Here is a 113,381-nt window from a genome sequence, read left to right on the forward strand (position 1 = left end):
CGCCTCCGCATCCCGCATGGTCTGCTCGGCCGACGCAACCTCGCTCCGCGCGTTTTCGAGCCGCGTCGCGAGATCCTGGCGCCGCTCCAGATCCCCGCGCGCCTGCTGGAGCCGGGAGAGAAGAATGCCGGCAAGGTCGATGGCGTCGCCGCCGGCCTCCAGACCGAGCGCCGTGGCGAGCCGGACGGCTTCGGCCTCGAACCGGCCGACATTTTCGCCGATCCGCTCGACGCGGTGGGTCAGTTCCTTGATCGCGTCGAGGCGGCGGCCAAGCTCCCCCAGGGCGCCCAGGGTCTCCTCGATGCCGGCGGGGGTGGCGCTGGGATCCCGTCCGAGCCGTTCGACCAGCTTTCCCCAACTCCCTTGCCACGTGCCGAGAGCCTGGGCGCAGGCGTCGGCCTGGCGTTCTGCCTCCACGACCTTGACCCGCTGCTCGACCAGACGGTCCAGGCAGCCCTGGCGCTGGAGCGCCGCTTCGGTCAGGCGTTGGGCCAGTCCATCGGCCTGCCGCAGCAGGATGCCCAATGCGGTCTGCGATGACGCGAGCGAACCGTGGGCGGACAGCGCGGCCACCAGCTGGGCATGGGCGCCGGCAAGGTCCTGCTCCATGCGCCGGGTGCTCGTCTCCAGGTCGCGGGCCGAGTCGGCGTCGCGGACCAGGGCGGCGACGCGGGCGAGCCAGGCCGACATCTCCCGCGGCGACACCGGGATCAGCCCCGCCGGGCGCCACGCCGCCGCCCAGGCCGCCTCCAGCTCGCCACGGGCCCTGTCGCAGGCCGAGACCTCGTGGGCGGCGGAGGTAAGGCGCCGGATGGTATCCTGGTGGCGCGAGGTGAACTGGACATAGTTGGCGACCCGATGGGCCTCCGCCTCCTTGCGGTCGACCAGATCGTCGGCGGCACGGATGGTCTGCTCGAACAGCCCCGGCAGGTCGTGGGTCGAATCGAACAGCTCGGCCTCGTCGGTGGACAAGGGCGGCGGGTCACGGTCGATGAAGGTCCGGCGAACGACGCGCCAGCCGGTATCGCGACGGCGGCGGGCTTCCGCGATGGCCTCCGCCGTCGGGATCTCGCTGGTTCCCTTGAGTGCCGCCAGTTCCGCATCGAGCTGGCTGAGCTGCGTCCGCAACTCCTCGGCCTTCTCCCGCGCCCGCGTCGAGCGCGCTTCGAGGTCGGCGAATTCCTTCTCGAACCGGGTGACGGTGCTGTCGTCCGGCACCTTGGCCTGGAGCAGGCCGTCGAGCGAGCCCTGCCACAGGGGCAGGCTCGCGACCTGGGCGGCGATCCGCTCCTTGAGGCGGCCAAGCCGGGCCTGTCCCTCGGCGAGGGTCTGTTCCAGGGTTCCGCGCGCCTTCACCTCGGCGATGGCGGCATTCAGGACGGCGGCGTCGGCGGGCGTGCCGATGGCTTCCAGCTGGGCCTCCAGCCGGGCCGCCTCGACCCTGCTTTTGGCGAGCTGGTCGGCAGCCGCGTCGGACCGGGCGCGCAGCCTGCCCTCCTCCGCGATGAGGGCGCGGACATCGGCAAGGACGGACTTGGGAGGGATCGCTTCCGCCGCCCGTTCGACCGGCAGGGACGAGCCGAGCCGCCTCAGCAGGTCGGCCGCCTGGTCGCGCAGCTGGCGCAACTCGCTCTCGCGCTTGGGCAGGTCGGCGCGCTGGTCGCGGATCGCTCCCCGCTGCTCGTGCAGGGCCTCGATCCCGGGACCGCTCGCCAGGACGGCCTCTGGGACGGTGAGGCCGTCCAGCTCCTCTGCCAGCTTGGCGGCGACGGCGCCGCAGCGTTCCACGTCGCGGGACGCCTCGTCGCGCTGCCGCAACGCGGCCTGCCGCCGATCGGCCGCGTCCTCCGCCAGCACAAGGGCGTCGGCCAGGGCGCCGAGGCAGTCCTCCAGCTCCGCGATCTGGCTGACCAGATGGCGGGTGCGGCGGATGCGCTCCGCCTTGGCGCGGGCGGACTCCAAATGGTTGAGGCGTTCCCGGCAGTCGCGGATCCTGGCCTCGGCGGCCTCGGCATCGGCCTGGACCTGGCGCCACTCGTCGCCGCTGACAGCGGCCTCGCGCAGCCGCTTGCGCGCGTCAGCGTGGCGGTCCAGCGCCTGGTAGAACGGCTTCGACGCGACGCGGCGGGAGGAGAACAGGGCGTTCGCCTCGGCATCAAGCTCGGCAAGCACCTGGGAGATGCCCATCACGCCGGCGCCCGCCCCGAACAGGCTCTGCCCGACATCGCCGCGGGCGGCCAGGATATCCTCGCCGCCCCGGCGCAGCCGGTTATGGTCGAGCCCGAACATGCCCTCGAAGAAGTCGCGATCGATCGGCCCCAGGAACGCGGCCAGGGCGGTATCGGGAAGGCTGCCCGACCCGTCCGCGTCGAGCAGGGTGTTCTGCCGGCCCTTGCGCCGCTGGAAGGCCAGCCGCCGGCCGTCCGCCGCCTCGATCTCCGCGGTCAGGCGCAGGTCGGCGTAGTCATGCTTGAAGTTGTAGGGCGAGCGCGTCTCGATCCCGAAGAACAAGTCGCTCAGCGCCCGGAGCGTGGTGGTCTTTCCCGCCTCGTTGTTGCCGCAGACGATATGGAAGTCCGGCCGCGCGCCGAGATCGATCCCGCCGTCCGTGAAATGACCGAAGCGGTCGAGGCCCAGGCGGATCAGTCTCATCGGTCGAGCTCCCGGTCGAGCAGGCGTGACAATACGATGGCCCTGGCGTCCGCGATCAGGGCGGCGGGGTCCCTCAAGGCGGCAAGCTCTTCGCCCTGGTCGTGCTGGCGGTCCAGTTCGCGCGGCATCTTGCCCATCAGCTCGTCCAGCTCGGACCGGACGGTCGCCTGAAGCTCCGGATCGGCGGCGAGGCCGTCCAGGGAGCGCAACAGGCTGCCGACCGCGTCCTGGCGCAGGCTGAGGGTGACGAGGTCGCGCATCGGCCGGGTGGCGCCGATGATCTTCTCGATCCAGACCGCGTCGGCCCCCAGGTCGAGCGCCACGGCCCGCACTTCCGCCATGAAGGAATCCTGCCGGGACAGCAGCCCGCCATGGAGGGGGGTCGCACCGGTCAGCCGCAGACGGGCGGCCAGCGGCCGGCCCTCGCACCCGTCGGCTGCCGCTTCGAGCGCCCCTCGGACCCGGGCCAGCGCGTCGCCGGGCGATTCGCAGCCGGTCAGGTCCGCCTCGACCACACCCCAGCGGAGCACGTCGACCGGGCGGTGGTCGAGCCGGGTCACATGGCCGTCCTCGACCGTGACCATCATGCAGCCCTTGGCGCCGGTCTCCCGGATATTGCGTCCCTGGAGGTTGCCGGGGAAGACGATGTACGGGTGCTCGTTCAGCACCTCGCGGGTATGGACGTGGCCCAATGCCCAGTAGTCGTAGCCGTGGCGGGCGAGGTCGGTGGGATCGCACGGCGCGTAGCCGGCATGGCCTTCGCGCCCGTCCGCCGAGGTGTGCAGCAGGCCGATGTTGAAGTGCCCCGGCACCGGCGGCTTGTACCCAGCGGCCAGGTTGTCGACCACTTCCCGCTGCTTGAAGCTCTGGCCGTGCAGGGCGACCTTCAGGCCGGGAAGCAGGTGCGTTTCCGGCTTGCGGGAGGAGAAGACCGTGACGTTCTCCGGCAGCGGCAGCTTGCGGGTGATCTGGCTTTCGGCGTCGTGGTTGCCGTGGATCAGGAAGACGGGGATGCCGGCCTGGCGCAGGCGCGCCATCTGCTGGACGAAGAACAGGCCGGTGTTGAAGTCGCGCCAGTCGCCGTCATACAGGTCGCCGGCGATCACCACGAAATCGACCGCCTCCTCCTGCGCCAGATCGACCAGCGCCTGGAAGGCGCGGCGGGTGGCGCCCCGCAGCAGATCGACCGGCGCGCCGTCGTAGGCGGCCAGCCCGACCAGCGGGCTGTCGAGATGGATATCGGCGGCGTGGATGAATTTCATGGCTGCCTCGGACCCTGCTCAATACGACAGGTAGTATCCCGAACAGCCGAAAGACGCAAGAGGTTGGGGTTCTTTGGCCGCAGATGGACGGCGATGGAATCAGATATCGTTGCCCATCGCCGTCCATCTGCGGCCAGACCTTGACTTACGCCGCCTGTTCCCCGCGTTCGTCCACCAGACTGACGATGTCGTCCATGATGGCGGTCAGGTCGTAGTCCTTGGGGGTGTAGACGCGGGCCACGCCGGCGGCCTTCAGGGTCCGCTCGTCCTCCGGCGGAATGATGCCGCCGACGACGACGGGGATCTCGCCCAGGCCCAGGCGGCGCATGCGGTCGAGGACGTCGGTCACCAGCGCCACGTGGCTGCCGGACAGGATCGACAGGCCGACGACATGGACGCCCTCCTCCAGGGCGGCGTTGACGATCTGCGCGGGGGTCAGGCGGATGCCCTCGTACACCACTTCCATGCCGGCATCGCGGGCGCGCACCGCGATCTGCTCCGCCCCGTTGGAATGGCCGTCCAGCCCCGGCTTGCCGACCAGCATCTTGATCCGACGGCCGAGCCGCTCCGAGACCTCGGTCACGCGCTCGCGCACGGTAGCCAAGCTGTCGGCGCCGCCGGTGCTGGCGGCCTTGCCGACGCCGGTCGGGGCGCGGTACTCGCCGAACACGCCGCGCAGGACGGCGGACCATTCGCCGGTGGTGACACCGGCATGGGCGCAGCGGATGCTGGGCTCCATGATGTTGCGCCCGTCGCGGGCAGCTTCGCCCAGGTCGGCCAGGGCCGCTTCGACGTCGGCCGGGTTGCGGGCGGCGCGCCAAGCTTCGAGTCGAGCGAGCTGGTCCGCCTCCGCCTGGGGATCGACGGCCAAGAAGCCGCCGTCGTCACCCGCGGTCAGCGGCGACGGCGCCGACTCGGTGAACTTGTTGACGCCGACCACGATCTGCTCGCCGGCCTCGATCGCCGCGAGGCGCCGGGTGTTCGACTCGACCAGCCGCTGCTTCATGTAGGACGACTCGACGGCGGCGATGGCGCCGCCCATGGCGTCGATCCGGGCCAGCTCGTCCAGCGCCTCGGCCATCAGCTCCTCGACCTTGGAGTCGATGACGTGGCTGCCGTTGAACAGGTCGCCGTATTCCAGCAGGTCGGTCTCGAACGCGACGATCTGCTGGAGGCGCAGGCTCCACTGCTGGTCCCACGGGCGCGGCAGGCCCAGCGCCTCGTTCCAGGCGGGAAGCTGGACCGCGCGGGCGCGGGCGTCCTTGGACAGGACGACGGCCAGCATCTCGATCAGGATGCGGTAGACATTGTTTTCCGGCTGCGGTTCGGTCAGGCCCAGGCTGTTGACCTGGACGCCATAGCGGAACCGGCGGAACTGCTGGTCCTCGATGCCGTAGCGATCGCGGGTGATCTGGTCCCACAGATAGGTGAACGCCCGCATCTTGCACAGCTCGGTGACGAACCGGATGCCGGCGTTGACGAAGAAGCTGATCCGCCCGACCACCTGGGGGAAATCCTCGGCCGGGACCTGCCCCGACGCCTTCACGGCGTCGAGCACCGCGCAGGCGGTCGCCAGCGCGAAGGCCAGCTCCTGCACCGGAGTCGCCCCCGCCTCCTGCAGGTGGTAGGAGCAGACGTTCATGGGGTTCCACTTCGGCACTTCACGGTAGGTGAAGGCGATCATGTCCGTGGTCAGCCGCATCGACGGCTCAGGCGGGAAGATGTAGGTGCCGCGGCTGAGATATTCCTTGATGATGTCGTTCTGGGTCGTCCCGGCGAGCTGCGCCCGGTCGGCGCCCTGCTGCTCCGCGGCGGCGATGTAGAGCGCCAGCAGCCACGGCGCCGTCGCGTTGATCGTCATGGAGGTGTTCATCTCGCCCAGCGGGATGCCGTCGAACAGCGTCTTCATGTCGCCGAGATGGCAGACCGGAACGCCGACCTTGCCGACCTCACCCCTGGCCAGCGGATGGTCGCTGTCGTAGCCGGTCTGGGTCGGCAGGTCGAAGGCTACGGAAAGGCCGGTCTGTCCCCGCTTCAGGTTCGTCCGGTACAGCGCATTCGAGGCGGCTGCGGTCGAATGGCCGGAATAAGTCCGGATCAGCCAGGGCTTGTCGCGATGTCCACTCATTACGGCGCTTTCCCCTTCGCACGTTTTCCAAGAACCCGGTCACCTGCCGTCCGGCCGACCGCCGCCGGCACACCATGCCACGAGAGCGTCTTATGCTGCGACAGCGAACGCATTTGCTTCAACTGGCATTTTTCTCATCCGATAGTGCTTTCGACTGATTGTTTCAGTGACCGGGTGACCGGTGAAACAATTTACCGTATTGTGCGTTGCATCGGAAGGATCATCCTGTTTAGACTGCGGAAACTCTACGATCCATAGGGTTTTAAGCTTCAGGGCGTCTCGACATCGACGCATATGCAGCGAAGTTCGATACGGCCGTATCGGGGTATCCTGCGGCAGAAAAAGGTTTTGAGGAACAAGGCATGACCGAGGCAGCGAACGTCATCACCCGCCCGGCCGGTCCGGCGGTCAAGGACCTCTACGACGTGGGCGAGATCCCGCCGCTGGGCCATGTGCCGGCGAAGATGCACGCCTGGGCGATCCGGAGGGAGCGTCACGGCGAGCCCGAGAAGGCCATGCAGCTCGAAGTCGTCGCGACTCCGGAGATCGGACAGGACGAGGTCCTGGTCATGGTCATGGCGGCCGGCGTCAACTACAACGGTATCTGGGCCGGCCTGGGCAAGCCGATCTCGCCGTTCGACGTGCACAAGGCCGAGTACCACATCGCCGGCTCCGACGCGTCGGGGATCGTCTGGGCCGTCGGCAGCAAGGTCAAACGGTTCAAGGTCGGCGACGAGGTCGTGGTCCACTGCAACCAGGACGACGGCGACGACGAGGAGTGCAACGGCGGCGACCCGATGTTCTCGACCTCCCAGCGGATCTGGGGCTACGAGACGCCGGACGGCTCCTTCGCCCAGTTCTGCCGCGTGCAGGCCCGCCAGTTGATGGCCCGGCCGAAGCACCTGACCTGGGAAGAGAGCGCCTGCTACACCCTGACGCTGGCGACCGCTTACCGCATGCTGTTCGGCCACCGCCCGCACATTCTCCGGCCGGGTCACAACGTGCTGGTCTGGGGCGCCTCGGGCGGCCTGGGCTCCATGGCGATCCAGCTGATCGCGACGGCCGGCGCCAACGCGATCGGCGTGATCTCGGACGAGACCAAGCGGGACTTCGTGCTGTCGCTCGGCGCCAAGGGCGTGCTGAACCGCAAGGACTTTGACTGCTGGGGCCAGCTGCCGGACGTGGACGACAGCGCCGCCTATGCCGAGTACATGAAGCGGGTCCGCCCCTTCGGCAAGGCGATCTGGGACATCACCGGCAAGGGCAACGACGTCGACTTCGTGTTCGAGCATCCGGGCGAGCAGACCTTCCCGGTCTCCTGCTTCGTGGTCAAGCGCGGCGGCATGGTGGTGTTCTGCGCCGGCACGTCGGGCTTCAACCTGACCTTCGACGCGCGCTTCGTGTGGATGCGCCAGAAGCGCATCCAGGGCAGCCACTTCGCCAACCTGCTCCAGGCGAGCCAGGCCAACCAGCTGGTGATCGAGCGGCGCCTGGACCCCTGCATGTCGGAGGTCTTCTCGTGGGAGGACATCCCGCGCGCCCACACCAAGATGCTCCGCAACGAGCACAAGCCGGGCAACATGGCCGTGCTGGTGAACGCGCGGACGCCCGGCCTGCGGACGCTGGAAGACGTGGCGGAGGCGTAAGGCTCCGCCGGCCGATTCCGATGCCGCCGCGGATCATCTCCGCGGCGGCATGGTTTCAGAGAGGCACCGCGTTCGCCTTCGCCACGTCGCCGTACCAGTAGTAGCTGGCCTTCGGGCGGCGCTGCATCGTCTCCCGGTCGACCTGCACCAGGCCGAAATGCTGGGTGTAGCCGTAGCCCCATTCGAAGTTGTCGAGCAGGGTCCAGACGAAATAGCCCCGCAGGTCGGCGCCGTCCCGGATCGCGCGGTGGCAGGCCAGCAGGTGGTCGCGGATGAAGAAGATCCGCGCGCCGTCCTCGGCCTTGCCGCTGGGACCTACCCAGTCGCCATAGGACGCGCCGTTCTCCGTCACATAGACCGGCGGGTTGCCGTAGCGGTCGCGGAAGTCGATGAGTTGTTCATACAGCCCGTCCGGCTCGATCGGCCAGCCCATGTCGGTGTGCTTCGTCCCATCCGGCGACGGGCCGAAATTGGTGCCGAACAGGCCGCCGGGATCGACCACCTGATGCATGCGGCTGTAATAGTTGAGTCCGAGGAAATCGATCGGCTGGCGGATCGTCTCCATATCGCCCGGCTTGACCAGCGGCTTGAAGTCGGCGATCAGGCTGTCGGGATACTCGCCCTTGAACAGCGGGTCCAGGCAGGCGCGGTTCCAGACCGCGTCCCATTGCGCCGCCGCGTGACGGTTGGAGTCGGGTCCGGGGGCCGGCTTGACCGGCTGGACGCTGAGCACGGTGCCGAGCTGCCAGTCCTTGCCGCCAGCGGCGCGCAATGCCGCGAGCGCCCTGCCCTGCGCCAGATTCTGGTGGTGGATCGCGGCGCAATAGTTGTCCCGCCCGCGCAGATCTGGAGCGTGGCCTCCGAGGCCGTGGCCGAAGATCGCGACGACCGAGGGCTCGTTCAGCATGACCCAGTGTTTGGCCCGGTCGCCGATCCGGCCGGCGACGATCAAGGCATAGTCGGCGAACCAGGACGCGATGTCGCGGTTGCCCCAGCCGCCCCGGTCCTGGAGCGCCTGGGGGAGATCCCAATGATAGAGGCACGGCCAGGGCTCGATCCCGCGCCGGAGCAGCGCGTCGGTGAGGCGGTCGTAGAAGACCAGGCCCTTGGCGTTCGCCGGGCCGGTGCCGGTCGGCTGAACGCGCGGCCAGGCGACGGAGAAGCGGTAGGCTTTGAGCCCCGCGTCGGCCATCAGTGCTACGTCCTCCAGGTACCGGTTGTAATGGTCGGCCGCGACGTCGCCGGTGTCGCCGTTCAGCACCTTGCCCGGCGTGCGGCTGAAGGTGTCCCAGACGCTGAGGCCACGGCCGTCGGCGTCGGCGGCCCCCTCGATCTGGTAGGAAGAGGTCGAGGTTCCCCAGACGAAGCCGTCGGGGAATCTTACGAATTGCTGAGCCATGGCCGACCTCGTGAGGGGGGCCAGCGCGGCCCCCGCCGCAACCCCCAGGAACTCCCGGCGACCAAGAGTTACACCCGCACCCTCTTTCGCGAACATTGCTTGGCAGCCTCTCGGATCGTTCCATTGTTTCATTGACGCAGTGCACACCATCCCGCATTTTGCAGGATAACACGCAGCCCGGCCTGCATTTAGTACACGGAGCCCATTATGACCAGCGTCGCCGTCAAGCTCGATCCCGCCTCGTCCGCCGCCTTGCTGCTCGACGATCTGCTGCCGCTTTGCGCCGAGGCCCTGCCCGCCGCGGAACGGCTGGTGGAGAGTGCGCGGGCGTCGGTGCTGGGGATCGTGACCAGCCCCGGCGGCAAGATCGACGCCGACCTGCTGGAGGCGAACCAGACCGCGGCGCACGGCTATGCCTGGATGGCAACCTATGTCGAGGGCCTGCGCCAGATGCTCGGCTGGGCGACCCGCCTGGACGCCGCCGGCGAGCTGGGAGAACTGGAGGCACTGATGCTCCAGGCGGCCTTCGGCGAGTATCTGGCGCAGCTGGTCGGCGGCGTGCCGCTGAGCCAGGTGGAGATCGTCCGCCCCGGCGACCTGGGCGTGCCCGCCGGAGCGCTCGCCGAGTACCGGACCGACGCCGTCGCGACCCTGATCGACCACGGCGCCGCGGCGCCGGTGCGGCTGCGAATCGCGGAGCTGGTCGCCGACCACCATACCTTCGGCAAGCTGGCGCTGGAGGACGAGACGCTGGACATGGTGCGCGACCAGTTCAGCCGATTCGCGGCCGACATGGTCGTGCCCCACGCCCACGGCTGGCACGAGCGCGACGAGCTGATCCCGCTGGAAGTGGTCGAGCAGATGGCCGAGCTGGGCGTGTTCGGCCTGACCGTGCCGGAGGAGTTCGGCGGCCTGGGCATGGGCAAGACCGCCATGTGCGTGGTGTCCGAAGTGCTGAGCCAGGCCTATATCGGCGTCGGCTCGCTGGGCACCCGGTCGGAGATCGCGGCCGAGCTGATCCGCCTGGGCGGCACCCAGGAGCAGAAAGAGAAATGGCTGCCCAAGCTGGCGAGCGGCGAGATCCTGCCGACCGCCGTCTTCACGGAGCCGAACACCGGGTCGGACCTGGGATCGCTCCGCACCCGCGCGGTGCGCGAGGGCGACACCTATAAGGTGATGGGCAACAAGACCTGGATCACCCACGCCGCCCGCAGCGACCTTATGACGCTGCTGGTCCGCACCGACCCCAACACCACCGACTACCGCGGCCTGTCGATGCTGCTGGCGGAGAAGCCGCGCGGCACCGTCGAGGATCCGTTCCCAGCCGAGGGCATGACCGGCGGCGAGATCGAGGTGCTGGGCTACCGCGGCATGAAGGAGTACGAGATCGGCTTCGACGGCTTCGAGGTCCCGGCCGAGAACCTGCTGGGCGGCGTCGAGGGCCAGGGCTTCAAGCAGCTGATGGAAACCTTCGAGAGCGCCCGCATCCAGACCGCAGCGCGCGCCACCGGCGTCGCGCAGAACGCCATGGAGCTGGGGCTCCAGTACGCCACCGACCGGGTGCAGTTCGGCAAGCCGCTGATCAAGTTCCCCCGGGTCGCCGCCAAGATCGGCTGGATGGCGGTCGAGACCATGCTGGTCCGGCAGCTGACATACTTCGCCGCGCGCGAGAAGGACCAGGACCGCCGCTGCGACATCGAGGCCGGCATGGCGAAGCTGCTGGCCGCCCGCGTCGCCTGGTCCAACGCCGACAACGCCCTGCAGATCCACGGCGGCAACGGCTATGCGACCGAATACCAGATCAGCCGCGTGCTGTGCGACGCCCGCATCCTGAACATTTTCGAGGGTGCCGCGGAGATCCAGGCGCAGGTGATCGCGCGCGGCCTGCTCGGCCGGCGGAACTGACGGACGGAACGGCGGCACGGCCGAAACGGGGCTGTGCGGCGGGACGGCGGCACACTATATCCAGGGGATGAGCGGAATTCTGACATTTCTCCTGGTCGTGGCGATGCTCGCCGTCCTTGGCGCGCTGTTCGTCGGTCTGTTCGCCATGGTCCGTGGCGGCGAGTTCAACGACAAGTACGGCAACCGCATGATGCGGCTGCGCGTGATCCTCCAGGGGGTCGCCCTGGTGCTTTTCGTCCTCGCCGTCATTGCTTCCTCGGCCTGAGCCCGCGCGAAGCAAGACAAGAACAACCGATACCAGGAGGGCACCCCGCATGGTGCAGCTGACGCGGATCTATACCCGGGGCGGCGACAAGGGAGAAACCTCGCTCGGCGACGGCAAGCGCGTCGCCAAGCACGACCTGCGCGTCGCGTCCTACGGCACGGTCGATGAAGTGAACAGCGTGATCGGCCTGGCACGCCTGTCCACCGCGGCCGATCCCGGGATCGACGCCATGCTGTCGCGGATCCAGAACGACCTGTTCGACCTGGGCGCCGACCTGTGCACGCCCGAGCAGGACAACCCGCCCTACCCGCCGCTCCGCATCGCCGATGCGCAGGTGGAGCGCCTGGAGCGCGAAATCGACGCCATGAACGCGGAGCTCAGCCCGCTCAAGAGTTTCGTCCTGCCCGGCGGAACCCCCGCCGCGGCCCACCTGCATCTCGCCCGCACCGTGGCGCGGCGGGCCGAGCGGCTGATGACGGAACTGGCCGGGCACGAGCCCGTGGGCGGGCCGGCGCTGAGATTCATCAACCGGCTGTCGGATCATCTGTTCGTCCTCAGCCGTTATGTGAACGACAAAGGCGCGCTCGACGTGCTGTGGGTGCCCGGCGCCAACCGCTGATAGGCCCTGGAGGCCGGCGCCGCCGTGTCATGCTTCGGCCATGCCTTCAGATTGACACGGTTGATGCCAAATCCTATGGTTCGCCACCGCTCGCGGTGTATTTTGTGCACTGCGGTCATGCCGTCGCGCGGGCATGAGCCACTGTCGTGTACCGATAACTAAGGATTTGAAATGAAAGTCCTCGTCCCGGTTAAGCGGGTGGTCGACTACAACGTGAAGATCCGCGTCAAAGCGGACGGCTCGGGAGTCGAGACTGCCAACGTTAAGATGTCGATGAACCCGTTTGATGAAATCGCGGTTGAAGAAGCGGTTCGTCTCAAGGAATCGAAGGCGGCGACCGAAGTGATCGCCGTCAGCCTGGGTGTCCAAGCCTGCCAGGAAACCCTGCGCACCGCGCTCGCGATGGGGGCCGACCGGGCCGTCCATGTGCTGACCGATGCCGACCTGCAGCCGCTGGCCGTCGCCAAGGCGCTCAAGGCCGTGGTCGAGAAGGAACAGCCGCAGCTCGTCATCATGGGCAAGCAGGCGATCGACGACGACGCCAACCAGACCGGCCAGATGCTGGCCGCCCTGCTCGGCTGGGCCCAGGGGACCTTCGCGTCCAAGGTGGTGCCCGGCGGCGAGACCGTGACCGTGACCCGCGAAGTGGACGGCGGCCTGGAGACGGTCGAGCTGAAGCTGCCGGCCGTGGTGACGACCGACCTGCGCCTCAACGAGCCGCGCTACGCGTCGCTGCCGAACATCATGAAGGCGAAGAAGAAGCCGATCGAGACGGTTTCGCCGGCCGATCTCGGCGTCGATCCCGCACCCCGCCTGAAGACCCTGAAGGTCGTCGAGCCGCCCAAGCGCTCCGCCGGCATCAAGGTCAAGACGGTGCAGGAACTGGTCGACAAGCTGAAGAACGAAGCCAAGGTGATCTGATATGAGCGTCCTCGTCATCGCGGAAAACGCCGAAGGCGCGATCAAGCCCGCCACCCTGAACACCGTCACCGCCGCCGCCAAGCTGGGCGGCGACGTCCATGTCCTGGTCGCAGGCGCCAACGCCAAGGGCGCCGCCGAAGCGGCGGCCCGGATCGCGGGCGTGTCGAAGGTGCTGGTCGCCGACGCCGAGCCCTACGCCCACGGGCTGGCCGAGAACGTCGCCCCGCTGATCGTCGATCTGGCCAAGGGTTACAGCCACGTGCTGGCCCCGGCGACCAGCTTCGGCAAGAACGTCATGCCGCGGGTCGCAGCCCTGCTCGACGTGGCCCAGATCTCGGAGATCGTGGGCGTCCACGACGCCGACACGTTCGACCGGCCGATCTATGCCGGCAATGCCATCGCCACCGTCCAGTCGTCCGACCCGATCAAGATCATCACCGTGCGCGGCACGGCCTTCGACGCGGCGGCCGCCGAGGGCGGCAGCGCCACGGTCGAGGATGCGGCGACCGGTGCGGATGCCGGCCTGTCCAAGTTCGTCGGACAGGAGCTGTCCAAGTCGGAGCGGCCGGAGCTGACCAGCGCCAAGGCCATCGTGTCGGGCGGCCGGGGCATGCAGTCCGGCGAGAACTTCCATATGCTGGAGACACTGGCCGACAAGCTGGGCGCCGCGGTCGGCGCGAGCCGTGCGGCGGTGGACGCCGGCTATGTCCCCAACGACTACCAGGTCGGTCAGACCGGCAAGATCGTGGCACCCGAGCTCTACATTGCGGTCGGCATTTCCGGTGCGATCCAGCACCTGGCCGGGATGAAGGACTCCAAGGTCATCGTGGCCATAAATAAAGATGAGGAAGCGCCGATTTTCCAGGTCGCCGATTACGGCCTCGTGGGGGACCTGTTCAAGGTCGTTCCCGAGCTGACGGAGGAACTGGACAAGGTGCGATAACCCCTTCCTCCAACGTCGCCGCAAGGAACATAAATGATTCAGAAGATCGGTGTCATCGGGGCCGGGCAGATGGGTGCGGGTATCGCCCATGTCTGCGCAGTGTCAGGCTTCGACGTCAAGCTGTCCGATATCAGTGCCGATGCGCTGAACAAGGCGGTGAAAAATATCGACAGGAACCTGGAACGTCAGGTCGCCAAGGGCAAGGTGAGCGAGGCCGACCGGCACACGGCCATCGAGCGCATCACCACCGGCACCGATCTGGCGATGTTCGGGGACTGCGACCTCGTCATCGAGGCGGCGACGGAAGCCGAGGAAGTCAAACGGGAAATCTTCAAGCGTCTGGTCCCCAACCTGAAGGCCGACGCGCTGATCGCGAGCAACACATCGTCGATCTCGATCACGCGGCTGGCCGCGGTGACCGACCGGCCGGCCAAGTTCATGGGCATGCATTTCATGAACCCGGTGCCGGTGATGCAGCTCGTGGAGCTGATCCGCGGCATCGCGACCGACGAGGAGACGTTCCAGGCGGTCAGGGACCTGACGCTGAAGCTGGGCAAGAAGGCCGCCGTGGCGGAAGACTTCCCGGCCTTCATCGTCAACCGCATCCTGCTGCCGATGATCAACGAGGCCGTCTACACCCTCTACGAGGGCGTCGGCTCGGTCGAGGCGATCGACACCGCGCTGAAGCTGGGCGCCAACCACCCGATGGGTCCGCTGGAGCTGGCGGACTTCATCGGCCTGGATACCTGCCTGGCGATCATGCACGTGCTCTATGACGGCCTCGCCGACAGCAAGTACCGGCCCTGCCCGCTGCTGGTGAAGTATGTCGAGGCCGGCTGGGTCGGGCGCAAGGCTGGCCGCGGCTTCTACGACTACAGCAAGGAAGTGCCGGTTCCGACGCGCTGAGCGCCGATCTCTATTCACGGCAGACCGACAAGGGACCCGCTGACCGGCGGGTCCCTTGATTTTTGTCAGAGGTCGCCGGTCAGGATATCGATAGCGGTCCTGACGGCGAGCCTGTGATCGGCGAGGCTTGCCACGACAGGCCCGATTTCCGCGGTCGAGATGCCGGCGATCTACGGCGTCATCATGACGACCGGTTCATCCAGGATCTCGAACACGGGCATCAGACGGGCTATCACCGTCCCGACAGCGCCGACCCGGACCAGAGGCACGACGACCCCGGACCGTTGAACCTGGACGAAGTCGCTTTGACCGACCAACACGTCAGAAAAGCCGCCTTCCGGCGTTGAAATTTCCGTGCGCTTCGACGAACCTGTCATAGTCCCCGAAGGCTTGGCGGTTCTCCGCGATCCAGCATTTCCGTCGGGCCGCCGCGACCGCGTTCTCCAGCGCCTCTTCGAAGACTTCGGACAGGTCGATGCCGAGTGACTTGGCTTCCGCGACCAACTCGGCCCGAGCCGAGACATTGGTTGTCTTCCGCAATGCCGTTCCCCGCGCCATGTTCAACCTTACCAAGGTACTGCGCACAGATCATGCGCATGAAGCGCGTTCTGTCAAAGCACCTGCCTTTCCTTCCGGAAGCATGCCGCCATGTTCCTGTGACGGAAAGGCTTTCCATTCAGGGACCATCCCGTAACGGCGAGGGAGCATGAATGTCGTTCAGCGATGAAGAGAAGGCGAAGATCCGCACCGAGTACCGCGACGCCGTCAATATGACGCAGAAAGAACTGGAGCGCTGGCTGGAAACGGAGGAAAGCAAGGGTGTCGGCTTTACCCGCGACGGCGAGGACGAATCGGTCGGCCACCACTCCGGCCGCCGCATCGTGGAGATCGCCGGCACGAAGCAGGGCGACCTGACGGACGACGATCATGCCCACATGAGAAAGGTCGTGGCCTATGTCCATCGGCACTGCGCGCAGGGTCCGTCCCATGACGTGGAGACGTCCCGCTGGCGCTACAGCCTGATGAACTGGGGCCACGACCCCCTCAGGAAGAGCGGCTGAGAACCTTTAGGAATGCGCGGCCACACCGGGAGCCGCCTGGACGGCGACCCGGTTGCCGCGTGCCGTCTGCTCGATCGCGTCGGCGACCTCGTCGGGTACCGCATAGTGGACCATGTGGCCGGCCCCTGGAACAAGGTGGAGGTCGCTGCCGGGGATAGTCTCGTGCAGCCAGACCGCGTGGGTCTCGTGGTCGACCACCAGGTCCTCGGTACCGGCGAAGATCGTCACCGGAATGCGCAGGTCGCGGACGCGCTCCTCCATCCCGTACACGGCCGGCACCATGGTCACCGCATCCTGCGATTCGGCCCGGATCTGCCCCGGACGGACGGGAAAGACTCGGGGGAATTCGCGGTTGAAAAGCTCGGGCACCGGCAGCGGGGCGAACATTCCCTTCAAGGTCGGCGTCATCAGCGCCGATCCCACGAGAGGCGACAGGGTATAGCGCAGCACGTCGCCGAAAACGGGCACGGCGGGTGCGGCGACCAGCGGCACGTCGGCCCGGACGGTCGGCTGGTAGTAGCCCGCCAGCAGGACAAGACCGCTCACCATGTCCGGGTGGCTCAGCGCGAGTTCCAGGGCGACGAGCGTGCCCCAGGAATGGCCGACCACGACGGCATGGTCGATGCCGAGTTGGGCGAGGGCATCGCGCAGCAGGTCCGCCTGCTCCCGCGCCGTCCACATCGACCCGTGCGGCCGGTCGCTGTAGCCGAAGCCCGGACGGTCGATGGCGATGACCCGGTGACGCGCTGCCAATCGGTGGAACACGCCGCTCCAGACATAGTCCTCGGCGGTGACGACGTTGCCGTGGAGCAGGACGACCGGCGTGCCCTCGCCCCGCTCGATATAGTGGAGGCGCACACCGTCGACGTTCACGAAATGTCCGGAAGGGGGATGCTCGCGCTCCGCCTTGCGCGTCCGCCATGTGTTGTAGAGCGCCGCGGCGGCCAGGGCCGCCGCCGACGCGGCGAGGATCGTTCCGGTTCGCGAAGCCCGGGGTGGTCGATAGCCGTACACTGAATCCTCCGGAATGGTCCGTGGCCGCGGGGCATCGCATGCACCGCGGCATTCATGATTCAGGGAACCGGGTGGCCTGGGGAATGTTCCGGGGTCACCCGCCGGTCTTCATCATCCTGGGCGGCCGCACGCCCTCGTCGATGTAGTGACGGAGCAGCCCGACGGCCTCCTCGCTGTCCCACTCCGCATCGCCTTCAAGACGGCCGAGCTCGAAACCGTCCCGATCGATCACAAGGGTGGTCGGCAGGCCGCGGGGTTTCAGCGTGCCCATGGCGGCGCTCTGGGGGTCCAGGTACATGGACAGGTTCCGGATGCCGACGCGGTCGAAGAACGGCTGGACCATGTTCCTGCCGCCCCGGTCGAGGGACAGGGCCACCACCTCGAAATCCTCCCCGCCCAGCTTGCCTTGCAGGGCGTCCAGGGACGGCATCTCCCGCACGCAGGGGGCGCACCATGTCGCCCAGAGGTTCAGCAGGACGACCTTGCCCTTGAAGTCGGACAGATCGCCGCGGGCGCCGTCCGCAGTGATGAAGCTCAGCTCCGGCACCGGCCGGGGCTGGTCCGCCGGCTTGAACTTTTTCATGGTGCCTTCGAGCGGCGGACGGGCCGCGTTCGCCTGCCCCGCGTCGCTCGCGACCCACCATCCGGCGGCGCAGACGATGCCGAGCATTGCGGCGGCGATTAAATTACGCATACTGACCACCTTTTTCATATCCCGTCCCGTAGCTTCCCTGGCCCCGAACAAACCGCATCCCATGACCGACCAAGCAACACCCAAAAACGCCGGCAGCGCCGCCAACCAGCTTTGGGGCGGACGCTTCGCAAGCGGACCGTCCTCGATCATGGAACGCATCAACGTGTCGATCGGATTCGATCAGCGTCTGGCGGTCCAGGACATCGCGGGCTCCAAGGCCCATGCCGCCATGCTGGCCCGGCAGGGCATCATCGGCAAGGACGATGCGTCCAGGATCATCGAAGGCCTGGACCGCATCGCCAATGAGATTGCCGACGGCGGCTTCACGTTCAAGACCGAACTGGAAGACATCCACATGAACGTGGAGGCGCGGCTCGCCGAACTGATCGGCGAGCCGGCCGGCCGGCTGCACACCGCGCGGTCCCGCAACGACCAGGTGGCGACAGACTTCCGCCTGTGGGTGCGCGACGCGCTGGACCGGCTCGACGCCGGGCTGAAGGACCTGCAGTCGGCCATGATCGACCTTGCGGAACGGCACACCGACACGGTGATGCCAGGGTTCACCCACCTGCAGACGGCCCAGCCGGTGACCTTCGGGCACCATCTGCTGGCCTATGTGGAGATGCTGGGCCGCGACCGGGGCCGCATGCGCGATGCCCGCGCGCGGCTGAACGAGTGCCCGCTGGGATCGGCGGCGCTGGCCGGCACGTCCTTCCCGATCGACCGCCACGGCGTGGCGGAGGCGCTGGGCTTCGACCGGCCCACGGCCAATTCGCTGGACGCCGTGTCCGACCGGGATTTCGCGCTGGAATATCTCGGCGCCGCGGCGATCTGCGCGGTCCACCTCTCGCGCCTCGCGGAGGAGATCGTGGTCTGGTGCAGCGACGCCTTCCGCTTCGTCCGGCTGACCGACGCCTTCACCACCGGCAGCTCGATCATGCCGCAGAAGAAGAACCCGGACGCGGCGGAACTGGTCCGCGCCAAGTCGGGCCGCGTTATCGGCGCGCTGGGCGGGCTGCTGATCGTCATGAAGGGTCTGCCCCTGGCCTATTCCAAGGACATGCAGGAAGACAAGGAACCGGTGTTCGAGACCGACGACACGCTCGGGCTGTGCGTCGCCGCGATGGCCGGCATGGTCCGCGACATGACTCCGGACGCCGGCCGGATGCGGGCGGCGACCGAGGCCGGCTTCATCACCGCGACCGACCTCGCGGACTGGCTGGTGCGGGTGCTGGGGCTGCCGTTCCGCCAAGCCCACCACGTGACCGGACGGATCGTCAAGCTGGCGGAGGACAGGAATGCCAAGCTGGCCGATCTCAGCCTCGCCGACCTGCAATCGGTCGAGCCGCGCATCACCCAGGCCGTCTTCGACGTGCTGACCGTGGACGCCTCGGTCGCCAGCCGGACCAGCTTCGGCGGCACCGCGCCGGAGACCGTGCGCAAGGCGGTGACCGCGGCCCGGGAGCGCTTCCTGTGAGCCGGCCCGCGTTGCTCCGCCTGGCGGCGGCCGGCCTCGCCGTCCTGGCATTGGCCGGCTGCGGCAAGAAGCCCGGCTATGTCGAGCCGCCCCAGGGCCGCGCCGCCGACCGGTTTCCCGGCACCTATCCCAATCCCGCCCTCGATCCGCAGCCGCTGCCGCAGCCCCAGCGGCAGGCCCCGGCCCCGACGCCCACCCAGCCGACCACGCCATGAACCCTTATTTCACCTATCGCGACGGCGTGCTGCATGCCGAGGACGTGGCGCTGCCCGCCCTCGCGGCGGAAGTCGGCACGCCTTTCTACTGCTATTCCTCGGCGGCGCTCGAAGCGAACTACCGCGCCTTCGCCACGGCCTTCGAAGGCACCGACACCGGCATCTGCTACGCCCTGAAGGCGAACTCCAACCTCGCCGTGATCCGCACACTGGCCAGGATGGGCGCCGGCGCCGATGTGGTATCGGAAGGCGAGATGCGCAGGGCGCTGGCCGGCGGCGTGCCGGCGGACCGGATCGTCTTCTCCGGCGTCGGCAAGACGCGCGGCGAGATGCGGGCCGCCCTCGAGGCCGGCATCTTCCAGCTCAACGTCGAGTCCATTCCCGAGCTGGAGGCCCTGAGCGAGGTCGCGGCCTCGATGGGCCGGACCGCCTCGATCGCGATCCGGGTCAACCCAGACGTGGACGCCCGGACCCATGCCAAGATCGCGACAGGCAAGAAGGAGAACAAGTTCGGCATCGACATCGACCATGCGCGCGAGATCTATGCCCGCGCCGCCGCGCTGCCGGGAATTGCCCCCGTCGCCGTCGCGGTGCATATCGGGTCGCAGCTGACCAGCCTGGAGCCCTTCCGCGCCGCCTTCGAGCGGGTCGTGGAGCTGGTCCATGCGCTGCGCGCCGACGGGCACGACATCAAGCGCCTGGACCTTGGCGGAGGCTTGGGCATCCTGTACCGGGACGAGGAGGTTCCGGCCGTCGGCGCCTATGCCGGGATGGTCCGGAGCATCACCGGCAACCTGGGCTGCCACGTGACGCTGGAGCCCGGACGGGCGCTGGTCGGCAACGCCGGCATCCTGGTGACCCGGGTGATCTTCCGGAAGACCGGGCTGCACCGCGAGTTCCTGATCGTCGACGCGGCGATGAACGACCTGATCCGCCCCTCGCTTTACGATGCCTGGCACACCATCCTTCCTGTGGTCGAACCGTCATCCGACGCGCCGCGATCGCCGATCGACGTGGTCGGGCCGGTCTGCGAGTCGGGGGATACTTTCGCGGTGCAGCGGGTCCTGCCACATTTGGACCAAGAAGATCTGGTGGCATTCCTGTCGGCGGGAGCCTACGGCGCGGTGATGTCGTCGAGCTACAACACCCGCCCGCTGATCCCCGAGGTGCTGGTTTCGGGGGGCGACCAAGCGGTGGTCCGCCGGCGGCCGACCATCGATGAGATGCTGGCGGCGGAACAGGTGCCGGCTTGGCTTGATCCCTGACGGGACACCGGCAGGCAGCGCACTATTGGGGGGAAGCGGTATGAACGGGACCGACGATCGCACGCAGAGCCCCACCCGGCGCAAAAGCGCCGCGGGCGAACCGACGTTCCGGCTCGGACTGGCGCGGGGCGCCCTGGCCTGGGAGCAGCTTTGGCCGGCCCTTTGGCCGGCGGCGGGTGTCGCCGGGCTGTTCATCGCCGTCGCCCTTTTCAACGTGCTGCCCGCGCTGGGCGGCTGGCTGCACGCGCTGGTGCTCCTGCTGTTCGCCGCGGCCTTCGCCGCCGCCCTGTTCGTCGGCGCGAGACGGATCAGGCTGCCCGACGACTCCGCCGCGCTGCGCCGGCTGGAGCGGGACAGCGGCCTGACCCACCGGCCGCTGGCCGCCGTCCGCGACAACCTCGCCAGCGGCTCCGACCCGGCGAGCGTCGAACTGTGGCGGCTCTACCAGGAACGCGCCCGGCAGCGCATGAAGTCGCTGCGGGTCAGGCTGCCCCACCCCAACCTTGCGGCCCGCGACCCCTGGGCCCTGCGGGCGGCCGTCGGCCTGATCCTGTTCGTCGCGGCGTTCGGAACCTGGGGCGACTGGCGGCCGCGCCTCGCCGCCGCGCTGACCCCCCATCTGGACGGATCGGCCGGAACCGCGCAGGCCATGCTGGACGTCTGGGTGACCCCGCCGGACTATACCGGCCTGCCGCCGATCTTCCTGCGGCCCGCCCCGCCCGCACCGGCGGCGCAGCAGGCTTCGGGAAACGCCGGGGAACCCGCCCCGCAGGCCGGGCCGGTCCAGGTACCGACCGGCAGCGTAGTCCTGGCCCGGGTGACCGGCGGCACCGGCGTCCCGGCGCTCAACGCCAACGGGACCAGTTCGGCATTCGAGCAGATCGACCAGTCCAGCTATCAGGCCAGCCAGCCTGTCACCACCGGCGGCACGATCGAGGTCCAGCAGGACGGCAGGTCGTTGGGGTCATGGCCGATCGCCGTCATTCCCGACACCGCCCCGATCGTGGCGCTGCCCGCGCCGCCGGCCGCGGGCGAGCGCGGCGCGATGCGTCTGGAATACGAGGCGCGCGACGATTACGGCATCGCCGCCGTCCAGGGCACCGTCCGGCTGAACGGCGACGGCGCCGAGCCGGGACTGGACCGGACGCCCATCGAGCTTCAGCTTCCACTGCCCGGCGTGCGGCCCAAGGTGGCCCGCAGCACCAGCTTCCACGACCTGACGCCCCATCCCTGGGCCGGCCTGCCGGTCACCCTGCGCGTCTCCGCGACCGACGGGGCGGGACAGACCGGCACGACCGAGGACGTGGCCCTGGTACTGCCTGAGCGGGAGTTCCTCAACCCGGTCGCCCGGGCGATCATCGAGGAGCGCAAGAAGCTGACCCTGCGGCCCGAATCCAGCCGCGAGGAAGTGGCGCGCGGCCTCGGCATCATCTCGGCCCGGCCTTTCCAGTTCCGCGACGACGTCGTCGTGTTCCTGTCGCTCCGCTCGGCCGTGGCCCGCCTGTACCTGGACGAGACCCCTGACGCCGTTCCAGCCATCCAGAAGCTGCTGTGGGACACCGCGTTGCGGGTCGAGGACGGCATGCTGTCGATCGCCGAGCGCAACCTGCGCGATGCAGAGCAGCGGCTGATGGACGCCCTGGACAGGGAAGCTCCCGACGAGGAGCTTCAGCGCCTGATGGACGAGTTGCAGCAGGCGATGAACGAATTCCTGGATGCCATGGAGGAGCAGATGCGTCAGGCGATGGAACGGGGCGAACAGCCGCCCCAGATCCCGCCGGAGATGCAGGCCCAGACCATGGACCGCCAGGATCTCCAGCAGATGCTGGACCAGATGCGCCAGATGGCCGAGACCGGCTCCCGCGAGGCCGCGCGCGAGATGCTCTCCCAGCTCCAGCAGATGCTGGAGAACCTGCGCAACGGCACCATGGCCCAGATGCAGCAGAACCAGCAGAACCAGGCCGGGCAGATGATGCAGCAGCTTCAGGACCTCGCCCAGCGCCAGCGGGAGCTGCTCGACCAGAGCTTCCGCGAATCCCAGCAGGGGCAGGAAGGACAGGAAGGACAGGAGGGCCAACAGGGTCAGCAGGGACAACAAGGGCAGCAGGGCCAGATGCCCAGCCGGCAGCAGCGCCCCGGCCAGCGCGGCCAGCAGGGGCAGCAGGGACAACAGGGTCAGCAGGGCCAGGGCTCGGCCAGCGCCGCCCAGCAGGAGGCGTTGCGGCGCGAACTGGGCGAGCTGATGCGCCAGCTGGGCGAGATGGGCGGGGAGATCCCGCGGCCCCTCGGCCGGGCCGAGCGCGCCATGCGGGAAGCCGGACAGGCGCTTGAGCAGGGCATGCCCGGCGCCGCCGTCCCGCCGCAGACCCAGGCGCTGGACGAGCTTCAGCAGGGGCTGCAGTCCATGGCGGAGCAGATGGCCCAGCAGATGATGATGGGCCAGCAGCCGGGCCAGATGCCCGGCCAGCAGCAGATGCAGCAGTCGAACCGCGGCCGCGACCCGCTCGGTCGTCCCCTGCCCGGCTTCGGCCGCGCGGACACCAACGACGTGCGGATCCCCGAGCAGTCCGACCTGCAGCGCGCCCGGGAGATCCTGGACGAACTCCGCCGCCGCGCCGGCGAGTTCAACCGCCCGCAGCTGGAGCTTGACTATATCGACCGCCTGCTTCGGCGTTTCTAAAGTGGTGCCCGGTCAGGTTAATCCGGCCGGGACAGCCCAACGCATCGCGGCACGTTGAACGGCCGGCTCAGCCCCTGCCGCCGAGCCCAAGCGCGGCGCGGGCGGCGGCGCAGATCTCCTGAAGGCTGAAGGGCTTGGGAAGCACCGCGTGTATCAGGGCTTCCAGGTTGCGGGCGCGGGTGTGCTCCGCCGGATAGCCCGTGATCAGGAGGATCCTTATCCCCGGCCGGCGCTTCGCGGCGCTGAGCGCCAGCGAGATGCCGTCCACGACCGGCATGACGATGTCGGCGACCAGCAGGTCGTAAGGCTCGGTGTTCAGCGCCTGGAGGGCTTGCTGGCCGTCCTCCACATCCGTCACGGCGAAGCCCGCATGGCGGAGCGCGCGGGTGACGAAGGCGCGCACGGCGGGATCGTCCTCGGCGACAATGACCCGGTAGGCTGGGTTTCCCGGAACTTCACTCATCGACTGCTGAACCCGCCGCTGCCCTGAACGATTCAGCCTCCAGTTAGCCACGGGGACAGGTGCCGGTCCACGACGCCGGCGAAGGACAGGGTTCCGCGCCCGGAGTAGTTCAGCCGCCGGCGCCCTGTTGGAAGGTGATGGCGATTTCGGCGATCACGCCGGGCGGCTCGCGCATCTCGCTCTGGAAGGTCGCGATTTCGCCGGGAAGCAGCGTCTCGTGCGAGGCGGTGAAGCTCCAGTCGCCGACCGGCGTCTTGTCCGGCCCCAGCGTCACCGCGCGGAGCGGCGGCACCGGTCGCTCCCGGTCGGAAATGTTGGCGATCTGCCCTTCGATCACGAGGATCGTAATGCCGTCCTCGACCCGCTTCTCCGACCGGACGTTCTGGAGCTGGAGGCCGGCACCCAGCGCCTCGACCGGCAGGCCGATGGTCTCGAACAGCAGCGCGGAGGGAGGCCAGACCTCCGCGATCTCCTGCCGCATGAACAATCCGCCGGCCAGCAGCAACACGACCGCCGCCGCAGCGGAGACGATCAGCGGGGTTTTCGACCTGGGTTTCTGCGGCACGGGCTTGCGGATCGCCGGCAGGTTGGACCCGGCCGGGATCGGCTTGACCTCGATCTCCTCCGGCGGGGGCGCCAGATCGACGGGCTTGGGCATGTCCACCGGCGGACGCTGCATCCAGCTGTGGCCGCACTTGGCGCAACGCACCATGCGCCCATCCCTGCCCAGGGTGGCGGGATCGACCAGGTAACGGGTAGAACAGGCCGGGCAGGTGAGAATCATAAAAGCTATGAAGAAATCGTGGAATCGCAGGATGTCTTATAGAAACTAAGGAGGTATTAAGCAAGTCGGGGGCTTGCTTCATATGCCGAAGCGCCGCTGGTATAGACGCCTCCGGGCGCGCCGTGCGATGCTGCCCGCCGTCCAGGGTTGCGAAGGTGAGAGGATTTGATTCGTTTTGAGAATGTCGGCATGCGCTACGGCAATGGGCCGGAAGTGCTGCGGGACGTCAGCTTCACGTTGGAACCCGGGACGTTCCATTTCCTGACCGGCGCCAGCGGCGCCGGCAAGTCCTCGCTGCTGCGCCTGATGTATCTGGCGCACCGGCCTTCGCGCGGGCTGATCACCATGTTCGGCCACGATATCGCGTCGCTGAAGCGGGGAGAGCTGCCGCCGCTGCGCCGCCGCATCGGCGTGGTCTTCCAGAATTTCCGGCTGCTCGACCACCTCTCGGCGCTCGACAACGTGGCATTGCCACTGCGGGTCGCCGGGGCGCGCGAGTCCCAGGTGCGGGAGCATGTGGCGGAGCTTCTGAGCTGGGTCGGCCTGGGCGACCACCTGAACGACAAGCCGGCCACCCTGTCGGGCGGCCAGCAGCAACGGGTCGCCATCGCGCGGGCGGTCATCACGCGGCCCAGCCTGTTGCTCGCCGACGAGCCGACCGGCAACGTCGACGACAGGATCGGCATGCGCCTGCTCCATCTGTTCGAGGAACTGAACAAGCTCGGCACGACCATCGTGATCGCCACGCATAACGAGATGATGATAGAACGGTTCGGCTACGCCCGCATGGTGCTCGACAAGGGCATGCTCCAGCATCTGCCGCGGGGCGGCGGCGCAACCCGGATCGCCTGATGTTCCGCACCCACTACGATCTGCCGCTTCAACGCGACGTGACGGGAAGATTCCTGCCCTGGATCATCGCCCTGATGGTCTATCTGGCGATCCTGGCCATGGCGGGGTCCATGGTGCTGTCCGACATGGCGCAACGCTGGGACCGCGGCCTCGCCGGAACCCTGACCGTCCAGGTCCCGCCGCTGCCCGAGGGAACGCCGACCCTGGATGAACGCGTCCAATCCGCGTTGGGAGTGCTTCGCGCCACCCCGGGGATCGCGAGGGCCGAGGCCCTGCCCCGCCAGGACCTCCAGGGCCTGCTGGAGCCGTGGCTGGGCACCGGCGCGCTGAACGCCGACCTGCCGGTACCCGCCATGATCGACGTGGCCCTGGCCGGCGGCAGGATCGACATGAACGGCCTCGCCCAGCGGCTCCGCGCGGCGGTACCCGGATCCCAGCTGGACGACCATGCGGCATGGCTCAAGGACCTGCTGGCGATCGCCCGGGCGGTCGAGGCGTTGGCCCTGGGTATCCTGGCGCTGGTCGGCGGCGCCGCGGTCGCGACGGTGATCTTCGTCTCCCGCGCGGGGCTCGCGATCCATGGGCAGGTGGTCGAGCTGCTGCATGTCATGGGAGCGCCGGACCGCTATGTCGCCCGGCAGTTCCAGAGCCACGTGCTGGGGCTCGCGATACGCGGCGGCGTCATCGGGACGGTGCTGGCGGCGGCGACCCTGATCGCCCTGAAGCGCGCCGGAGGGGAGTATGCGGCCGGCCTGATGCCCGACATGGCGCTGGACCAGCTTCAGCTGGCGTCGCTGGCCGCCGTCCCGGCGATCGCGGCCGTCCTGGCGGCGGTGACGGCCCGCATCACCGTCATGCGCGCCCTGGCGCGAATGCCGTGATCCTGGCGCAGCGCGTCGCGCGCGTGCTGCTGCCGCCGGCCGCGTTGCTGGGTCTGGCCCTGGCCTGCTGGTTCGGCGGGCTTGTCTGGTTCGCCCAGACCATCCCGAGGGAAGACGGCTGGGCCGACCGGGCGACCGACGCCATCGTCGTGCTGACCGGCGGCAGCGAGCGGATCAGCACGGGGGTCCAGCTCCTGTCACGCGGCCTGGGGCGGACCCTGTTCGTGTCCGGGGTTCACCAGGGCGTCGACCTGAGGGAGATGCTGCGGGCAGCCAAGGTGGAGCCGAGCACCCTGGAATGCTGCATCGTGCTGGGGTACGAGGCCGGGGATACGGTCGGCAACGCGGCTGAGACGGCGGCCTGGATGCAGAGCCGGCATTACGACTCACTGCGCTTGGTGACCTCGAACTACCATATGCGGCGCAGCCTCCTGGAGTTCGGCATAGCGATGCCGCAGGTCGATGTGGTACCGCACCCCGTCGCCCCCGATGCGGTCAAGCTGGCCGATTGGTGGCGCTGGCCGGGAACGCTGGCGCTGATCGTCAACGAATACAACAAATACCTTTACGCCCTGGCGCGCTACTCGCTGCTGGCCTGACGCCGCGCCCTGGGCAGGAAATGATCGGATCCATGCCAAAACCACCCCGCCCCCATCCCCGGCCCGGCAAGCCCGCGGGCGCTCCCCGGTTCAAACCGGCGGGCCGCCGTGCTCCCGGCAGGCCCGCTCCCGAGCTGACCGACCGGCCCGAGCGGCCCGAGGCGCCCCAGGAGAAGCTGCTCCGGATCACCGGACTGCCGGCGGTCTCCGCGCTTTTCCAGCGCAACGGCCGGCTGGTCGAGCGCCTGTTCTTCGACGAGCGGAACGCCGCAGCCGTCGCCGGCTTCTGCCGGGACCTGGCGAAGGCGCGCAAGCCCTACCGTCAGGTCGATGCCGACGAGCTGGCGCGGGTCGCGGGAACCGTCCTGCACGGCGGGGTCGTGGCGGTGACCCGACCCCGTCCCCTCCCCGCGTTCGATCCGGCCGAAGCCTCCCGTTGGGCCGCGGAGGGCAAGCCGCTGCTGATCCTGGACGGCATCGGCAATCCGCACAACCTGGGTGCCATCGTGCGGACGGCGGCGTTCTTCGGGCTGGAGCGGATCGTCATATCCGACCATCCGGCGCAGGCCGGTCCGTCGGAAGCGAGCTACCGGGTCGCCGAGGGCGGCATGGAGCATGTTCGGCTCTACCGCGCGACCGGATTCGCGCGGGTGCTGAAGCAGCTGGCGTCGAGCTACCGGGTGCTGGGAACCGCGCTGGGGCGCGGCGAATCGCTGGATCAGCCCGCCGACCGCCGGCCCACCGCCATCGTGCTCGGCAACGAGGAGGACGGCCTGGGGCGCGAAACCCTGGATGCCTGCGAGGGAGTCGTGACCCTGTCGGGGTCCGGCCGCGTCCAGTCGCTCAACGTCGCCGCCACCGCGGCCATCCTGATCCACGATCTGACGAGGGCGCGACCCTCCGGCCGCCAAGCCGGACTGGCGTCCGGAGCCCGGGCGCGCTAGAAGAGACGCCGCGCCGGATCGCCGGCGCTTTCGACCGCGCCCGATTTCTCCATTCAGCAGGCCCCTTCCAAAACGCCCATGACCGTCGCCCGTTCGCTCCTGTTCAATATCGCGTTCTTCACCTGGACGACGGTGTGCTGCTTCGGCCTGCTGTGGATGCTGCTGCTTCCGCGCCGGCAGATGGTGCATGTGGTGGAGTGGTACCTGCGAACCGTCCATTTCCTGGAACGCTCGATCCTGGGGCTCGACTACGAGGTGCGCGGGCTGGAGAACGTCCCTCGGCACGGTTCGTATATCCTGGCGGCCAAGCATCAGTCGGCCTGGGAGACCATGAAGCTCCACCTGCTGATCGACGACCCGGCGATCATCCTGAAGCGCGAGCTTCTGTTCCTGCCGATCTGGGGCTGGTACGCCGCCAAGGCCCGGATGATCGCGGTGGACCGGAGTGCCCGCGGCCGGGCCATCGCATCGATGGTCGAGGGTGCCGCCCGGATTAAGTCCGAAGGACGGCCGATCGTGATCTTTCCCCAGGGAACCAGGACGGCGGTGGGACGTTACCTGCCCTACCGGATCGGCGTGGCCGTGCTCTACAAGGACCTGGAACTGCCGATCGTGCCGATGGCGCTGAATTCCGGCGTCTATTGGGGCAGGCGCAGTTTCCGGAAGCACAGCGGCCGGGTGGTGGTCGAGTTCCTGCCGCCGATCGAGCCGGGGCTTAGCCGCGAGGCGGCGCTGGCGGAACTGGAAAGCCGGCTCGAGGCGGCGACCGACCGGTTGGTGATGGAGGCGGGCGGCCCTCCTACGGAGAAGCCGGCCAAGCAGGTGCCCCAAGGAGCGCCGGCCCCTGCCCCTTGAACATTTTCGGCCTGTGGAAAACTCTGTGGATGTGCGCGTTGGCGTTGCACCGCGAAGGGCCTCGCGTGCAAGACGGGACGACCTGTCCAAAGCCTAGGCCACAAAACGAACAAAACATGAACGCGCTAGACTTGACCAGAGGGCGCGAAGGCACCAATTTTCGGGACAAGTTCTGATAGATCCGCGAAAATCCTTGTTGACCAAGGAGTTTGGCGCTTTGATCGCGGCCAGGATCCATGGCGGACGGAGATCGGGATGACTTCGGTGGCAGCCATATCCCAGCAGATCTGGGATATGAAATACCGACTGAAAATGCTTGACGGGCAGCCTGTGGACAAAACGGTCAGCGACACTTGGACTCGCGTGGCCAAAGCCCTGGCCGAGCCCGAAAAAGACCCCGCCGCCTGGGTCTCCCGATTCGCCGAAGCGCTCGCCGATTTCCAGTCCCTGCCCGCGGGCCGCATCCTCGCGGGCGCGGGCACCGGACGCAACGTGACGCTGTTCAACTGCTTCGTCATGGGCCAAATCCCCGACGACATGGGCGGTATCTTCGCCCACCTGCGCGAGGCCGCCCTGACCATGCAGCAGGGCGGCGGCATCGGATATGACTTTTCCACCCTGCGCCCCAAGGGCGCCGCGGTGCTGGGCGTGGGAGCCGACGCCTCCGGTCCGTTGTCCTTCATGGACGTCTGGGACGCCATGTGCCGCACCATCATGAGCGCCGGCCACCGCCGAGGCGCCATGATGGCGACGCTGCGCTGCGACCATCCCGACATCGAAGCCTTCATCGAGGCGAAGCGCGAATCGGGACGGCTCAGGATGTTCAACCTGTCGGTGCTGGTGACCGACTCCTTCATGACCGCCGTCCGCCAGGACGACGCTTGGCCGCTGACCTTCAATGGCACCGTGTTCAAGACCGTGCAGGCCCGCGACCTGTGGGACCGCATCATGCGGGCGACCTACGCCTATGCCGAGCCGGGCGTCATCTTCATCGACCGGATCAATCAGTTCAACAATCTATGGTATGTTGAGGATATTTCCGCAACCAACCCCTGCGGGGAGCAGCCGCTGCCTCCTTATGGCGCCTGCCTGCTCGGATCGATAAACCTCGCGGCGCTGGTGCGGCAGCCGTTCACCGAACAGGCGCACCTGGACATGGACCGGTTGGCGGAACTGGTGCCGCTGGCGGTACGCATGATGGACAACGTGGTCGATGCCTCCCGCTTCCCGCTGCCCGAGCAACTGGCGGAGGCGAAGGCGAAGCGGCGGATCGGGCTGGGCGTCACGGGGCTGGCCGACGCCCTGATCCTGTGCCGGGCGCGCTACGGCAGCGAGCAGGCGGTCGCCCTGACGGAGGAATGGCTGGCGGCCCTGCGACGGCACGCCTATCTGGCATCGACCCGGCTTGCCGCCGAGAAGGGCAGCTTCCCGCTGTTCCACGCGGAGAAGTTCCTGGCTGGCGCCAATGCGCTGACGCTCGACGCGGACATACGCGATGCCATCGCGGCCCATGGCCTGCGGAACGCGCTGCTGACCTCGATCGCGCCGACCGGCACGATCTCGGTGTTCGCCGACAACATCTCCTCCGGGATCGAGCCGGTGTTCGCCTACAGCTACGACCGGAACGTGCTGATGCCCGACGGGTCGCGCCGGCAGGAGGAGGTCTCGGACCATGCCTACCGGCTGTTCCGCCAGACTTTCGGGGATCAGGCTCCCCTGCCCGACTACTTCGTCGACGTGCAGTCGCTCAGCCCGGCAGACCATGTGGTGATGCAGGCGGTCGCCCAGAAATATATCGACAGCAGCATCTCCAAGACGATCAACTGCCCCGAGGACCTGTCGTTCGAGGCGTTCAAGGATGTCTATGTCCACGCCTTCGAACTCGGCTGCAAGGGATGCACGACCTACCGCCCGAACGAGGTGACCGGGTCGGTGCTGTCGGTGAAGAAGGCGGAGGTGAAACCGGAGGAGAAAGCCAAGGCTCCGCCGCCTCCCGCCACTCCGCCGATGCAGGACGCGGGCGCGGTGGTCTACATGACCCAGCCGCTCGACCGCCCGGACGTGCTTCCCGGCCAGACATACAAGGTCCGCTGGCCGGAGAGCGACCACGCCCTCTACATCACCCTGAACGACATCATCCAGGACGGCCGGCGGCGGCCGTTCGAGGTGTTCATAAACTCCAAGAACATGGAGCATTACGCCTGGACCGTGGCGCTGACCCGCATGATCAGCGCGGTGTTCCGGCGCGGCGGCGACATCGCCTTCGTGGTTGAGGAGTTGAAGGCGGTGTTCGACCCGCGCGGCGGCCAGTGGATGAACGGCCGCTACGTCCCCTCCCTCCTGGCCGCCATCGGCGAGGTGATCGAGCGGCACATGATCGGGATCGGCTTCCTGCCCGAACATGGCGACGGCGAGGTGCCGGAACCGGCGCGCCGGGCGGTCGGGGCTCCGGGGGTGCGTCTTCGCCAGTGTCCGCAATGCGGGCAGCCCGGGCTGGTCCGCCAGGAAGGCTGCGACCAGTGCCCCAACTGCGGCTATTCGAAATGCTCCTGACGGAGGCTGGTTCCGGCCGGAGCACTAGTTTCCCGTCGCGACGCCCCGCGTCTCGACGAAGGACTGCATCGCGCGGATCAGATGGTCGCCGTAGCGGATCGGTTCGGAATGAGGTGAATTTCCCTCCGCTGTAATCGGATGCATCACCGCATCGACCGCGGGTTCGAAGAAGAACGGCGCGGAAAAGCGCTCACGGCCGTCGCCCAGCACGCGATGGGCGGTCGCGACGAACCGCTGGTCCGTCCAATGCTGGAGCGCCCCTCCCAGGTTCACCACGAACGAGTTCGGCAGCGGCGGAACGTCGATCCACCGGCCCTGGCCGTTGCGGACCTGGAGTCCGCCGGTATCGTCCTGGTAAAGCAGCGTCAGCAGGCCGGAATCCACATGGTTCTCGGCCATCACCGGCCGCAGTACGCCGCCGTGGAGGACATACCCGTCGGCCACGCCCACCAGCGACGCTTCGGTCCGCGGCGGATAGTGCAGCAACCTCAGCGTCGAGTTGGTCGCCTCGAAGTACGGATCGAACCAGTTCTCCTCCAGGCCCAGGTAGCGGGCCATCGAGCGCATGATGATGATGCCAAGATCCGTCATCGCCGCGTAGTGGGCGGCGATCTCGGCCCGCCAGCCCGGCAGGTCGGCCTCGGCGGGCCAGACGTTGCGTTCGATCAGCGGGTGATCCAGGGGGTAGCGCGGGTCGTCGGCGGCGAAGTCCGGCCCGATGTCGATCCCCTCCTTGAACGACAGGTCGCCGTCCACAGTCGGGAAGTAGCCCCGGTAGCTGTTGTCGTTGGTCGGAACGAAACGCCGACGCGCCAGCGGCCGCCTCCTCTCCTCCGGCAGGTCGAAGAACCGGAACAGGCGGGCGAGCCGGTCCTTCGACGCGAAATCCCCAAGCGCCGCGCCCGATATCACGAGAAAGCCGATCTCCTCGCAGGCCTTGCCGATCGCCTCGTCCACGCCGGCGCGGTCGACCTTTCCCGCTCCTTCCCCGCCGCCGAGAAGGGGCGAGGCGTCGATCACCGGGATTTCGTGGAATGTATGCCGCATCTCCGCCTCCCTGGAACGATGGATCATTTCTGCGCCGACGCCTGCGACTCCAGCCAGCCGTCCACCAGCGGCCGGTTGGCGGCGATCCAGGTCCTGGCGCCTTCCTCCGGGGAGCTGGCTTCGTTAACCTCGGCCATCAAGGAACCCAGGCTGTCGTCGCCCATGTCCCAGGCGTTCAACCAGTCGAGGACTTCCGGGTACTCCTCGCCGAAACCCTTGCGCGACATGAAATGGATGTCGTCGGCCGCGCCATATGCGTTCCTGGGATCCTCCAGGTATTTCAGGTCATACTTGGCGAAGACCCAATGGGGGCTCCACAGCGTCACGACCACCGGCTTCTCCTGTCGGTACGCCCGGTCGAGGGCGCTGATCATCGCCACTTCCGACGAGATCATGAGGTTGTAGTCAAGCCCGTAGGCCTTGATCGCCTGCTCGGTCATCTCCATCAGGGAGGAGCCGGCCTCGATGCCGACGATCCCGTCGGAGGAGCGGCCGTCGCCGAAGGTCGCCGCCTTGTCCTTGAGATCCTCGATGCTGCCGATGCCCATATAGGCCGGCACGACGAGGCCGAGGCGCGCCCCGTGGTACCAGGACTCGTGAAGATCGATATCTTCCTTGAACCGGTCGTAGTAGGCGGCATCGGTGGTCGGCATCCAGATTTCCAGCGCCAGGTCGATGGCATCGGTGGAAAGCCCGGTATAGAGGATCGCCTTCTCGACCGTCTTCAACTCGACCTCGTAGCCCTTCTCCTCAAGCACCTGCTGCCACATGTGACTGACGGCGATCGCCTCCGCCCAGTTGTTCAGGCCGATCCGGATCGGGTCCTTCGCGAATGCGCTCGGCGCCCCCAAAGACGTGATGAGAAAGGCTCCCAGGATCGGGAAAAGATTGAGGCGCCTCATGATGCTGTTCTCCTCGCGTGATGGCTTCCGTGGTCCCGCTTAGGTATTTCGGAACTCCTCTCCTTGTTCCCGTATCTTTTCCCCGAGGTGAGCTTTTCCTTGAGCTTCCCGCAACCGGTCAGCCGAATGCCATCTATCGGAAATGTCTGTGGAACGGACTTCCCGGATCAGCGTCCGATGGATCCGAAGGCCTGTTCGGCGATGATGCCGGCGACCCTGGCCTGATCGTCGAACAGCGGGAGTTCCCCCGGCGCGCTGTCGAAGCCGTCGGCCCAGACATAGCGCGCCGTCCGGGTCTCCATCATGCGGGCGTTGACTCGGACCCGCCCGTCCACGACGCGCACGCTGCCCTCCAGGATGAAGTCGGGGGGCGGCGCGTCGGGGGCGTGCCGGCTGTCCACGACCAGAAGGTGCGGATTTCCCATCAAGGCGCGCTTCAACTCGTCCTGGAGCCCCGACGCCATACCGGTTCCGAGATCGTCGAGCGGAACGAAGGCATCGACTTGGACTGTCGGCACCGGACTGCCCATGCCCCCGGTGTCTCCGGCAAGCGTGACCAGCAAGGTCATGGCCACGACGGCCCCGCCGAGCGCCACCCAGGGCCTCCGGTCGGCCGACCATCGCTTCCGGTCGGGCGCAGTCTCCGCAGCGTCCGCCTCGGACGACGGCACGCGGGTGAAGACCGGGACGTAGGAGCCCTTCGGCAGCTCGATCCGGAGGGTGCTGGCGCTGCCGTCGGTCAGGTAATAGCGTTCCAGACGCCGGCGCAATTGCCCGGCCTCGATGCGGACGACGGGATCGGCCTGGGGGTCGAAACTCTCGTCCCGCCCCAGGACGGACACCGCGATCGCATAGGCCTTGATGCGGTCGGTCCGTCCGGCCAGCGTCTCCTCCACCACGTAGCGCAGGAAGTTCCTGCACCGGGTCGCCCGCCGGAACTCCTCCGTGGCGCAGATGGCGTCGAGATGATCGAGGATTTCCTTGTCGGTGGGTTCCCCTCCCGGCGCCATGGCAGCCACGCTACGTGACCCGCCGGAACAGATCCGGGTATTCGGTGACGAGGCCGTCGCAGTCCACCTCGACGTCGCGCACGAAGTCGCCATCCACCGACTCGTACCGGTAGCGCCGGCCGGGCTCCAGGCAGGTATAGCGCTGGCGGTTGGGCGTCACGGTCAGGTCGGGAGGCGACACATAGGCGGCCAGTATCTCGGCGCTCTCGCCGGCGCGCAGCCCGAGCCGCCGGATCGGCAACGTGTTGGTGAACGGCGTGACGGCGAGATCGACGTCGATCGCCCCCTGGAGCGCCCCGAGCGGCGTCCCGGTGCCGGTGGTCCAGGACCCGGCCCCGTCGCCCGCCACGTGCAGCGACCGGGCGGAGCCGACCAGCCTCACCTCCAGGGTCCTGACCCGCCAGGCCGGATCGCAGGAGATGCGGTAGGTCAGCGCCAGAGGGTCTCCGCCGTCCGGCGTCGCGATGACGGTCGCCTCCGCAACGATGCCCCGGGGCGCCTCCTGGAGCACGAGATGCTCCAGCCCCGTCCCCGCCCAGTCGCGCCAGCGCGCGACGAGGGTTCGCCCGTCGCTCATGCCTGCTCCTTCGTTTGCTTTCCGCCGTCGAACGGGTCCCGGATCGCCTCGACCGCGGCGAACCCGACCGCGCGGCTTGCGGCGTTCGGATCGTCGACCCGGACGACCACGCCCCGGCCGACAAGGTCGATGCCGTTCTCGTTGAACGCCTTGATGATCCGCTGATAGGCCTCGCGCCGGATGGTGAACTGCTCTCCGGGCTTGGCGATGTACTTTACCCCGATGATCACGGCATCGTCCTCCACCCGGCGCACCCCCTGGGACTTCAGCGGCTCGATGAAGCTGGGTCCCATCTCCGGGTCGTCGGACAGTTCGGCGCTGATACGCTTCACCAGCTTCTTGACGAGGTTCAGGTCGGTTTCCGGCGGCACGCGGAACTCCAGCCGCATCAGCGCCCAGTCGCGGGTGTAGTTGGTCAGGGCCTTGATCTGGCCGAAGGGAAGCGTGTGGACCGCGCCGCGGTGGTGGCGCAGCTTGAGCGAGCGGAGCGAGATGTTCTCCACGGTGCCCCGGAGCTGGCCGACCTCGACATAGTCCCCGATATGGAAGGCGTCCTCCAGCAGGAAGAAGATGCCGGACAGGATGTCGGCGATGGTCGACTGGGCACCCAGCCCGATCGCGATGCCGACCACGCCGGCGCCCGCCAGCAGCGGCCCGATGGCTATTCCCAGGGAGGACAGCACGATCATCACGACGACGGCCACCAATGCCACCTGGAGAAACTTGCGGAGCAGCGGCAGCAGGGTCGCCATCCGCTGGGCGGTCCGGCGGTCACGGTCGTTCTGGGACGCGATCAGGCGGTCGAAGCTCCGGATCAGCAGCGCCCAGCCGACATAGCCGAGCAGCAGGATCACGCCGGCGTCGAACAGCAGCCGCAGCGCGATGCCGAACGGGCCCGGCTGCCGCGCGGCGTCGAATCCCCAGAGGAAGGCCGTGGCGACTACCGCCAGAACCAGCAGCGAGACCCAGACTGCCCGCATCAGCCGCACGGTGGTGGCGGACGCCTCGCCGTCGACGGCACCCGCCGATTCGTGGAATCGGGCGACCGGACGGTGCAGCAGCAGGGCGGTCACCGGAACCGCGGCCGCCAGGACGAAGCTGGCCAGCAGGCGGAGGCCCGTGCCCGGCTCCAGCCGCAGCGCCGCGGCGGCGAGCGTCAGCCAAAGGCCGGCGAGGTAGATCGTCGCCAGCACCAGGCCGGTGCCGATCCCGTGGCTGGCGGAAAGGTCGAGATTGAGATACCCGCCGATCAGCGCGGCGATGTCCCGGCGCCGGCTCCAAAGCTGGACCGCCAGGTACAGGAAAGGCAGCGTGCTGATCGGCAGGATCAGGGCGATAAGCGGATCGTATGCCATGCCCAGCGCGTTCAGCAGGTCGAACAGGCCGAGCAGCGCCGCGCTGAGGACGGCGACCCATATGCCGGAGCGGTGGATCGCCGCCGCCGCCTGGTCGCCCACCGGCAGAAGCCTCAGGTCCGGCCGCCCGGGCGCGCACAGGACCCTGAAGATCAGATCGGCGATCAGTACCGTCAGGGCCGCCTGGAGCGCCGCGACGAAGATCGCGGGTGCCGCGGGATGGGTCGGGCGCAGGATCGCATAGGCCAGCAGCAGGCCCGCGACGAACCCGCCGATCCGCAGCAGGTCACGTGCGGCACTCCGCAGCACGCTGCCCGGTGCCGCGGGCGGCAGCCGTGTCAGGGCCACCCAGACCAGGACGCCGGCCGCGAACAGGAACAGGAGCGATACCGCCAGCCGCCATGGCCGGATGGCGGCATCCCGCCCGTTCGGCCGTTCGAACGCATCGGCCAGCGCCGCCGGAATCCGGGGATAGGCCTTGACCACGGCATCCAGGCGCCCGGCGTAGAACGCGAGGGGATTGGATTGCCGGGGAGCCGCGGCCCGGGTCCGCGCCTCCGTCAGCATCCTGTCCCGCAAGGCGGCGCGGACCTGCTCGCCGTCCATGACCGACAACAGGGCGTCCGTCTGCTCGGGCGTCAGCCCTCCGGGAAACGCCTGGATGACCGCATCGACGCCGGCGCCGGACGCCTGGACGGCCGGCTGGGCGGACGCGAGACCGGGGCAGAACCAGGCAGCCAGGAAGAGCGCCAGGAGGATCAGTCTGACGACCACCATCATGACCTTACTGCGGGGCGAACTTCCATGTCCCGTCCGCGATGCGGCAGACCGGCAATATGTAGACCACGTTGCGCCGGCCCACCTCGCTGCTCATCCGGGCATCACGGCAGGGCATCCCGTTACGCTCGTAGCTCCTGACCATGGTGATGGTCCCGCCGTGTCCCGTCTGGGGGTTGGACCAGGGCCTGGACTCACCGTCCGGCGCATTGCGGAGCATGTCCGCTCCGACCTGCATGATGATCTTGGTATCGTCTCCCGAATAATGGGCTTCGCCCAGGCGGCTGCCGAACAGCAACTGCGCTTCCACCGCATCCAAGGGAAGAAGCATCGCCGCGGCCAGCATCAGCAAACCCGATCTTCTCAAAGCCAACCCTCCCTGAAATGCTGTATTCGCCAAAGACGGAAAGCGATGCGCTGCACTGCCGTGAGAGATCAGGTCCATATTCGGCGCTGATCTATAAGGATCCACATGGGAAGGTTATTTCAAGCTCAAGTTAATGGCCAAAGGTATTATAACCATCGGCGATAGAGAGCCGGGATGAATGAAAGTTTATCGTGCGACGGATCGCGGCAAGCTGTCCCGTAGACGGGGGACGATCATGGGAACCGGCCAGAACAAATGCCTTCCGGAAACGGGGGAGTTGTCCGCCTTCTCCGATCCCGTGCCCCCGTCCCAGGTCCGCGAGCAGTTGGACCGCATCTGCGCTTCCGAGGAGTTCCGACGCTGCCACCGGAGCCGGCGTTTCCTCGGCTACATCGTCGAGGAGACGCTGGAAGGCCGAGAGGCCCGCATCAAGGCCTATTGCGTGGCGATATCGGTTCTGGACCGGGACGAGACGTTCGATCCCCAATCCGATCCGCTGGTCCGCATCGAGGCCGCCCAACTCCGCCGCCGGCTGGAGCGATATTATCTCACCCGGGGGTCCGGGGACCCGGTGCTGATCGACCTGCCGAAGGGTGGCTATATCCCGGTCTTCAGCCGGAGGACGCCGGTCGTCCCGGAGGGCGTCACGATGCCGAAGCGCCCTCCGGGCGGACTTGCGGGAGCGTCCATGCTGGCGGCGCTATCGGTCGCCGGCGTCCTGGGCGTGGCATACGCGATCCATGACCCGGATATGGTCGCAGCAGCCCTCGGCGGCCCTATGATCCCTGCGGTCCGGGTCCTGCCCTTCTCACCCGCCGAGGATTCCCGAAGCGCCGAGATGGCTTCCGGAATCGCCGACGAGATCACGCAGGAACTGACGCGCCGCAGGGTGCTCGCCGTGCTTGGAGCCGAGGGTTCCTCGGTCGGGACTTCGCACCGCGCGGACGCGATCCTGACCGGTACGGTACGTACCGGATCAGGCATGGTGCGCGTGACCGCCAGCCTGGTGAGCGCCAGGAACGGGACATACATCTGGACGAAGGCGTACGACAGGCCGGTGGAGGAGCCGGCGCTCGAAGCTCAGGCCCGGGTCGCCGCGGAAATCGGTGCCGACCTGGAGTTGCCGATGAACGGCCAACAAGATCGAGCGCCCGCCCAAACCGTCAATCCCGTCAAGCACATGAACTGGTAAACTACGGTAAACTACGTTCCAGCGGCGCCCACCCTCCGTAGTGTCGCGCGACAAAAACAAGCGCTGGTCAGCCGCGCTCCAAGGTCAGCCCAATCGACGACCCGCTGGACGACCAGCCCGCTCCGATCGTGTTCAGGAGAGTTTCAATGTCGCAGTTTCGGCGCACTTCCGCAGAGTTCCTCGGCACATTCTGGCTGGTCTTCGGTGGGTGCGGAAGCGCCGTGCTGGCCGCCGCGTTCCCGGAGGTCGGAATCGGGCTGGTCGGCGTATCGCTGGCCTTCGGCCTGACGGTGCTGACCATGGCCTACTCGATCGGCCATATCAGCGGCTGCCACCTCAACCCGGCCGTGACCATCGGCCTGTGGGCGGCCAAGCGCTTCCCTACGAAGGATATCCTGCCCTACATCGTCGCGCAGATCGCCGGCGCGATCGTGGCGGCCATCGCCCTGTACGTGGTCGCCAGCGGCAAGGCCGACTACAGCCTCGCGGTCAACGGACTGGCCGCGAATGGCTTCGGCGCGGCTTCGCCCGGCGGCTATACCATGGCGTCGGGAATGCTGATCGAGATCATCCTGACGTTCGGCTTCCTGATCGTGATCCTCGGTTCGACCGACACCAGGGCTCCGGCCGGCTTCGCCCCTCTCGCGATCGGACTGGCGCTTACCCTGATCCACCTGATCAGCATCCCGGTCACCAACACCAGCGTCAATCCGGCACGCAGCACCGGCCCGGCGCTGATCATGGGCGGCGTGGCGCTGCAACAGCTTTGGTTCTTCTGGGTGGCGCCGTTGATCGGCGGCGTGCTTGGCGGCATCGCCTACCGCATGCTGTCGGCTGAGGAGACGGTCGTGAAGCCCGCGATCACGGGCGAGCCGGCACGCTGAGGCGATGGATCAGGAGGGGGCGGCGAGCCGCCTCCTCCGGCCAGGGCGCTCAAGGGGTTGAAACCAGTTTCAATCCGACGATGCCGGTGACGATCAGGGCGACGCAGCCCAGCCGCAGGGCGCCCGCAGGTTCGCCGTGGATCGCGATACCGGCGATGACGGTTCCCACGGTGCCGATGCCGGTCCAGATCGCATAGGCCGTCCCGAGGGGAAGGGTGCGCAGCGCAAGGCCGAGCAGGCCGAGGCTGATCACCATGCTGCCAGCAGTCAGCAGCGACGGGACGAGGCGCGTGAAACCGGCCGTCTGCTTCAGGCCGAGGGCCCAACCGATTTCGAAGATGCCGGCGAGGAACAACAGAACCCAAGCCATCACAGACCTCCCGAGTCCGTGGCTGGGTCGTCCCGGCCTTTAAGAATGGAAAACGCGGGGTCGTCCCCGCGTAGAAGTTATTTATACTGTCCAGGCAGGAAGTCAAGCTTAAGTGAAGTAGACGTGATCGATGAATGTAGGTCGGGTAGAGCGAAGCGGCACCCGACAAAAGCCGGAGTGTTGATGTCGGGTGCCGCTTCGCTCTACCCGACCTACATTCTTTGGCAGTGCATCAATCCCTACACATCAATCCCTGCACATCGGTCAGGAGCCTTTCCAGCCCCCGGTCCGCCATGCCCAGTTCGCGCAGGTGGCCCACGGTGTTCGCCAGATAGTCCAGGTTCGGGCCGCGCTCGCCGACTCCCTGCCGGATATGCCGGACCACGTCGGAGACGCACATATCGCCGCAATATTGCCGGTGGTTCCGATCGGCGACGAAGGTGCAGGCGCTGACGTTGCCGCCCTTGGTCCGGACCCGGAGCAGCTTCGGGTGATAGACGCCGCTGACCATCTCCCGGTCCCACAGGTAATCGAGCGTCCTGTCCACCTGGGCCGCCTCGACCCTGAAGACCATGCCGCGGCAGGACCCGCCGCGATCAAGTCCCAGCACGAGGCCGGGCCGGTCGGGCGTACCGCGGTAGCGGTGGGAATAGACGCAGAACCTGCGGTGATAACCCCGCAGCAGCGCCATACGGCGCTCCGCGAATGGAAATTCCGGGTTCCACATCAGCGAGCCGTAGCCGAACACCCACAGGTCCGTATCGGGCGGAACCATGATCTTGGGAAACGACCGCGCCGCCGGGGAAGCGAAGACCATGAGCGGTTCGCCGGTACAGGCGGCGGGCTCCGGCAAGGAGGGGACGTGGGTCTCGGAGGCGTCCTCCGCGACCGTATCGCGGAATGAATCTTCGGCAGACATGGTCGTCAGATAGTGTCTCCTCGGCGTCGATGCCACGATATCACACATCAAGGCGCCCCTCGACCTTCAACGGCACAACCGGCTATAAGTCAGCCGCCCAACCGTTCAAGGCTTTCCCCATGCGCGCCAAGCCGCTCATCTTCTCGGTCATCCTGCTTGGCCTCGTAGCCGCGGGCTACACGGCGTGGTGGTTCTACCTCGCCGGGCGGGTTCGCGACGGCATCGCCGACTGGGTCGCGCAGCAGCGCGCCGAAGCGGCGCTGATCGAATATCGCGACCTGGAAATCTCCGGGTTTCCCCTGTCCCTGACGGCGAGCGCCGCCGACGTGTCGATCCGCCGGGCGGACGGGCTTCAATGGCGGGGGCCGGCGGTGATCGCCCGCGCGCGCCCCTGGTACCCGCTCGCCATCGGCGTCGAGTTGCCGGGCAGCCATCAGGCCGGATTGGTCCAGGAGGGCAGCGAGCCGGCACTCGCCATCGACGCTCCCGCCGGGGCGAAGGGGACCGTGGACCTGGAGCTTTCCGGGGCCGTGCGCCGGATGACGGTCGATCTCGGCCGGTCGACGGTGACGCTGCCCGACGGGCAGCAGGCGAGCCTGGGCCGGGCGGAACTGGCCGCGGCGTTCCCGGAAACGCCGCCCGCCGACCATGCCGCGACGGCGCTGTCGATCGACGCCCGACTGACAGGCGTCCGGCCGCCGCCGTCGGTCAAGACCCCGCTGGAGGGAGACATCGAGACGGCGGCCGTCAGCGCCCGCATCAAGGGCGCTCTTCCCGATCGCCTCGGCCGGCCGGCCATCGCCGCCTGGAGCGAGAGCGGCGGCACGATCGACGTGGATTCGCTGACGCTGGACTGGGGCCCGCTCCGCATCGCCGGCCAGGGAACGCTGGCGTTCGACGGCGACCTCCAGCCGATCGGGGCGATCAGCGCGACGGTGGAGGGCGTCAACCCGACCATGGACAGCCTCGCCACGGCCGGCATGGTGCGGCCCGGCGACGCCGCCATGGCGAAGATGGCGCTGACCCTGCTCTCCCGCCGGTCGACGCCCGACAACCAGCCGATCGTCGAGGCGTCGCTGACGGCGCAGGACGGCTGGCTCTATTTTGGCCCGATCCGCCTGCTGAGGATTCCCCGGGTCGCGTGGGAGTGAGACTCAGGCCTGCTTGGCGTCGATAACGCCGCGGCGGATCGCCCGGGTGCGGGTGAACAACTCTTCCAGCTTGTCGCCCTCGCCCCAGCGGATCGCGCGCTGGAGCGCCGTCAGATCCTCGTTGAAGCGCTGGATGATCTCCAGCACGGCTTCGCGGTTGTTGAGGAACACGTCCCGCCACATCACCGGATCGCTGGCGGCGATTCGGGTGAAGTCGCGGAAGCCGCCGGCCGAGAACTTGATCACCTCGGACTTGGTGTCCTCCTCCAGGTCGGTCGCGGTGCCGACGATGGTATAGGCGATCAGGTGTGGAAGGTGCGACGTGATGGCCAGCACCTTGTCATGGTGCGAGGCCTCCATGAACTCCAGGTTGGAACCGAAGCGGCGCCACATCTCCGCGACCTTGGCGACCGCCTGCTCGTTGGCTCCGGGCGGCGGCGTCAGGATGCACCAGCGGTTCTCGAACAATTCGGCGAAGCCCGCTTCCGGACCGGAATGCTCGGTGCCCGCCACGGGATGGCCGGGGACGAGATGGACGCCTTCCGGCAGATGGGGGGCCACGTCGCGGATCACCGCCTGCTTGACGGAGCCCACGTCGGTCACGATCGCTCCGGGCCGGCAATGCGGGCCGATCACCGGCGCTATGTCGGCATAGGCGCCGACGGGGGCGCACAGCACCACCAAGTCGGCGTCCTTCACGACCGCGACGGCGTCGGTGCTCGCGTGGGAAACCAGCCCCAGTTCCAGCGCCTTGTCGCAGGTGGCCTGGCTGCGGGCACTGCAGACGATCTCGCGCGCCATGCCGTCCCGGGCCAGCGCCCGCGCCATGGACGAGCCGATCAGGCCGATGCCGATGAAGGCGACCCGGTCGAACAGCGGCGCGCCGGTCCCGGCCCGCACTTCGGCGATGTCGGTCGCGTTCATGCCTCCCCCTTCAGGAAAGCGGCGACGGCATCGACCACGGCCCGCATTTCCTCCTCCGTGCCGATCGACATGCGCAGGCAGTGCGGCAGCCCGTATCCCCCCATCTGGCGCACCAGGATGCCGCGCGCCTTCAGGAACTGCCGGGCGGCTTCGGCCGCCTGGTTGCCGTCCGCCCGATCGCCGTCCAGGGACCGGTTGGCGAAGGAGACCAGGACGAAGTTCGCGATGCTGGGATGGACCTCTAGCCCCAGCTCGGTCAGCCGGGCTCCCAGCCACTCGCGCCAGATCTCGTTGTGACGGCGCGACTCCTCGATGAAGGCCGTATCCTCGACCGCGGCGACGCCGGCGATCTGGGCGGCGGAGTTCACGTTGAAGGGCCCGCGCACCCGGTTCAGCACGTCGGCGATGGCCGGCGGGCAGTAGGCCCAGCCCAGGCGCAGGCCGCCCAGCGCGTAGATCTTCGAGAAGGTCCGGGTCATCACGACATTGCCGAACTCCTCCACCAGCTCGACCCCAGCGGTGTAGTCGGGGCGGTCGACATACTCGGCGTACGCCGCGTCGATCACCAGCACCACATGCTCGGGCAGGCCCGCGTGCAGGCGACGCATCTCGTCAGCGGTCAGGAAGCTGCCGGTCGGGTTGTTCGGGTTGGCGATGAACAGGATCTTCGTGCGCTCGGTCACGTGGGCCAGCAGCGCGTCCACGTCGGCTTTCAACCCCTTCTCGGGCGCCGCGACAGGCGCGGCGCCGACCGACCTGGCGGAGATCGGGTACATCAGGAAGCCATGCGCGCTGTACAGCACCTCGTCGCCCGGACCGGCATAGGCGCGGGTCAGCAGCCCCAGCAGCTCGTCCGAGCCGGTGCCGCAGACGATCCGAGCGGCATCGAGCCCGTAGAGCCGGGCCAGCCCGTCGCGCAGCGCCGTCGATCCACCGTCGGGATACCGGTGCAGTTCCTCAGCCGCCGCCCGGTAAGCCTCCATCGCGCGCGGGCTCGGGCCGAGCGCACCTTCGTTGGACGCGAGGCGGATCAGCCGGTCGACACCGGGAGCATGGGCCTCGCCGCCGACATAGGGGGAAATGTCGAGGATTCCGGGACGGGGAGCCGGAGCAGACATGGCAACGCTACTTTCCTGATGAAATCAGACAGAGGGGAGCGACGGTCCAGAAGCCGAAGCTTCTCGGGAATCAGAGCTTCTTGGGGTCGGCGGAACTTCCGAGCGGCACCGCATAGCCGCCGATCGGCGTCGTCCGCAGCAGGATATCGCCCATGTTGGCCGCGAAGGCGGCCAGCCGCTTGTCCTGAAGATCCACATAGTCGGCGACCTCGACCAGATGGAGCGGGCCGCCGCCGGTTTCCCGGCCGGTCCAGCTCCGGAAGCTGACGGTGGTCAGGCCGGCGGCCTCCAGCGCCTCCTTCAGGCGCCCGCGGCTGCGGTCCTCGGTCAGCTCGATGCCCAGCAGCGTTCGGTCGTCGCCGGTGCGCTCGTGCTGGATCAAGGCTATGGCGAGCGCGTCCCGGTCGTCGCCGCGGGCATTGCCGCGGCCGCAGAACGGCAGGCTGGCGACCACCCGCGGGGTCTTGGAGTCCTGGTTCATCAGGTAACGCCACCAGGGATCGTGGTCGTCCTCCTCCGGCATGGGCACCACGCCGACCGTCGCGGTACCGTCGGCGACGGCGCGGATCGCCGCGGCCGGCGTGTTGACCGCCGTCATCGGGATCGAGCTGCCGTAGTGGTCGCGGGCGACGTCCCAGAATCCGCGCCGGTCCTCCGGCGCGTAGACCGCGATGGCGAACGGGCCCTGGATGCGGGAGAAGGTCGCGATCATCTCCCGCCACAGCCGGGCCACCACCTGCATCGGGAAGGGTCCGGTATGGCGTGCGGCGAGTCGGCGCAGGATCGTGGCTTCGCGCCCGGGCCGGACGATCTGGTTGTCCGGCCGCTTGGCGATGCCGACCAGTTCCACCACCTGGGCGCGACGCATGATCAGATCATGGATCTTGTCATCGATTTCATCGATCTCGCGACGCAGTTCATCAAGCGATGGCGTTGGTGAGGACATGGACTTCAGATCTTGCCGGTCAGGGAGTGGACGGAGCGGTCAACGCAGCCGGATAGTAGTAGTCTCGACCCTTGGCAAAATCAAAGAAAACGTTGACACCCCCATGGCTTGCTCCGTAGCTATGCGGCTTCCTGGCCAGCAGCTTTGCCCCTACCCTTTCGAAGCAGGTTCGCCCGACCGATGAACGCGTCCATTCCGTTTCGCCAGCCGCCGGGCGTCGCCGAGGCTGCCGGTTCCGTTTCGGAGGGGACGAACCGGCGGGTCGTGCTGGGGGCCGACCGGCCGATGCGGCTGGACTGCGGCGTCGAGCTGGCGAACTTCACCGTTGCCTACAGCACCTTCGGGACGCTGAACGCGGACAGGTCGAACGCGGTGATGGTCTGCCATGCGCTGACCGGCGACCATTTCGTGACCGACTACCATCCAGTCTCGGGCAAGCCCGGGTGGTGGAGCATGCTGGTCGGCCCCGGGCGGCCGATCGACACCAACCGATATTTCGTCATCTGCTCCAACGTGATCGGCGGCTGCATGGGCAGCATCGGCCCGGCCGAGACCGATCCCGCGACCGGCAAGCCTTATGGCCTGGGCTTCCCGGTCATCACGATCGCCGACATGGTGCGGGCGCAGAAGCTGCTGGTCGACCATCTCGGCATCGACAAGCTGTTCTGCGTGGTCGGCGGGTCCATGGGCGGCATGCAGGTGCTGCAATGGGCGGTCAGCTATCCGGACCATGTCTTCGCGGCGCTTCCGATCGCGACCGCCGCCCGCCATTCGGCCCAGAACATCGCCTTCCACGAGGTCGGGCGGCAGGCGATCATGGCCGATCCGGACTGGTGCGGCGGCGACTACCTGAACCAGGGGATGCGGCCGCACCGCGGGCTCGCGGTGGCGCGCATGGCCGCGCACATCACCTACCTGTCGGAGGCGGCGCTTCACCGCAAGTTCGGCCGCAACCTGCAGAACCGGCAGGCGGTGACCTACGGTTTCGACGCCGACTTCCAGGTGGAGAGCTATCTGAGGCACCAGGGCATCACCTTCGTCGACCGGTTCGACGCCAACTCGTACCTGTATATCACCCGGGCGATGGATTATTTCGACCTGGCGGCGGAGCATGGCGGCGTCCTTGCCAACGCCTTCCGGTACAAGGACGGCCCGACGCCGGTACGGTTCTGCCTGACCTCGTTCTCCAGCGACTGGCTGTTCCCGACCACAGAATCCCGGGCCGTCGTCCACGCGCTGAACGCGGTGGCAGCCAACGTCAGCTTCGTCGAGGTCGCTACCGACAAGGGGCACGACGCCTTCCTGCTGGACGAGCCGGAATTCCACCAAGTGGTGCGGGGCTTCCTGGACGGCTGCGCCGAGCACAGGGGCCTGACCAGGCGGCGGGCGGCCACGGCATGAGCCCGCTCGACGACACCTCCTCCCGGAACCGCCGTTCCGGAACGATCCGCCTCGACCTCAAGCTGATCGCCGACATGGTCGAGCCGGGCAGCCGGGTGCTGGACATCGGCTGCGGCGACGGCGCGCTGCTCGATTTCCTGGTCCACGAAAAGGGCGTGGACGGCCGGGGGATCGAGCTGAGCATGGACGGGGTGCATACCTGCGTCAGCCACGGCCTGTCGGTGATCCAGGGCGACGCCGAGACGGACCTGAAGGACTATCCGAGCGGCGCCTTCGACTATGTCATCCTCAGCCAGACCCTGCAGGCAATGCGGGCGCCCCGCACCGTGCTGGAGGAACTGGTTCGGATCGGCGACCGGGCCATCGTCTCGTTCCCGAATTTCGGCTACTGGCGGATCCGCATGGCGCTGCTGTGGCTCGGCCGCATGCCGGTGACGGAGCGGCTGGGCTATGAATGGTACGAGACGCCGAACATCCATTTCTGCACGATCAAGGACTTCACCAGCCTGTGCGACCGGCTGGACATCACGATCGACCGCAGCGTGATCCTCGGTCGCGACAACCGCCCTACGCGCCTGGCATCGGCCGACGGCATCGCCAACTTCTTCGGCGAGCAGGGCGTCTTCATGCTGCGCCGGAACGGCAGGCAGGGTTGATTCGGGCGGACGCCCTGATCAGAAGCTGACGCAGGCCGGGCGTGTCATGGTCAGCACGGACTGTTGGTCGAAGCGCCGCTTGTAGGCGTCGGCGACCTCCGCGACACGGGGACGGTCCCGGGCCGCATCGGACAGGACGACCACCAGAACCTTGCTCGGCTCCCGCACGATGGTGCCGTTGCCGGTGTCCCGCCACTGGCCTCCGGCATCCAGGACCGTAAGGCCGTCGGGGAAGCGCGGCGTCACCTCCTCGTCCAGAAAGCGGCTCCAGTCGGCGTCGGTCACGCCCAGGCTGTCCCCGATGTTGCGCCCGAACACGACTTCCGCCACGAGGCCGGGATTCGCGCCGGGGCCGCAGCCGGTCGCCATAGGGCCGGCGCAGCCGCCGAGCAGGGCACCCGCCAGCGCCACCGACATCACCCGGTTCCGCATCGCCTGTCCTCCGTCACGTGACCTCCAGGGAATGTACGCGGACATCGGCTGTTGTTCATACGGAATCTGCCGGAGGAAAGCCCTTATGCGCATGTACGTCTTCGCCGCCATCCTGTCACTCGCTTTCGCGTCTCCGGCCGCCTTGGCCCAGACCACGGCCCAGGCACCGGCCAACCCGAGCAACGATCCGGCCGAACGGCCCCTGATGACGGCTCCGCAGCCCGGCGACCAGACGACGACCGATCCGGTCACCCCGACTCCAGGCATTTCCGGCGAGGCGCCGAGCCGGGAATTGACTGGCCAGGGCAATACCGGCGTGCCGGGAGGCACCCCCCAGGCGGAGGATGCGCCCGCCGAAATGACCGGACCCGGAGAGGCCCAGAGCGAAGGGGCCAACCCTCCCCCGTCCACCGGCACGCCACCAACGGCGCAGCCCCCTCAACGGTGATGCGGCTCAGGCGCCGACGCGGCGCCTGAGCTCGGCCAGCCATGCCTCGACCCGCCGACGGTTGACCCCCATGTCGGAATAGCCGAACCGCGAGCGGCTATAGATGGCGACAGTCGACCCGCCGTCTCCCGCGGGCAGGATCGCGACGTCGATATAGTCGGGAAAGCGCAGCACGGCGCTGCGCTGGACCAGCAGCATCCGCATTCCGTCGGGCGATCGTTCCAGCAGGGCCGTGCGCGGTGCCTCCCCGGCCAGCGCGAGCATGGCGTCGCGCAGCCGTTCCGCCGGGACCGGGAACACGGGACTCTCGGCGTCCGGCGCGGCCTTCGGAGTCGTTCCCGGAGGCGCGACCAGGAACTGGTTCGGGGTGGATGCGCGCTCGATAGCCGCGAAATCGGCCAGGGCACGCTCACCCGGCGCCCCGTCGGCCCAGGGTCCGAGCTGCCAGCCATACCAGCCGACGGCCGCGAGGAGGATCACGGCCAGCAAGGCTCTGGCGACGGACTTCAACATGTCGGCTCCCGAGGAAATGGAAAAGCGCGGTCCGGACCCGGAACGGCCCCGGCGACGGGTGTAACTTCGCGGAGGGCGCCGGGCAAGGCCGATCCGGCCCCTTGCCAATCCGCATCGGATGCGCCATTTGCGCAGTTTGGTCCATGAAGGCAAGCACCATACAGATGAGCACGTCGCAGCAGCACCTCCCCCGCCCCGTCCATGTCATCGGCGGCGGCCTCGCCGGCAGCGAAGCAGCCTGGCAGATCGCCTCGGCCGGCGTCCCGGTCGTGCTGCACGAGATGCGCCCCGTGCGCAAGACCGACGCCCACCAGACGGACGGTCTGGCGGAAATGGTATGCTCCAACTCATTCCGCTCCGACGATGCCGAATACAACGCGGTCGGCCTCCTGCACGAGGAAATGCGGCGCTGCGGATCGCTGATCCTGCGTTGCGCCGATGCCCACAAGGTGCCGGCGGGCGGCGCGCTGGCGGTAGACCGCGATGGTTTCTCGGCCGCCGTCTCCGAAGCGCTGGCGAACCATCCGCTGGTCACCATCGTCCGGGAGGAGGTCGCCGGCCTGCCGCCTGCCGATTGGGACAGCGTGATCGTCGCGACCGGTCCCCTGACCTCTCCGGCGCTGGCCGAGGCGGTCCGGGAACTGACCGGCGAGGAGAGCCTGGCCTTCTTCGATGCGATCGCGCCGATCGTCTACAAGGAGAGCATCGACCTGTCCAAGGCGTGGTTCCAGTCGCGCTACGACAAGCCCGGCCCCGGCGGCACCGGCCAGGACTATATCAACTGCGCGATGGACAGGGAGCAGTACGAGGCCTTCATCCAGGCCCTGCTCGACGCGCCCAAGACCGACTTCAAGGAGTGGGAGAAGAACACCCCCTATTTCGAGGGTTGCCTGCCAATCGAGGTGATGGCGTCCCGCGGCATCGACACCCTGCGCTACGGCCCGATGAAGCCGGTCGGCCTGACCAATCCCCACACCGGCGGCCGCTCCCACGCGATCGTCCAGCTTCGGCAGGACAATGCGCTGGGCACGCTCTACAATCTGGTCGGCTTCCAGACCAAGATGAAATATGCCGACCAGACCCGGGTGTTCCGCATGATCCCCGGGCTCGAGAATGCCGAGTTCGCGCGCCTGGGAGGTCTGCACCGCAATACCTTCCTGAACAGCCCCAAGCTGCTAGACCGCGAAATGCGCCTGAAGGCGATGCCGAACCTGCGTTTCGCCGGTCAGGTGACCGGCGTGGAAGGTTACGTCGAGTCCGCCGCCATCGGGCTGCTGACCGGCCGCTTCGCCGGGGCCGAGCGGCTGGGCAGAACCTGTGCCGCTCCGCCGGCGACGACCGCGCTCGGCGCACTGCTGAACCACATCACCGGCGGTGCCGACGCAGAGACCTTCCAGCCGATGAACGTCAATTTCGGCCTGTTCCCGGACCTGGAAGGCAAGGTCAAGGGCCGGGACCGCAAATTGGCCTATACTAGGCGAGCGCTGAACGACCTGGATGGCTGGCTGGGAACGAGGCAGGCGGCAGAGTAATTTCCCAGGGTATTATCTGTGGAGCGGCTCACAACCGTCCGATCCGAAACGGGTACGCGTCGAGGAACATTCCGGGAAGATGGACAAGCCTGAAGAACGGCAGATGATCGCGGCCGACCTTTCGGCGATCGGAAGGATCGGCGCCGTGCCATCGATCCTGGAAGTGGTTGCGGAGACCACCGGCATGGGCTTCGTGACGGTCGCCCGTGTCACGGAGGGCACCTGGACGGCCTGCGCTGTCCTGGACAGGATCAGCTTCGGGCTGCGGGTCGGGGGCGAACTCGACGTGAGCACGACGCTGTGCAGCGAAGTGCGGGACAGCCGCCTTCCCATCATCATCGACGATGCGGAGGAAGACCCCCGCTACTGCGATCATCACACGCCGAAGCTTTTCAACATCAGGAGCTACATCTCTTATCCGATCTTCAGGGTGAACGGCGATTATTTCGGGACCCTGTGCGCCGTAGACCGCCGGCCGACAAAGGTTTCCGATCCCCGGATCACCGCAATGATGGAATCCTTCTCCAGGCTTATCGGGATGCAGCTGGAAACCGAGGAAAGGCACCTCAGGGCCCAGGCGGACCTGCTGGACGAGCAGCAGACTTCGGAATTGCGCGAGCAGTTCATCGCGGTGCTCGGCCATGATCTGCGCAACCCGCTGTTCGCCATCGAGTCGGGCGCCAACCTGCTCCTGCGCAGGCCGCTCGATCCGACCTCGCTCTCGATCGTCGAGCATATGCGGGCGAGCAGCCTGCGCGCTTCCCGGCTGGTCGGCGACGTGCTCGATTTCGCCCGCGGGCGGCTGGGCGGCGGCATTCCCCTGGATATCGAGGAGGCGCCAAACCTTGAGCAAACCCTGCGGCACGTGATCGCGGAGCTGCAGGCGATCCATCCGGACCGCAGCATCCGCAACACCTTCGACATCTCCGAGACCGTGTCCTGCGACCCGGACCGGATCGCCCAGCTGCTGTCGAACCTGCTGACCAACGCCGTGACCCACGGCGCATCGGACCAGCCGGTGGATGTCTCGGCGGACACGGGCGGCGGAAGCTTCGTCCTCTCGGTCACCAACCAGGGACCGCCCATCCCCGCCGACATGCTGCCGAAGCTGTTCCGGCCGTTCCAGCGCTCGGTCGCCGCCGCCCCGCGGGACGGGCTGGGAATCGGCCTTTACATCGCCTCCCAGATCGCGGAGTCCCATGGCGGCCGGATGGACGCGTTCTCCTCGGCGGAATGCGGCACGACCTTCAGGTTCTCCATGCCGCTGCGGGGCGGCCGGACCGGTTAATACCTGCCCGTCATCGCCCGCCACGCCAGCCGGGCCTGCCGGAACGGGTTGGGCATTTGGACGCGGGGGGCGAAGACGTCGTTACCGGCCTTAGCGATGACGCCCAGGTAAATGTCGGCAAGGGTCGCGGTCAGCAGCGCCGGATATCCGGCGCGCGGCACCTGTCCGCGCAACGCCCGAGCCTCCTCCAGATGGGTCCGCGCCATCCCGGCGACCTCGGACACGACGCCCTTCAACCCTTCCGGCGGTTTCAGGTCGAACAGGCTGCGCTCCGACACGCCATGGCGCTCCAGCACGTCCCTGGGCAGGTAGAGCCGGTGACCACGGGCATGGAAGGGCACCGCGCGCAGCAGGCCGGTGAGCGCCCAGGCGATGCCGACATGGCGGGCCGCTATGGCGGCCGGAGCGTCCCGGACTCCCAGGATCTCCAGCGCGAGCTTGGCCAGCGGAGCCGAAGTCACTTCCGCGTAGCTGGCCAGGCAGGTCTTGTCGGCCGGCGGCTCGTCGGACAGGTCGGCTTCCCGGCCATCGATCAGAGTCTCGAAATGGGCGCGGGTCAAATCGAAGCGGCGGATCGCGTCGGCCAGCGGTGCCAGCACCTCGTGACGGCGTCCGGCCCCGGCATAGACCTCGCCGATGCTGTCATGCCACCACTGGAGCCGGATCTGGCCGAGGACGGGTTCGGTCACCACCTCCCTGGTCTTGGCGATCTCCAGGTTGAAGGCGTAGAGCGCGAACAGCGCCTCGCGCCGGTCGGGCGGGGCGAACAGGCAGGTCAGGAACCGGTCGTTGTCGTACTTCCGGACCTCCTGACCGCAATAGGAAAGGGCCGCGTCGGAGTTAGCCATGAAATTTCGAGGGAAGCCGCATCGTGACGAAGGAAACCAGTGCCAACATGCTCTATAGTGGACCTCTGGCGCCATGACATATTGGCCTCGCGCGGCTGATCGGCCAGACCCTGTAGCCCGACCTCGCTCAACGCGGACACCCATGGCCGAGTTCAACATCGCACCGCCCGCCACAGGAAGCACCGAACCGTCGGCGAAAAAGGACGCGAGCGGGGAGAATTTCCCGGTCGCGTCGCGGCTGCTGCCGAAACGCCTCCGCCCGCACGTCATGGCCTTCTATCATTTCGTGCGCCTGGGCGACGACATCGCGGACGATCCCGACCTCGAGCCGGAACTGAAGCTGAGCCACCTGGACGCGCTGGAGCGCGCGCTGGTCAAGGGCGAGGCCCACAGCGCCTATCTCCAGCCCGCGCTGGACCTGCACGCCAGCCTGAAGCTGACGCGCATCCCCGACACCCACGCTCGGCAGGTGCTCCAGGCCTTCCGGCGCGACGCCAAGAACACGCCGTGCCGGACCTGGAGCGACCTGATGCTCTATTGCCGCTATTCGGCGGCGCCGGTCGGCCGCTATCTTCTTGATCTCCATGGCGAGGGGGCCAAGGCGGTCGGGCCGTCGGACGCGCTGTGCGCGGCGCTCCAGATCCTCAACCATCTCCAGGACTGCCGGGAGGACTGGGTCGACCTGGGCCGCTGCTATATCCCCCGGATCTGGTTCGAGCAGTCGAAGGTCAGCCCGGAACGGCTGGTCGAGCGCAGCTCGAACGACCAGTTGCGAGCGATCCTGGACCGCACCCTGGACGAGGTGGACAAGCTTCTGGAGCGCGCGGCGCCGCTTCCCGGCCTGGTCGTCCATCGCGGGCTCCGTCTGGAAAGCGCCGTGATCCTCAGCCTCGCGCGGGCGCTGTCGCGGCAGCTCCGCCGGCAGGACCCGCTGGCCCGCCGGGTCAAGCTGACCACGCCCGCCAGGGTGGTCGCGACGTTCCAGGGCATCGTGGCCGGACTGAGCACCAGATGACTGCACAGATGGCCGATTCCGCCGCCCCGGGAGAGATCGCGGGGAAGTCCGGCACGACCTTCTTCTGGCCCATGCTGCTGCTGCCCCGGCGCAAGCGCGCCGCCATGTTCGCGATCTATGCCTTTTGCCGGCAGGTCGACGACATCGTCGACGAGCCGGGGCCGGTGGAGGAGAAGCGCGCGGCGCTGGCCGCGTGGCGGGAACAGATCCGCTCCCTCTATCTGGGCGGGGCGCCGGTCGGGCCGGTCGCCGCCGGCCTCGCCGACGCCATCGCCCGCTACCATCTGCCTCGCGGCGAGCTGGAAGCGGTGATCGACGGCATGGCGATGGACCTGGGCACTCCCCTGCGGGCGCCGCCGCTCGATACGCTCCGCGTCTATTGCCGGCGGGTCGCCGGCGCGGTCGGGCTGCTGACGATCCGGGTGTTCGACCGGGCCGACGCCGAGACCGAGGCCTTCGCGCTGGCCGTCGGCGACGCGCTCCAGATGACCAACATCCTGCGCGACCTGGAGGAGGACGCATCGATCGGACGCCTCTATCTCCCGCGCGAGCTTCTGGTCCGCGCCGGCATCACCGCGACCGATCCGGCGGAGGTGCTGCGCCACCCCAACCTGGGCAAGGCATGCGACGCGCTGGCGGACATGGCGGAAGCCCGGTTCGCCGAGGCCGACCGCCTGATGGCAGGCTGGCCGAGGCGCCGGCTGTGGGCGGCCCGGGCCATGATGATGCTGTACCGGCGCATGCTGGAGCGGCTGCGGGCGAGGGGCTGGCACGACGTGGGAAGACGGCCGCACCTGCCCCGGACGGAGAAGGCCTGGGTGACGCTGCGCTGCATGGTCGGACGGCCACCCCGGAGTTGACGCCGCCATGAGCACCGTCCATGTCGTCGGCGCCGGCATGGCCGGCCTCGCCGCCGCCGTAGCCCTGGCCGGCAGCGGACGCCACGTGATCCTCCACGAGGCTGCCGGACAGGCGGGAGGCCGCTGCCGGTCCCTGCACGACGGCGTGCTGGATCGGACGATCGACAACGGCAACCACCTGCTGCTGGGCGGCAACCGCGCCGTGTTCGCGCTGCTCGACCGGATCGGCGCCCGCGATCGGCTGGTCGCCGCTGCGGACCCGGCGGAGTTCCCCTTCCTGGACCTTGGCACGGGGGAACGGTGGGCGCTGCGGCCCAACGCCGGTCCCCTGCCCTGGTGGATGCTGGTACCCGGCCGCCGGGTACCCGGCACGCGCCTGCGCGACTACCTGGCGCTGGCCAAGCTGCTTCGGGCGCCCGGGCACGCGACGGTGGCGGACTGCCTGGACCCGCGATCGGTGCTCTACCGTCGCCTGTGGGAGCCGCTGGCGGTCGCGGCGCTGAACATCGCGCCGGACCGCGGGTCGGCACGCCTGATGGGCGCCGTCGTGGCCGAGACCTTTCTGCGCGGCGGGGCCGCCTGCAGGCCCTTCGTCGCCGCGCGGGGCCTGACCGACACCTTCGTCGATCCGGCGCTGGCCTTTCTGGCGGCGCGGGGCTGCGACCTGAGGCTGAAGGCGCGGCTGCGGCGACTCGTGACCGAAAATGGGCGGGTCACGGCCCTGGAATTCGCCGGCGAAACGGTCGAACTGCTGCCGGGCGACGCGGTGGTGCTCGCCCTGCCGCCGGCCGGCGCCGCCGAACTGCTGCCCGGATTGACGGTACCGGAGGCGCACACGGCCATCCTGAACGCCCACTACCGGCTCGACCGCCCGGCAGCGCTTCCGGGCGGAAAGCTCTTCCTGGGGCTGATCGGCGGGACGGCGGAATGGCTGTTCTCCCGGGACGACGTCGTGTCGGTCACCGTGAGCGCCGCCGACCGGCTGATGGACCGGCCGGCCGAGGAGCTGGCAGCCTTGCTGTGGCGCGACGTCGCGACCGCTTGCGGCCTGGGTCCGGCGATGCCGCCCGCCCGCATCATCAAGGAGAAACGGGCCACCTTCCGCCAGACCCCAGCCGACTCGGAGCGCCGCCCCGGCCCCGCGACAGACCTGTCGAACATGTCACTGGCCGGGGACTGGACCGCGACCGGGCTTCCGGCGACCATCGAAGGGGCGATACGGTCAGGAAACAAGGCCGCCGCACGGGTGTTAGACTCTTCATCGGCCGAAAGGCCGGCGCGGACCGCGATGCAGGCTTCACAACGGCGCCCGCTCGACATATCTCAACGGGCGTAGCCTCAAGCAAATTTGCCCCGGCGACCCTTCGCCGCGGCATGTGTCCCGAAAAAACGAAATGAGGAACCGATGGCCTTTGAACTTCCCCCGCTGCCGTACGCGTACGATGCGCTCGATCCCTACATGTCGGCGCAGACGCTGCAGTTCCACCACGACAAGCATCATCAGGCCTACGTCACCACCCTCAACAACCTGATCAAGGACACCCCCCTGGCGGACAAGTCGCTTGAGGAGATCTGCAAGGCGTCCTACGGCGACTCGTCCAAGCAGACCATCTTCAACAATGCCGGGCAGCACTGGAACCACACGCTGTTCTGGCAGATGATGAAGAAGGGTGGCGGCGGCGCCATTCCGGGCGAACTGGAAGCCAAGATCAAGGAAGATCTGGGCGGTATCGACCAGTTCAAGGAAGCCTTCACCCAGGCCGGCATGACGCAGTTCGGCAGCGGCTGGGCTTGGCTGGTGGTCGACGGCGGCAAGCTGAAGGTTACCAAGACCCCCAACGGCGAGAACCCGCTGGTCCACGGCCAGACCGCCCTGCTCGGCTGCGACGTGTGGGAGCACTCCTACTACCTGGACTACCAGAACCGGCGCGCCGATTACCTCAAGGCGTACCTGGACAACATGGTGAACTGGGAATTCGTCGCCGAACTGTACAGCAAGGCCTGACCGGTCCTGCCGACGGAAGAAGGGGCCCGGCGGGCCCCTTTTTTCATGCGTGGAAGGCCGGTATCGTCAGACCGGCAGGAGGGCCGCGGCGACGCGGCGTTCCTCTGACAGGAGCACGTTGTAGGTGCGGCAGGCGGCACCCGTCTCCATCACGTCCACGACGATGCCGGCCTCGCGCAGTTCGCGGCGGAGCTTCGACGGCAGCAGGCCCATCTTGGGGCCGGAGCCGAGCAGAAGGATCTCGACCGCCGGCTGCGCGCCGCGGATGACGCTGAAGCTCTCGACCGTCAGTTCGGCGAAGCTTCCGGTTTCCCATCCCTGGGTACGGTCGGGAAACACCAGCACCGGCCCCTCGTACAGGGTCCCGCTGACCCGGAAGATGCCCGGGCCATAGGAGTCGATGACCTGACGGTCTGCTGGAATCAGCGGCGTCACATCCATGGTCGTCTCTTTCGGTTCCGTTCGCCCGTGCTCAGGCGTTGCCCGCGGCGGCCGGCTGGTCCTTCCTGCCGGCGCCGCCGGACCGGCCGCGGCGGACATTGAGGTACAGCAGCAGCGGGACGGCGACGCAGATCGACGAGTAAGTCCCGATACCGATGCCCCAGATCAGGGCGAGGCTGAAGCCGCGGATCACTTCGCCGCCGAACAGCACCAGCGCCAGCACCGCCAGCAGCGTGGTGCCGCTGGTGATCAGCGTGCGGGCGAGAGTCTGGTTGATCGCGGTGTTCAGCAATACCGGGAGAGCGGTGGACTTGTGCCGCCGCAGATCCTCACGCACCCGGTCGAACACGACGACCGTGTCGTTGATCGAATAGCCGGCGACCGTCAGCACCGCGGCGACGGTGCTCAGGCTGAATTCCATCTGGGTCAGCGCGAACAGGCCGACGGTGGCGATCACGTCATGGGTCAGCGCCGCGACCGCGGCCACGCCGAACTGCCATTCGAACCGGAACGACACATAGGCGAGGATGCCGCCGATCGCCAGCACCACGGCAAGGATGCCGGCCCGGATCAGTTCGTCGCCGACCTGCGGCCCGACGAACTCGGTCCTGCGGTACTCCACGCCCGGCCCCAGGGCGCCGCGCACCTGCTCGATCGCCGCCATCTGGGCCGCCTCGCCGCCCTCCTGGTGCGGAATGCGGATCATGACGTCGCGCGGGCCGCCGAACTCCTGCAGGGTCGCCTGCCCTATGCCGAGGCCGGACAGGGTATTCCGCATGGAAGCGATGTCCGCCGGCCCCTCCGTGCGCACCTCGATCAGGATGCCGCCGCGGAAATCGATGCCGAAATTCAGCCCCTGGGTGGCGATCATGACGATCGAGCCCAGCACCAGCAGCCCGGAAAGGGCGAAGGCGATCAGCCGGCGGCCGATGAAATCGATCTGGGTATTGTCGGGAACGAGACGTATCGGGCGCATCGGAATTCCGCCTTAAATCGGGATGGCGCGCGGCCGGGTGCGGCGCAGCCAGGTGACCACCATCAGGCGGGTGACCATGATCGCGGTGAACATGGAGGTCAGGATGCCGATCGCGAGGGTCACCGCGAACCCCTTGACCGGGCCGGAGCCCAGGCTGAACAGCAGCAGCGCCGCGATCAGGGTGGTCAGGTTGCTGTCGATGATCGTGGTCAGCGCACGGCTGTAGCCGGCATCGATCGCCGCGACCGGGCTTCGGCCATTCTGCATCTCCTCGCGGATCCGCTCGAAGATCAGCACGTTCGCATCGACCGCCATGCCGATGGTCAGCACGATGCCGGCGATGCCGGGAAGCGTCAGCGTCGCCTGGAGGATCGACAGGGCCGCCAGGATCAGGGCGATGTTGAACAGGAGCGCCACGTTGGCCATCAGACCGAACAGCCCATAGGCCGCGCCCATGAAGATCACGACCAGCAGCAGCCCCAGCAGGCTGGCGATCTTGCCGGCCTCGATGCTGTCGGCGCCGAGGCCCGGGCCGACGGTCCGCTCCTCCAGGATCGTGAGCGGAGCGGGCAGCGCGCCGGCGCGCAGCAGCAGCGCCAGATCCTGGGCGGCCTGGACCGTGAAATTGCCGGAGATCACGCCGCTTCCGCCCAGGATCGGTTCCCGGATGACCGGCGCGCTGATCACTCTCTCGTCCAGCACGATCGCGAAGGGGCGGCCGACATTGTCGCGCGTGGCGTCGCCGAACCGGCGGGCGCCGACCGAATCGAACTTGAAGCTGACGACCGGCTCGCCGTTCTGGAAGGACGGCTGGGCGTCGACCAGCGTGTCGCCGCCGACGATCACCCGGCGATTGACGACATAGGTCTGCCCCGGCACCTCCGCCGACGGCAGAAGCTCGGTCCCCGCCGGGAGTCGGCGGGCGGCCGCGTCGGAGGCGCTGACCGACTGGTCGACGAAACGGAAATTCAGCTTGGCGGTCTGGCCGATCAGGCGCTTGACCCGCTCGGGATCCTGCAGGCCGGGAAGCTGGACCAGGATGCGGTCCTCGCCCTGGCGCTGGATGGTCGGCTCGCGGGTGCCGGTCTCGTCGATGCGGCGGCGGATGATCTCGATCGACTGGTCGACCGCCGACCGCTTGCGCGCCTCCACCGCTACCTCAGTCAGGCGGGCGTTGATCCGGCCCGCCTCGCCGGTTTCCACCGCGAGGTCGCTGTCGAGCCCCCGGGCCAGCTGGTAAGCCCGTTCCCGATCCGCCGCATCGCGCACGGTGAAGGTCACGGCCCCGTCCTGGACGCCCAGGTCGGTGTAGCCGATCCGGGCTTCCCGCAGGGCCGTGCGGGCGCTGTCCACCAGGCCGTTGAGACGTTCGGTGATGACGGTGTCGACCTCCACCTCGAGCAGCAGGTGGGAGCCGCCCTGGAGGTCGAGGCCCAGATTGATGGTCCGGGTGGGCAGCCAGCTCGGCAGGCCCTGGCCCATTTCCTCCACGGTCGATCGTGCGAGCAGGTTTGGAGCTGCGTAGATCACCCCCAGGACACACACGAGGATGACCAGGACGATCTTCCACTTGGCGAAATGAACCATGGCTTGCCGATACCTGCCTCTTCGTCTGATTACTTGCGGCCGAACATCTTGCCGAAACCGCGGGACGGCCCGGTTGTGTTGTCCTGCACCGGCTCGACGGTCGTCTCGGCGGATGCGACATCGTTATCGTCGCCCGTCGCGGCGGTCGCGGTCCGGCCGCCCTTGGCGGGTTCGGTCTTCGCGAGCACCAGGTTGATCGTGGAGCGAAGCACGCGGACGCGGACGCCCTCGGCGATCTCGACCACCAGTTCGTCGTCGGTGCCGACCTTCGTGATGGTGCCGATGATGCCGCCGCCGGTGACGACACGGTCGCCGCGGCGCAGCGCCTCGAGCATGCTCTTATGCTCCTTCAGCTTCTTTTGCTGCGGACGGATCAGCAGGAAATAGAAGACGACGAAGATCAGGATCAGCGGCAGAAACGACATCAGGCCAGCCGCTCCCGCCCCATCCGCGGCCTGTGCATAGGCCGTTGATACGAACATCCGGTGCTCCTCTCGTTATATTCTTGGCGGACCGCGGGACTATAACGGCCCGCGCCCGGGTTGCAATCGAAACCGGCCAAGACTGGCGATCCGTCCGGAAGTCCTTTCAGGATGACCGACCCGTCTTGTGCTGTGCCCGAGCTATGCTAGGGTTTGCCGCCCATGCGGCCCGATCGGGCCGGCCGGGCTCCACATTCCTACCGCATATGTAGTCAGGTTCCCGGTCAGTGCAAACAGCTTCAGACAAAGACGATACATCCCTGCCCGTCCTTCTCGCCCGAATCGCGGACGCGCTCGATCGCCTCGCCCCGCCGCCGGCGCCGTCGCCGGACCTGTCCGGGGCCGACGCCTTCACCTGGCACGCCGAGGGCCGACGCCTCGTCCCGGTGCCCCAGGTCAACCGGGTGGAACTGCCGCTCCTCCAGGGCGTCATGCGCCAGCGCGACACCTTGCTGGAGAACACCCGCCGCTTCGCGGGCGGGCTGCCGGCCAACAACGCGCTGCTGTGGGGCGCGCGCGGCATGGGCAAGAGCTCGCTGGTGAAGGCCGTCCATGCGACGGTATCCGAGGAGATGCCGGGCGTCCTGGCCCTGGTGGAGATCCACCGGGAGGACATCCCGTCCCTGCCCGAACTGCTGAACCTGCTGCGCGCCTCGAAGCGCCGCTTCGTGCTGTTCTGCGACGACCTGTCGTTCGACCATGACGACGCCGCCTACAAGTCGCTGAAGGCGGTGCTGGACGGCGGGATCGAGGGCCGGCCGGCGAACGTCGTGTTCTACGCCACGTCCAACCGGCGCCACCTGATGTCGCGGGACATGATCGAGAACGAGCGCTCGACCGCGATCAATCCCCACGAATCGGTGGAGGAGAAGGTGTCGCTGTCGGATCGCTTCGGCCTGTGGCTTGGCTTCCACAACTGCGACCAGCAGACCTTCTTCGCGATGGTCGAGGGCTACGCCGATCGTTTCGGGCTCGACATGGCCCGGGACCAGCTTCGGGCGGAGGCGATCGAATGGTCGATGACCCGCGGCAGCCGGTCGGGCCGCGTCGCCTGGCAGTTCATCCAGGACCTGGCCGGCCGTCTGGAGAAGCATCTCGACTGACGCGCCGCTCGCCGGAGAGGTGGTCGCGAGGGTCCATCGCCCGGTTGGACTTGCGCAGTTCGAAATGGAGCTGCGGGGAGGAGACGTTGCCGGTGCTGCCGACGGTGCCGATCTTCTGCCCGCGCTTCACCGTGGCGCCGCGATCCACCAGCATCTCGTCCAGGTGGGCGTAGGCGCTCATCCAGCCGTCGGCGTGCCGGATCAGCAGCAGGTTGCCGAAGCCGCGCAGCTCGTTGCCGGCATAGGCCACCACGCCGTTCTCCGCCGCCACGACGGCGGAACCCTTCGGCGCGCTGATGTTCAACCCGTCATTGTGTAGGCCGCCCGGCTTGGGTCCGAATTCCGACAGGATGGTCCCCCGGACCGGCCATTGGAAGCGGCCGGAACTGCGCGGTTCCGGCGTTTCGATGGCGGGCGGGCGGGCCGCCGCCACGGGGGGAGTAACCGCCGCGGGCGGCGGGGGAGCGGGAGCGGCCTGGGCCGGCTTGACCGGGACCCGCGGCACCGGCCTGGCCGCCGGCGCGGGCGGGGGTTCCGAGGCGGCGACCTGGCTGCCCGGCGCCGGTTCCGGAACTGGGCGGACCGGAACGGGCTCGGCCGGAACGGTCTCGGCCGGAACGGGGGCTGCCAGGACCGGCGGGGCGGGAACCGATTCCGGGGCCGGCGTCGGCAAAGGACCGGACTGGACGGCGCCGTATCCGGGACGCGGCGTATAGGGTGGATACTGCGGCTGGGGCGCCGGTTGCGGCACCGGCTCGACCACCGGAGGCGGCAGCGCCCGTGCCGAGACGGTCGGGCGCGGCGCCGCTTCCGGCGGCCGGTCCGCACCCATCGGGGCCGGTTGCCCCGCATCCCCGGCCGGCGCCCTGGCGACCATGGTGGATGACGGCCCCCCCGGCAGCTGGAGCTGCTGGCCCACCTTGATGGCGAAGGGCTCCTTCAGCCCGTTGGTGCGCGCCAGTTCGGACATGCCGACCTGATGCATGCGCGAGATGCTGGAAATCGTATCGCCACGCTTCACGGTGTAGAACCGGGCTGTAGGCAGGCGCAGCCGCTGGCCGACGGCCAAGCCGTATGGCGGCTTCAGGCCGTTGAGCTCGATCACCTCGCGCATCGGCACATTGTACCGGCGCGCGATCGCGTAGACGTTCTCGCCCCGCGCGACCGTGATCATGCCCGGCGCCGAAGGCACCGGCTGTTCCTGGTAGATCGACACGGGAGCAGGCGCATCGGTGCGCGTACAGCCAGCGATGGCGAGGGCGGCGACCAGGGCCAGACGTTTTCCCGGTCCCATGGCGGTCAGGACGTGCGGGCGCGGGCGACCGGAACCGGAACCGGCTCGGGAAGCAGGGGCACGAATCGTACGGGCCACAGTTCCTCCCTGTGCAGGCCGGCTTCGGTGCGGCGGATGCGATAGACCCGCTGGTCCCGCCGGTCGGTCCCCAGCGGGACGACCATGACGCCGCCGATCGCGAGCTGATCGGTCAGGTCCTTCGGGACGGTGCCGTCGGCGGCGGCGGTGACCAGGATCCGGTCGAATGGAGCCTGCTCGGGCCAGCCCTTGGTACCGTCGCCCGCGCGGGTGGTGATGTTGTGCAGCCCGAGCTGGTGGAACCGGGCCTCGGCGTCGCGCAGGAGCGGACGGTGCCGCTCGATCGTGTAAACCCGCCGGGTCAGCCGCGACAGGACCGCCGCCTGATAACCGGACCCGGTGCCGATCTCCAGCACCTTCAGCCGGTTATGCAGCTCCAGCGCCTGGGTCATCATGGCGACCACCAGCGGCTGGCTGATCGTCTGGCCGGAGCCGATCGGCAGGGCCATGTCCTCGTATGCCTGGTCCAGGAACGAGGGCGGGACGAAGGCTTCGCGCGGCAGTCGCTCGATCACGGCCAGTACCGCCGTGTCGGTCACGCCCGACCGGCGAAGCTGCATGATCAGGCGGATCTTTCGCGCGTCGATGCTCAAGCGAACACCGTCCTCAGCGTATCCAGGGTGGGGGTATGGGTCAGGTCCAGGAACAGGGGCGTGATCGCGATACCCTTGTCCATCACCACCCCGATGTCGGTGTCCGGCAGCGTGTCGGCGTCGCCGCGAAGCGTGCCGATCCAGAAATAGGCCCGGCCGCGCGGATCGACCCGCTCGGTCAGGTCGTCGCCGACCTTGCGCTGGCCGTGCCGGACGACATGGATGCCCTTGGCCTCGCCGGGCTCGACGCTGGGGAAATTGACGTTCATCAGCACGTTGCGCGGCCACGCGACCGACACCGCCTTGCGCACCACCTCCGGCCCCCAGTGGAGCGCGGTCTGCCACAGCGCCGGCTGCGCAGGGTCCAGATGCTGGCTCATGGCGATGGCCGGCACGCCCAGCAGGGTCGCCTCCATCGCCGCGGCGATCGTGCCGGAGTAGGTGACGTCCTCGCCCAGGTTGCTGCCGTGGTTGACGCCTGACAGCACCAGGTCGGGCTTGCGGTCCTTGAGGATATGGTTGATCGCCAGAAGGACGCAGTCGGTCGGGGTGCCGTCGACCGCGAATCGGCGCTCGGCCATCTGCCGCATCCGCAGCGGCCGGTGCAGAGTCAGCGAGTGGCTGGCGCCGGACTGCTCGGTCTCCGGCGCCACCACCCAGACATCGTCGGACAGGGTGCGGGCGATCTTCTCCAGCACCTCCAGGCCGGGGGCGTGGATACCGTCGTCGTTGGAAAGCAGGATCCGGGCCTTTGAGACGTCCAGGGGAGCCTTAAGCATCCGCCGCGATCCTATCCAGTCCACCCATGTAGGGCCGCAAGGCCTCCGGCACGATTATGGACCCATCCGGTTGCTGAAAGTTTTCCATGATGGCGATCAGGCACCGGCCGACCGCGACGCCGGAGCCGTTGAGCGTATGGACGAACTGGGTGTTCTTGTCGCCCCGGGGCCGGCAGCGGGCCTTCATGCGGCGCGCCTGGAAATCGCCGCAGGTCGAGCAGCTGGAGATTTCCCGGTAGGCGTCCTGGCCCGGCAGCCAGACCTCGATGTCATAGGTCCTGGCGGCGGAGAATCCCATGTCGCCGGTGCACAGCGCGATGGTGCGGAACGGCAGTTCCAGCCGCTTCAGGACGGTCTCGGCGCATTGGGTCATGCGCTCGTGCTCGGCGTTGGACTGGTCCGGACCGGTCACGCTGACCATCTCGACCTTCCAGAACTGGTGCTGGCGGATCATGCCGCGGGTATCCTTGCCGGCCGCCCCCGCTTCGGAACGGAAGCACGGAGTGAGCGCGGCCATGCGGAGCGGCAGGTCCTCCAGGTCGAGGATTCGGTCGGCCACCAAGTTGGTCAGCGGTACCTCGGCGGTCGGGATCAGCCAGTGTCCCGTCGTGGTGCGGAACAGGTCCTCGGCGAACTTGGGCAGCTGCCCGGTGCCGAAGGCGGCCTCGTCGCGCACCATCAGGGGCGGCATGACCTCGGTATAGCCGTGCTCGTTGACATGGAGGTCGAGCATGAACTGGCCGATCGCCCGCTCCAGCCGGGCCAGCTTGCCGCGCAGCACGGTGAACCGCGCGCCCGACAGCTTGGCGCCGGCGGCGAAATCCATAAGCCCCAGCTTCTCGCCCAGTTCGAAATGCTCGAGCGCATGGTCCAGGCGGGGCGGCTCGCCGACCCGGCGCAGTTCCACGTTGCCGCTCTCATCGGGACCGTCGGGAACGTCGTCGGCCGGAATGTTGGGCAGGCTGGCGAGCAGGGTTTCGAGGGCGGCGCCGGTCTCCCGCTCCTGCTCCTCGGTCTGCTGGATGCCTTCCTTCAGGCCGGCGACTTCAGCCATCAGGTCCTGGGCACCGCGGCCCTCTCGCTTGGCCTTGCCGATTTCCTTGGAAGCCTCGTTGCGGCGGGCCTGCATCTCCTGCAGCGCGGTCTGGGCGGCACGGCGGCTGGCGTCGAGGTCCAGGATTTCACCCGACATGGGCGACAGACCCCGTCTCGCCAGACCACGGTCGAAAGCTTCGGGATTGTCACGAATCAGGCGTAAGTCGTGCATGAGACCACTGGATCGAAGACGTTACGGGAAGTTGTTTATAAAGCTCCTCATGTCCCCGGTCCAGCCGTGCGGAACAGAGCGCGGCGGACTGTGTTCATTCCGCCGCACACTGTGCCCCTTTTCACCCGGAACCTTCACTCGGCCGCTTCGGCTTCCTCTTCGCGCTTCGCCCGCTGCTTCTCCATGACGCGCGCGATCTGCACCGAGATCTCATAGAGCGCATAGAGCGGCACGGCGAGGCCGAGCTGGCTGATCACGTCGGGGGGCGTCATGATCGCGGCGGCGATAAGGATGATGACGATGGCGTATTTCCGCTTGGACGCCAGCGCCTCCGACGAGACGATACCGGCCCGGGCCAGCAGGGTCAGCAGCACCGGAAGCTGGAACGCGATTCCGAAGGCGAAGATCAGGGTCATCACCAGCGACAGGTACTCGCCGACGCGTGCCTCGAACTGGATCGGCAGCCCCTCGGGACCGGGCGCCAGCTGCTCGAAGCTCAGGAAGAAGCTCCAGGCGAGCGGGAAGATCGCGTAATAGACCAACGCGCCGCCCATGAAGAACATGATCGGGGTGGCGACCAGGAACGGCAGGAAGGCGTTGCGCTCGTGCTTGTAGAGGCCGGGCGCGATGAACATCCAGAGCTGGCTGGCGATGACCGGGAAAGCGAGGAACATCGCCGCCCAGAACGCGACCTTGACGTAGGTGAAGAAGGCTTCCGTCAGGCCGGTGTAGATCATCCGCCTGCCTTCGTTGCCGAGCAGGTCGGCCAGCGGACGGACGAGGAAGGCGTAGATGTCGGGGCTGAAATAGTAGCAGATCAGGAAGGCGGCGAAGATCGCCGCTATCGAGTACATCAGCCGATTGCGCAGCTCGATCAGGTGATCGAGCAGCGGCATCTTGCTGTCGTCGAGGCCGTCGTCGCTCACGGTGGTCATGCCCGCTTGTCAGGGGTATCGCCCGGCACCACGGCCGGTTCGGGGATCTTCTGGTCGGCCGGCACGGCTGGGAGCTGCGGCTCGGCGGCCGTCGCGGGGAGTTGGGCCGCCTGGACCGTCCCGGTTCCGCGGACCTCCCCATGGGCCGCCCTGTCCGCCTCGGCTTCCGGGTCGGAGTCATCCTCCGCGCGCGGACGGGCCGTGACCGAGGGACTCGACGTGATGTTGGGATCGAACGCGTTGCGCAGGGAACCCGAGGGATCGATGGTATTCTCCACCTCCTTCGTCAGGTTCAGGTTGCGCAACTCGGTCGCCTGTCGGCGCACGTCCTCCAGATCGGCCTCGCGGATCATCTCGTCCACGCTGTTCTGGAAGTCGCGGGTCAGCATGCGCGCCTTGCGCACCCAGATGCCCACGGTCTTCAGGACCTTGGGCAAGTCCTTGGGTCCAATGACGAGCAGCGCCACCACCATGATGACGAGCAGTTCGGACCAGCCAATATCAAGCATTACGGATCGTCCAGGGACGGCGGAAGGGACCCACTACCATAGGCGGGACGGCGGGCGACATGGAACTTGCCAAGCGCTTTGCGGACGCGGTGCCGGGTCTGCTCAGGTCTTGGCCGTCTCGTCCTTCCTGACCGTGGTGGTGTGATCCACCGTCGGCGTCCCGGCCGCCGGAACGGGAGACGCGGGCTGTCCCGGCGCGGCGTGGACGGAAGTCTGGACCGGCTGGGTCGTGGCGTGGCTGTCGATCACCCGGGGCTGGTCGGCGACGCCGTCATCGTCGTCTTCCTTCAGGCCCGACTTGAAGTTCTTGACCCCCTTGGCGACGTCGCCCATCACCTTCGGCAACTTGCCGGCTCCGAAAATGATCAGGACGATCACGAGGATCAGGACCACCTGCCAAATACCGATACTCATTGAGAATTCTCCAAAGTCCGCTCGTGGGTGCGCGCTGCGGCGGGATATTGGCAGAAAGCCAAACCGACCGCAACGACCCGGGGGGCCAAACCACCCCGGGATATCACAACTGTTTATGTCGGATCTTTGGCGGGAAATACGAAGGCCTGCCGCATGTCCAGCGTGATCGCCACGTGGGTGTCCTCGGGCGGAAGGAACTGGCCGGGCATACGGGAGTGCAGGTGACGGCCCTGGGCGCCGTCCGGCACGTCGAGATGGATCAGGCTCGTCCGGCCGAGCAGCCGGGCCGCCATGACGCGGCCGAGGTTGGGAACGCGGGCACCGGCGGCGGTATCCGGCGCGGAAAGCTGAAGCGCCTCGGGACGGATCAGCACCTCGGCCGCGGCCCCTTCAGGCAGGTCGCAGGGCACGCGGCCGAGCGGGGTCTCGACCGCACCGCCGCGCACCCGCCCGCCGATCCGGTTGACCTCCCCGAAGAACTGCGCGGCGAAGGCATCGGCCGGGCGGGTATAGAGATCGACCGGGCTGCCCAACTGGATCAGCTTGCCGTCCCGCATCAGGGCGATCCGGTCGGCCAGGAACATCGCCTCCTCCGGATCGTGGGTGACCAGCATCGTGGCCGCCCCCGTCTTCTTCAGCACATGCAGCGTCTCGTCGCGCACCTGCTCGCGCAGGCGAGCGTCCAGGCCGGAGAACGGCTCGTCCAGCAGAAGCACCGCCGGATTGGGAGCCAGCGCGCGCGCCAGCGCCACGCGCTGCTGCTGCCCGCCCGACAAGGCATGGGGAAAATGGTCTGCGTAGGCCGCCATGCCGACCTGTTCCAGCGTCTCCATGGCGCGGCGGCGCCGGATTTCGACCGGGATGCCGGACAGGCCGAATCGGACGTTGTCGATCACCGACAGGTGCGGGAACAGCGCGTAGTCCTGGAACACCAGCCCGACCCCGCGCCGCTCCGGCGGAATGCAGCCGCCGTTATCGGCGACCACCTTGCCGTTGATCCGCACCGTGCCGTGCTGAAGAGCCTCCAGCCCCGCCGCGACCCGCAGAAGCGTTGACTTGCCGCACCCGCTGGGGCCGACCAGGCACATGATCTCGCCGCGCGCGATACCGAGGCTGACGTCATCCACGGCCGTCATGCCGCCGTAGCGATGCCGCACATGATCGAGGCCGAGCGCCTCCTCTGCCGATGCGGCGTGCTTCGGCGCCGGGCCAGCCACGTCGTGCGGAGCGGCCGGCGCGTTGCCGGGTCCGTCCGGAGCGGGGGAAACGGAACCGGATCCCGCCGGCGGCTTTCCGACCCAGGTCGCCGAACGGCCGCGCAGGGCAGCCCGCAGTGCCGAACGCAGGCTCAAGGGGCGGGAAGCAACGGTACGGTCGTCGAAATAGGAATGATCCATCGGTCCCGGTCGCTGCTCTGGGGGCGGGCGCAAGCGGCTATTAAGGCACGTCGAACAAGGATTGCAATTGGTTCTTAAAACCAGTCGCAAGGTGGAGGCCGTTTGTCGCAGGCCTCCCCGGGCTGGAGGAACCGATCCCTGCGATCCGGCGGCAAGCCGGAAACCGATCCCGCCGATGGGTGTGTTTGCGTCTCTCAGGCCGACAGGGGAAAATCCGATTGGCGAAGCACATGCCGGTTGCGATACCTTGACTCCAAACCCTCCAAAGCTCCATAAATTTTGCCGTAAATTCTCATGTTCAAGGTTCAGTGATGTCGTTTGATGACTTCGTTCAACGATTGACGCAGTGTCTTGAAGCGGCATTCGGGCCCGGAACGGTGAAGGTCCAACCGGTTGGCGGCTTCGGGAATCACGGTAGGCAGTTCACCGTAGGTAGCTGCCACGTGATCCTCAATCCTGGAATCGGAGGTCTGGACGTCAATGATGCACTCAAGGCGAAGTTCGTCGCGAAGTTCGACCGCCTGATGAGGCCGATCCCCCAAGGGAACAGGTTCTTGTTGGATTGCGCGCGCCGATCTTGATAGCTTATCGGAGTTGGTATACCCTAAACCTTCACGTTGTTGTTGTATGACGTTAGGCAGGCAACCCAATGGCTACTTACCCGGCGACGGTCAAGAGCGATCCTGATGAAGGAATATTCGTAATTGAGTTTCCTGATTTTGAGGAAGCGATCGCTGCGGGAAGATTGGAAAAGGATGATCCTTTAGACGTTGGACGAAGATGCCTGATGGACACCATCTGGTTCCGGCTGGAGGGAGGGCGCGGAATACCGGCGCCATCCCAGCTGGGTTCCGATCAGCTCCCGATCTCCATTGCCAACTTCACCGTCAACGACAATGCGGCGATCGAAAACGCCGTACTTGATTCTTTCGTGAAGGCGGTGGACGAGTCCGCGAAGGAGTTCATGCGGCGCGGCAGGCATCAGATTGCCGAGGCCGTCCACTCGAAGCAGTGGCGTCCCAGGAACAGCAGGATCTCCAACATCCAGGAGGCCCACATGGCTAAGGTGTGGGAAATCGTCGCTTCGCTCGTACGCCACCGCGAAGAGGCGCGATCCGAAGGCCGAAACGCTGCCCGGCCGCATTTCTGAACGGCCTAATCCGGCTCCGGGCAGGATCGCCCCGCTTGGTCGGAACACGGCAACGATGCGAGCGCGAAGCCGCCGACAGCCAGCAGCATCGGCAGGATGGAGAAGATGAAGCGCCCCTCCTCGCCCCTTTCACCGACCGATACCAGGATCACGACGAGCAGCGTCGAGGCGGCCAGCCACCAGCGTTGGTCGAGCCACGGCCAGGACCTGCGGCGGATCAGCACGGCGCCCCCGACGGCGACATAACCGGCCAGCGTCAGGAGCAAGACCGTCACGACGACCCGGTATGCCAGGATTCCGACCCCTTGAGGGTCCCGGTCGTACATCCGCGTCGGCGCGCTGGCGAAAACGGCAAGGCGTTCCAGCATGTGGCCTGCCGCCCGGACCGGTTCTTCCAGGATCCTGGCGACGATCAGCGACTTGAGCGCCTCGCTCTCCCAGTAAACCTCGGAGGTGTTAAGGTCGGCCCACAGTTCGCCGGAACCCTCCCGAAGGCGCGGCAGTTCCTCCAGGCGGCGGGCGGACCGTATGTCGGGATGGAAATCTTCCCAGGCACGCTGGAGGTTGAAGCCGGATACGTTGGTCCAGGTGATCTGATGGTCATGGGCGAGCCATACATGCAGGTGCCACCCGCCCGAGAGAATCGCGACGGGCAGGAGGAAGGCAGCCAGCGCCCCCGCCCTTCCCGATGCCGATGGTGATGGCGGAGCCGTCGTGACGATGCGGTGGACCTCCACCGCCAGGAACAGCGGCAGCAGGAAGACCATGAAAGGCCGGGTCAGGTCCAGCAGCGAGAGGCACAGCCCTGCCGCCGCCAGCGTGCCGGGCCGTCGGCTGCCCAGCCATGCCCGGACCAGCAGGAAATAGCCCAGCGTCAGCAGGGCGAAGAGGGGATCGTAGTTCGCCGGATTGCCGGCATGGACCGCCACCCCCCGGTGCGCCAGGAACAGCCCGAGGATCAGCACGGCGGTCCGCAACCAAGGCCGCTCCGGTTGGATCAGCACGGCCAGCGCGAAGGCAGATGCCACGCTGAGCGGATACAGTAGCTTCGAAAACAGCGCCAGATCGCGGAAATTGACCCACCACAGCAGTTCCAGCGCCGATAGCACGGGAGGAATTCCGGTGCGCAGCCCCGCCAGATAATTCCAGATGTCGCCGGTGGTCCGGAAAGTCTCCAGGTCCAGCATCCGCATCCAGGAGACCGCTGATGTGGCCGTGTAGCCCCAGACCGGTACGAGGAAGATGCCGCAGACCAGCAGGAACCGTACGACGCGCCTGCACCTATCGATACCCATTCCTGCGATCCGCGTTCCCAGCCTCTGTCAGGGCATCCGAACACGGGGTCAGGGCACAGGTTCCGGCAAGGCGGCGATCTCCCTCAGGAGTTTCGCGAGGATCGCGTCGGCGAAGCTCGATGGGCCCCTGGCGACGACGACGAAGGAGCCGGGACCGCCGATCACGTTCTCCTGGAAATAGGTATCCAGGTGGCGCCGCCGGTCGCGATCCTCGGCCCAGGGCAGCAAGCCCGCGCGGAGGATCGGCAGCCCGTTGATGATGACTCCCGCCTTGACGGCATCATCTCGGGCCAGCGTCACCGGGCGGCCGACATTGTTCTCGCCGTCGCCCGAGATGTCGATCACCTGCCGCGTTCCTTCGAACCCGTTCGTCGCGAACAGGTTGACGCAGTGGTCGATCAGGGCGCTGATCGAGGTCCGCGCCTCCGTCACCGTCGGCCCGCCCGCCAGTTCCCGGCTGAAAGACTTTGCGCTCGCCGGACCGTCGATCATTTGCCATCCGGCCACCGTGCGCTGCAGCTTGTCATCGGCCCATTCCACATAGGTCACCGCGATGCGGCCCAGCGCGCCGCCCTGGATCGCCTCCACCACCCGCCTGTCGGTGATCGCGCGGGCATAGCCGCTGCGCTGGAGATGGGCGTCCTCCTCGTTGACCGAGCCGGAGACATCCACGGCAAGCACCAGTTCCAGGTCGACCGGAATTTCCGCCCGGGCCGTCAGGGCGGAAACCGCCAGCACCAGCCCGGCGCATCCGCTGAGCACCGCACGCACCCACATCCTGCTTCCCCCCAGGCCAGCCCTGCGATTGCAACGCTTTCTCCGGCATCGGGTTAGATAGTTTGAGTCTGATGCCCGAAAAGGAAAGCCGAATGGTCAGCTTGGGACCGGAGAATGTGCGGATAGGCGCCCATGCCGTGGACAAGGCGGACGCCATACGCCAGGCGGGCGCCATCCTGGTCGAAGGCGGCTATATCCAGCCCGGTTACATAGACAGCATGATGCGCCGGGAGACGGTCACCGCAACATATCTGGGCAACGGCATCGCCATTCCCCATGGACTGCCGCAGGACCGCGATCTGATCCAGCATACCGGACTTTCCGTTCTACAGCTGCCCTACGGCGTCGAATGGAATCCCGGCGAGTTCGTGCATCTCGTCGTCGGCATCGCCGCCCGCTCCGACGAACATATCGGCGTGCTGCAGAAGCTGACCGACGTGCTGGAGGACGAGGCGACCGTGATGCGGCTCGCCCGCACCCACGACGTCACCGAGATCTCGGCGGCGCTCGACCCCGCCCGGTCGACGGAAGTGCCTCCCGCGCCCGCTCCGGCCGCGCCGATCCTGGGCGGCGGGCAGCGGGTCGATGTCGAAGTCACCGGCGGCGCCGGCCTCCACGCCCGGCCGGCCTCCGTCTTCGTGACGCTGGCCAAGCAGTTCAATTCCGACATCCGGGTCAGCCACGCGGGCAAGACCGCCAACGGCAAGAGCATGGTGTCGATGCTTCGGCTCGGCGTCGAGCGCGGCGGCATCATCAGCATCACCGCCGACGGTCCGGATGCGGCCAGGGCCCTGCAGACCCTTCGGGAAGCCGTGGAGACGGGCCTGGGCGAGGAGGACGAGGCGGCACACGCGGCACCGGAACCGGCGGTACAGGTCGGCCGCCACGAGACATTCCCGGCCGAGACGGCGCCGGACGAGCCGGGACTGATCCGCGGCGTCGCGGCGGCCCCCGGCATCGCGATCGCCCCGCTCCACCAGCTGCGCAAGCAGGCGGAAGTGGTCCTTGAGCAGCATGCCGCGAACCCGGACGCCGAACACTCGGACTTCGACCATGCGGTCGACCGGGCCGGCGCAGAACTGGAAGAGCTTCACCGCACCGTCGGACGCCGGGCCGGCGAGATGGAGGCGCGGATCTTCGCCGCCCACCGCGAGTTCCTGGAGGACCCCGATCTGCTCGATGCGGTCCACCACCGCATAGACCAGGGAGAGAGCGCGGCCTTCGCGTGGCGGGAAACGGTCGAAGAACGGGCGAACGAACTGGCCGCCCTCAGCGACCCGCTGCTGGCAGGCCGGGCCAACGATCTTCGCGATGTCGGCGCCCGAGTCATGCGTCTCCTGGTCCGGCGCGACGAGGCGGAGGCACCCGCCCTGCCTGATCATGAGATCATCCTGGTCGCCGAGGACCTGACGCCGTCCGATACGGCGTCGCTGGACCCCGACCTGGTCAAGGGCATCCTGACCGCGCTGGGCGGCCCCAACTCCCACACCGCGATCCTGGCGCGTTCCCTGGACATCCCGGCGGTGGTCGGGGCCGGACCCCAGGTGCTGGACCTGGCCGGCGGCGTGACCGCCGTCCTGGACGGCACGCGCGGCACCCTGCTGCCCGATCCCGACGCCGACCGGCTGGAACTGGCGCGGCAGGCCCGGCAAGGCGCCGGGCAGCGTCGCGCCGTGGTGCTGGAGGCGGCATACCGCCCGGCGATCACCGTGGACGGCCATCGGGTCGAGATCGCCGCCAATATCGGCGCGGTGCACGAGGCGGAGCGCGCGGTCCAGGCCGGCGGCGAGGCGGTCGGGTTGCTGCGGACCGAGTTCCTGTTCCAGGACCGCACCGATCCGCCCGGCGAGGAGGAGCAGTACGAGGCCTACCGCGCGATGGCCGAGGCACTCGGCGGGCTGCCCCTGATCGTCCGCACGCTGGATGCGGGCGGGGACAAGCCGCTGCCCTACATCTCCATGGCTCACGAGGAGAACCCGTTCCTGGGCCAGCGCGGCATCCGGCTGTCGTTTTCCATGCCCGACCTGTTCCGCAGCCAGCTCCGCGCGATCCTGCGCGCCGCGTCGCATGGGGAGATCAAGATCATGTTCCCCATGATCACCTCGCTCCACGAGTTCCGCCGGGGCCGCAGCCTGGTCGAGGAGGTCCGGCGCGAGGTGGACGGGCCGCACGTCGATGTCGGGATCATGGTTGAGGTGCCGTCGTCGGCCGTGATGGCCGACCTGCTGGCCCGCGAGGTGGATTTCTTCTCCATCGGGACCAACGACCTGACCCAGTACACCCTCGCCATGGACCGCGGCCATCCGGCCCTGGCCCGCGAAGCCGACGGCCTGCACCCCGCCGTGCTGCGGATGGTCGACCAGACCGTGCGCGCCGCCCATGGCGAGGGGAAATGGGTCGGAGTCTGCGGCAACCTGGCGGCCGACCCCGCCGCGGCACCCATCCTGATCGGCCTCGACGTGGACGAGTTGAGCGTCGGCGTTCCCAACATTCCCGCCCTGAAGGCTCAGGTCCGCGAAATGGCCTACGAGGACGCCAAGGACCTGGCGCGCCGGGCGCTGGCGTGCAGCGCCGCCGCAGAAGTCAGGGCCCTGACCGGCGAGGCGGCCTGAACCATGGACAACAGGGAAAACATGGACACCGAAACCGCCGAGATCACCCGGGCGACGGGAGCCGCGGATGCCGACACGACGGTCCGCGTCGCCACCGTCACCCTCAATCCGGCGATCGACCAGACGATCTCCATCCCGAACTTCGCCGCGGGACAGGTCAACCGCGTCGAGTGGGAACAGGCCGATCCCGGGGGCAAAGGCGTCAACGTCGCGGCCTTCCTGGCCGACTTCGGCTGCGCGGTCAGCGTCACCGGGATCCTCGGCACGGACAACATCGAGATCTTCCGAAGCTTCTTCGCCGACAAGGGGATTGCCGACCGCTTCGTGACCGTGCCCGGCCGCACGCGGGCCAACGTGAAGATCCTGGACACGCCCAACAAGCGCATCACCGACATCAACCTGCCCGGACTGCCCTTCTCGGCGGAAAACCTGACCTGGCTCCGGGGCGCCATCGACACGCTGGCGGTCGACCACGACTGGTTCGTGCTGTGCGGCAGCACGCCGTCTGGCACGCCGGAAACGGTCTATGCCGAGATGGTCGCCGACCTGCGCGGACGCGGCAAGAACGTCGTGCTGGACGCCAGCGGCCCAGCCTTCGCGCGCGGCGTCGCGGCGCTGCCCTACGCGATCAAGCCGAACCTGGAGGAGTTGGAGGAGCTGGTCGGCCGCAAGCTTCCCGACGAGACGGCGATCCTGACCGCGGTCCAGGAACTGATCGACCGCGGCGTCGGCTGCGTCGTCGTCTCGCTGGGGGCCGACGGCGCGATCTTCGCCGAAGGCACGGCCCGCCTCGCGGTCAGGCCGCCGGCGGTCATCGTGCGCAGCACGGTGGGAGCCGGGGACGCCATGGTCGCCGGGTTCATCCTGGGCAAGCTGCGGGGCCTTGACCTGGAAGGCTGCGCCCGTCTGGCGACCGCCTTCTCGCTCGGCACGCTGACGACCGTCGGACCCCACCTGCCGCCGCCGGAAACGATCGAGAATTCCATGGGCGAGATCGATATCCGCGTCCTTGCCCGCTAGACGCATTTCCGCTGCCGCCTGGAGAAGAGAACCATGAAGAAAGTCGTCGCCGTGACGGGTTCCAGGGCCTCCGCCGCCCATACCGCGATGGCGGCCGAAGCGCTGGAAGCCACGGCCGACATGCTGGGATACGACATCCGCGTCGAGCGCATCGGTCCCGACGGCACTTCCGACCGGCTTTCCGACGTGGAGATCCGCAACGCCGACGTCGTGATCCTGGCGACCGACCAGCCCGACGACCAGGATCGCTTCCAGGGCAAGAACATCCGCCGCTCCACCCCCGGCGAGGCGATCCGCCACACCGCGCGCCTGCTGCGCGAGGCCGCCGGGGACCGGGAGTTGCCGCAGGTCGCCGAACTGGCGTCTCCCGGAACGGTGCCGCTGGAGCCGATGCCCGTCGCTCCCCCGGCGCCTTCTCCCGTTCCGGCGCCGCAGCCTTCCAGGGCGGCTCCGCCTCCGGTCGCGGAGACGCCGAAGCGGATCGTCGCGATCACGTCATGCCCCACCGGCATCGCCCACACCTTCATGGCGGCGGAAGCGCTGAACAAGGCCGCCCGCGCCCTGGGGCACCAGATCAAGGTGGAGACCCAGGGTTCGGTCGGCGCCGGCAATCCCCTGACGCCGGAGGAGATCGAGGCCGCCGACGTGGTGATCATCGCGGCCGACACGAACGTGGCGCTGGACCGCTTCAGCAACAAGCGGGTCTATTCCACGTCTACCGGCAGGGCGCTGAAGGGCGGGAAGGAAGTCATCGCGACCGCCTTCGAGAAAGCCCAGATGCCGGGGGACGGCGGAGATGCGGCGACCGGCTCCAAGCCCGCCGCCGGCAGGAACCTGGCGGGCGAGGTCGAGCGGCTGAAGGCCGAGCGGTCGGCCCAGCGGACCGGGCCCTACAAGCACCTGATGACCGGCGTGTCCTACACGATCCCGGTGGTCGTCGCGGGCGGTCTCGCCATCGCGCTGTCCTTCATGTTCGGCATCGACGCGGCCAACGAGGAAGGCTCGCTCGCCGCGGCGCTGATGCAGATCGGCGGGCAGGCCGCTTTCGCCCTCATGGTGCCGGTCCTGTCCGGCTACATCGCCTTCTCCATCGCCGACCGCCCCGGCCTCGCACCGGGCCTGATCGGCGGCATGCTCGCCAGCCAGATCGGCGCAGGTTTCCTGGGGGGGTTGGCATCGGGGTTCCTGGCGGGATACATCGCCTATTATCTCAAGAACTGGATCAGGCTGCCGCAGAACCTGGAAGGGCTGAAACCGGTGCTGATCATCCCGCTGCTCGCCAGCGTCGCGGTCGGCCTGCTGATGATCTACGTGGTCGGCGCGCCGATCGCCGCGATCCTCTCCGGTCTGACCGCATGGCTCAGCGGCATGACCTCGGCCAACGCGGTGTTCCTGGGCCTGCTGCTGGGCGGCATGATGGCGGTGGACATGGGCGGTCCGGTCAACAAGTCTGCCTACACCTTCGCGGTCGGGTTGCTGGCCTCCCAGACCTACCTGCCGATGGCAGCGGTCATGGCGGCCGGCATGACCCCGCCGCTGGGGCTGGCGCTCGCCACCATGATCGCGAAGAACCGCTTCACGCCCGACGAGCGGGACGCCGGCAAGGCGGCCGCCGTGCTGGGCATCTCGTTCATCACCGAGGGCGCGATCCCGTTCGCCGCCAAGGACCCCTTGCGGGTGATCCCGCCGGCCATCGTCGGCTCCGCCCTGACCGGCGCCTTGTCCATGCTGTTCGGCTGCATGCTGCGGGCGCCCCACGGCGGAATCTTCGTGCTGGGCATTCCCAACGCGGTCACCAATGTCGGTCTCTACGCGCTGGCGATCGTGGTCGGGACGGTGGTCACCGCCGGCTTGGTGATCGTCTTCAAGAAGCCGGGAACGGAAGCAACGCTGGGAGCCGAGGCGGCGTAACCCGTTTCGACGGCCGGGAAGGCAAGCCCGAAGACGCTGTTCCCGTCGTACCGGAATATGGGAATGGGGCGAACAGGGCCAGTGGGTGACCAGCCTTCGGGAAACCGAAGACCGAGGGCTTCGGCAATGCGGAAGGGTTCATCCTCTCTCGGTTGGGGATGCCCGGCGATCTTCCGATTTATGGTAAACGGCTGAAACGCAGCGATGCCGGACAGGTGTCGCTGTCCGGCATCGCTGGCTGCTCAATCCGCCGTCTTCATGACCCTCTGACCAAAGATTGGGCGAACACCCCCGTCCTCAGCCCTGCGGCCCGGGGGATTTCGGCACCGTGGTCGCCGGAGGGGTCAAGTCGGGATCGTCCCGGCTCGCATCGTCGCTGTCGGGCGCGATATCGGCGATGGCATCATGGTCCAGCCGCTTCGCCTCTTCCACCAGTTCGATCCCCTCGCCTTTGTTGCCGGCCTTCGCCTTCCGCATGCCTTCGACGGCCATCTCTCGGGCTTGGTCCTGATTGTCCTCGGCCATGTGCCGTCTCCATGTTGATGATGCTGATGTTGCCGGTGAAAAATCCGGGTGAGGCATCTGGAACGGAGCTGCGGTCGCGCTCGTTCCCACCAATTGCGACGCGATGCCGGCCATCGAACAAGATGCTGCGCCGCACCAGCATGTTCGCTACAGTATCGTTGATGAAAATCGGGGAAAGTCGTCGAGTATGCAGGAGCATCCGTTCGCCGAATATACCAGGGCCTTGGGCAAGGGACCGAAGCTGTTCCGGGACCTGGAAGAGCACGAGGCCGAGGCGGCCATGGCGATGGTCCTGCGCGGCGAGGTCGACCCCATCCAGCTCGGCGCCTTCCTGCTGCTGTTGAGACGCAAGGGGGAGACGGGCGCGGAGCTTGCCGGCTTCGTCCGGGCGGCGAAGTCGGTGCTCGCCCGGCCGGACGATCAGATCGTTCCCGACCTCGACTGGCCCTCCTACGCGGACAGGCACCGGCAGCAGCCCTGGTTCGTCCTGTCGGCGCTGCTGCTGGCATCGGAAGGCATCAAGGTGCTGATGCACGGCATCGACGGCGGGTCGGAAGGCTATGCCCCGACGCCGGCGGCACTCGCCCGGCTGGGCATCCGGCCCTGCGGATCGCTGACCGAAGCCGCGGCCAACCTGCGGAGCGGCAATTTCGCCTATATCAGGCTGCAGGATTTCTGTCCCGACCTGGAGCGGCTGTTCCAGCTCCGCCCGCTGCTCGGCGTGCGGACCGCGGTCAACACCTTCGCCCGAGACATCAACCCGCTGGACGCACCGGCCCAGATCCAGAGCGTGTTCCACCCGCCCTACCGCCCGCTGCATCAGGAGATCGCGATCCGCCTGGGCCAGCCCCGCGCCGCCATCTTCAAGGGCATCGGCGGCGAGGCGCAGCGTTCCCCCCTGAAGGAGTGCGTGGTCGCGACCGTCGAAGGCGGCCAGGCGGCAGAGGAATTCTGGGCGCCCCGGCTCGCGGAACGGATGGAGACGACCTATCAGTGGCGCGCCGAGGACCTGGACCCGCGGCACCCCGCCCTGCTGTGGGCGGGGGAGCTGGACAACCCGGTCGCCGAGCAGGCGGTCATCGCGACCGCAGCCGTGGGCCTGAAGGCCGTGGGCCGCGCCGCGTCGATCGAGGAGGCCGAGGATATGGCGGAGCGGCTGTGGCGGTCGCGCTTCCCGGGCCGTTTCCGCACCTGACGGAGCGCAGTTTCCATCGGCATGGATGAGGGTCGCTCCGAGTACATCCGGGCCCGGTTCGGCATCGCTTCCGAACAGGGCCGCCGACACCACCGGCGGTAACCGCACGGCCGTCATTACGCTTGCCTCGGTGCCGGAGTGCGGTGCGGCGCGCAACGACTCCCTGCGCCTGCGGAAGCCGCCACCCCAAGACCGCGACCCCGTGCGATTCTGGCAGGTCGTCTCCCTGATCCTGGGTCTGGCGCTGCTGCTTTCCTCCGTCCAGGCAGGATAGCCACGGAAAATCGGCGATCCGACGCGGGACCGGTGGGAAGCTCGGTCAGACCGTGAGCAGCGGTCCCGACTTCTCCTCCGTCCGCTCCTGATCAGGGGCTCCGGCCTCCCCGTTCTTCAGGACGAATCGCCAGGGCTGGCCGGGAGGCTGGGTGACCATCATCTCGGGGTGGAGATCGATGATCCTCTCGACCAGGATCCGCAGGTTGCCGCAGCCGAACCAGGAGCGGTCGCCCCAGGTATTGACCTGCCTGACGATGCTGACCAAGTCGAGCCCCGCCAGGGTCCCCTTCCCCGTCACCTCCTCGAGCACCCGGTCCGCGACCTCCCGGATCAGCACCGAAAATTCGATGCCGGCGGGGGAGGATGCGGAAACCGAGCTCCCCACGCCCCTTCTCCCCGGCTGCAAATCGCTCCATGTCGCCCCGGTCAGCCATATCGCGAAGAGGACATGGTCACGGTCGCTCAGCGTCAGCTGCGCGTTGGCACAGGTCTCGATGGCGTTCCGCATGAAGAAACGGGCGATCGCGCCGGGATCCGCCTCGTCCTCCGTGAAGTTGAAATCCGACATGGCGAGGCCGGTGACCACGTAGGAGATCGCCGCCTTGTCCACGTCTACGCCACTCTCCGCGCAGATCGCGGAGACCTGCCCTTCGAGGGCCAGCTGATCCTGATAGGGCTCCCGCTCCAGGGCCTCGCCGATGGCGCGGAACAGCTTGCCATATGTCGCTGCCGGCAAGGGCGGCATATCGGTGATGGAGGCGATGCGCCCGATGAAGTCCTGGAGTTCCTCGGCCTCGGTCTCCGTCGGCTGAGCGGCGGCGTCGGGCACCGCAAGCCGCCTGTGCCGCGTGCGGTCGAAGGCAAAGCCCGTGCCGGTGGTATCGATACCGATGTCCGGACCGCCATTGGCGAGGATCAAGGCCTTCAAGGTGCCATGTCCCGCCCATTGGCGCTGCTCCTTGACCCAGTGGCCCATGGTGCGGGTGACGGTCTGCCCGAGGGCGGCAAGGGCTACGGGCTTGTCCGACGCGCCAAGCTCGGCGCGTACGGCCGCCATGATACGGCTCTTCAAGGCTGCGTCGTCCAGTGCCGACAAATCCGATCCGGCGATGGGCGATCCAACGGAGAGCGGTCCGGCGCCTTTCCATTCCACCCGCCAGTCCGCCTCGCCGGTCGACCTCAGTTCCAGGCCGGGGAGCAGGGTACAGAGCTGCTCAACCAGCGAGCGCAGATTGCCGAAACCGAACCACGAACTGTTGGTGAACTGCGGGAACCTGCGCAGCACCTCATGCACGTCGCGGCTGGCGACCGGCCCGCTGGAGCGCGCCTGATCGGCCAGCGCCCCGGCGACGCTGGGAAGGAGTGCCGCGTAGCCGTCGCCGCGTCCGCCGGAGGTCGGGATCGGTGCCGCCGGGGACCCGAAGGCGGAACGCGCCTCTATCCCCAGGGCCTCCTCGACGAAGACGTTCTGGTCGATCACGGAGTCGCAGGCGGCCCGGTACGCCGCGGCGGAGAAACGGCTGCTCCAGATGGCGGTGCGCCGGTCATGGGCGCGCAGCCTCAGCAGGACCGGAGTGAAGTCGGCGTCCGCGGACAGGATGATGAATTCGTCGATCCGGGTCGTGTGGGTCAGGGTATCCAGGATATCCATCACCATCACGATGTCCGCGCTGTTCTTGCCGCGCGACGTGACGGGCGGACAGTCGATGACCGAGAAAGCATTGCGGCTGAAATAGGCCCGGTAGTTGCCGAATCCGGTGGCGGTCGGATTGAGGTAGCAGCGGCGGATGAGGATCGCGCGACGGGCCGCGTGAGGATTGCCCTCGTAAGCACCGCTTTCGAGCCACCTGAGCCAGCGAAGCGGATCGGTTGCGAAACGCTCGGCCGACTGTGGGTTCACATTCAGAAGGTTGATGTAGACGTTATCGAAATCGACGAAAACAGCTGTCTTTATACGACCGGAATCCTGCAACGCGCCTGCTCCCCACTTTGCCGCCGCCCCTGTTTCGCGATGGCGTCGGCCTTCCCGGTCCCTGATGGGAATCGGCCGGCCCGCATTTTCGGAGGATTTCGTTTAATAATCCGTAATCGGCGCGACCTTGACCGAGGAGCAGGCTAACAGGACGGTTTTCGCTTCGAGGGCAAAGGATATTATGGTTAACGATTAATCAACCAATCCGGAGCCATAGTGTGCGGGCGCCATACTCGGTGCGGTTCTTCCTTGTAGACTTGGGCCCCGCGCGTCGTCCGCTGCGGGGCTCTTTTTCTGCCGGGCGTCACGCGATGCCGTTCCAGGATCGCTCGCGCGGGGGGACCTGCCAGATATCCAGGAAGCTCCAGACCATATTGACCGTCTCGCCGTCGTCCGACAGCGGGAACAGGCTGTCCGTCAGCCGGACGACAAGCTTGCTCTGCCCGACATAGGGGCGGTCGGTCAGAAGGGGCCGGCCGGTGGTCGCGACATATTCATAGTCGTCCCATCCCTTGTTGCCCGGGACGAGAAACGTCAAATCGGAGAAACGGATCCCGCGGAGGTTCTTGGACGTGATCTTGTCGATCGCGGTGCCCAGCAGCCTGAAGCGGAAATCCAGCGGATCGCGCAGCACGTCGACCAGCGCGGTAGACGACAGGAGGCGCGGGATCTCGACGGGATCGATGTCGACCCGTGACGGCATGCGGCGATCGCCGCGCTTCGTCATCCAGTAGGTCCAGGCTTCCGCGACGAGCGGTGACGAGACCGCTGGAAAATCCTCGATACTGCTTCTGGCATACTCCGCCCAGACACCGATCAAACGCCACCTCAGCTTCACGCGCATTGGTTCAGTATTTTACCTTGAAGCATTGCAAATAAACTTACTTGAGGCACAAAATACTGTCCGACCTAAACACGATGTTGACGAGTCAAAATCCTCGCATGCTCCTCAATCGGTACTATGACCGCAATCACAGCCATCGCCCCTTGCCGGTGAAATGATTCGCTCCACTGTCTCGACTCGCCACGAATTGGGAATTGGATTGTTGAGTCAGGACCGGATCAAGCGGGAGACGATACATGTGCGGTCAAACGACTGAAACGGCAGTACTCCGGACAATAAGGACATTGACTGTCGTATTGGCGTGCTCGGCCGGCTATGCAGCCGGCGCCGTGGAGCAGGCGGCGATCGGAAGCCCTTGGCCGACGGCGGTCCGGGCCGACGCCGCCGAAGCGACGGAACCGCGCGGAACCTATATGCCGGCCACCGCCCCAATACCCCTGACCAGCCCGCCGAAACGGATCGAAAGACTTCTCTGAGCCGCAGACCGGCCCTCCGGTCAACTCAGATCGTACCATACTCCATGTTCCCGGCATATTGTGCCGACGCCGCCGCGCGAGACGGCGCCGTGAAAATATTCGCGGATGACGGTACGGCATGTGACCGCGGCGCTCCGTCCATCGTCGCCCTTCGACGTCTCGGCGGCCCCGATCGAAACGATACCGCCGGCGCCCGTCGCCCGGTTGCTCCACGCCAGTTTCGACCCAGCCGGTTCGTCCACCAGCTTCAACAGGGCGGCGGCTTCATGGGGCCGATCCTCGTCGGGAACCAGTGCGGTCTCCGCACGCGTGGCCTCGCTCGCGGCGTAGGCGGCGTCGACCTGGGCCTGCGCTTCCTGCGCGGCCACCAGCTTGTCATGGGCCGACATGGCACCATCGGCCATAGCCGGCAGGCCGGTGACCATCATGGTGCCGCCGGTCGCCATCGCGATCATCATCCGCCGGGCGACGGCAGGGCCGTTTTCGGCGGCGATCTCGGTCAGGGCTTCATGCACGAGATCGGGCGGCCGCGGCCCCATGACGATGCCGGAGGCCAGGGTGGACAGGGGGACGCCAACGGTGTCCAGCGACCTTTCGTCGGTCGCCATGGCTTCAGCATATTGCGCGGCAGCCTCGTCGAACAGCGCATTGATGCCCGTCCGCTCCGCCACCCGGTCGAACACGCCTGTCTTCTGGACGGTTGAATAGGCCTGATCGGTCACCTGTTCGACGGCACAGCCGGACACCAGCAGTGCACCCGCAAGCGCAGCCCCGGCCAGCGGCCGGAGCGGCGATTTGAACGGGACATATCTGATAATCGAAAACTCTCGGCCGGTACCGATCTTCACGGTCGCATCCTGTAGCATTCACCTGTCGGAAGGGCCGTGATGTGTCTCACATAACTGGTTAACGGATGGTTCCGCTTACCCTCCACCCGCCTTGTCTAAGCGATCGATCGACGCGCGATCAAGTGTCAGCCGGGCGGCCGCGGCCAAGTCACTCAATTGTTCCAGGCTGGTCGCGCTGACGATCGGGGCCGTCAGGCCGGGACGGGCGATCAGCCAAGCCAGCGCCACCTGGGAAGGATTGGCGTCGAGCTTAGCCGCGACCTCGTCCAGTGCCGCCAGGATCGCCCGGCCCCGGTCGTTCAGGTACTTCCCGACGACGCCCTCGCCCCGCGGGCTCTTGCCGGCATCCTCGGGCGAGCGGTACTTGCCCGACAGGAAGCCGCTGGCCAGCGAATAATAGGAGATCACGCCGAGCTGGTTCTCGCGGCAGATGCCCTCCAGCTCGGTCTCGTATCCGGAGCGATCGAACAGATTGTATTCCGGCTGAAGGGTTTCATAGCGGGCGAGCCCCGGCTTGCCGCCGACCTCAAGCGCCTCGCGCAGCCGCGCCGGGCTGAGGTTGGAGGCGCCGACCGCCCTCACCTTGCCCTGGTCGATCAGTTGCTGGTAGGCGGCCAGGGTATCCTCGAAAGGCGTCTCCGGATCGTCCCAGTGGGATTGGTACAGGTCGATATGGTCGGTCCGCAGCCGGCGCAGGGAATCCTCGACGGCGGTCCGGATATAGGCCGGCGCCAGCCCCTTCCTCCCCGGTCCCATTTCCGAACCGACCTTGGTCGCGATCACCAGCCTGTCGCGGTCGGTGCGGCCCTTGAGCCAGTTCCCGATGATGGTCTCGGACTCTCCGCCCTGGTTGCCCGGAACCCAGGTCGAATAGGAATCGGCGGTGTCGATGAAGTTGAAGCCCTGCTCGACGAAAGCGTCGAGCAGCCGGTGGGAGGTCGCCTCGTCGATCGTCCAGCCGAACACGTTGCCGCCGAAGCAGAGCGGAACGACGGTCAGGCCGGACCGGCCAAGCTGCCGCTTTTCCATGTCGTCAATCCCCGGTACCGGTGAAGGGAGCGCGGGACGCGCGCGGCAGCCCCGAAGACCTCCGCGCGCGCTCCGCCATCATATCCAGCGAACACCAGGCCGGGAGAGACGTTCCGTTGCCGGAACATCCGGTCGGATCAGGCGTCGGCCGCCGAGAAGATGGATTTCTTGATGATCGCATGGACGCCCCAGTTGCCGTCCACCACCTGGGTTATGCCGAAATCGACGCCGAGCGACATCAGCGAGATCGCCTCGTCCTCCGTCAGTCCCTTCGCGTTCATCAGGAACTGACGCATCTTGCGGAAGGCGTCCCGCATGGCGAGGTCCACCGACGACTTCTCGTAGATCACCGACTGGGCATTGGACCCCAGCTGCTCCAGGTAGTTCGGATAGCTGAACCCATGCATGACCCAGTCCTCCGCCGTTTCCAGCATGGGATAGTCCAGGCCTTCCAGGGCGGTGCCGGCGAGGTCGGCGGCCTTGTGCAGGATGAACTGGAACGTTCCGGTGAAGGAACATTCGATCGCCGTACCGCACAGTTCCGAATCGCCCTGGGAGGCGTGCGGGTCCCCGGCGGAGAACAGGGCGCCCGGCACCGCGACCGGGTAGTACATGGTGGCACCCTTGCCGAGCCGCCAATTGTCCATGTTGCCGCCGAAATAGCCGGGCGGCACGGAGTCCACCATCTCGACCTCCTTCGGGGCGACCGCGAGCACGCCGAAATGCGGCCGCACCGGAATGCGGATGCCCTTCAGCACGTCGAAGTTCTTCTCGATGGTGGAATGGTCGACCGGAACGCCGGGATAGTCGATCTTGGCATGGACGACGCCGAACGGATCGGTCTGCGGCGTCCAGCGGAAATTATAGACGGCCTTGGCCCAGTTCCGCTCGCCGCGCGCGTCGATCTCGTAGATCGTCACGACCTCGCGCTCCTTGGGTTCGGTCAGCAGGTCCTTGTAGTGATAGCCCCACCATGCCGCGGCATTGACGCCGAAAGCACGGCCGGCGAACTCCGGGTTCGCGCTGGGCCGCGGCTTCATGTCCACGATGCGGACCTCCAGCACGTCGCCGGGCTCGGCGCCGCGGATCGCCACCGGGCCGGTGCAGATATGGACGCCGAACCCTTCGCCGGCACCGCGTCCGTGGATCGACGCATCCATCGGACCGGCGCCCCGCCGATCGATGTTCTTCTTCTCCCGGGTCCAATGGAAGACGCTTTCGGCGCCCGGATCGCCCGTCACCATGCGCTCGGCATCGTCGTTGGCATGGTGGGTCAGGGTCTCGATCGTGACGTAGTCGCCGGGCGAGATCTCGACGCGCGGCTTCAGGCTCTTGCTGAAATAACCCCAGTGGACCGTATCGGCCGTGGCCGGCAGGTAGTGGTGGCTGATACGCCCCGGCTGCTGGGCCTGCGCCGCCGCGGCCATCGCGGGCGTGACGAGGGACAGGCCGCCGGCTCCTAAGACGCCGGCACCGCCCGCGGCGGCGAAGGCGCTCTTCAGGAAAGTCCGGCGCTCATGGTCCATGGTCTTCAGGAAGTCCCGGCGATGCTCCTCGAAGTTGGGGCAGTTGCGGTCGTCACCTTGGCACATTTTCTTGTTTCTCCGCTTTGGTCCAGGCCCCCGACGCACAGGGGCCTGCGATGCGCTGGTGCGCATAATGCAGTATGCAAGTCGCGGGCCTGCGGCGGAGACGGTGCGCGCCCGTTCCCGGCATGATCGGTTCTGCCCGGCAAAGCGGCGGGGAGCCCAACATAGATGCAGCCCGTCGTCCCGCCGGGATCCCGGTTGACGTCGAAACGCGGCGTGCCAAGTAAGCCCTATGCTGTCATTCCCCCGCTCCGCCCGGAAGTTCCTCGCCCCGGCGCTTCTCGCCCTCGGCCTGCTCGCGGCCGCTTCCCCTGCATCCGCACAGGCGGCCCGTTCGCTGGACCGGGCCATGCTCGACCAGGCACTCGAACAGGCCGCCGACCTGCCGACCCTCCGCTCGCTGATCGTTGCCCGCGACGGCGTCCCGATCGTGGAGCATGTCTTCGGCGGGCCGGGCCTGGACCGCCCGGTGAACGTGAAATCACTGTCCAAGACCGTGATCGCCGCGCTGACCGGGATCGCGATCGACCGCGGCGTTTTCGAGGGGGTCGACCAGCCGATCGTCGAGATCCTGGGAAATCGCGTCCCCGCCGGCGCCGACCCGCGGCTGGCACGGGTGACCGTAGACCACCTGCTGGCGATGCGCTCCGGACTGGAGCGGACATCCGGCCCCTTCTACGGCCGCTGGGTAAGCAGCCGCGACTGGGTGAGCTTTGCCCTGGCGCGCCCTTTCGTCGACGAACCCGGCGGCGGAATGCTCTATTCGACCGGCAACTCGCATATCTTGTCCGCCGCCCTGACCCGCGCGGCCGGGCGAAGCACCCTTGCGCTGGCGCGGGACTGGCTCGGCGAGCCGCTGGGGATCGAGGTACCGGCGTGGCAGCGCGATCCGCAGGGCATCTATTTCGGCGGAAACAACATGCTGCTGTCGCCCCGCGCCTTGCTCCGCCTGGGCGAGCTTTACCGGAACGCCGGCGTGGTGGACGGCCGCCGCGTCCTGTCGGAGGAGTGGATCCGCGCCTCCTGGACACCTCAGGCCCGTTCGGTCCATACCGGCGACAGCTACGGCTATGGCTGGTTCATCCGGGAGATGCGGGAGCACACCGTCTATTACGCCTGGGGCTATGGCGGGCAGATGCTTTATGTCGTGCCCGATCTCGGGATCACCGTCGTCATGACATCCGACCCGGACTCCCCCTCGGGTCGGACCGGTTATGTCCGGGACCTGCATTTCCTGATGGCCGACGGCATCATTCCGGCTGCGCGATAGTCCCGGCGGACCCGCCGCCCGAACGCTCGGATGTCGCCTCCCCGGCTTTTTTCGGCAAATGGCCGCTTCCGGTCCAGTTGCACTGGTCTGTCTACTCGACAATGATACATTTCGTAGCCAGGGACACGGCCGGCGGCGCCCGGCAGGGATGACCGCTCGGTCCGGCCCACAGGTCGACGGCCGATGAATCGTGCCACCTGCGAAACGATCGCAGCTTGACCGCTTCTGACGGCCGCTCTCAATGGGAGGCAGGAAGATGGCGAACAGAACCGCGACAAGCTGACCCTCGGTCCGGGAAGTGGCGTACGGCGAAGCCTATCCCGTCGTGCGCAAGATCGGGTTGAACGACATCAGGGACGCCCTGGGAAAGGGCGTCGAGGATTTCCTCGCGACGCCGACGCAGTTGATCTTCCTCGGCGTTATCTACCCCTTGGTCGGATTGGTCGCGGCCCGCTGGGCCTATGGCGCCGACCTGCGGCCGCTGCTGTACCCGCTGATCGCCGGATTGACGCTGATGGGTCCGGTCGCCGCGATCGGAATCTATGAACTGAGCCGACGCCGCGAACAGGGCAAATCCGCCTCCTGGCTGCATGCCTTCGACGTGCTGAAATCCCCGGCGATCGGGTCGATCATGGTGCTGGCCCTCGGACTGGCTGCGCTCTTCGTCGCTTGGCTGGCCGCCGCCTCCGCAATCTACGAGGCGACCTTGGGCACGTCGATGGCGGCGCCCGAGGACGGCTTCCTGTACAGGGTCTTCAACACGGCGGAGGGATGGCAGATGATCTTCCTCGGCAACCTGGTGGGGTTCCTCTTCGCGGTGGTGGTGCTGGCGACCTCCGTCGTGTCCTTCCCCCTGCTGCTGGACCGGGACGTCGGACCGGTCGCCGCCGTCAAGACCTCGCTCCGGGCGGTCGCCGCCAACCCGGTACCGATGGCCGCCTGGGGCCTCGTGGTCGCGCTGTCGATCGCCGTCGGATCCCTGCCGTTCTTCGTCGGCCTGGCAGTCGTGATGCCGATCCTGGGCCATGCGACATGGCACCTGTACCGCAGGGTTGTGGAGAACTGACCCATTCACCGCGATTGGAAAAGGGCTGGGCGGAACAGCTTTCGGGGTTTCGTGTTGTTCCAGGAGACACCTATAGATTTCAGGAACACTGCGAAATGCGCACGCTTCCCACAGCCACGCTGCTTCTCACCGCGGCTGGCCTCACCCTGGCCGGTTGCGGCGAGAACGCGTCACTTCCGGTTTCGGCCGGCACGGGGCCGAACCCTGAATTGCCGGCTCCCGACGACGAGTCGCCGATCCCGACGGTCAACATCGCCCCGGCGAAAGGCTGGTCGGATGATCAGAAGCCGACCGCGGCCCAGGGCCTCGGCGTGACCGAGTTCTCCGCCGGCCTGGACCATCCCCGCTGGCTCCACGTGCTGCCCAACGGCGACGTGCTGGTGGCGGAGTCCAACGCGCCGCCCAAGGAGGGCAGCGGCGGGATCAGGGGCTGGGTCATGGGCCTGGTGATGAGCAGGGCCGGTGCCCGCGTGCCCAGCGCCGACCGCATCAGCCTGCTTCGCGACGGCGACGGCGACGGTGTGGCCGAGACCAAGACCGCTTTCCTGGAGAACCTGCATTCGCCGTTCGGCATGTATCTGGTCGGCAACGACCTGTACGTCGCCAATGCCGACGCGATCGTCCGCTTCCCGTACGAGGAAGGGCAGACCAAGATCACGGCCCCGGGTACCAAGGTGGTCGACCTGCCGGCCGGCATCAATCACCACTGGACCAAGAACGTCATCGCCAGCCCTGACGGCAGCCTGCTTTACGCGACCGTCGGCTCCAACAGCAATGTCGGCGAGAACGGCATGGAGATCGAGGAAGGCCGCGCCGCGATCTGGGAGATCAACCCGCAGACCGGCGAGCACCGCATCTTCGCTTCCGGCCTGCGCAATCCCAACGGCCTGGATTGGGAGCCGACGACCGGCGCCCTGTGGACCGCGGTCAACGAGCGCGACGAGATCGGCGGCGACCTGGTGCCGGACTACATGACGTCGGTCCAGGACGGCGGCTTCTACGGCTGGCCCTACAGCTATTATGGCCAGAACGTGGATGTCCGGGTCGAGCCCCAGCGGCCCGACCTGGTCGAGAAGGCGATCGCCCCGGATTACGCGCTCGGGCCCCACACCGCTTCCCTCGGCCTCGCCTTTTCCGACGAGAACACGCTGACCGACCAGTTCTCCAACGGCGTCTTCATCGGCCAGCACGGGTCCTGGAACCGCACGCCGCGCAGCGGCTACAAGGTGATCTTCGTACCCTTCACCGAGGGCAAGCCGTCGGGCGACCCGGTGGACGTGCTGACCGGCTTCGTCGACGAGCAGGGCGACGCGCTGGGCCGGCCGGTCGACGTGGCGCCCGACGGCAAGGGCGGTTTGCTGGTGACCGACGATGTCGGCAACCGAGTGTGGCGGGTCAGCGCCGATACGACCGTTGGTCAGGCGGCGCCGCAGTAAGCCCGTCTAACCGACGATCCCGGCCATGCGGGCGAGGGTCAGGCGCCAGCCGCGCAGGCTCCGGACCCGCTGGCCGATTTCCGCGGCGCTGCGCAGTTCCTGGCTTTCCAAGCGGTTGCGCAGCTTAGCCATCTGGTGCTGGTCGCGCTGGCGGGCCATGTCGTCGTCGGACAGCGCCTCGCCCCGGCTGGGCGGCGGCGCTGAAGCGTCGAAGCTACCCCCGGCGCGGCGCAACGCCGCGGCCGGGTCGGTGCCGTCCCGCATCATCTCCGCCGCCTTCTCGATGAAGGGCCTTGCCGCTTCGGGCACGCGAACGGTGACGCTGGTCAGCCCATCGGCGCTCTCGGCCTGAACCGGTGCCGGGATCCGGGTCGCCCGGGGTTTCTGTCGTGCCGCACCGCGGTTGCTGTTTCTCGCCATTATTCACCGAATGCTGGACATTCCGCCGAGTAGATGGCGGGAATATCAGATTAACGCGTCAATGGCCACCCAGATAGGCGGCGGCCACCTGCGGGTTGTCGGCGATCTCCGGCCCGGGTCCGTGGAGCGTTATGGCGCCGCTCTCAAGCACATAGGCATAGTCGGCGATCTCCAGCGCCGCCTGCGCGTTCTGCTCGACCAGGAGGATGGTCGTTCCTTCGCGCTTCAGGTCGGCGATGATCCGGAAGATCTCCTCCACGAACAGGGGGGCGAGCCCCATGCTCGGCTCATCCAGCAACAGCAGGCGGGGTGCGCCCATCAGCGCCCGGCCCATGGCAAGCATCTGCTGCTCGCCGCCCGACAGCAGGCCGGCCTGCTGGGCCAGGCGTTCGCGCAGGCGGGGAAAACGCTCCAGCACGCGGTCGCGGCGCCTGGCGTACTCCGCCGCGCCCGGCGCCTGGAGCCCGCCGAGCTGGAGATTCTCGTCCACCGTCATCTCGGCGAAGACCTGCCGTCCCTCCGGCACCTGCCGGATGCCCAGCCGGGCGATGCGGTGCGCCGCAGTGCCGGTGATGTCGGCGCCATCGAAGCGGACGGTTCCCGCCGACGGCTTCAACAGGCCGGCCAAGCCGCGCATGGTGGTGGTCTTGCCGGCCCCATTGGCGCCGATCAGGCAGACCACGCCGCCGACCGGGACAGACAGGTCGATCCCCTTGACCGCCGTGGTCCTGCCATAGCCCAGGTGAAGTCCGGATACTTCGAGAAGAGTGCTCATGCGCCGTGCGCCTTCGCCAGACGTTCGGCAACCTTGGTGCCGAGATAGGCCTCGATCACGGCCGGATCGTCGCGCACCTCGCGGGCGGTGCCCTCGGCGATCTTGCGGCCGAAGTTCAGCACGGTGATGCGGTCGCACAGGTCCATGACAAAGCCCATGTTGTGCTCGACCAGCAGCAGCGTGATGTCGCGCCGGGCGACCTCCCGGAGCAGCGCAGCGAGGTCGCGGGTCTCCGTCGGGTTCATGCCGGCGGCGGGCTCGTCCAGCAGCAGCAGGCGCGGATTGCCGGCCAGGGCGCGGGCGATCTCCAGCCGGCGCTGGTCGCCATAGGACAAATCGCCGGACCGCACCCCCGCCTTGTCGGCGAGCCTCACGAACTCCAGCAATTCCATGGCTTTCGCCTTGGCCGCCCGCTCCTCCCGCCGGAACGCGGGCAGGCGCAGCAGCGCCGCGAGGCCGGACGCCTCCAGGCGCGTGTGCATCCCGGTCATGACGTTCTCGACCACCGTCATGTCGGAGAACATGCGGATGTTCTGGAACGTCCGGGCGACGCCCAGCCGGGTCCGCTCGTAGGGCGCCGCCCCGGTGATGTCGCGCCCGTCGAGCGTCAGGGTGCCGGAGGTCGGCGGCAGCAGACCGGAGATCAGGTTGAAGAACGTCGTCTTGCCGGCCCCGTTGGGGCCGATGATGCCGTGGACGGAACCCGTCGCCACATCGACGTCGACCTCGTTGACGGCCAGCAGCCCGGTGAACTGCTTGGAGATCTGCCGGGCGGAAAGCAGGATGGTCATGGTGCCCGCCTCAGCCTGAAGGGAATGACGCCGCGCGGCAGGAACAGCACCGCGACGACGATGATCAGCCCGTTGATCACCAGCCGGAAGTCCTGGAGCGGACGCAGCACCTCCGGCAGCGCCGTCAGGATCATGGCGCCGATCACCGGGGCGACGGGAGTGCCGATGCCACCCAGCAGCGCGAAGCTGAGGATCGTCACGGCCATTTCGAATCCGAATTCATTGGGGCCGATGAAGCTGTTGCTGTGCGCGGTCAGGCAGCCGGCCAGCCCCGCCAGCATGGAGGAGACGATCAGCGCCCCCAGCTTGTAGCGCGGCAGGTTGACGCCCATGACGCCGGCCACCGCCTCGTCCTCGCGCATCGCCTCCATGGCGCGGCCGATCTTGGATCGCCCGACCATCCAGAAGCCGACGACACCGAGCAGGAGCAGCAGATAGATCAGCCACAGGTCAGCCTTGCGCGGGATGCCGGACAGGCCGAGCGCGCCGCCGGTCAGTCCTTCGGCGTTGATGTAGAGGACGCGCAGAACCTCGCCCAGCGCGATGGTCGAGATCGCGAGGTAGACCCCGCTCAGCCGCAGCGTCGGGCCGCCGATCACCAGCGCCACCAGGGCCGGCGCGAGCGCCGACAGCGGCAGGACCAGCCAGAACGGCAGCCCCAGCTTCAGCGTCAGCAGCGCCCCGGTATAGGCGCCGATCCCCATGAAGGCGGCCTGCCCCAGGGAGAGCTGCCCCACGGCCATCACGCAATACATCGACAGGGCCAGCAGCCCATGGACCCCGAGAGCGTGGATCAGCGTCTCGTAGGTGAACAGGAAATCGTCAAGCCAGATGGGCATGGCGTCAGGCCCTCTTCGCCTGGGCGCGGCCGAACAGGCCGACCGGGCGGAACCACAGGGTCAGCACCAGGATGGTGAAGGCGACCGCCTCCCTGGCGTTGGACGAGATGTAGCCTGCCGTCAGCACTTCCAGCAGGCCCAGCAGCACGCCGGCGATCAACGCGCCGCGGATGTCGCCCAGGCCGCCGATGATGATGACGGCGAAGCCCCGGAGCATCATGTGCTCGCCCATGAAGGGCTGGATCGCGTTGAAGTTCAGGCCGATAAGGACGCCGGCCGCCCCGCCGAGCATGCCGGACAGGAAGGAGACGGCGGCGACGGTCAGGCCGACATTGATGCCCATCAGGCGGGCCGCGTCCTCGTTCTCCGCAAGGGCGCGGATCATCAGGCCGAGCTTGGTGCGTTGGAGCAGCACGAACAGCAGGGCCACTAGCACCAGCGTGGTGCCGATGATCAGGATCTGCACCGTGGAGATCCGGACATCACCGAATTCCAGGGCGGAGTTGTCGACGAAGCCGAAGGGGAAGCGCTGGATGTCGGTGCCGATGAAGACGGCCATCAGCGAATAGAGCGCCAGCACGGCGCCCAGGGTCACCATCAGCGACGCAAGCTCACCGGCCTTGGCCCGGCGAAGCCGCGTCAGCAGGAGCCAGTCCGCGACGACGGCCACCAGCCCGGCCGCGACCGCGCCCAGCGGCAGCGCCACCCAGATGTTGGCGCCAAGCTCGCGCGCGGCGGTCAGGGCCACGAAGGCGCCGACCGAGAAATAGAAGCCATAGGTCAGGTTGATGACCCGGAGCACGCCGAAGATCAGCGTGAACCCCAGCGCGAAAAGCGCATAGGTCGACCCCAGCACCAGGCCGTTGACCAATTGTTGGGACAGCATGGAAAGAATGCGCCAATTCGTGGATCTGGAAACGCCCCGCAAAGCGGAAGCCCGCCGCGAGGCGGGCCTCCCTTAGCACGGTGCGTCGGCCGGAACTACTCCAGGATTTCGAACCGGCCGTTTTTCATGGACAGCACGACGACGCCCTCGTTCGAGGCGGGATCGCGGCCTTCGGTGAAGGTGAACGGCCCCATGACGCCGTTGAAGTCGGTCTTGTAGAGCGCCTGGCGGATCTTGTCGCTTTCGGCCGCACCCGCCCGGTCGATCGCCTGGGCCACGATGTACATCGTGTCATAGGCCTGGGCCGCGAACTGGTCGGGGTCCTTGCCGTTCCGCTTCTTGTACTCGGCCACGAACTTCCGGTTCGCCTCGTCCGGCTTGGCGATGAACCATGGGCTGCCGACCAGCAGGCCGTCGGCCGCGGCGCCCGCGATCTCACCCAGCTTCGGCGAGTTGGCGCCGTTGCCGCCGATGAAGCGGACGCTGCTGGGAATGCCGAGCTGGCGCGCCTGGAGGACGACGCCGGAGATCGGCTCGACCAGCGCCGAGATGGTGATGGCGTCGACGCCAAGACCCTTGATCTTGGTCAGCTGGGCCGAGAAGTCGGTATCCTTGCTGCCGAAGGTCTCGATCGTCGCGATCTCCAGCCCCAGTTCCTCGGCCGCGGCCTTCATGCTGTCGAAGCCCGACTTGCTGAAGGCATCGTCGTTCGCGTACATCATCGCGATCTTCTTGATGCCGAACTTCTCCTGCGCCGTCTTCAGCGTGACCGGAACGACGTCGGATTCCGGCAGCGACGTGCGGAAGATGAACGGCCCGATCTCGGTGATGCCCTTGGCGGTGGTCGAGGTGCCGACCGTGACCACCTCGCGCCCGTTGGTGACCGGGCCGACGGCGAACATCTCGTTGGACAGCGTCGGGCCGATCACGACCGGCACCTTGTCGCGGCCGACCAGCTTGCGCGCGGCGTTGACCGCCTGGTCCTTGTTGCCGGCCGAGTCCTCGACGATCAGCGCCAGCTTCTTCCCGCCGAGCACGCCGCCCTTGGCGTTGATCTCGTCCATCGCCAGTTCGAGGCCGCCCTTGATGGCGGTGCCGTAGGCGGCACTCGGCCCGGACAGGATCTCGATGGCGCCGATGGTCACCGTCTCCTGCGCCATGACAGGCGTCGCCAGGAGCGAACCGAGCGCGATCGCCCCTACCGTCGCAAGCATCCTGGACATGTTGTTTCTCCCTGAGTTTTCCCGCTGGCCCGGAACTTGTCCGGCCTGCTCCTAAAATGCAAGCTCCGACCCGTGAACCGGTCAGTCCCGTAGGTCGGCTGGAGCGAAGATGCTGCCGACAAAGCCGGCGCGTTGCCGTCGGCTGCCGCTTCGCTCTAGCCGACCTACATTTCTTGCAACCAAAGGTAGGGTTGAGGTTGGGGTGCAGTTTCAGCCCTATGGCGTCGAGGTCTCCGCGAAGCCGATCAGTTCGGCGCCGTCCTCGACTTGGTCGCCGACGGCGTAGCGGACCTTCTCGACGGTGCCGTCGGCGGGCGCCTTGATGGTGTGCTCCATCTTCATCGCTTCCATCACCACCAGCGGCTGTCCCTTTGTCACCACCGCTCCCGGCTCGGTCAGCACGGCGATGATCTTGCCCGGCATCGGGGCGATCAGGCGGCTGCCCGGCGCTTCCGCCGCATCGGCGCCGGCCAGCGGCTCGATCAGGGTCAGGCGATGGCTGCCGCGCTCGCGGAAGACGGCGATGTCGGCGCCCCGGCGCACGACGGTGCCCTCCAGCCGCCGGCCGCCCAGGTCGGCGGACAGCGTGCCGTCGGGGGCGAGCCGGCCCGACGCTTCGACGGTGCCGCCGGGAAGGTCGAGCCGGTAGCTGCCCCGACGGTAGATCAGATGGACCGGCCGGTCCGTCCCGCCGTCGCGGAACGTCAGCGTGTCGTGGGCGTCATCGTTCAGCCGCCAGCCGTCGCTGCCCGCCCACGGGCTGTACGGGTCGGCCGATGCCGCCGCGACCGCCCGCGCCTTGGCGGAGCGTTCCAGCAGCACCGCGAGCGACGCCAGCGCCAGCACCTCGTCGTCGGCCGGGGCCGGTTCGGGCAGCAGGTCGTCCTGGTAACGCTCGATGAACTTGGTATCGAGATCGGCCGCGAGGAACGCCGGATGGGAGGCGATGGCCAGCAGGAAGTCCGTGTTCGCCGCCAGCCCGACCACCTGGGTCGCGGCCAGGGCGCCGCGCAGCTTGCGCACCGCGGCCGCCCGGTCCTCCCCTTTGACGATCAGCTTGGCGATCATCGGGTCGTAATGGATCGAGATGGTATCGCCCGCGCGTACCCCGGTATCGGTCCGAATGCCGAAATCGAGCGGCGGAAAGACCAGATGGTCGAGGCGGCCGGTCTGCGGCAGGAAGCCCTTCTGCGGGTCCTCGGCGTACAGGCGCACCTCGATGGCGTGCCCGTGGATAAACAGCCGGTCCTGGGTCAACGGCAGCGGCTGGCCGGAGGCGACACGGAGTTGCCATTCCACCAGGTCCTGGCCGGTGATGTACTCCGTCACCGGATGCTCGACCTGGAGGCGGGTGTTCATTTCCATGAAGAAGAACGAACCGTCCTCGTCCAGCAGGAACTCCACCGTCCCCGCCCCGACATAGCCGATCGCCCGGGCGGCGGCCACGGCGGCCTCGCCCATGCGGCGGCGGGTGTCCGGATCCAGGTTGGGGGCAGGCGCCTCCTCCACCACCTTCTGATGGCGGCGCTGGATCGAGCAGTCGCGCTCGAACAGGTAGACGCAGCCGCCGTGGGTGTCGGCGAAGACCTGGATCTCCACGTGGCGCGGCCGGGTGACGTAGCGCTCGATCAGCACGCGGTCGTCGCCGAAAGCGTTGATCGCCTCCCGCTTGGCGCCGTTCAGCTGGTCGTCGAACTCCTCCGGTCCGGCGACCACCCGCATGCCCTTGCCGCCGCCGCCGGCCGACGCCTTGATCAGCACCGGATAACCGATGCGGCCGGCTTCGGCGCGCAGCAGGTCCGGATCCTGGTCCTCCCCGTGATAGCCCGGCACCAGCGGCACGCCGGCTTTCTCCATCAGCGCCTTGGCCTCGGACTTGCCGCCCATGGCGCGGATCGCAGACGCCGGCGGGCCGATGAAGACGACGCCGGCCCGTTCGCAGGCCTCGGCGAAGCCGGCGTTCTCCGACAGGAAACCGTAGCCGGGATGGATTGCTTCGGCGCCGGAACGCTTCGCCACGTCCAGGATGGCGTCGCCGCGCAGATAGCTTTCGCGGGCCGGCGCCGGCCCGATGTGCCAGGCCTCGTCGGCCATCTCCACATGCAGGGCGCCGGCATCGGCGTCGGAATAGACCGCGACGGTGCGGATGCCGAGTTGCCTGGCGGTACGGATGACCCGGCAGGCGATCTCGCCCCGGTTGGCGATCAGGATCTTGGAAAACATGGTGTCTACCTCGCCGTCCAGGCCGGCTTGCGCTTTTCGAGGAACGCCGCCAGACCCTCGCGCCCTTCGGAGGAGGCGCGGATGGTGGCGATGCGTTCGGCGGTGTCACGGATAACGGCGGCGTTCACGGGCCGGTGCGCCACGGCGAAGATCAGGTCCTTGGCCGCCTTCTGCGCGGCGGGGCCGCCTTCCGCCAAGCGCGCCAGGACGCTGTCCAGCGTCTCGTCCAGCTTGTCCGCCGGGACTACCTGATGGACCAGCCCGACGCGCAGCGCCTCGTCCGCGGCGAACCGCTCCGCCGTCAGGAAATAACGGCGCGACGCCCGCTCGCCGATCGCCGCCACCACGTAGGGCGAGATGACGGCCGGGATCAGGCCCAACTTCACTTCAGACAGGCTGAAGGAGGCTCCTTCGGCCGCGATCGCGATGTCGCAGCAGGCGACCAGCCCGACCCCGCCGCCGAAAGCGGCGCCCTGCACCACCGCGACCGTGGGCCGGGGCAGGAAGTTGAGGGTCCGCATCAGTTCTGCAAGCCCTTCGGCGTCGCGCAGGTTCTCGTCGGGGCCGTAGCCGGCCATGCGCTGCATCCAGCCCAGGTCGGCCCCGGCCGAGAAGCTTTTCCCCGCGGCCCGAAGCACGACCGCACGCACCCGGTCGTCCTCGCCCAGGCGCCGCAGGGTCGCGGTCATCTCGGCGATGACCTGATCGTTGAAGGCGTTGTGGACCTCCGCCCGGTTCATGGTGACGGTTGCGATGCCGTCGTCCCGGATGTCGGTCAGGATGCTGGTGCTGTCCATCGGCGTTTCCTCCCTGCCTTTTGCCCTGCCTTTTCCCATCACATCCGGAACACGCCGAACTTCGGCGGCGGGATCGGGGCGTTGAGGGCGGCGGAGATGCCGAGGCCAAGGGTCATGCGGGTATCGGCCGGGTCGATGATGCCGTCGTCCCACAGCCGGGCGCTGGCGTAATAGGGATGGCCCTGATGCTCGTACTGCTCGCGGATGGGCGCCTTGAACGCTTCCTCGTCCTCGGCGCTCCAGCTCTTGCCCTGGGATTCCATGCCGTCTCGGCGGACCTGGGCCAGCACGCCGGCGGCCTGCTCCCCGCCCATCACCGAGATGCGGGAATTGGGCCACATCCAGAGGAAGCGGGGGCCGAACGCCCGGCCGCACATGCCGTAATTGCCCGCGCCGAAGCTGCCGCCGATCACGACCGTGAACTTGGGCACCTGAGCGCAGGCGACCGCCATGACCAGCTTGGCGCCATCCTTGGCGATGCCGCCGGCTTCGTACTTCTTGCCGACCATGAAGCCGGTGATGTTCTGGAGGAACACCAGCGGAATGCCGCGCTGGCAGCACAGTTCGATGAAATGCGCGCCCTTGAGGGCCGATTCAGAGAACAGGATGCCGTTGTTGGCGATGATGCCGACGGGATAGCCGAAGATGTGGGCGAATCCGCAGACCAGCGTGGTGCCGTAGAGCTGCTTGAACTCGTCGAACTCGGAACCGTCCACGATCCGGGCGATCACCTCGCGCACGTCGAAGGGCTTCCGCGTATCGCTGGGAATGATGCCGTACATTTCCTCGGCGGCGTAGAGCGGCTCGGCCGGGGCGCGCAACTCCACCTGGGGCCGCTTCGGCCGGTTCAGGTTGCCGACGATCCGCCGGGCGATGCTCAGCGCATGGGGATCGTTCAGCGCGTAATGGTCGGTCACGCCGGAGGTCCGGCTATGGACGTCGGCTCCGCCCAGATCCTCCGCCGAGACGACCTCGCCGGTCGCGGCCTTCACCAGCGGCGGGCCGCCGAGGAAGATGGTGCCTTGTTTCCGCACGATGATCGACTCGTCGCTCATGGCCGGGACATAGGCGCCGCCCGCCGTGCAGCTTCCCATCACCACCGCGATCTGCGGGATGCCCTGGGCCGACATGGTGGCCTGGTTGTAGAAGATGCGGCCGAAATGGTCCCGGTCGGGGAACACCTCGTCCTGGTTCGGCAGGTTGGCGCCGCCGCTGTCCACCAGATAGATGCAAGGGAGGTTGTTCTCCCGGGCGATCTCCTGGGCGCGCAGGTGCTTCTTGACGGTCAGCGGGAAATAGGTCCCGCCCTTGACCGTCGCGTCGTTGGCGATCACCACGCATTCCCGCCCCGACACCCGGCCGATTCCGGTCAGGATGCCGGCGGCATGGATCGGCTCCTCGTAGACGCCGTGGGCCGCCAGCTGGGAGAATTCCAGGTAGGGCGTTCCGGGGTCGAGCAGCGTGCGCACCCGGTCGCGCGGCAGCAGCTTGCCCCGCGACAGGTGGCGGTCGCGGGCCTTGGCCCCTCCCCCCTGCTTGACCTCGTGGACCTTGTCGCGCAGGTCGGCGACCAGCCCGCGCATTGCCTCGGCATTGTCGGCGAAGGCGGAGTCGCGGGTGTCGATGGCGGATTTCAGGATGGTCATGGCAGGTCTCAGGCCGTCTCTTTGAACAGCTCGCGGCCGATCAGCATGCGCCGGATCTCGCTAGTGCCGGCACCGATCTCGTAGAGCTTGGCGTCGCGCAGCAGGCGGCCGGTCGGGTACTCGTTGATATAGCCGTTGCCGCCCAGCAGCTGGATGGCGTCCAGCGCCACCTGGGTCGCCGCCTCGGCCGCGTACAGGATGGCCCCGGCCGCGTCCTTGCGGGTGGTCTTGCCGGCGTCGCAGGCGCGGGCCACGGCATAGACATAGGCCCGGCAGGCGTTCAGCCGGGTATAGATGTCGGCAAGCTTGCCCTGGACCAGCTGGAACTCGCCGATCGGGGTGTCGAACTGCTTGCGCTCGTGGACGTACGGAACGACCACGTCGAGGGCCGCCTGCATGATGCCGACCGGGCCGGCGGCCAGGACGGCGCGCTCATAGTCGAGGCCCGACATCAGCACGTTGACGCCCTTGCCAACGGGGCCGAGCACGTTCTCCTCAGGCACCTCGCAGTCCTCGAACACCAACTCGGAGGTGGGCGAGCCCCGCATCCCCAGCTTGTCCAGCTTCTGCGCCGGGCGGAATCCCTTGAAGCCCTTCTCGATCAGGAAGGCGGTGATGCCGCGCGGGCCGGCGGACGGATCGGTCTTGGCGTAGACCACCAGCGTCTCCGCATAGTGGCCGTTGGTGATCCACATCTTGGAGCCGTTCAGCACGTAGCGGTCGCCGCGCCGGTCGGCGCGCAGCCGCATGGAGACCACGTCGGAGCCGGCGCCCGGCTCGGACATGGCGAGCGCCCCGACATGCTCGCCGGACAGCAGCTTGGGCAGGTAGCGGTTCTTCTGTTCCGGCGTGCCCCAGCGGTTGATCTGGTTGACGCACAGGTTGGAGTGGGCGCCGTAGCTGAGCCCGACCGAGGCGGAGGCGCGGCTGATTTCCTCCATCGCGACGACGTGGGCGAGATAGCCCATGTCCACGCCGCCGAACTCCTCCGACACCGTGATGCCGTGCAGGCCCAGTTCGCCCATGGCCGGCCACAGGTCGATCGGGAAGTCGTCCTTGGCGTCGATCTCCGCCGCGCGGGGGGCGATCTTCTCCTGCGCGAAGGTGCGCACGGTGTCGCGCAGCATCTCCAGGTCCGAACCGAGGCCGAAATCGAGTTCGCTATGGGTGGGTATCGCCATTGTGTCCGCTCCTCCCGCTGGGCATCGCCCGGGCAGCGCCGCCGGGCTCGTTTAAATACGAACATACGTTTTTATTTTACTTCGCGCAACGGCGTATCGGCGGCATAATAGGACATGACGCCCAGGATTGCGCCGGCTTTCGGCCCTGATATGGAACGGGCAGCATCGAACCAGGAAAACCCACCATGGCACGCACTGCGGGATCCAACGGGACCAGGACGCTGGAAGCGATCCGCAAGGCCGGGCTGCGCCTGATCTACCGGCAGGGCTACGAGGCGATGAGCTTGCGACAACTGGCGTCGGAGGTCGGCCTCCAGGTCGGATCCCTCTACAACCATATCTCCACCAAGCAGGACCTGCTGTTCGACCTGATCCGGGTCCACATGGAGGAGCTGATCGCGCGGCTGGACCGGACGCTGGCGGGCGTCGACGCCCCGGCCGACCGGCTGGACGCCTTCATCCGGTTCCATGTCGAGTACCACATCGCCCGCAAGCGGGAGGTCTTCATCAGCTATTCGGAGCTGCGCAGCCTGGAGCCAAAGAACTACGAGGTGATCGTGGATCTGCGCGGCCGCTACGAGCGCCGGCTGATCGATATCCTGGACGACGGTGCCGCGCGCGGCGACTTCACCACCGCCGACACCACCGTCGCCGCCTTCGGCATCCTCGCCATGCTGACCGGGGTCTGCACCTGGTTCAAGCCGGGCGGGCGGCTGACCAAGGAGGAGGTGATCGAGGTCTATGCCGGAATGGTCCGGAACGGGCTGGTCCGCCCCGGCGCCGGCCTCAATCCCGGCAACCCGCCTCCCCGGCCGCCTGCCGGCGCAGCACGCGGCGCATGACCTTGCCGGTCACCGTCATCGGCAGTTCGGGGACGAAGGCGACCTCGCGCGGGTACTCGTGGGCGGCAAGCCTGGTCTTGACGAACTCCTGGATCTCGCGGGCCAGATCGTCCGACGCTTCCCGCCCCGGGCGCAGCACGACATAGGCCTTAACGCGCTCGGTACGGATCGGGTCGGGCACGCCGATCACGGCGGCCAGGGCCACCGCCGGGTGGCCGAGCAGGCATTCCTCGACCTCGCCCGGCCCGATCCGGTACCCGGCGCTGGTGATCACGTCGTCGTCGCGCCCGACATACCAGAAGAAGCCGTCCTCGTCGCGGCGGCCCAGATCGCCGGTGACCAGCCAGTCGCCGACGAACTTGTCGGCGGTGGCCTCCGGCTTGTTCCAGTATCCCAGGAACATTACCGGATCCGGGCGGCGGATCGCGATCGAGCCGACGGCGCCGGCCGGCAGTTCGTTGCCCTCGGAGTCGATCACGGCGACACGGTGGCCGGGGACGGCCCGCCCCATGGACCCCGTCCTGAACCCGAGCGGAGCCGCGTTGCCGACCACGACGTTGCACTCGGTCTGGCCGTAGAACTCGTTGATGGTGACGCCGAACACCGAGCGTCCCCAGTCCAGCAGTTCGCCGCCCAGCGTCTCGCCGCCGCTGGCGACGGTGCGGAGCGACAGCCCCTCCCCAGTCACGCCGGCCTGCCGCATCAGCTTGATCGCGGTCGGCGGCAGGAAGACGTTGCGGACGCCATGCCGCTTCATCAGGTCGATCGCCTGCTGCGGATCGAACTTCCGGAACCGATGGGTCAGCACGGGAACGCCGTGGTGCAGGGACGGCATCAGCACGTCGAACAGCCCGCCGATCCAGGCCCAGTCGGCCGGCGTCCAGAACAGGTCGCCGGGTTGCGGAAAGAACTCGTGCGGAAGCTCGACGCCGGGCAGGTGGCCGAGCAGCACCCGGTGCCCGTGCAGCGCGCCCTTGGGGCTGCCGGTGGTGCCGGAGGTGTAGATGATCACGGCGGGATCGTCCGGCCCGGTATCGACCGGCGTGAAGCTGTCCGACGCACGGGCGAGCGCCTCGTGGAAGCCGAGCGTGCCTTCCGGAGCCCCGTCGATGCACAGCACCAGCATCAGGCCAGGCAGCCGGTCGCGCAGGGGCGCCAGCTTGGCATAGCCTGCCATGTCGGTGACCAGCACGCGGGCGCAGCTGTCTGAAAGACGGTATTCCAGGGCCTCCTCGCCGAACAGGGCGAACAGCGGGATGGTGATCAGCCCGGCCTTAAAGCCTGCGATATGGGCGACGGCGGTCTCCGGCGACTGGGGCAGCAGCACGGCAAGCCGGTCGCCCCGGACCGCCCCGTGCGCCGCCAGCACGTTGGCCAGCCGGTTGGACTGGTGGAACAGGTCGCGGAAGGTGTGGCGCCGGACGGTGCCGTCCTCCTCCTCGACGATCAGGGCGACGCGGGCCGGATCGCCGGCGTGGCGGTCGCAGACATCGACGCCGATATTGTAGCGCTCCGGAACCGTCCAGGCGAACGACCGGTACAGGTCGGCGTAGTCGTCATGGCGCGTCAGCATGATTTGCCCCTACCGCATCAGCCGCCCGACCGGCCGGCTCTTGGCGATACGGTCGAACTCGACCATGTCACCCAGCACCTCCGCCATGCGGGACAGCGGCACCATGTTGGGGCCGTCGCTCGGCGCGTTGTCCGGGTCCTGGTGCGTTTCCATGAACACCGCGGCGACGCCGATCGCGACGGCGGCGCGCGCCAGGACGGGCACGAATTCCCGCTGGCCGCCGGAGGTGCCGCCCTGCCCGCCCGGCTGCTGGACGGAGTGGGTCGCGTCGAACACCACGGGATAGCCGGTCTCGGCCATGATCGGCAGCGACCGCATGTCGGACACCAGCGTATTGTAGCCAAAGCTGACGCCGCGCTCGCACAGCAGGATATTCTCGTTGCCGGTGCTGGCGATCTTCGCCGCGACGTTCTTCATGTCCCAGGGAGCCAGGAACTGGCCCTTCTTGACGTTGATCGCCCGGCCCGTGGCGCCCGCCGCCAGCAGCAGGTCGGTCTGGCGGCACAGGAAGGCGGGGATCTGGAGGATATCCACCGCCTCCGCCACCGCCGCGCACTGGTCCGGCGCATGGATGTCGGTCAGCACGGGGATGCCGTGGGTCTCGCGCACTTCGGCCAGGATCGGCAGGCTCTTCTCCAGGCCGAGGCCGCGGGCGGTGTTGACCGAGGTCCGGTTGGCCTTGTCGAAAGACGACTTGTAGATCAGCCCCAGCCCGAGCTTGCGGGTGATCTCCAGCAGCGCCTGGGAGGTTTCCAGCGCGTGGGCGCGGCTCTCCAGCTGGCAGGGACCGGCGATCAGCACGAACGGCTTGTCGTTGGCGAAGGTGAGGGATCCCACCTGTACGGACTTGTTCATCATCGGTGTTCCCGGCGTTGCCCGGTCAGGGCGTGAGATCAGGTCGTTTGGCCCCAACCATACTCCACCGGAAACGGCGATCCAGTCAAAGTGCGGCGGTACGCGCCTTGATCGTCTCGATTCGGCCGACGATCTCGTAGTCGATCTCGCCGGTCCGCCAGTCCTGGAGCTGCTGGACGATCCGGTGACGTATGCCGGCCAGGTTGTCCATGGTCACGCGGACCGTGTTCTCGCACTCGCTTTTCGGGACCAGCGGGATCACGCGCATGATCTCCGCGATGCGGCGGTGGTCGATATTCTGCCGGTCGGCCATCGCGGCCTGCCATAGTTCGCAGACGTCCAGCCAGCCATCGAGCAGCCAGGCGAGCCGGTCGATGCCCTGGCGCAGGCGGAGGATGTTGGCGTCCCAGCCGGCGAAGAAGGCCGGCAGGTTCTGAAGCTCGCAGTCGATCTCCGCGATCATCCGCTCGGCCATGCGGGCGGTCACGCCGGCAGTCTCGCCGGCGAGATGGCCGGTCGCGCCGATATTGGCGGCCGAGATCGAGTTGCGCAGATCGCCGACCCGGCGCAGGATCCGGCGCAGGTAGCCGGCATCCTCGTCGCCGGCGAAGCCCAGCGGACCGACCGCGTCGCTCAGTTCGAGGATGCGCGCCCGGCACTGCCCCGGCGGCTGCCCGACGAGGCGCGCGAAGGCATCGGCGACCTGGATGATCAGCGTTTCGCCGACCCGGCCGCGGACGCGGCGCATCAGGTCGTCCGTCGTCTTGTCCAGCACGCCGGTCAGCCGGACGACCCGGCGCAGCATGGCCTCCTGGTTGATCTTCTCCTCCCGCGCTATCCGGGCCATGGCGGCGCCCGCCGCCTCCGCCGCCTCGACTCCGGCCAGCCCGGTCTTGGCGACCCGATGGGCGGCGAGCCGCATGCGCATCGGCGTGATCGCGTCGGCCAGGCTGATCTCCGCCTGGAGCGCCCGGTCGTGCAGGGTCAGTCGCATCACCGAGGCCAGCCCGTCCCAGGGGAAGACATAGATCGAGCGGCATCCGGAAAAGCCGGTGACCAGTACCTCCAGGTGGTTGGTCCTGGTGTCGCGACGGACCCGCGAGAACGCCAGCTCCGGCGTGGTGAAGGGAACCGTCGTGCCGCGTTCGTCGAAGGTCGAGGGCGCATAGTCGTAAGCGAGGCGGAGCGTCTGGACGTCGCCGCCGGACGACGGCCGGCCGGCTTCCGCACCCCTGGCCATGGTTCTATTCATGGTTGGCGTTCATGGCATGGATGATCTTCAGCAGGAACTGCGCCGGGTCGGCGCTCTGGGCGAAGCCGAGACGGACGGCGCAGTCCTCCAGCATTCCCAGCACGGCTTCCTCGCTGCTGATCGGTTCAAGCGAGCGGGCGACCTGGACAGCCACGGACAGTGTGGCCTGCTTTTCGCGGTTTCCGGCGGCGGCCCGGTCGGAGGCGATCCGTTCCAGGCGGCCGGCCACGCCCGAGATGGTCTCCGCCGCCAGGGCCTTCAATTCGCCGGGAACTTCGAACTGCTGCTTGACGGCGTTATGCACCTTCGCGATCGCCAGCACCGTCCGCGTCAGGACGGTGATCTCCTCGGCGGTCGGCAGACAGCCGCCCGGGGAAGAAACGAAGGACCCGACGCTGTCTTCCGCGGCCTTGGCGAAGCGGTCGCCAAGGAAGTCGTGGATACGTTCCTCGACCTTTTCGATCCTCTGGCCGACCTGCCGGGTCAGGTGCGGTGCCGCGACGCGCAGGACGCCGAGGCTTTCGATCGCCGCCCGGACCTTTTCGGCAGCGTCGTCGAGATCGCCGGCCGTCTCCAGCGGCATGGCGAACCCCGCTTTCAGGATCTCGCCCTCCTTCGAGACCAGCGCCTCGCACAGGTCGGAGGCGACCGAGGACCCGCCGCGGCTGCCGTTGTTCTCCGCCAGCGCCTCGATCAGCGGGGCGGTATGGTCCGACAGGTCCGAATCCATCAGGAGAACGAGGAAGAACAGCTTGAGCCAGCGCTGGTCGCCTTTGCGGGACGCGGCCTCCCGGCCCAGGGCTATCACGGACTGGACATACTGGTCGCCGATGCCGATCAGCTGTTCGGATGCCATGATCTGGCGCCGGGCGGTCATGATGGCGTCGCGCATCTGATAGAGCGCATGCACTTCCTGGATGACGTCGGGCAGGTCCGGATGCCGTTGCGCCAGGGCTTTCGGCAGGGAGCGGTCGGTCGCCAGCCTGGAATGGATCTCCTCCACCGCGCGGGCGAAGGACGCGAAGAGCTGCCGATGGACGGACAGCGGGCACGGGTCGTCCATCAGGTATTCGCCGGAGGCATCGACCTGCCGCGCCGCCTCGGCATCGTCCAGATGTTCCAGCACCAGCGTCCACATCGGGTCGACGCTGCCGCGCGGGATGCTTCCCAAGGGCCGCGGACGTGCCGGCTCGTTGCACAGCAGGCTTTCGAAGGGCAGGCAGAACAGCCGTTCCGCGGTCATCCTGCGCAACGGCCGGATCTTCTTCAGCCGATGGCGCAACTGGTCCTTGAACATCCCGCGCAACGCACCGTCGGGCATCTTGTCGGCCAGGGCATATACCATCCTGACCTTGTCCTCCGACAACTCGTCTAACGCCCTTCTTTCCGGCAACTGAAGCATGTCACTGTCCTTCGCCCACTCCAGGCATCATAGCCGGCAAACATAAAAATCTATATACTATCGATAGGAATAGTTCTTGGAATTGGAACGGCATCCGTGGATTAACTGGATTTTTAACCATCCAGTGCTATTCTAGAGCGCTGAAATGATTACCACTATAGGGTTATACCTCTTTATATAGTTGGATATCTCCCAAGATCGTCTAAAATGGTAGATATCGAAGAATGGGCGGCGATCTTGCCGGACGGTTGCATTTTGAGGGTTGGAATGACTGGTACCTCGGCCATCAGCCAAGTCGCGGATGTCGTCCAGGACATGGTGCCGTCCACGTTCGAGGAACGCGGCACGACGATTCCTTTCACGACCCCCGAACTGGCCTATTCCCGCCTGCGCCGCGGTGCCCGCGGGAGCCTGGAGGTGCTGGTGAACGGGTTCTCGGGCGGGCGCTGCACCTACGTCTTCCCGTGGGCCAGCATCCCCCAGGTCGTCCGGCTCACCCTGCACGACAAGGCGCTTCATGCCGAGATCTCCTATTCCGACGCCACCACCCCGGACAAGATCCGGCTGGCCGCCTACCGGGTTGCGAGGACGGGCCTGGGCGGCCCGGAACTGATCGACATGGCCTCCCGCTCGATCGAGCAGGAGGTGACCGAGAAGCTGGCCAGCAGCTTTTTCCTGATGCTCAAGGTCATCGAGGCGACCGGGGTCAACACCGATCGGGCGACGCTGGCCCTGATCAACATCAACTCGCCCGAAGGCAAGGCCATGGTCCGCCAGGCTTTCCGCCGGCTGGGCGACGGCATCGGCACCACCCCCGAGGTCTGCCATCAGCGCATCACCGAGCTGGGCGACGTGATCCAGCCCATCGGGTTCGAGATCGAGGGGCAGCGCGGACGGCTGCGCCAGCTCCTGCACCGCCTGAACCAGTTCCGGGACGAGGTCGTCCGGGGCGAGTCGGGCGGCACCGCGCGGACGCTGGCCGACGTGGCCCAGCTTACGCTGCGGATCGGCAACGGGATCATCGCGGACATCGACCGGGACATCGCCGGCATCGTCCGTTACGTCACCGACTGGGACGCCCGCCTGCCGGCCACCCGCCAGAGCATGGAGCGGCTGTCCTGGCTTCTGGACGGCTGGACCTATGTCTGCGACCTCTGGGAGGACACCAATTCCGACCGGTCTATCCCCAAACGCCAGCGCATCAACGAGATCATGCGGATCATCCCCGTGGTTCCCAGAAGCGAGGCCAATTCCGGCGCCCGGGCCGAGACGAGCGATCCCCAGCGCCGGCAAGCCCGCATCGTCCAGCAGAACGAGGATTGGCGAACCGGGCAGATCGACCATGAGATGGCGGCGAGGCTGGGCAGGCTCAATGCCCGCAACCCGTCCTGAACCGGCCGGCAAGAGGCAGCGCCATGGCTGACGCGAACGCCAGGACCGGGAACGGCGGCGGCGAGTTCTACCGGGTCGTCGACAATACGGGCGAACTGATGGGGGAGTTCCCCTCGTCCAGGATCGCCCGCGAATTCGCCCGCCGCATGATCGAGGCGGGCAAGGCCAGCACGCTGGTCGTGGAATGGTCCAACAACGGCCGGCGCGGCGAACTCTCGATCACCCGGAGGATGGTCAACGCGGCCGAGATGCGCGCGACCGAAGCCAGGCGCCGGGCCCACCTGGAGGCACGACGCAGGGCCAACCTGATCAGCGGCATCGCCGCGGCGACCGTGGCCTTCCTGGCGCTGATCCAGATCGCCGCGACCTACATGGAAGCCAGGGGAAACCTCTGGCCCTAGTTTCCGGCCGGCCGGCTCATGCCGATCTCCAGGCTCGCGAACTCGGCGGCAAGCCGGTCGCGTGCCTGTTCCATCGCGTCGATGTCCTCAAGCAGCAGGGCGTCCTGGCAGTCGGCGCAGAACTGCCTGACCACGAGGGCTTCCTCCAGGGCGTCTCCGAGGTCGTCGGAAAAGCTGGCGAGTTCCGCCGCCATGCGCCCGGCAACCTCGCCGATCATCTCGGCCTGCGTCTCGAGATTGCGGAACAGTTCGACGGCGGTCACCGCGTAGGGGACGCCCCGGGAAACGTCGGCGCGGCTGCGCGCGGCGCGGACTTCAGCCAGATCGATGACGCCTGCACCCTGGACCGGATTGGAAATCATTTACCCACCTCGCGAGTGATCTTGAAAGGTTCAACTCATGAGGAGACAATCTGCACAACCGGTGCCAAGTATTTATCTGACTTTCCGCCTACGCCAAAGCATCGGCGCGGCCTGATATGCAACGGATAGACTGGGAATCAGCGAGTTTGGCTTTGCAAAAAGCGAATCCGCTGCACCGATGAATGCATTATGCGGCGGATCGGATCGGACGTCTGCTCAGTCCGTGAATTCCGCCCTGATCTTCAGCACTGCGGGCAGGTTGGCGAAGAAGGCATCGATGCAGGCCGGATCGAAATGCGTTCCGGAGTTCGTCCGCAGGAATGCCAGCGCCTCCTCCAGGGACCATGCCGCCTTGTACGGACGCTGGGTGGTCAGCGCGTCGAAGACGTCGGCGATCGCGATGATGCGACCCGCCAAGGGAATCTCCTCCCCCTTCAGGCCCCTGGGATAGCCGGTGCCGTCGAATTTCTCGTGATGGGTCAGCGCGATCGACGCCGCCAGCCGGATCAGGGGAGAGGAGCTGTCGTCCAGGATGCGGTAGCCGTGGATCGTATGCAGCTTCATGACCTCGTATTCGTCCGCCGTGTATCGGCCCGGCTTGAACAGGATCTCGTCGGTCACCGCCACCTTGCCGACATCGTGCATGGGAGCCGCCAGCTGGATACGCTCCTGAACCGAGTCCGGCAGGCCGACCCCGGCCGCGATGACCCGCGCATAGCGCGCCATGCGGTCCAGATGGGCGCCGGTCTCGCTGTCGCGGGACTCGATCGAGCGCGACAGGCGCATGATGAGTTCGCTGGCCGCCTGCTCCTTCAGCCGCCGGTGGCTGGCCCGGAGTTCCAGCAGGTTGCGGCACCGCGCGGTGAACTCGATGCGGTCGATCGGCTTGCTCAGGAAGTCGGTGACACCGCGGACCAGCGCTTCGCGCCGGAACTCCTTCGCCCCCTGCCCGGTCACCATGATGACCGGAACCTCGGCCGTGCTCCCGATCCCCCGCAGGCGGTGCAGGAACTCCAGGCCGTCCATGCTCGGCATCATGAAATCCGTGACGACCAGGTCGACGTCGTGGCCGTCGCACCAGTCCAGGGCCTCTGACGCGCACCCCACGCCGTGGATGCAGACGCCGGCGATCGCCTGGGCGTACCGGCTCATCAGCATCAGGTTCGCCGGATTGTCGTCGACGATCAGCATATCCATGGCGGTCACAGCAAACCTCTCTGTTCAATTTTTGGTTCAGGCCGCGAGTTCACGGGACAGCAAGGCACGGCGCACGTCGGCCAATGCCGTGTCGAGCCGATCCACCATCCGGCCGAGGGAACGCTGCCCGTCGGCCGCATCATCCTGCCCGGCGAGGGCGGCGCGCAGGTGTTCGGTGGCAGCCACGAGCGCCGGCAGCCCGAGTGTTCCCGCGGCCCCCGACAGGCTGTGCAGTTCGACTTCGACCGCCTTGAAGTCCCCCGCCGCCAGCCGGTCGCGGACCTTTCCGATGCGGCAGGAGGAATCCTTGATGAACGTGTCGAACAGCTTTCCCGCGTCCGGCCCCATGGTTTCCAGCAGATCCTCCAGCGCGTCCGGATCGACGGTCGGCGTCGCGGTCCCGGCTTCCTCCGGCGGGACCCTGTCCCGGCCCCAGGTCCGCACGGCCTCGTCGAGCCGGGCGCGGCTGATCGGCTTGGGCATGTAGTCGCTCATGCCGGCGTCGATGCAGCGCGCCTCGTCGCCGCGCATGGCGTGTGCCGTCAGGGCGATGATCGGGACGGTGGCGGCCTCGCCGCCGAGCGCGCGGATGCAGCGGGTCGCCTCGAACCCGTCCATCTCGGGCATCTCGATGTCCATGAGCACCAGGTCGTAGCCGCCCTGCCCGACGCGGCCGACCGCCTCGATGCCGTTGCCGACCACGTCCACCGCATGTCCGCGGCGCCTGAGCATGCCCGCGGCCACCTGCTGGTTCACGGGGTTGTCGTCCGCGACCAGGACCCGCAGCGGCGGGACGTCCCTGGCGACGGAAATCCGGGCGGCTGTCTGACCTGCGGGGTCTTCCGCCGGCGCGGGCAGCCCGGCGTCCGGCGTCTCCGACCGGGCCGGCACCGCAGGGACAGGCCCGAGAGCCGGCCTTATCGGCAGGGTGAACCAGAAAGTGCTGCCGCTGCCCTGGACGCTCTCGACACCGATGCGCCCGCCCATCATCTCGACCAAGCGCCGGCTGATGGCGAGGCCGAGGCCGGTGCCGCCGGACTTCCCGCGCTCCTGGCCATCGACCTGGTTGAACATCTGGAACAGCTCCGCCCGACCCTGCTCGGATATCCCGATGCCGCTGTCAGTGACGGACAGCTTCAGTTCGCCCGGAGCCGCGATTTCGACCCGCACGCGGACGCCGCCCCGCACCGTGAACTTGACCGCGTTGCCGACCAGGTTCATGAGGACCTGGCGGACCCTTCCGGCATCGCCCCGAAGCGCCACCCGCGCCGCCGGATCGATCGCCGCCTCCATGTCGATGCCCTTCTCGGCCGCCCCCGGCGCCAGCAGGTCGACCACGCCCCGGACCAGCGGCTCCAGCTCGTAGTCGGCATCGTCGAGTTCAAGCCGCCCGGCTTCCATCTTGGAAAAATCCAGGATGTCGTTGAGCACCGTCAGCAGAGCCTCGGCCGATGTCAGGATCACCTGGGCCTGACGCCGCTGCTCGGGGGCCAGCGGCGTTTCGAGCAACAGGTCGGCCATGCCGATCACGCCGTTCATCGGCGTGCGGATCTCGTGGCTCATGGTCGCCAGGAACACGGATTTGGCGCGGTTCGCCGCCTCGGCCGCGGACAGGGCCCGCTCCAGGTCGGATGCGAGCGCCGTTTGCCGGATGCGGGCGCGGTGGAGGTCGCGAAGCTGCCGGAACAGCAGCAACGCCAGCCCGGTCATGCTGGCCGCCAGCGCCACGACGCAGATCGCGAGCAGGGTCGAAAGGCGATGGGTGCGTTCCCGGTAATTCACCATGTCCATCGACCGGCGGGCATTGATCCTGACAAGCTGCTGCTCCGTCAGTTGCCGCAACCGCCGGACCGCCTCGCGGAACCGCTCCACCGCGGTCAGCTCGACATAGGGCGCCAGTGCCTCGATCTCGGCGACGATCCGATGCGCAAGGTCGCTGTCCGCCGGATTGATCGCGATGATGGCGGCCAACTGGCCGCCGCGGAGGAGTTGGGTTCGGCTGAACAGGATATCGTATCTCAGCGACACCTCCCCGGCGCGCGCCGGGGTCGGGCCGGCGGCATAGTCCGCGAGCGCCGACTCCAACTTCACCGTCTCACGGTCGAGCTGATAGACCGCCCAGACAGCGTCTTCACGTACGCTACTGTCAACTTCCGCCTGCCGATCGATCAGGAGGGCAAGCAGCACGACACAGGAGCCGAACAGCAAGCCGCTGAGCGCGAGCAAAAGCCGCGCGCGCAGGGATTGGATCACGATCGGCCACCTCCTGGTTGATGGCATGGACGGAAGGACCGCTGCATCGCGGCCACGCTGAGGGAGCGCCGCTTCACTGGACCTCGATACTCTTTACCTGCCAGACCGAGCGGCCGAAATAAACTTCGTTGTAGAGGTCGGGATTGATGTCGAAGGGGTAGATCACGAAGATCGGTCCTTGATGGCGTACCGGCAGATAGGCGTCGTTCTTCTTCAGGGCGAGAATGACGTCGAACTTCAGGAAGTCTTCGAGCGGGACTTCAGCGGAGTAGTCGTTGAGCGCCGTGATCCGAAGCTTGGAACCCTGGGCACCGGCCGCCTGCAACACTGCCCGGGCAAGCGGTCCCTCGAAGGCGTTCACTCCCTCCGCCCAAGGGGTCGTCACCTTGGCCACCCGGCCGGGCAAGGCTTCCAGCATCGCCAGATCGAATTCCGCCCCGGCGGCCCCGTTGGTCTGAGTGATCTTGCCGCTGACGGTCAGCACGACCGGCCCGCTCGGCACCGCCAGGGTACCGGCGGCCGCAGGACCCGGCTGGAAAATGGAGAACCAGAGGATCAGCGAGAAAGCGGCCAGGGAAAGAACGGCACGATAGATTGCGGACATGGCGACACCTCCGACGCGTATGGATAAGTGATACCTCTTAGGATATTTCCGGACTAGCTGGCAATTTGGCATAAATCCGCATGGTATCGAAGCGATCGGTAATTCATCGCCTCCTCCCTCGTAGCCGCAAATGTCAGCATTCGACATGACCCGCCGATCGAGACGGGCTGGAGTGAACTGGAGTGAACCCCTAGACTGAGACAGGGGAAATGATGACAGGTGGTTTACGGGTGGCCGCCCCGGGTGGAGACGCAAATGTCATCATTCATCGACACCGGGTCATCGCTGCCCAGTGAAGCCCGCGCCCGGATGGATTTCCGCCGGTACCCGTAAAAGGTCCGAAATGTCAGCATTCGTCATCAAGGACCGCGTCGGCTTCGCTTGCCGCCGAGCGCCGTCGGGGGCGTGTGAGAGCATGCGGCGGCGCTCGAGGAACGGCATGAATTCTCCCGGGAGTTCTGGGCATGATCTAGGATTATTATCTTAGTTCCGCGCGGGGCGCAATGGTTTGCCCTCGGAAAGCCCCCGCCGACCTGACGGGAGCGATCCGGGGATGCACAGCCCGCTCCACTCGTCGGTCCGACGGACTCAGCGCCGGAGCAAGCACCGGCTCGGCACCGGGATGCCGTTGTCGCGCCGGATCTTTTCGCGTCAAAATTTAATGGTTTGTTTACTTTTGCCGTTATAACTTAGCTAATCTAGCGATTCTGGCGAATGATGGCAGGTTACAAAAACCATGTGGAAAACTTTATTGATGCCAGGACGCGGAAAATTTTCCTTTAGCCCTGCCTGTTCCGGAATGCGACTCGAGCTTTGACAAATATACCTTTGGCGGCGACTTGCCGAAGCGCTGGAACGCTCGAAACTGCCTCCCTCTCTCGTGTTGATCTGGCATATTTTGTTGTGCCAACTATTGTCATTTTTCCAGTCATTTGCAAGTAAGCCGACTTGCCCCTCCAACAGGCTGCTCTTCTTCTGGGATGTACTGTCCCGGATGGCGGAGCGGTACCGATGTCCATTTACCAAACTGAACGGGTTTCGGTACATCGAACATTCCTGACAGGAAATCGGTGTGCCGCCGCTTGCTATACCAAGCAACGGTAACGGCGGAGTGAAGACGAATGAAGATAATCACCGCGACCACGGTTCAAAACAGGTTCGGACAGTACCTCGACGAATGCGACCGGGAGGCAGTCGGGATCTCACGAAATGGCCGTATCAAAGGAATCCTCATGGGAATCCACGAGTACGATGCGCTGAAGGCCATCGAAGCCGCTTATCTGGCGGATCTGGCGAACTCAGCGACAGACGCCGATTTCCTGGGACCTGGGGAATCCGAGGCGATACTGGGGTCGCTGCCTGAATCCGGAGTCGAGACAGATGACGATCAGGCTGAACTTCCACAAAGACGTAAAAAAGTTTCTTGAGTCCCTGGATACGGAAAGCCGAGCGAAGATCAGGCGCAGGCTGGAAATGCTGCGGCCCGATGAGGAGGTCCCCGCCGCTCAGGGGAAGTATCTGCAAACCATGATCAGAGACACTTCCCCTGGTATTACGGTCTTATACCAGTATCGAGAACGGCAATTGATGATCTACAAGATCATCATTCATCCGCATGCTGGTTCCCGGTAAGCCTCGCCCATAGCGTCTCCTCTCACTCCGCCGGCATGCCCGGCGGATGCGGGTCGTGGCGGGTGGATACCTTGCTCGGGCCGTCGCGGGTGTCGGTGGAGATGCCCTGGGTCTTCAGCCAGCCGGCATGGTGCTCGCGGGCCCAGTTGAGGTCCACTTCGCCGTTGCC

General features: G+C 67.4%; 107 protein-coding genes (2 of these 107 only partly in view). 44 read left to right on the forward strand and 63 right to left on the reverse strand.

Features of this window, described 5'->3' with window-relative positions; all coding sequences use genetic code 11:
* From JL100_RS16500 to JL100_RS16510, 3 genes are all read right to left on the reverse strand, one after another.
* On the reverse strand, positions 1–2,652 hold the 5' portion of the coding sequence (locus JL100_RS16500) for an ATP-binding protein (protein ID WP_202678534.1). 873 nt of this gene lie to the left of the window's left edge; only the first 2,652 of its 3,525 coding nucleotides appear in the window; it begins with the start codon at positions 2,650–2,652; its stop codon lies off the left edge, out of view.
* The gene (locus tag JL100_RS16505) at positions 2,649–3,914 is read right to left on the reverse strand and encodes a metallophosphoesterase family protein (protein WP_202678535.1); all 1,266 of its coding nucleotides are present in this window, start codon (positions 3,912–3,914) and stop codon (positions 2,649–2,651) included. The genes JL100_RS16500 and JL100_RS16505 overlap by 4 nt, the downstream gene beginning before the upstream one ends.
* Before the next feature lie 145 nt (positions 3,915–4,059).
* Positions 4,060–6,042 (reverse strand): protein meaA, encoded by a 1,983-nt coding sequence (locus JL100_RS16510; protein WP_202678536.1) that lies wholly within the window; start codon positions 6,040–6,042, stop codon positions 4,060–4,062.
* A 362-nt stretch (positions 6,043–6,404) separates the two neighbouring features.
* On the opposite strand from JL100_RS16510, the gene ccrA reads away from it, so the two are divergent.
* Positions 6,405–7,688, forward strand: a complete 1,284-nt coding sequence (gene ccrA, locus JL100_RS16515; protein ID WP_202678537.1) for a crotonyl-CoA carboxylase/reductase — start codon at positions 6,405–6,407, stop codon at positions 7,686–7,688.
* Positions 7,689–7,743: 55 nt separating this feature from the next.
* On the opposite strand, the gene JL100_RS16520 is transcribed toward ccrA, so the two are convergent.
* Entirely contained in the window at positions 7,744–9,087 is a 1,344-nt protein-coding gene (locus JL100_RS16520) for a GH1 family beta-glucosidase (RefSeq protein ID WP_228420754.1), read from the reverse strand.
* 207 nt (positions 9,088–9,294) lie between these two features.
* Here JL100_RS16520 and JL100_RS16525 point away from each other — a divergent pair, with 207 nt between their 5' ends.
* The 6 genes from JL100_RS16525 (at position 9,295) to JL100_RS16550 (ending at position 14,646) form a co-directional block, all read left to right on the forward strand.
* Entirely contained in the window at positions 9,295–10,992 is a 1,698-nt protein-coding gene (locus JL100_RS16525; RefSeq protein ID WP_202678539.1) for an acyl-CoA dehydrogenase family protein, read from the forward strand.
* A 67-nt stretch (positions 10,993–11,059) separates the two neighbouring features.
* Positions 11,060–11,257 carry a twin transmembrane helix small protein gene (locus JL100_RS16530; protein WP_201079742.1) on the forward strand — a complete coding sequence of 66 codons (198 nt, stop codon included), beginning with the start codon at positions 11,060–11,062 and terminating at the stop codon, positions 11,255–11,257.
* A gap of 49 nt (positions 11,258–11,306) precedes the next feature.
* The gene (locus JL100_RS16535; protein WP_202678540.1) at positions 11,307–11,876 is read left to right on the forward strand and encodes a cob(I)yrinic acid a,c-diamide adenosyltransferase; all 570 of its coding nucleotides are present in this window, start codon (positions 11,307–11,309) and stop codon (positions 11,874–11,876) included.
* A gap of 171 nt (positions 11,877–12,047) precedes the next feature.
* Entirely contained in the window at positions 12,048–12,797 is a 750-nt protein-coding gene (locus JL100_RS16540) for an electron transfer flavoprotein subunit beta/FixA family protein (protein WP_158045950.1), read from the forward strand.
* Between the two features lies 1 nt (position 12,798).
* Positions 12,799–13,740, forward strand: coding sequence for an electron transfer flavoprotein subunit alpha/FixB family protein (locus tag JL100_RS16545; RefSeq protein ID WP_202678541.1), 942 nt, complete (start codon positions 12,799–12,801; stop codon positions 13,738–13,740).
* A gap of 33 nt (positions 13,741–13,773) precedes the next feature.
* Positions 13,774–14,646: a 3-hydroxybutyryl-CoA dehydrogenase gene (locus JL100_RS16550; RefSeq protein ID WP_202678542.1), complete on the forward strand. Its 873-nt coding sequence runs from the start codon at positions 13,774–13,776 to the stop codon at positions 14,644–14,646.
* A gap of 170 nt (positions 14,647–14,816) precedes the next feature.
* Here JL100_RS16550 and JL100_RS16555 read toward each other — a convergent pair whose 3' ends face one another.
* Positions 14,817–14,966, reverse strand: a complete 150-nt coding sequence (locus tag JL100_RS16555) for a CcdB family protein (protein WP_202678543.1) — start codon at positions 14,964–14,966, stop codon at positions 14,817–14,819.
* Between the two features lies 1 nt (position 14,967).
* Entirely contained in the window at positions 14,968–15,186 is a 219-nt protein-coding gene (locus tag JL100_RS16560; protein WP_202678544.1) for a type II toxin-antitoxin system CcdA family antitoxin, read from the reverse strand.
* Positions 15,187–15,356: 170 nt separating this feature from the next.
* Here JL100_RS16560 and JL100_RS16565 point away from each other — a divergent pair, with 170 nt between their 5' ends.
* Entirely contained in the window at positions 15,357–15,707 is a 351-nt protein-coding gene (locus JL100_RS16565; RefSeq protein ID WP_202678545.1) for a DUF3140 domain-containing protein, read from the forward strand.
* 6 nt (positions 15,708–15,713) lie between these two features.
* Here the strand turns inward: JL100_RS16565 and JL100_RS16570 are convergent, their stop codons facing one another.
* Positions 15,714–16,721 (reverse strand): alpha/beta fold hydrolase, encoded by a 1,008-nt coding sequence (locus JL100_RS16570; RefSeq protein ID WP_228420755.1) that lies wholly within the window; start codon positions 16,719–16,721, stop codon positions 15,714–15,716.
* 94 nt (positions 16,722–16,815) lie between these two features.
* The gene (locus JL100_RS16575; RefSeq protein ID WP_202678546.1) at positions 16,816–17,415 is read right to left on the reverse strand and encodes a TlpA family protein disulfide reductase; all 600 of its coding nucleotides are present in this window, start codon (positions 17,413–17,415) and stop codon (positions 16,816–16,818) included.
* A gap of 61 nt (positions 17,416–17,476) precedes the next feature.
* Here JL100_RS16575 and argH point away from each other — a divergent pair, with 61 nt between their 5' ends.
* The 4 genes from argH to JL100_RS16595 are packed head-to-tail and all read left to right on the forward strand — an operon-like array spanning position 17,477 to position 23,052.
* Positions 17,477–18,892 carry an argininosuccinate lyase gene (argH, locus tag JL100_RS16580; RefSeq protein WP_202678547.1) on the forward strand — a complete coding sequence of 472 codons (1,416 nt, stop codon included), beginning with the start codon at positions 17,477–17,479 and terminating at the stop codon, positions 18,890–18,892.
* Positions 18,889–19,107: a hypothetical protein gene (locus tag JL100_RS16585; protein WP_202678548.1), complete on the forward strand. Its 219-nt coding sequence runs from the start codon at positions 18,889–18,891 to the stop codon at positions 19,105–19,107. The genes argH and JL100_RS16585 overlap by 4 nt, the downstream gene beginning before the upstream one ends.
* Positions 19,104–20,372 carry a diaminopimelate decarboxylase gene (gene lysA / locus JL100_RS16590; RefSeq protein WP_202678549.1) on the forward strand — a complete coding sequence of 423 codons (1,269 nt, stop codon included), beginning with the start codon at positions 19,104–19,106 and terminating at the stop codon, positions 20,370–20,372. The genes JL100_RS16585 and lysA overlap by 4 nt, the downstream gene beginning before the upstream one ends.
* A 40-nt stretch (positions 20,373–20,412) precedes the next feature.
* Positions 20,413–23,052, forward strand: coding sequence for a TIGR02302 family protein (locus tag JL100_RS16595; protein WP_202678550.1), 2,640 nt, complete (start codon positions 20,413–20,415; stop codon positions 23,050–23,052).
* A 67-nt stretch (positions 23,053–23,119) separates the two neighbouring features.
* Here JL100_RS16595 and JL100_RS16600 read toward each other — a convergent pair whose 3' ends face one another.
* Positions 23,120–23,515, reverse strand: a complete 396-nt coding sequence (locus JL100_RS16600; RefSeq protein WP_202678551.1) for a response regulator — start codon at positions 23,513–23,515, stop codon at positions 23,120–23,122.
* A gap of 109 nt (positions 23,516–23,624) precedes the next feature.
* Entirely contained in the window at positions 23,625–24,299 is a 675-nt protein-coding gene (locus tag JL100_RS16605) for an MJ0042-type zinc finger domain-containing protein (protein ID WP_202678552.1), read from the reverse strand.
* Between the two features lie 189 nt (positions 24,300–24,488).
* Here JL100_RS16605 and ftsE point away from each other — a divergent pair, with 189 nt between their 5' ends.
* From ftsE to JL100_RS16635, 6 genes are all read left to right on the forward strand, one after another.
* Positions 24,489–25,151 (forward strand): cell division ATP-binding protein FtsE, encoded by a 663-nt coding sequence (gene ftsE, locus JL100_RS16610; RefSeq protein ID WP_246148206.1) that lies wholly within the window; start codon positions 24,489–24,491, stop codon positions 25,149–25,151.
* A complete protein-coding gene (locus JL100_RS16615; RefSeq protein ID WP_202678553.1) occupies positions 25,151–26,032 on the forward strand; it encodes a cell division protein FtsX in 882 nt (293 codons plus the stop codon). Before ftsE ends, JL100_RS16615 begins: the two co-directional genes overlap by 1 nt.
* Complete coding sequence (locus JL100_RS16620; protein WP_228420756.1) at positions 26,029–26,631, forward strand: YdcF family protein; 603 nt, start codon at positions 26,029–26,031, stop codon at positions 26,629–26,631. The genes JL100_RS16615 and JL100_RS16620 overlap by 4 nt, the downstream gene beginning before the upstream one ends.
* A gap of 32 nt (positions 26,632–26,663) precedes the next feature.
* Entirely contained in the window at positions 26,664–27,575 is a 912-nt protein-coding gene (locus JL100_RS16625) for a TrmH family RNA methyltransferase (RefSeq protein WP_202678554.1), read from the forward strand.
* 78 nt (positions 27,576–27,653) lie between these two features.
* Entirely contained in the window at positions 27,654–28,430 is a 777-nt protein-coding gene (locus tag JL100_RS16630) for a lysophospholipid acyltransferase family protein (RefSeq protein ID WP_202678555.1), read from the forward strand.
* A 255-nt stretch (positions 28,431–28,685) separates the two neighbouring features.
* Complete coding sequence (locus JL100_RS16635; protein ID WP_202678556.1) at positions 28,686–30,983, forward strand: adenosylcobalamin-dependent ribonucleoside-diphosphate reductase; 2,298 nt, start codon at positions 28,686–28,688, stop codon at positions 30,981–30,983.
* 24 nt (positions 30,984–31,007) lie between these two features.
* Here the strand turns inward: JL100_RS16635 and JL100_RS16640 are convergent, their stop codons facing one another.
* From JL100_RS16640 to JL100_RS16665, 6 genes are all read right to left on the reverse strand, one after another.
* Positions 31,008–32,030 (reverse strand): isopenicillin N synthase family dioxygenase, encoded by a 1,023-nt coding sequence (locus tag JL100_RS16640; RefSeq protein WP_202678557.1) that lies wholly within the window; start codon positions 32,028–32,030, stop codon positions 31,008–31,010.
* 23 nt (positions 32,031–32,053) lie between these two features.
* On the reverse strand, positions 32,054–32,932 hold the full coding sequence (locus JL100_RS16645; RefSeq protein WP_202678558.1) for a glycine betaine ABC transporter substrate-binding protein: 879 nt from the start codon (positions 32,930–32,932) through the stop codon (positions 32,054–32,056).
* 167 nt (positions 32,933–33,099) lie between these two features.
* Positions 33,100–33,951, reverse strand: coding sequence for a hypothetical protein (locus JL100_RS16650; protein WP_202678559.1), 852 nt, complete (start codon positions 33,949–33,951; stop codon positions 33,100–33,102).
* 1 nt (position 33,952) lies between these two features.
* Positions 33,953–34,519 carry a putative glycolipid-binding domain-containing protein gene (locus JL100_RS16655; protein ID WP_202678560.1) on the reverse strand — a complete coding sequence of 189 codons (567 nt, stop codon included), beginning with the start codon at positions 34,517–34,519 and terminating at the stop codon, positions 33,953–33,955.
* Positions 34,516–36,651 (reverse strand): mechanosensitive ion channel family protein, encoded by a 2,136-nt coding sequence (locus tag JL100_RS16660; RefSeq protein WP_228420757.1) that lies wholly within the window; start codon positions 36,649–36,651, stop codon positions 34,516–34,518. Before JL100_RS16660 ends, JL100_RS16655 begins: the two co-directional genes overlap by 4 nt.
* 7 nt (positions 36,652–36,658) lie before the next feature.
* Complete coding sequence (locus tag JL100_RS16665; RefSeq protein WP_228421367.1) at positions 36,659–36,997, reverse strand: RT0821/Lpp0805 family surface protein; 339 nt, start codon at positions 36,995–36,997, stop codon at positions 36,659–36,661.
* Positions 36,998–37,295: 298 nt separating this feature from the next.
* Between JL100_RS16665 and JL100_RS16670 the strand changes: the two genes are divergently transcribed.
* Positions 37,296–38,210: a hypothetical protein gene (locus JL100_RS16670; protein ID WP_202678563.1), complete on the forward strand. Its 915-nt coding sequence runs from the start codon at positions 37,296–37,298 to the stop codon at positions 38,208–38,210.
* Between the two features lie 146 nt (positions 38,211–38,356).
* Positions 38,357–39,094 (forward strand): aquaporin Z, encoded by a 738-nt coding sequence (gene aqpZ, locus JL100_RS16675; RefSeq protein ID WP_202678564.1) that lies wholly within the window; start codon positions 38,357–38,359, stop codon positions 39,092–39,094.
* A gap of 49 nt (positions 39,095–39,143) precedes the next feature.
* Here aqpZ and JL100_RS16680 read toward each other — a convergent pair whose 3' ends face one another.
* Positions 39,144–39,464: a DMT family transporter gene (locus JL100_RS16680; RefSeq protein WP_202678565.1), complete on the reverse strand. Its 321-nt coding sequence runs from the start codon at positions 39,462–39,464 to the stop codon at positions 39,144–39,146.
* Positions 39,465–39,696: 232 nt separating this feature from the next.
* Complete coding sequence (locus tag JL100_RS16685) at positions 39,697–40,383, reverse strand: gamma-glutamylcyclotransferase (protein ID WP_228420758.1); 687 nt, start codon at positions 40,381–40,383, stop codon at positions 39,697–39,699.
* Between the two features lie 119 nt (positions 40,384–40,502).
* Between JL100_RS16685 and JL100_RS16690 the strand changes: the two genes are divergently transcribed.
* The gene (locus JL100_RS16690) at positions 40,503–41,534 is read left to right on the forward strand and encodes a DUF2125 domain-containing protein (protein WP_202678566.1); all 1,032 of its coding nucleotides are present in this window, start codon (positions 40,503–40,505) and stop codon (positions 41,532–41,534) included.
* Between the two features lie 3 nt (positions 41,535–41,537).
* On the opposite strand, the gene JL100_RS16695 is transcribed toward JL100_RS16690, so the two are convergent.
* The 3 genes from JL100_RS16695 to JL100_RS16705 all read right to left on the reverse strand — a co-directional run bounded on the left by JL100_RS16695 (position 41,538) and on the right by JL100_RS16705 (position 44,522).
* Entirely contained in the window at positions 41,538–42,458 is a 921-nt protein-coding gene (locus JL100_RS16695) for a prephenate/arogenate dehydrogenase family protein (protein WP_202678567.1), read from the reverse strand.
* A complete protein-coding gene (hisC, locus tag JL100_RS16700) occupies positions 42,455–43,576 on the reverse strand; it encodes a histidinol-phosphate transaminase (protein WP_202678568.1) in 1,122 nt (373 codons plus the stop codon). The genes JL100_RS16695 and hisC overlap by 4 nt, the downstream gene beginning before the upstream one ends.
* Positions 43,577–43,646: 70 nt before the next feature.
* A complete protein-coding gene (locus JL100_RS16705) occupies positions 43,647–44,522 on the reverse strand; it encodes a chorismate mutase (protein ID WP_202678569.1) in 876 nt (291 codons plus the stop codon).
* A 180-nt stretch (positions 44,523–44,702) separates the two neighbouring features.
* Between JL100_RS16705 and metX the strand changes: the two genes are divergently transcribed.
* Together metX and metW are read left to right on the forward strand one after the other, a co-directional pair.
* A complete protein-coding gene (metX, locus tag JL100_RS16710; RefSeq protein ID WP_202678570.1) occupies positions 44,703–45,923 on the forward strand; it encodes a homoserine O-acetyltransferase MetX in 1,221 nt (406 codons plus the stop codon).
* Positions 45,920–46,579: a methionine biosynthesis protein MetW gene (gene metW, locus JL100_RS16715; RefSeq protein WP_202678571.1), complete on the forward strand. Its 660-nt coding sequence runs from the start codon at positions 45,920–45,922 to the stop codon at positions 46,577–46,579. The genes metX and metW overlap by 4 nt, the downstream gene beginning before the upstream one ends.
* 18 nt (positions 46,580–46,597) lie before the next feature.
* Here the strand turns inward: metW and JL100_RS16720 are convergent, their stop codons facing one another.
* Positions 46,598–47,011, reverse strand: a complete 414-nt coding sequence (locus JL100_RS16720; RefSeq protein WP_202678572.1) for a DUF3574 domain-containing protein — start codon at positions 47,009–47,011, stop codon at positions 46,598–46,600.
* 85 nt (positions 47,012–47,096) lie between these two features.
* Between JL100_RS16720 and JL100_RS16725 the strand changes: the two genes are divergently transcribed.
* Positions 47,097–47,459: a hypothetical protein gene (locus JL100_RS16725; protein WP_202678573.1), complete on the forward strand. Its 363-nt coding sequence runs from the start codon at positions 47,097–47,099 to the stop codon at positions 47,457–47,459.
* Positions 47,460–47,465: 6 nt separating this feature from the next.
* Here the strand turns inward: JL100_RS16725 and JL100_RS16730 are convergent, their stop codons facing one another.
* Positions 47,466–47,972 carry a DUF1499 domain-containing protein gene (locus JL100_RS16730; RefSeq protein ID WP_202678574.1) on the reverse strand — a complete coding sequence of 169 codons (507 nt, stop codon included), beginning with the start codon at positions 47,970–47,972 and terminating at the stop codon, positions 47,466–47,468.
* 164 nt (positions 47,973–48,136) lie between these two features.
* On the opposite strand from JL100_RS16730, the gene trmFO reads away from it, so the two are divergent.
* Both trmFO and JL100_RS16740 read left to right on the forward strand, forming a co-directional pair.
* Positions 48,137–49,504, forward strand: coding sequence for a methylenetetrahydrofolate--tRNA-(uracil(54)-C(5))-methyltransferase (FADH(2)-oxidizing) TrmFO (gene trmFO, locus JL100_RS16735; protein WP_202678575.1), 1,368 nt, complete (start codon positions 48,137–48,139; stop codon positions 49,502–49,504).
* Positions 49,505–49,583: 79 nt separating this feature from the next.
* Entirely contained in the window at positions 49,584–50,792 is a 1,209-nt protein-coding gene (locus tag JL100_RS16740) for a GAF domain-containing sensor histidine kinase (RefSeq protein ID WP_202678576.1), read from the forward strand.
* Here the strand turns inward: JL100_RS16740 and JL100_RS16745 are convergent.
* On the reverse strand, positions 50,789–51,640 hold the full coding sequence (locus tag JL100_RS16745) for a phytoene/squalene synthase family protein (RefSeq protein ID WP_202678577.1): 852 nt from the start codon (positions 51,638–51,640) through the stop codon (positions 50,789–50,791). The genes JL100_RS16740 and JL100_RS16745 overlap by 4 nt on opposite strands.
* A 142-nt stretch (positions 51,641–51,782) precedes the next feature.
* Between JL100_RS16745 and JL100_RS16750 the strand changes: the two genes are divergently transcribed.
* From JL100_RS16750 to JL100_RS16765, 4 genes are all read left to right on the forward strand, one after another.
* Positions 51,783–52,655 carry a squalene/phytoene synthase family protein gene (locus JL100_RS16750; RefSeq protein ID WP_202678578.1) on the forward strand — a complete coding sequence of 291 codons (873 nt, stop codon included), beginning with the start codon at positions 51,783–51,785 and terminating at the stop codon, positions 52,653–52,655.
* A complete protein-coding gene (gene hpnD / locus JL100_RS16755; RefSeq protein WP_202678579.1) occupies positions 52,652–53,515 on the forward strand; it encodes a presqualene diphosphate synthase HpnD in 864 nt (287 codons plus the stop codon). Before JL100_RS16750 ends, hpnD begins: the two co-directional genes overlap by 4 nt.
* Before the next feature lie 7 nt (positions 53,516–53,522).
* A complete protein-coding gene (hpnE, locus tag JL100_RS16760; RefSeq protein ID WP_202678580.1) occupies positions 53,523–54,851 on the forward strand; it encodes a hydroxysqualene dehydroxylase HpnE in 1,329 nt (442 codons plus the stop codon).
* Between the two features lie 69 nt (positions 54,852–54,920).
* Positions 54,921–55,520: a superoxide dismutase gene (locus JL100_RS16765; protein WP_158045992.1), complete on the forward strand. Its 600-nt coding sequence runs from the start codon at positions 54,921–54,923 to the stop codon at positions 55,518–55,520.
* A gap of 66 nt (positions 55,521–55,586) precedes the next feature.
* On the opposite strand, the gene JL100_RS16770 is transcribed toward JL100_RS16765, so the two are convergent.
* Genes JL100_RS16770 through yajC form a run of 4 tightly spaced genes read right to left on the reverse strand, consistent with a single transcriptional unit; the run spans position 55,587 to position 59,006 of the window.
* Entirely contained in the window at positions 55,587–55,961 is a 375-nt protein-coding gene (locus JL100_RS16770) for an Mth938-like domain-containing protein (protein WP_202678581.1), read from the reverse strand.
* A gap of 31 nt (positions 55,962–55,992) precedes the next feature.
* Complete coding sequence (gene secF / locus JL100_RS16775) at positions 55,993–56,937, reverse strand: protein translocase subunit SecF (protein WP_202678582.1); 945 nt, start codon at positions 56,935–56,937, stop codon at positions 55,993–55,995.
* A 12-nt stretch (positions 56,938–56,949) separates the two neighbouring features.
* The gene (gene secD, locus JL100_RS16780; RefSeq protein WP_202678583.1) at positions 56,950–58,524 is read right to left on the reverse strand and encodes a protein translocase subunit SecD; all 1,575 of its coding nucleotides are present in this window, start codon (positions 58,522–58,524) and stop codon (positions 56,950–56,952) included.
* 29 nt (positions 58,525–58,553) lie between these two features.
* On the reverse strand, positions 58,554–59,006 hold the full coding sequence (gene yajC / locus JL100_RS16785) for a preprotein translocase subunit YajC (protein ID WP_202678584.1): 453 nt from the start codon (positions 59,004–59,006) through the stop codon (positions 58,554–58,556).
* A 227-nt stretch (positions 59,007–59,233) separates the two neighbouring features.
* On the opposite strand from yajC, the gene JL100_RS16790 reads away from it, so the two are divergent.
* Positions 59,234–60,109 (forward strand): ATP-binding protein, encoded by an 876-nt coding sequence (locus JL100_RS16790; protein WP_202678585.1) that lies wholly within the window; start codon positions 59,234–59,236, stop codon positions 60,107–60,109.
* Here JL100_RS16790 and JL100_RS16795 read toward each other — a convergent pair.
* The 8 genes from JL100_RS16795 to JL100_RS16830 all read right to left on the reverse strand — a co-directional run bounded on the left by JL100_RS16795 (position 60,066) and on the right by JL100_RS16830 (position 67,375).
* A complete protein-coding gene (locus tag JL100_RS16795) occupies positions 60,066–61,403 on the reverse strand; it encodes a peptidoglycan DD-metalloendopeptidase family protein (protein ID WP_228420759.1) in 1,338 nt (445 codons plus the stop codon). The genes JL100_RS16790 and JL100_RS16795 overlap by 44 nt on opposite strands.
* A gap of 5 nt (positions 61,404–61,408) precedes the next feature.
* Positions 61,409–62,074, reverse strand: coding sequence for a protein-L-isoaspartate(D-aspartate) O-methyltransferase (locus tag JL100_RS16800; RefSeq protein WP_202678586.1), 666 nt, complete (start codon positions 62,072–62,074; stop codon positions 61,409–61,411).
* The gene (surE, locus tag JL100_RS16805) at positions 62,071–62,853 is read right to left on the reverse strand and encodes a 5'/3'-nucleotidase SurE (RefSeq protein WP_202678587.1); all 783 of its coding nucleotides are present in this window, start codon (positions 62,851–62,853) and stop codon (positions 62,071–62,073) included. Before surE ends, JL100_RS16800 begins: the two co-directional genes overlap by 4 nt.
* Positions 62,846–64,120 (reverse strand): serine--tRNA ligase, encoded by a 1,275-nt coding sequence (gene serS / locus JL100_RS16810; protein WP_202678588.1) that lies wholly within the window; start codon positions 64,118–64,120, stop codon positions 62,846–62,848. Before serS ends, surE begins: the two co-directional genes overlap by 8 nt.
* A gap of 134 nt (positions 64,121–64,254) precedes the next feature.
* Complete coding sequence (tatC, locus tag JL100_RS16815) at positions 64,255–65,055, reverse strand: twin-arginine translocase subunit TatC (RefSeq protein WP_202678589.1); 801 nt, start codon at positions 65,053–65,055, stop codon at positions 64,255–64,257.
* Complete coding sequence (gene tatB / locus JL100_RS16820; RefSeq protein WP_202678590.1) at positions 65,052–65,564, reverse strand: Sec-independent protein translocase protein TatB; 513 nt, start codon at positions 65,562–65,564, stop codon at positions 65,052–65,054. The genes tatC and tatB overlap by 4 nt, the downstream gene beginning before the upstream one ends.
* 102 nt (positions 65,565–65,666) lie before the next feature.
* Positions 65,667–65,978, reverse strand: coding sequence for a twin-arginine translocase TatA/TatE family subunit (tatA, locus tag JL100_RS16825; protein ID WP_202678591.1), 312 nt, complete (start codon positions 65,976–65,978; stop codon positions 65,667–65,669).
* A gap of 113 nt (positions 65,979–66,091) precedes the next feature.
* Positions 66,092–67,375 (reverse strand): ABC transporter ATP-binding protein, encoded by a 1,284-nt coding sequence (locus tag JL100_RS16830; protein WP_202678592.1) that lies wholly within the window; start codon positions 67,373–67,375, stop codon positions 66,092–66,094.
* 649 nt (positions 67,376–68,024) lie between these two features.
* On the opposite strand from JL100_RS16830, the gene JL100_RS16835 reads away from it, so the two are divergent.
* A complete protein-coding gene (locus JL100_RS16835; protein WP_202678593.1) occupies positions 68,025–68,525 on the forward strand; it encodes a hypothetical protein in 501 nt (166 codons plus the stop codon).
* Positions 68,526–68,530: 5 nt separating this feature from the next.
* On the opposite strand, the gene JL100_RS16840 is transcribed toward JL100_RS16835, so the two are convergent.
* Entirely contained in the window at positions 68,531–69,820 is a 1,290-nt protein-coding gene (locus tag JL100_RS16840) for a hypothetical protein (protein ID WP_202678594.1), read from the reverse strand.
* A 48-nt stretch (positions 69,821–69,868) separates the two neighbouring features.
* On the reverse strand, positions 69,869–70,597 hold the full coding sequence (locus tag JL100_RS16845) for a DUF1194 domain-containing protein (RefSeq protein WP_202678595.1): 729 nt from the start codon (positions 70,595–70,597) through the stop codon (positions 69,869–69,871).
* 92 nt (positions 70,598–70,689) lie between these two features.
* Here JL100_RS16845 and ptsP point away from each other — a divergent pair, with 92 nt between their 5' ends.
* The 3 genes from ptsP to JL100_RS16860 are packed head-to-tail and all read left to right on the forward strand — an operon-like array spanning position 70,690 to position 76,140.
* Positions 70,690–73,209, forward strand: a complete 2,520-nt coding sequence (gene ptsP, locus JL100_RS16850; protein ID WP_202678596.1) for a phosphoenolpyruvate--protein phosphotransferase — start codon at positions 70,690–70,692, stop codon at positions 73,207–73,209.
* A gap of 21 nt (positions 73,210–73,230) precedes the next feature.
* The gene (gene pfkB, locus JL100_RS16855; RefSeq protein ID WP_202678597.1) at positions 73,231–74,229 is read left to right on the forward strand and encodes a 1-phosphofructokinase; all 999 of its coding nucleotides are present in this window, start codon (positions 73,231–73,233) and stop codon (positions 74,227–74,229) included.
* 33 nt (positions 74,230–74,262) lie between these two features.
* Positions 74,263–76,140 (forward strand): PTS fructose-like transporter subunit IIB, encoded by a 1,878-nt coding sequence (locus tag JL100_RS16860; protein ID WP_202678598.1) that lies wholly within the window; start codon positions 74,263–74,265, stop codon positions 76,138–76,140.
* 297 nt (positions 76,141–76,437) lie between these two features.
* Here the strand turns inward: JL100_RS16860 and JL100_RS16865 are convergent, their stop codons facing one another.
* Positions 76,438–76,665: a hypothetical protein gene (locus JL100_RS16865; RefSeq protein ID WP_202678599.1), complete on the reverse strand. Its 228-nt coding sequence runs from the start codon at positions 76,663–76,665 to the stop codon at positions 76,438–76,440.
* Positions 76,666–76,852: 187 nt separating this feature from the next.
* On the opposite strand from JL100_RS16865, the gene JL100_RS16870 reads away from it, so the two are divergent.
* A complete protein-coding gene (locus JL100_RS16870; protein WP_202678600.1) occupies positions 76,853–77,860 on the forward strand; it encodes a glycosyl transferase family protein in 1,008 nt (335 codons plus the stop codon).
* A gap of 319 nt (positions 77,861–78,179) precedes the next feature.
* Here the strand turns inward: JL100_RS16870 and JL100_RS16875 are convergent, their stop codons facing one another.
* Both JL100_RS16875 and JL100_RS16880 read right to left on the reverse strand, forming a co-directional pair.
* Positions 78,180–80,036 carry an NYN domain-containing protein gene (locus JL100_RS16875; RefSeq protein ID WP_407696865.1) on the reverse strand — a complete coding sequence of 619 codons (1,857 nt, stop codon included), beginning with the start codon at positions 80,034–80,036 and terminating at the stop codon, positions 78,180–78,182.
* 376 nt (positions 80,037–80,412) lie between these two features.
* Positions 80,413–80,835, reverse strand: coding sequence for a PAS domain-containing protein (locus JL100_RS16880; protein WP_202678602.1), 423 nt, complete (start codon positions 80,833–80,835; stop codon positions 80,413–80,415).
* A 401-nt stretch (positions 80,836–81,236) separates the two neighbouring features.
* Here JL100_RS16880 and JL100_RS16885 point away from each other — a divergent pair, with 401 nt between their 5' ends.
* The gene (locus JL100_RS16885; protein WP_228420761.1) at positions 81,237–81,428 is read left to right on the forward strand and encodes a hypothetical protein; all 192 of its coding nucleotides are present in this window, start codon (positions 81,237–81,239) and stop codon (positions 81,426–81,428) included.
* Positions 81,429–81,448: 20 nt separating this feature from the next.
* Here the strand turns inward: JL100_RS16885 and JL100_RS16890 are convergent, their stop codons facing one another.
* The 3 genes from JL100_RS16890 to JL100_RS16900 all read right to left on the reverse strand — a co-directional run bounded on the left by JL100_RS16890 (position 81,449) and on the right by JL100_RS16900 (position 84,897).
* The gene (locus JL100_RS16890) at positions 81,449–82,276 is read right to left on the reverse strand and encodes a hypothetical protein (protein WP_202678603.1); all 828 of its coding nucleotides are present in this window, start codon (positions 82,274–82,276) and stop codon (positions 81,449–81,451) included.
* A gap of 75 nt (positions 82,277–82,351) precedes the next feature.
* Positions 82,352–83,305, reverse strand: coding sequence for an aldo/keto reductase (locus JL100_RS16895; RefSeq protein WP_202678604.1), 954 nt, complete (start codon positions 83,303–83,305; stop codon positions 82,352–82,354).
* 137 nt (positions 83,306–83,442) lie between these two features.
* The gene (locus JL100_RS16900; RefSeq protein ID WP_202678605.1) at positions 83,443–84,897 is read right to left on the reverse strand and encodes an acetamidase/formamidase family protein; all 1,455 of its coding nucleotides are present in this window, start codon (positions 84,895–84,897) and stop codon (positions 83,443–83,445) included.
* Between the two features lie 229 nt (positions 84,898–85,126).
* On the opposite strand from JL100_RS16900, the gene JL100_RS16905 reads away from it, so the two are divergent.
* The 3 genes from JL100_RS16905 (at position 85,127) to JL100_RS16915 (ending at position 88,666) form a co-directional block, all read left to right on the forward strand.
* Positions 85,127–86,164, forward strand: coding sequence for a serine hydrolase domain-containing protein (locus JL100_RS16905; protein ID WP_202678606.1), 1,038 nt, complete (start codon positions 85,127–85,129; stop codon positions 86,162–86,164).
* A gap of 298 nt (positions 86,165–86,462) precedes the next feature.
* Positions 86,463–87,230, forward strand: coding sequence for a DUF2189 domain-containing protein (locus JL100_RS16910; RefSeq protein WP_202678607.1), 768 nt, complete (start codon positions 86,463–86,465; stop codon positions 87,228–87,230).
* 95 nt (positions 87,231–87,325) lie between these two features.
* The gene (locus JL100_RS16915; RefSeq protein WP_202678608.1) at positions 87,326–88,666 is read left to right on the forward strand and encodes a PQQ-dependent sugar dehydrogenase; all 1,341 of its coding nucleotides are present in this window, start codon (positions 87,326–87,328) and stop codon (positions 88,664–88,666) included.
* A 6-nt stretch (positions 88,667–88,672) separates the two neighbouring features.
* Here JL100_RS16915 and JL100_RS16920 read toward each other — a convergent pair whose 3' ends face one another.
* The 10 genes from JL100_RS16920 to JL100_RS16965 all read right to left on the reverse strand — a co-directional run bounded on the left by JL100_RS16920 (position 88,673) and on the right by JL100_RS16965 (position 99,447).
* Positions 88,673–89,086: a hypothetical protein gene (locus tag JL100_RS16920; RefSeq protein WP_202678609.1), complete on the reverse strand. Its 414-nt coding sequence runs from the start codon at positions 89,084–89,086 to the stop codon at positions 88,673–88,675.
* Positions 89,087–89,144: 58 nt separating this feature from the next.
* Positions 89,145–89,861: an ABC transporter ATP-binding protein gene (locus JL100_RS16925; RefSeq protein WP_202678610.1), complete on the reverse strand. Its 717-nt coding sequence runs from the start codon at positions 89,859–89,861 to the stop codon at positions 89,145–89,147.
* Positions 89,858–90,652 carry an ABC transporter ATP-binding protein gene (locus JL100_RS16930; protein WP_202678611.1) on the reverse strand — a complete coding sequence of 265 codons (795 nt, stop codon included), beginning with the start codon at positions 90,650–90,652 and terminating at the stop codon, positions 89,858–89,860. Before JL100_RS16930 ends, JL100_RS16925 begins: the two co-directional genes overlap by 4 nt.
* Positions 90,649–91,491, reverse strand: coding sequence for a branched-chain amino acid ABC transporter permease (locus JL100_RS16935; RefSeq protein ID WP_202678612.1), 843 nt, complete (start codon positions 91,489–91,491; stop codon positions 90,649–90,651). Before JL100_RS16935 ends, JL100_RS16930 begins: the two co-directional genes overlap by 4 nt.
* A 4-nt stretch (positions 91,492–91,495) precedes the next feature.
* Positions 91,496–92,377, reverse strand: coding sequence for a branched-chain amino acid ABC transporter permease (locus JL100_RS16940; RefSeq protein WP_201079586.1), 882 nt, complete (start codon positions 92,375–92,377; stop codon positions 91,496–91,498).
* Positions 92,378–92,472: 95 nt separating this feature from the next.
* On the reverse strand, positions 92,473–93,600 hold the full coding sequence (locus JL100_RS16945) for an ABC transporter substrate-binding protein (RefSeq protein WP_202678613.1): 1,128 nt from the start codon (positions 93,598–93,600) through the stop codon (positions 92,473–92,475).
* A gap of 216 nt (positions 93,601–93,816) precedes the next feature.
* Positions 93,817–95,823: an acetyl/propionyl/methylcrotonyl-CoA carboxylase subunit alpha gene (locus JL100_RS16950; RefSeq protein ID WP_202678614.1), complete on the reverse strand. Its 2,007-nt coding sequence runs from the start codon at positions 95,821–95,823 to the stop codon at positions 93,817–93,819.
* A gap of 5 nt (positions 95,824–95,828) precedes the next feature.
* On the reverse strand, positions 95,829–96,620 hold the full coding sequence (locus tag JL100_RS16955) for an enoyl-CoA hydratase/isomerase family protein (protein WP_202678615.1): 792 nt from the start codon (positions 96,618–96,620) through the stop codon (positions 95,829–95,831).
* Between the two features lie 38 nt (positions 96,621–96,658).
* On the reverse strand, positions 96,659–98,266 hold the full coding sequence (locus JL100_RS16960) for a carboxyl transferase domain-containing protein (protein ID WP_202678616.1): 1,608 nt from the start codon (positions 98,264–98,266) through the stop codon (positions 96,659–96,661).
* A gap of 8 nt (positions 98,267–98,274) precedes the next feature.
* Positions 98,275–99,447, reverse strand: coding sequence for an isovaleryl-CoA dehydrogenase (locus JL100_RS16965; protein ID WP_202678617.1), 1,173 nt, complete (start codon positions 99,445–99,447; stop codon positions 98,275–98,277).
* 185 nt (positions 99,448–99,632) lie between these two features.
* On the opposite strand from JL100_RS16965, the gene JL100_RS16970 reads away from it, so the two are divergent.
* Positions 99,633–100,289, forward strand: a complete 657-nt coding sequence (locus JL100_RS16970) for a TetR/AcrR family transcriptional regulator (protein WP_202678618.1) — start codon at positions 99,633–99,635, stop codon at positions 100,287–100,289.
* Here JL100_RS16970 and JL100_RS16975 read toward each other — a convergent pair.
* The 4 genes from JL100_RS16975 to JL100_RS16990 form a co-directional block, all read right to left on the reverse strand.
* Complete coding sequence (locus JL100_RS16975) at positions 100,234–101,862, reverse strand: acyl-CoA synthetase (RefSeq protein WP_202678619.1); 1,629 nt, start codon at positions 101,860–101,862, stop codon at positions 100,234–100,236. The two genes, JL100_RS16970 and JL100_RS16975, sit on opposite strands and share 56 nt — an antisense overlap.
* Positions 101,863–101,871: 9 nt before the next feature.
* Positions 101,872–102,720 carry a 3-deoxy-8-phosphooctulonate synthase gene (gene kdsA, locus JL100_RS16980; RefSeq protein ID WP_158046042.1) on the reverse strand — a complete coding sequence of 283 codons (849 nt, stop codon included), beginning with the start codon at positions 102,718–102,720 and terminating at the stop codon, positions 101,872–101,874.
* An 82-nt stretch (positions 102,721–102,802) separates the two neighbouring features.
* Positions 102,803–103,969 carry a hypothetical protein gene (locus JL100_RS16985; protein WP_202678620.1) on the reverse strand — a complete coding sequence of 389 codons (1,167 nt, stop codon included), beginning with the start codon at positions 103,967–103,969 and terminating at the stop codon, positions 102,803–102,805.
* The gene (locus JL100_RS16990) at positions 103,962–105,314 is read right to left on the reverse strand and encodes a hypothetical protein (protein ID WP_202678621.1); all 1,353 of its coding nucleotides are present in this window, start codon (positions 105,312–105,314) and stop codon (positions 103,962–103,964) included. Before JL100_RS16990 ends, JL100_RS16985 begins: the two co-directional genes overlap by 8 nt.
* A 324-nt stretch (positions 105,315–105,638) precedes the next feature.
* Here JL100_RS16990 and JL100_RS16995 point away from each other — a divergent pair, with 324 nt between their 5' ends.
* Positions 105,639–106,763 carry a hypothetical protein gene (locus JL100_RS16995; RefSeq protein ID WP_202678622.1) on the forward strand — a complete coding sequence of 375 codons (1,125 nt, stop codon included), beginning with the start codon at positions 105,639–105,641 and terminating at the stop codon, positions 106,761–106,763.
* Positions 106,764–106,786: 23 nt separating this feature from the next.
* Positions 106,787–107,164: a hypothetical protein gene (locus JL100_RS17000; RefSeq protein ID WP_202678623.1), complete on the forward strand. Its 378-nt coding sequence runs from the start codon at positions 106,787–106,789 to the stop codon at positions 107,162–107,164.
* Here JL100_RS17000 and JL100_RS17005 read toward each other — a convergent pair.
* The 4 genes from JL100_RS17005 to JL100_RS17020 all read right to left on the reverse strand — a co-directional run bounded on the left by JL100_RS17005 (position 107,161) and on the right by JL100_RS17020 (position 111,580).
* Positions 107,161–107,526, reverse strand: a complete 366-nt coding sequence (locus JL100_RS17005) for a hypothetical protein (protein ID WP_202678624.1) — start codon at positions 107,524–107,526, stop codon at positions 107,161–107,163. The two genes, JL100_RS17000 and JL100_RS17005, sit on opposite strands and share 4 nt — an antisense overlap.
* A gap of 216 nt (positions 107,527–107,742) precedes the next feature.
* Positions 107,743–108,723, reverse strand: coding sequence for an HD domain-containing phosphohydrolase (locus tag JL100_RS17010; RefSeq protein WP_202679362.1), 981 nt, complete (start codon positions 108,721–108,723; stop codon positions 107,743–107,745).
* 36 nt (positions 108,724–108,759) lie between these two features.
* Complete coding sequence (locus JL100_RS17015) at positions 108,760–110,976, reverse strand: ATP-binding protein (RefSeq protein WP_202678625.1); 2,217 nt, start codon at positions 110,974–110,976, stop codon at positions 108,760–108,762.
* Between the two features lie 73 nt (positions 110,977–111,049).
* On the reverse strand, positions 111,050–111,580 hold the full coding sequence (locus JL100_RS17020) for a molybdopterin-dependent oxidoreductase (RefSeq protein WP_202678626.1): 531 nt from the start codon (positions 111,578–111,580) through the stop codon (positions 111,050–111,052).
* A 1,121-nt stretch (positions 111,581–112,701) separates the two neighbouring features.
* Here JL100_RS17020 and JL100_RS17025 point away from each other — a divergent pair.
* The gene (locus tag JL100_RS17025; protein ID WP_202678627.1) at positions 112,702–113,007 is read left to right on the forward strand and encodes a type II toxin-antitoxin system Phd/YefM family antitoxin; all 306 of its coding nucleotides are present in this window, start codon (positions 112,702–112,704) and stop codon (positions 113,005–113,007) included.
* A 227-nt stretch (positions 113,008–113,234) separates the two neighbouring features.
* Here the strand turns inward: JL100_RS17025 and JL100_RS17030 are convergent, their stop codons facing one another.
* A protein-coding gene (locus tag JL100_RS17030; RefSeq protein WP_202678628.1) for a formate dehydrogenase subunit gamma crosses the window boundary here: on the reverse strand, positions 113,235–113,381 show its end. 915 nt of this gene lie beyond the right edge of the window; the window shows 147 of its 1,062 coding nt (coding positions 916–1,062); its start codon lies off the right edge, out of view; the stop codon is at positions 113,235–113,237.

The organism is Skermanella mucosa, assembly GCF_016765655.2.
Lineage (GTDB): Bacteria > Pseudomonadota > Alphaproteobacteria > Azospirillales > Azospirillaceae > Skermanella > Skermanella mucosa.

Coding starts and splice junctions, on each gene's coding strand:
- JL100_RS16845 (WP_202678595.1), bottom strand. CDS start 70,597: ATGTGGGTGCGTGCGGTGCTCAGCGGATGCGCCGGGCTGGTGCTGGCG.
- JL100_RS16940 (WP_201079586.1), bottom strand. CDS start 92,377: ATGCTGTCCCAACAATTGGTCAACGGCCTGGTGCTGGGGTCGACCTAT.
- trmFO (WP_202678575.1), top strand. CDS start 48,137: ATGAGCACGTCGCAGCAGCACCTCCCCCGCCCCGTCCATGTCATCGGC.
- JL100_RS16765 (WP_158045992.1), top strand. CDS start 54,921: ATGGCCTTTGAACTTCCCCCGCTGCCGTACGCGTACGATGCGCTCGAT.
- JL100_RS16920 (WP_202678609.1), bottom strand. CDS start 89,086: ATGGCGAGAAACAGCAACCGCGGTGCGGCACGACAGAAACCCCGGGCG.
- aqpZ (WP_202678564.1), top strand. CDS start 38,357: ATGTCGCAGTTTCGGCGCACTTCCGCAGAGTTCCTCGGCACATTCTGG.
- JL100_RS16530 (WP_201079742.1), top strand. CDS start 11,060: ATGAGCGGAATTCTGACATTTCTCCTGGTCGTGGCGATGCTCGCCGTC.
- JL100_RS16945 (WP_202678613.1), bottom strand. CDS start 93,600: ATGTCCAGGATGCTTGCGACGGTAGGGGCGATCGCGCTCGGTTCGCTC.
- yajC (WP_202678584.1), bottom strand. CDS start 59,006: ATGTTCGTATCAACGGCCTATGCACAGGCCGCGGATGGGGCGGGAGCG.
- JL100_RS16895 (WP_202678604.1), bottom strand. CDS start 83,305: ATGGAAAAGCGGCAGCTTGGCCGGTCCGGCCTGACCGTCGTTCCGCTC.
- JL100_RS16955 (WP_202678615.1), bottom strand. CDS start 96,620: ATGGACAGCACCAGCATCCTGACCGACATCCGGGACGACGGCATCGCA.
- JL100_RS16860 (WP_202678598.1), top strand. CDS start 74,263: ATGAAGAAAGTCGTCGCCGTGACGGGTTCCAGGGCCTCCGCCGCCCAT.
- JL100_RS17025 (WP_202678627.1), top strand. CDS start 112,702: ATGAAGATAATCACCGCGACCACGGTTCAAAACAGGTTCGGACAGTAC.
- ptsP (WP_202678596.1), top strand. CDS start 70,690: ATGGTCAGCTTGGGACCGGAGAATGTGCGGATAGGCGCCCATGCCGTG.
- surE (WP_202678587.1), bottom strand. CDS start 62,853: ATGCTTAAGGCTCCCCTGGACGTCTCAAAGGCCCGGATCCTGCTTTCC.
- serS (WP_202678588.1), bottom strand. CDS start 64,120: ATGCACGACTTACGCCTGATTCGTGACAATCCCGAAGCTTTCGACCGT.
- JL100_RS16840 (WP_202678594.1), bottom strand. CDS start 69,820: ATGGGTATCGATAGGTGCAGGCGCGTCGTACGGTTCCTGCTGGTCTGC.
- JL100_RS16730 (WP_202678574.1), bottom strand. CDS start 47,972: ATGTTGAAGTCCGTCGCCAGAGCCTTGCTGGCCGTGATCCTCCTCGCG.
- JL100_RS16960 (WP_202678616.1), bottom strand. CDS start 98,266: ATGACCATCCTGAAATCCGCCATCGACACCCGCGACTCCGCCTTCGCC.
- JL100_RS16900 (WP_202678605.1), bottom strand. CDS start 84,897: ATGTGCCAAGGTGACGACCGCAACTGCCCCAACTTCGAGGAGCATCGC.
- JL100_RS16905 (WP_202678606.1), top strand. CDS start 85,127: ATGCTGTCATTCCCCCGCTCCGCCCGGAAGTTCCTCGCCCCGGCGCTT.
- tatB (WP_202678590.1), bottom strand. CDS start 65,564: ATGCTTGATATTGGCTGGTCCGAACTGCTCGTCATCATGGTGGTGGCG.
- ftsE (WP_246148206.1), top strand. CDS start 24,489: ATGCGCTACGGCAATGGGCCGGAAGTGCTGCGGGACGTCAGCTTCACG.
- JL100_RS16975 (WP_202678619.1), bottom strand. CDS start 101,862: ATGCTGACGCGCCATGACGACTACGCCGACCTGTACCGGTCGTTCGCC.
- JL100_RS17000 (WP_202678623.1), top strand. CDS start 106,787: ATGGCTGACGCGAACGCCAGGACCGGGAACGGCGGCGGCGAGTTCTAC.
- JL100_RS16750 (WP_202678578.1), top strand. CDS start 51,783: ATGGCCGAGTTCAACATCGCACCGCCCGCCACAGGAAGCACCGAACCG.
- JL100_RS16565 (WP_202678545.1), top strand. CDS start 15,357: ATGTCGTTCAGCGATGAAGAGAAGGCGAAGATCCGCACCGAGTACCGC.
- JL100_RS17020 (WP_202678626.1), bottom strand. CDS start 111,580: ATGTCCGCAATCTATCGTGCCGTTCTTTCCCTGGCCGCTTTCTCGCTG.
- JL100_RS16880 (WP_202678602.1), bottom strand. CDS start 80,835: ATGACGAAGCGCGGCGATCGCCGCATGCCGTCACGGGTCGACATCGAT.
- JL100_RS16985 (WP_202678620.1), bottom strand. CDS start 103,969: ATGAATAGAACCATGGCCAGGGGTGCGGAAGCCGGCCGGCCGTCGTCC.
- JL100_RS16600 (WP_202678551.1), bottom strand. CDS start 23,515: ATGAGTGAAGTTCCGGGAAACCCAGCCTACCGGGTCATTGTCGCCGAG.
- metW (WP_202678571.1), top strand. CDS start 45,920: ATGAGCCCGCTCGACGACACCTCCTCCCGGAACCGCCGTTCCGGAACG.
- JL100_RS16745 (WP_202678577.1), bottom strand. CDS start 51,640: ATGGCTAACTCCGACGCGGCCCTTTCCTATTGCGGTCAGGAGGTCCGG.
- JL100_RS17010 (WP_202679362.1), bottom strand. CDS start 108,723: ATGGATATGCTGATCGTCGACGACAATCCGGCGAACCTGATGCTGATG.
- JL100_RS16725 (WP_202678573.1), top strand. CDS start 47,097: ATGCGCATGTACGTCTTCGCCGCCATCCTGTCACTCGCTTTCGCGTCT.
- JL100_RS16705 (WP_202678569.1), bottom strand. CDS start 44,522: ATGTCCTCACCAACGCCATCGCTTGATGAACTGCGTCGCGAGATCGAT.
- JL100_RS16870 (WP_202678600.1), top strand. CDS start 76,853: ATGCAGGAGCATCCGTTCGCCGAATATACCAGGGCCTTGGGCAAGGGA.
- JL100_RS16520 (WP_228420754.1), bottom strand. CDS start 9,087: ATGGCTCAGCAATTCGTAAGATTCCCCGACGGCTTCGTCTGGGGAACC.
- JL100_RS16965 (WP_202678617.1), bottom strand. CDS start 99,447: ATGGCGATACCCACCCATAGCGAACTCGATTTCGGCCTCGGTTCGGAC.
- hisC (WP_202678568.1), bottom strand. CDS start 43,576: ATGTCTGCTCCGGCTCCCCGTCCCGGAATCCTCGACATTTCCCCCTAT.
- ccrA (WP_202678537.1), top strand. CDS start 6,405: ATGACCGAGGCAGCGAACGTCATCACCCGCCCGGCCGGTCCGGCGGTC.
- JL100_RS16545 (WP_202678541.1), top strand. CDS start 12,799: ATGAGCGTCCTCGTCATCGCGGAAAACGCCGAAGGCGCGATCAAGCCC.
- JL100_RS16550 (WP_202678542.1), top strand. CDS start 13,774: ATGATTCAGAAGATCGGTGTCATCGGGGCCGGGCAGATGGGTGCGGGT.
- JL100_RS16915 (WP_202678608.1), top strand. CDS start 87,326: ATGCGCACGCTTCCCACAGCCACGCTGCTTCTCACCGCGGCTGGCCTC.
- JL100_RS16665 (WP_228421367.1), bottom strand. CDS start 36,997: ATGCTGGCCGCGGCGATGCTTCTTCCCTTGGATGCGGTGGAAGCGCAG.
- JL100_RS16950 (WP_202678614.1), bottom strand. CDS start 95,823: ATGTTTTCCAAGATCCTGATCGCCAACCGGGGCGAGATCGCCTGCCGG.
- hpnE (WP_202678580.1), top strand. CDS start 53,523: ATGAGCACCGTCCATGTCGTCGGCGCCGGCATGGCCGGCCTCGCCGCC.
- JL100_RS16595 (WP_202678550.1), top strand. CDS start 20,413: ATGAACGGGACCGACGATCGCACGCAGAGCCCCACCCGGCGCAAAAGC.
- metX (WP_202678570.1), top strand. CDS start 44,703: ATGAACGCGTCCATTCCGTTTCGCCAGCCGCCGGGCGTCGCCGAGGCT.
- JL100_RS16835 (WP_202678593.1), top strand. CDS start 68,025: ATGGCTACTTACCCGGCGACGGTCAAGAGCGATCCTGATGAAGGAATA.
- JL100_RS16935 (WP_202678612.1), bottom strand. CDS start 91,491: ATGCCCATCTGGCTTGACGATTTCCTGTTCACCTACGAGACGCTGATC.
- JL100_RS16505 (WP_202678535.1), bottom strand. CDS start 3,914: ATGAAATTCATCCACGCCGCCGATATCCATCTCGACAGCCCGCTGGTC.
- lysA (WP_202678549.1), top strand. CDS start 19,104: ATGAACCCTTATTTCACCTATCGCGACGGCGTGCTGCATGCCGAGGAC.
- JL100_RS16540 (WP_158045950.1), top strand. CDS start 12,048: ATGAAAGTCCTCGTCCCGGTTAAGCGGGTGGTCGACTACAACGTGAAG.
- secF (WP_202678582.1), bottom strand. CDS start 56,937: ATGCGCCCGATACGTCTCGTTCCCGACAATACCCAGATCGATTTCATC.
- JL100_RS16680 (WP_202678565.1), bottom strand. CDS start 39,464: ATGGCTTGGGTTCTGTTGTTCCTCGCCGGCATCTTCGAAATCGGTTGG.
- tatA (WP_202678591.1), bottom strand. CDS start 65,978: ATGAGTATCGGTATTTGGCAGGTGGTCCTGATCCTCGTGATCGTCCTG.
- JL100_RS16695 (WP_202678567.1), bottom strand. CDS start 42,458: ATGAACGCGACCGACATCGCCGAAGTGCGGGCCGGGACCGGCGCGCCG.
- JL100_RS16660 (WP_228420757.1), bottom strand. CDS start 36,651: ATGGTGGTCGTCAGACTGATCCTCCTGGCGCTCTTCCTGGCTGCCTGG.
- JL100_RS16645 (WP_202678558.1), bottom strand. CDS start 32,932: ATGAGGCGCCTCAATCTTTTCCCGATCCTGGGAGCCTTTCTCATCACG.
- JL100_RS16795 (WP_228420759.1), bottom strand. CDS start 61,403: ATGGGACCGGGAAAACGTCTGGCCCTGGTCGCCGCCCTCGCCATCGCT.
- JL100_RS16605 (WP_202678552.1), bottom strand. CDS start 24,299: ATGATTCTCACCTGCCCGGCCTGTTCTACCCGTTACCTGGTCGATCCC.
- JL100_RS16990 (WP_202678621.1), bottom strand. CDS start 105,314: ATGGTATATGCCCTGGCCGACAAGATGCCCGACGGTGCGTTGCGCGGG.
- JL100_RS16525 (WP_202678539.1), top strand. CDS start 9,295: ATGACCAGCGTCGCCGTCAAGCTCGATCCCGCCTCGTCCGCCGCCTTG.
- JL100_RS16720 (WP_202678572.1), bottom strand. CDS start 47,011: ATGCGGAACCGGGTGATGTCGGTGGCGCTGGCGGGTGCCCTGCTCGGC.
- JL100_RS16770 (WP_202678581.1), bottom strand. CDS start 55,961: ATGGATGTGACGCCGCTGATTCCAGCAGACCGTCAGGTCATCGACTCC.
- argH (WP_202678547.1), top strand. CDS start 17,477: ATGACCGACCAAGCAACACCCAAAAACGCCGGCAGCGCCGCCAACCAG.
- JL100_RS16930 (WP_202678611.1), bottom strand. CDS start 90,652: ATGACCATCCTGCTTTCCGCCCGGCAGATCTCCAAGCAGTTCACCGGG.
- JL100_RS16575 (WP_202678546.1), bottom strand. CDS start 17,415: ATGCGTAATTTAATCGCCGCCGCAATGCTCGGCATCGTCTGCGCCGCC.
- JL100_RS16685 (WP_228420758.1), bottom strand. CDS start 40,383: ATGTCTGCCGAAGATTCATTCCGCGATACGGTCGCGGAGGACGCCTCC.
- JL100_RS16865 (WP_202678599.1), bottom strand. CDS start 76,665: ATGGCCGAGGACAATCAGGACCAAGCCCGAGAGATGGCCGTCGAAGGC.
- JL100_RS16615 (WP_202678553.1), top strand. CDS start 25,151: ATGTTCCGCACCCACTACGATCTGCCGCTTCAACGCGACGTGACGGGA.
- JL100_RS16740 (WP_202678576.1), top strand. CDS start 49,584: ATGGACAAGCCTGAAGAACGGCAGATGATCGCGGCCGACCTTTCGGCG.
- tatC (WP_202678589.1), bottom strand. CDS start 65,055: ATGACCACCGTGAGCGACGACGGCCTCGACGACAGCAAGATGCCGCTG.
- JL100_RS16510 (WP_202678536.1), bottom strand. CDS start 6,042: ATGAGTGGACATCGCGACAAGCCCTGGCTGATCCGGACTTATTCCGGC.
- secD (WP_202678583.1), bottom strand. CDS start 58,524: ATGGTTCATTTCGCCAAGTGGAAGATCGTCCTGGTCATCCTCGTGTGT.
- hpnD (WP_202678579.1), top strand. CDS start 52,652: ATGACTGCACAGATGGCCGATTCCGCCGCCCCGGGAGAGATCGCGGGG.
- JL100_RS16535 (WP_202678540.1), top strand. CDS start 11,307: ATGGTGCAGCTGACGCGGATCTATACCCGGGGCGGCGACAAGGGAGAA.
- JL100_RS16655 (WP_202678560.1), bottom strand. CDS start 34,519: ATGAGCGACGGGCGAACCCTCGTCGCGCGCTGGCGCGACTGGGCGGGG.
- JL100_RS17005 (WP_202678624.1), bottom strand. CDS start 107,526: ATGATTTCCAATCCGGTCCAGGGTGCAGGCGTCATCGATCTGGCTGAA.
- JL100_RS16630 (WP_202678555.1), top strand. CDS start 27,654: ATGACCGTCGCCCGTTCGCTCCTGTTCAATATCGCGTTCTTCACCTGG.
- pfkB (WP_202678597.1), top strand. CDS start 73,231: ATGGACACCGAAACCGCCGAGATCACCCGGGCGACGGGAGCCGCGGAT.
- kdsA (WP_158046042.1), bottom strand. CDS start 102,720: ATGATGAACAAGTCCGTACAGGTGGGATCCCTCACCTTCGCCAACGAC.
- JL100_RS16995 (WP_202678622.1), top strand. CDS start 105,639: ATGACTGGTACCTCGGCCATCAGCCAAGTCGCGGATGTCGTCCAGGAC.
- JL100_RS16640 (WP_202678557.1), bottom strand. CDS start 32,030: ATGCGGCATACATTCCACGAAATCCCGGTGATCGACGCCTCGCCCCTT.
- JL100_RS16635 (WP_202678556.1), top strand. CDS start 28,686: ATGACTTCGGTGGCAGCCATATCCCAGCAGATCTGGGATATGAAATAC.
- JL100_RS16625 (WP_202678554.1), top strand. CDS start 26,664: ATGCCAAAACCACCCCGCCCCCATCCCCGGCCCGGCAAGCCCGCGGGC.
- JL100_RS16830 (WP_202678592.1), bottom strand. CDS start 67,375: ATGGATCATTCCTATTTCGACGACCGTACCGTTGCTTCCCGCCCCTTG.
- JL100_RS16925 (WP_202678610.1), bottom strand. CDS start 89,861: ATGAGCACTCTTCTCGAAGTATCCGGACTTCACCTGGGCTATGGCAGG.
- JL100_RS16690 (WP_202678566.1), top strand. CDS start 40,503: ATGCGCGCCAAGCCGCTCATCTTCTCGGTCATCCTGCTTGGCCTCGTA.
- JL100_RS16970 (WP_202678618.1), top strand. CDS start 99,633: ATGGCACGCACTGCGGGATCCAACGGGACCAGGACGCTGGAAGCGATC.